A 113,358-nucleotide genomic window follows, 5' to 3' on the forward strand; every position below is an offset into this window, starting at 1 on the left:
GAGGATCGGTTCGCGGTTGCGCTCGCACGAAGGCGAGTGCGGCTTGGACATCCCGGGTTTTCGCTCAGACCGGATGGCCGCGCAATACGCGCGCCGGCAGCATCAGCAGCGCGCCGAGAAAGGCAAACACCGCCCCAACCGTGATGCCGACCAGCCGGAACGGCAGCAGCACCAGCCAGACGATCGGGTAGAGCGCCAGGGCCAGCAGGGCGAGCGGCCAGCAGAACACCAGCAGCAACAACCAGAGCAGGAAAGCAGCCATGCGTCGATCCTCGCGGTAGGGGTATGACGCGATTCTAGTGGACGCCAGCGCCTTTGCGCAGATGACTCCCGACACCCCTCAGGCCAGCGGGCTCACCCCGATCAGCCATAGATGCAGCCAGAACGCGAACGCGGTCCAGGCAGCCACGCCAGCCACGGCGACGATCGCGTCGCCGGCGAGCGTGCCGGCTGGATACACCGTGCCGGTGCGTCGATCGCGCCGGCGCGACACGATGAACAGCACCACTGCCCACAGCAGGAATGCGCCGAACAACACCACGTCGCGCAGCATGCCTGTGGCAAGCAGGTGACCGAACGCCCAGGTCTTCACGCCCAGCAGCATCGGATGTCCGAATTTCGCCTTGAGGTGGTTGCGCGGGACGTAGGCTGCGGCCACCAGCACGAACGCCAGCAAGGTGAACAAGGCATTGAGGTGACGCAATGCCAGTGGCGGCACGTACAACAGCGCCGGCTGCTGGCGCGCGAGGTTGAAGCCCCAGCACAGCAGCATGAAGCCGACCAGCGAAACCAGCGTGTACAAACCCTTCCAGCGCATCTCGCCCAGCCGGGCCAATTGCCGGCTGCGCCAGTCGTCGGCAAACACTCGCAGCGAATGCACTCCGAGAAAGATCAGCAGCCCGAGAATCAGTACTGACATGAGGTTCGCCCCGACGGATGGATGGTCCCCGAGTATAGGCGAGCGCGGCGTCCGGTCAGATGGTGCATGGTTCGATGCGCACAACCAGCGCCAGCGCATCGTCATGCAGGGTGACCGGGTCTGGCATGCGCGTCGTCGGTCGCCAGGCATCTCCGGCGTGCAAGTGGCCGTCGACCGTGTCGATCATGCCGCGGGCGCAGAAGATCAGCACGGTCGCCGGGTCGGGTGTGCGTGTGGCCGACCCGTGCCATGTCTGCACGTCGCCGCGGGCCTGTGCACGCCGAACCATCAGGTTGAAATCGCGGGTGGGGTCGCCAGCGAGCGTCACCTCGACGCTGGCCTCGCCGGGAAAGGCGAACGGCGCGAACGGCGTGGTCAGCGCGTGTACCTGGCGGCCGTCCAGCGTCATCGTGAATCCGTCGCCGTCGAGCAGTGCGATCTGCCGGTCGATCCCGGTGAACACGGAGAACGGTGCGGCGCTGTCGACCTCGGCGATGCTGACCCGCCATACGAGGTCGTCACTGCCGGCAGCGGCCGGATGGACGGCTATTTCGCGCGTGCGTCCCAGGCCGTTCTTCCATGGTTGCGAGGGGCAGTCGGCGAGGCGGATGATCATGGGCTTCTCTCGATGACGCGCTGGAACGGCGGCAGCGCCTTCAGCATGCCGCTGCCGTAACGCTTGGTGACCACGCGGCGGTCCAGCAGCACGATGCGGCCGTGGTCGGTCTCGTTGCGGATCAGGCGGCCGCAGTACTGGGTAAGCAGGCGCGTGGCTTCGGGGATGCTGACTTCGATGAACGGGTTGCGTCCGCGCGATTCCAGCCATTCGGCGTAGGTGGCACCGACTGGATCGGTCGGCACCGCGAACGGCAGCTGGGTGATCACCACGGTCTCGCAGAACTTGCCGGGCAGGTCGAGGCCTTCGCCGAACGAAGCCAGGCCGAACAACGTACTGCCTTTGCCGGCGTCGATGTCGGCGCAGTGTTCGGCGACCAGTTGCGACTTGCCCAGCGAACCCTGCGCGCGCACCCTGCGCACCTGCGCGATCGGCAACTTCTGCAACACGCGATCGAGTTTCACCCGCGAGGTGAACAGCACCAGGTTGCCGGCATCCCAGTCGAGATTCGCGGCCAGCCATTCGCCGACTTCCTCGGCGTGGGCTTCGCGTGCATCTGGCATCGTGCGCATCGCCGGCACTTCCAACCGGGCCTGCGCGGTGAGATCGAACGGCGAGGGCAGGCTCAGCGTCACCGCGTCGTCGGGCAGGCCCACGGCGTCGGCGAAGCCGCGGAAGTTGCCGCCCGCGCTCAGCGTGGCCGAGGTCATTAGTACGCCGCTGGCGTTGCCCCACAGCACGCTGCGCAGCAGGCCGGCAGCGGACACGGCCGACGCATGGCACACCAGCTGCTGGTCGGCGCCGAGAGTGACCCAGCGCGCCAGCGGCGGCGCGTCGTCGGCGTCGTCGCTGGACCACGCGCGCCAGCAACTGGCCTGCTTGCCGATGCGTTCCAGCGCGATGCCCAGCTCGCGCGACAGCGCTTCCTGGGTCGGCCCGCCGTCGGTCATTTCGACCACCGCGCGGCGCACCGCGGTCAGCCAGCGCTGCACTTCGCCGGTGAGTATGTTCAGCACGCGCGCGTGTTCCACCCACGGCTCGGGCAACTGACCCAGCGAGCCGCGATACATCGGCTCGGTCTCGGCCGGGTCGGGCAGCCAGCCGAGGCGGATTTCCTTCTCCAGCTCCTCCAGCGTGTTGCTGAGTTCCTGCAACTTGGCGTCGCCGGCATCCAGCGACAGCTTGCCCAGCGTCTGCTTGTCGGTGAGCGAATACGCCGCATGCACCTGCCGGCCGAGCCGGCTCAGCTGGCGCACCGTGACGTTCATGTAGACCTCGCTGGCGCCGCGGTCGATCGCCTTGCCCGATACGTGGTGGCCTTCGTCGAAGATGTACAGCGTCTCGTCCGGGCGCGGCAGGATCACCCCGCCCCAACCTTCGTCCTCGCCGGGCATGGTGAGATCGGCCAATACCAGGTCCTGGTTCGCCACGATGATCTCGGCGTCGTCCACCGCGCGGCGCGCGGCGAAGAACGGGCAGATCATGAACTGGCCGCACTTGCGCCCGGTGCAGCCGCCGGCGCTGGTGGTGATCATCGGCCGCAGCAGGTCGCTGACCGGCTCCGGCGCGCTGTCCATGTCGCCGTTCCACTCGTTGTGGTCGAACGCCACACGCAGTTTCGCCAGCGCCTGCTTGTCGCGCGCCTGGGGCGGCTTGCTCCACAGCATCAGGTCCGCCTCGAAACCGGCCAGGCCCAGCTGCGCGTCATGAATGCTGTTGGCCGCCATCAGCAGGTTGCGCGGGCACAGGTAGCGGCCGCGGCCCTTGGCCAGCGCCACCTTGGCCTCGATCCCGTTGAGTTGCAGATAGAGCGGAATGTCGCGCTGCACCAGCTGCTCCTGCAGCGCCACCGTCGCGGTGGCAATCAGCAGTTTCTTCTTCTGGAAGCGCGCCACCTCGACACCGGCGATCAGGTAGGCCATCGACTTGCCGGTGCCGGTCGGTGCCTCGATCACCGCCACGCCGCCGTGCTGGCCGAACGCCTTGGCCACCTCGGCGATCATGCGGCCCTGCGAGGCGCGCGCACGGAAGCCCGGCAGGCCTTCCCTCAGTCGCGCATAGGCGGCGCGGATGGCGTCTTTGGTGGTGTCGGCGAGCATGCGGGATGGTGAGCCTGTGGCGCGGTGGCGCGCGGGGAAAACGTACTGCATGGGGCGGACGTGATCGAGCGCACGGCATGCCACGCGCTGGCGGGCCAGTTTATCGGAGTTGTGAAGCCAGCCGCAGGTATTGGCACCGAAGTTGCTCTTCCCAGAGTGTTGACGTGATGGTGAATGTCGCACAGTGTTGAAGGGGTATGCTGGATCGGGGTTGCAGACTGGCCGCGTGGGGGTAGTCCGCGGCAATGACACAAGGGGGCGTGATGGGGTCGATGCCATTCGATGGCTCGTTGCAACTGGGCTGGTTGGCGTCGCTGATCGCGGCGCATTCGCCCGGCGAAGTTGCCGAGGCCATCGTCGGACTGGCGCGGGAGAGGCCGGGCTGCCAGGCAGCCTGCGTGCTCTGGCGGCTGCGCGATCGCGCCGACTGCCAGAGCGTGCCGCCTGCCGCGATCGACGCGATGGACTGGCCGTGGCTCGAGCTGGCTGCCGGCTCGGAGGCGCCGCAATGGCACGCAGATCGCCATCGCGTTGCGGTGCGCCTGTGCGGGCTTCCCGAGCCGGCACTGCTGGTATTGCGCCTGCAGCCGGCGTGCGCAAACGACCGATTCCTCGACGATCTGGCCACGCCGCTCAGGCTCGCGGGCCAGCATCTGCGGCGTGCGCTGGAGTGGATCGAGCTGCAGCATTCGCATCGGCAGCTGGAACGTTCCGAGAATCTGCAGCGGGCGTTGTTCGCCATCTCGGACCTGGCCGGCTCCGAACACGACATGCCGGCGATGTTGCGCGGCATCCATGCCATCGTCAGCACCCTGATGTACGCGGAAAACTTCTTCATCGTGCTGTACGACGCCGAGCGCGACACGATCCGCTTCCTGTATTTCGTCGATGTCGAGGATCCCGTGCCGCCTGGCGAAGGCCGGGACCTGCCACTGAGCGCGATCGAACACACCCTGACCTGGTATGTGATGCGCGACGGCAAGGCGCGCATGGGCGATGCCGAGGAATTGCGCAGCCAGGTGCCTGGCCCGGTGACCCTGATCGGCCAGGACAGCCACGACTGGCTCGGCGTACCGATGTTGCGCGATGGTCGGCCCGGCGGTGCGCTGGTGGTGCAGAGCTACAAGACGGAGATCGGCTATACCGACAGCGACCTCGCCCTGCTGGAGTTCGTCGGCAGCCACATCCTGATCGCGCTGGAGCGCAAACAGGGCAAGGAGGACCTCGAGCAACGCGTGCAACTGCGCACCGCCCAGCTGGCGGAAGCCAATCGCGGCCTGCAACTGGAGGTCATGGAACGGCAGCGCGCCGAGCACCTGCAAACGGCGTTGTTCCGGCTCGCCGAACTGGCCACGGCGCGCATCGACCGCGGCGAATTCTACCGGCGCGTGCATGCGGTGGTGGCGGAACTGTTGAATGCGGAGAACTTCTACATCGCCCTGCTTTCGGATGACGGCCGGCAACTGCTGTTCCCGTACGTGGTGGACGCGGTCAAGCGCCCCCCGGACAGCCGCCCGCTGGGGCGCGGTCTGAGCGAATACGTGCTGCGCCTCGGCGCGCCGTTGCGTGCCGACAACGCCGCGATCGAGGAGCTGGAGCGCGCGGGCGAGATTGCGCCGGGGCGCATGGGGTCGCCGGCGAAGTGCTGGCTCGGCGTGCCGTTGATCGTCGGCGACGAGGTGATCGGCCTGGTGACGGTGCAGAGCTACAGCGAGGCGGTGTCGTATGGCCCCTCCGACCAGGAGCTGCTGAGTTTCGTGGCCACCCAGATCGCCAGCAGCCTGACCCGGCGCCGGGCCGCGGAGGCGCTGCAACGTGCCTACGAACAGCTGGAGCATCGCGTGGAAGAGCGCACGCTGGCCCTGCGCAAGGAGATCATCGAACGCGAGCGCGTGCAGGACCAGCTCAAGCACCAGGTGATGCACGATCCGCTGACCGGCCTGCCGAACCGAAGTTACCTGCGCGATCGCATCGACCGTGTATTGACCTCGGTGCGACCCGAGCCGAGGCAGTGCTGTGCCTTGCTCTACCTGGACGTGGATCGCTTCAAGATCATCAACGACAGCCTCGGTCACCTGGCCGGCGACGAAGTGCTCAAGGAGGTCGCCACGCGGCTGTCCGGCTGCGTGCGACATCCCGACCTGGTGGCGCGGCTGTCCGGCGACGAGTTCGCGATCCTGCTCGAATCGGTGGACCAGGCCGCCGATGCCAACGCGGTGGCGCAGCGGGTGATGGATGCGTTGGCGGCACCGATGCCGGTGGGTGGCAAGGAGCTGCAGGTCACCGCCAGCGTCGGCATCGCGATCGGCGACGGCCATTATCTGACGGCCGACGAAGTGCTCCGCGACGCCGACATCGCGCTGTACCGTGCCAAGGAGCTCGGCCGCAAGCGCTACCAGCTGTTCGACGAGACCCTGGCGAAGAACGTGGTGGATGTGCTGACCCTGGAAGGCGAGTTGCGGGCAGCCGTGAAGCTCGGGCAATTCGAACCTTATTTCCAGCCGATCTGCCGGCTCGGGGATGCCGTGGTGGTCGGCTACGAGGCCTTGATCCGCTGGAACCATCCGCAGCGCGGGGTGCTGGCGCCAGGCGACTTCCTCAAGATCGCCGAAGACTGCGGGCTGATCGAGACGATCGACTGGTGCATGTTCGAGCTGAGCTGCGAACGCCTGCGGACGCATGATCGCGCCGATACGTTCATGACGATCAACGTGTCGGCGCTACACCTGCGTCATGCCGATTTCGACGAGCGCCTGATCCGGCTGCTGGAGCGCACCGGCCTGCCGCCGTCGCGGCTGGTGGTGGAAGTCACCGAAGGCGCCCTGCTCGACAATCCCGAGCGCGTGCGGGCGACGCTGGAGCGGCTGCGCAGCGCCGGCATCGGGGCCGCCCTGGATGATTTCGGCACCGGCTATTCGTCGCTCAGCTACCTGCATTCGCTGCCGCTGCGCATCCTCAAGATCGACCGCGCGTTCGTGCACGAGCTGGACAAGGGCGCGAACACCAGCAGCACCACCGTGGTGGCGGCCGTGCTCGCGTTGGCGCGTGCGCTGGATATCGACGTGGTCGCCGAAGGCATCGAGACGGAAATCCAGTACGCCGCCCTGCAGGCGATGGGCTGCGACATGGGCCAGGGTTACTGGATCGGCCGGCCGGCACCGATCACCCGCTGGCTGGCCTCAGGCTCCGCCGGCGTGTGACGACGTCGGCGCCGTGGCGGCGATCTGCCGCAGGGCCTGCTCGAATGCTTCCGGCGGTTGACCGCCGGCAATCAGGTGCCGGTCATTGATGATGGTGGCGGGCACCGACTGGATGCCGCGTGACAGGTAGTACTGCTCCTGCGCGCGGACCTCGTCGGCGTAAGTTCCGCTGGCAAGGATTTCCCGGGCCCTCGCGCCGTCCAGACCGACACTCGTGGCAAGGCGCACCAGCGTGTCGTGCGCGCTTACATCCTCGCCGTCGGTGAAATAGGCGCGCAGCAGGGCCTGTTTGAGCGGGAGTTCGTTGCCCTCCAGTGCGGCCCAGCGCAGCAGGCGATGGGCATCGAAGGTGTTGTAGACGCGGCTGCGCCGATCCATGTTGAACGTGAAACCCAGCGCTGCGCCACGCGCGCGGATCGCCGCACGGTTGGCGTCGATCTGCTCGGCACTGCTGCCGTACTTGCGCACCAGATGCTCGGTGGAGTCCTCGCCTTCAACCGGCATCTGCGGGTTCAGCTCGAACGGCTGGAAATGGATCTCTGCGGCGATCTCGCCCTCCAGCGTGGCCAGCGCCTGTTGCAGCGAGGCCAGTCCCACTGCACACCATGGGCAGGAAACGTCGGAAACGAAATCGATGCGCAGCGAAACAGGCGAGGTCGGGACGGACATGAGAAACCCTTCAGAAAGTGCGCCGCGCGCCGCGGCTGAGATGAGTCAGATGAGGTCGGCCGAGCGCGGAATCAATCCGGCGACGCCGGGCTTCGGGTCGCGAGGATGTTCAGCGCGACTGCCTCGGCCACCCTGATGCCGTCGACGCCGGCCGACAGGATGCCGCCGGCATAACCCGCGCCTTCGCCGGCGGGATACAGGCCACGGGTGTTGAGGCTTTGCAGGCTGTCGTCGCGCTTGATGCGCACGGGTGATGAGGTGCGCGTTTCGACGCCGGTGAAGATCGCGTCGTGCATGGCGTAGCCGCGGATCTGTCGTTCGAACGCGGGCATCGCCTCGCGGATCGCGGCGATGGCGTAGTCGGGCAGGGCGCTGTCGAGGCTGCCCAGAGTGACGCCGGGCCTGTAGGAAGGTTGCACGTCGCCGAGCGCCTGCGAGGCGCGGCCGGCGAGGAAGTCGCCAACCAGCTGGCCCGGCGCGTTGTAGTTTTCGCCGCCCAGCACGTAGGCATGGCTTTCCAGCGCACGTTGCAGCGCGATCCCGGCCAGCGGGCTGCCGCTGTCATCGTACGGGGCGAAGTCGGCAGGCTCGATGCCGACCACCACGGCGGCATTCGCATTGCGTTCGTTGCGCGAGTACTGGCTCATGCCATTGGTGACGACCCGCCCCGGCTCGCTGGCGGCGGCGACCACGGTACCGCCGGGGCACATGCAGAAGCTGTAGACCGAGCGGCCGCGGCCGGCGTGGTCGTTCTTGCAGTGATGCACCAGCTTGTAGTCGGCGGCACCAAGCATCGGATGACCGGCCTGCGGGCCGAAGCGCGCACGGTCGATCACCGACTGCGGGTGTTCGACGCGAAAGCCGATCGAGAACGGCTTGGCTTCCAGGTACACGCCGCGCGCGTGCAGCATCTCGAAGGTGTCGCGCGCGCTGTGGCCGAGCGCCAGCACCACATGATCGGCGCGCAGTTGTTCGCCGCTGGCCAGGGTTGCGCCGCGGATATGGCGCGTGCCGTCAGGATCGATCTCGATCAGCAGGTCGTCGACGCGCTGGCCGAAGCGGATCTCGCCACCGAGCGATTCGATCGTGGCGCGCATGTGCTCCACCATCGACACCAGCCGGAAGGTGCCGATGTGCGGCTTGCTGACGTAGAGGATTTCCTCCGGCGCGCCAGCCTTGACGAACTCGGTCAGCACCTTGCGGCCGTGATGCTGCGGGTCGCGGATCTGGCTGTACAGCTTGCCGTCGGAAAACGTGCCGGCGCCGCCTTCGCCGAACTGCACGTTCGACTCCGGATGCAGCTCGCGCTGGCGCCACAGGTCCCAGGTATCTTTCGTGCGTTCGCGCACCGCCTTGCCGCGGTCGAGGATGATCGGGCGAAAACCCATCTGCGCCAGGATCAACCCGGCGAACAGCCCGCAGGGGCCGAAGCCGATCACCAGCGGGCGGTGTTCGATCCGCTGTGGCGCCGTGGCCACGAAGTGGTACTCCGTGTCCGGCGTGGGCCGCACCTGCGGGTCATCGGCGAAACGCCGCAACAGCTCCGCTTCGCGCGGGGTGTCGACGTCCACCGCGTAGATCAGCGTGATCGCCCCGCGCTTGCGCGCGTCGTGGCTGCGTTTCGCAACGTGATAATCCGCCAGTTCGGCCGCCTCGATGCCCAGCCGCTGGAGTATCGCGGCGGTGAGACCGGCCTCGCCGTGATCCAGCGGCAGCTTGAGGTCGGTCAGTCGCAACATGGGTCAGGAATCCGGGAGCAGGGGTGGTGCCGGATTTTCGCAGATAACGCGCGCAGGAACCCTGCGCGCGGGCTCCTGCGCGAATGGTGTCATTCCTTGCCGATGAAATCCGTCTTGCCGATGTCGGTGCCGGCCTCGCGCAGGATGTTGTAGGCGGTGGTGCAATGGAAGAACAGGTTCGGCAGCAGGAACGCCAGCAGGTAGGTCTGTCCGTCGAAGTGCATCTCGCCATTGCGCATCTTCAGGTGGATCGCGCGGGTTTCGTTGCCGTCGATCTGGTCGGCCGAAAAACCCTTGATGTATTCGATCGCGCCGTTGATGCGGGCATGCGCCTGCTCCAGGGTGGTCTCGTTGTCCTCGAACGACTTCGGCTCGGCCCCGGCCAGCCGCGCGCTGCCGCGCGTGGCCATGTCGCAGGCGATCTGCACCTGCTTGATCAGGGGCAGCATGTCGGGGATCAGCCGCGTCTGCAGCAACACTTCGCCGCTGACGCCCTTCGCGGTTGCGTGTTCGGCGCCCTTGCCCAGCACGTGGGACAGGTTGCTGAGCGCGCGCACGAAGACGGGAACGGATGCCTGGTACATGGACAGTGTCATGGGGATTGCTCCGGTGGTGAGTGGGAAAGAGGCAGGTCGGCAGCAAACGGCCCGTACGACAGGTCCGGGCTGACGGGATTGGCATCGACGACATCGGCGGGCGACGCCCGATGGGTGACACGCCAGGCAATCAGCGCGGCCGCGCCCAGCAGCAGCGCGGCCAGCAGGAAGGCGGCGCCGGGCAGCTTGGCCGCGGGCGCATGGTCGCTGATGAACAGCGCGAACAGATTGGCGAACAGCGCCGGCCCGAAGATCCCGGCCAGGCTGGCCAGACTGGTCAACGCACCCTGCAGGCGACCCTGTTCGTGCGGGTCGACCTGGTGGGTCATCAGCGCCTGCGCCGGCGGACCGGCCAGGCCGCCCAGGCACAGGAAGGGGATGCCGAGCAGGAACAGCCAGGCCGTCGGCGCCAGCCCGAACAGCACGTAGCCGCCGATGCACAGCACCAGGCCGGCCAGGATCAAGCGCCGTTCGCCGAGGGCGGGCATCAGCCGGCGCACCAGCACGGCCTGCACCAGGCCGCTGCACAGCCCGACCAGGGCCAGCGTGTAGCCGACCGTCTGCGGGCCCCAGCCGTAGCGATAGTCGGTGTACAGCACGTAGGTCGAGTTCAGCGAGAACTGCGCCAGGCTGATCAGGAAAAACACCACGGCCAGGCCGAACACCTGCGGATACCGCCGCAGCAGCGCGACGGCGCCGAACGGATTGGCGTGGCGCCAGTCGATGCGCGCGCTGCGGCGTTCCTTCGGCAGGGATTCGGGCAGCACGAACCAGCCATAGCAGAAGTTCGCCAGGGCCAGCGCGGCGGAAACCCAGAACGGCAGGCGGATCGAGAAATGGCCGAGCAGCCCGCCCAGCGCCGGCCCCACGATGAAGCCGATGCCGAACGCGGCACCGAGCATGCCGAACGCCGCCGCGCGCTTTTCCTTCGCGGTGATGTCGGCGATATAGGCATTGGCGGTGGAGAAGCTGGCCGCGCTGGCGCCGGAAATCGCGCGGCCGATGAACAGCAGCCACAGCACCGGGGCCAGCGCCATCACGATGAAGTCGATGCCCAGGCCGAGATTGGAGATCAGGATCACCGTGCGCCGGCCGAAGCGATCCGACAGCGCGCCCTGCACCGGCGAGAACACGAATTGCATCAGCATGTACAGCGTGCCGAACGCACCCACCCATACCGCCGCCTTGGCGATGCTGCCGCCAATCAGTTGCACGATCAGTTGCGGCAGCACCGGAATCACGATGCCGAAGGCCAGCGTATCCAGCATCACCGTCACGAAGATGAAGGCGAGCGCGGCCTGGTGGCGCGGTGGATGGATCGAAGGCGACGGGGGCATGGGTGTGGCATGGCGATGGAGTGCGCACGATAGCGGAACGGCGCCGCCGCGACATCTGCCGTGGGTGCAGGCTAGGAGTCTGTCGGACTTGGGTTGGCCGGTCTGCGAATCCGCCTGTGCGGTCCATATCCCCGCCGATTCGCCGTCCATAGAACCACTATGGACCGGCGAATCGTCAGGAATCTGTCCTCGCACAGCCGAATTCTCGCCTCGACCACCCAAGCCCGACAGACTCCTAGCCCGCGTGCTCGATCCAGTCGGCGACCGCGCGCGGGTGTTCCAGCTGCAGGTGATGACTGCCGTCCAGATGGGCGACCTGGATGTCCGCCACGCAGGCGACCCGCGCGCGCATCGGCGCCGGCGGCAGGTAGGGCGCGGCAGGTTGTGCCAGCAGCAGCCGGGTCGGCGAGGTGATGCCGGTCAGCAGCGCGTGCACCTGGGTCTCGGCCAGTCGTACGGCGCTGGCCCGGGTCAGGCGCGGGTCGCTGCGCCAACGCCAGCCACCGTCGGTTTCGATGAGCCCGCGTTCGACGATGGGCTGCGCCAGCTCGGCCCGCATGCCGCTAGCCATGCAGCGCGCGCTGACCGCCTGTGCGATATCGCCGAAGACGCGCAGCGGACGACTGTTTTCGGGGCGCGCCGCGAACGCTTCGCGGAAGCGCTGCAGGGTGCGCGAACCGTCGTCGCCGAGCGGGCCGAGGCCTTCGATCAGCAGCAGCCGTTCAATGCATTCCGGTTCGGCCGCGGCGACCAGCGAGGCGATGCCGGCACCCAGCGAATGGCCGAGCAAGGTGTAGCGCGACAGCCGCATGGCGTCGGCAGCGGCGCGCACCATCTGCACGTGGCCGAGGTAGTGGTACTCGGCGCCGGCGGGCAGATGATCGGAATGCCCGTGGCCGGCCAGATCGAGCGCAATCACCCGGTAACGGCTGGCCAGCAGGGGCGCCACTTTTGCGAAACTGGCGGCGTTGTCGAGCCAGCCGTGCAGCGCCAGCAGGGGCGGTGCGGCGGCATCACCCCAGGCCTGTCCGCGCAGGGTGAGGTGGGCCAGCGCAACCGTGATTTCAGTCGGCACGCGCGCCCAGCTCACGTGCATGCCGGCCGGCTTCGAGGCGGCGCTGGCGCGCGGCCGCGGCGTCGTAGTCGATGGCGAATTCGTCCCAGCCCCGGGTGTGCTGCAGGACCAGCGCGGCGAGGCTTTCGATCTGCCCGCGGCTGTCGTTCAGCGCGGGGATGTAGCGCAGGGATTCACCGCCCGCGGCGATGAAGAAGTCGCGGTTCTGCATCGCGATCTCCTCCAGCGTCTCCAGGCAGTCCACCGCGAAACCGGGACAGACGACATCCAGCTTGCGCACGCCTTCGGCGGCCAGCCGGCGCACGCTGGCGTCGGTGTAAGGCTGCAGCCATCGTTCACGCCCGACCCGCGACTGGAAGCTGACCACCACTTGCGCCTCGCCCAGGCCCAGCCGTTCGCGCAACAGGCGCGCGGTGGCCTGGCACTGGCAGAAATACGGATCGCCTGCATGCAGGTAGCGTTCGGGGATGCCGTGGAACGAGAGCAGCAGGCGATCGCCGCGTCCGTGCGTCTGCCACCAGGATTCGATGCTGCCTGCCAGCGCCTCGATGTGACGCGGGTCGTCGTGGTAATCGTTGACCACGCGTATTTCCGGTGGCCAGCGCAGCGACTTGATGCTGTCGGCCAGCGCGTCGAGCACCGAGCCGGTGGACGTGGCCGAATACTGCGGGTACAGCGGCAGCACCAGCAGGCGCCGCACGCCTTCGCGCTGCAGCTGCACGATCGTCTGCGCCACCGAGGGTTCGCCGTAACGCATCGCCAGCGCCACGCGAACCGGCGCCGCGGGCCGTTGCCGCAACAGCTCGACCTGCAGTCCGTCGGCGAGCGCCTCGCTGCCGAAGCGCAGCGGTGAACCCTGGGTGGTCCAGATCTTCGCGTAGGCATGCGCCGAACGTTTCGGCCGCAGGCGCAGGATCACCCCGTGCAGGATCAGCCACCACAGCCAGCGCGGGTATTCGATCACGCGCGGATCGGCGAGGAACTGCGCCAGGTACGGCCTTACCGCCCGAGCCGTCGGCGCGGTCGGCGTGCCCAGGTTGACCAGCAGTACGCCAGCCTGAACGGATGACGCGGGCGGCTCGTGGGAATAGCCATGCAGCCCGGTATAGTGGTTGTGTGATGGCATCGTGTCAGCCGAAATGGAACCGGTGGTGCTCGGTCAGCGATGGAGTCTGCCACAAGCCCGACATGCCGCCATGCCCACATCCCCAGATCCGCGAACGATCCCCATGCTGCCGGAGTCACCCAAGATGAAATCATTCCTGCCTCGTTTGCTGCTGCTCGGTCTCGCCCTGCTGTTGCCGGCCATGGCCGCGCACGCCGAGGACCCGCCGCTGGTGCGCGCGAAGAACGCCGTGCGCGTGCTCAGCGACATCATGCAGGCGCCGGACAAGGCAATCCCGCAGGATCTGCTGCGCGACGCCCGGGCGATCGCGGTGATTCCGGACATGCTCAAGATCGGCTTCGTGTTCGGCGGGCGCCGCGGCGAGGGCCTGATCTCGGTGAAGAGTCCGGATGGCACCTGGTCGAACCCCAGCTTCATCACCATGACCGGCGGCAGCGTCGGCTTCCAGGCCGGCGTGTCCTCGACCGACGTGATCCTGGTATTCCGCACCCAGCGCGGGGTGGATTCGATCGTGCGCGGCAAGTTCACCCTCGGCGCCGATGCCTCGGCCGCCGCCGGTCCGGTGGGGCGCACCGCGAATGCCTCGACGGACGCCCAGCTGAAAGCCGAGATCTACTCCTACTCGCGCAGCCGCGGGCTGTTCGCCGGCGTGGCGCTGGATGGTTCGGCACTGCGCATCGACTACGATGCGAATGCTGCGGTGTATGGCGCCGGCATCACGCCGCGACGCATTTTCGAGGGTGGTGTCACCAACGTCCCCGCGCCCGTGGTCGATTTCCGCGATCGGCTCGAGGAGTACACTTCGCAATAATTGTCGGCGCGGTTCGCGCCAGTTCGATTTGGCTGGAATCGGCCTGAGAGGTTGAAATGGGTTTTGACAGCGTGTGGCACTGGCTCCTCTTTCTGGCGATCGTGCTGCTGATCTTCGGTACCAAGAAGATCCGCAACCTCGGCCCGGATCTCGGCGAGGCCATTCGTGGTTTCAAGAAGGGCCTCAGCGGCGACGACGAGGCGAAGAAGAAGGAAGATGACGAAGTCCGCCGCAAGGAAGCCGAGCAATTGCGTGCGGAACCCGCGCCGGCCGATCAGGCCAGCAAGCAGAGTCAGCGCGACTCCAGCGAAACCAGGTAGGCGCCCGGCGGGCGGCGTGCGGCGATGATCGAGTTCAGCCTCGGCAAACTGGTACTGCTCGCCCTGATCGCGTTGATCGTGCTCGGCCCCGAGAAGTTGCCGGGCGCGGCGCGCACCGCTGGCGCGCTGCTGCGGCGCGTGCGCAACGGCTGGGACGATGTGCGCGCCGAGGTCGAGCGTGAGCTCGAGGTCGAGCAGATCCGGCGTGCCGCGCGCGAAGCCGCGGCGCACGCCGAAGCGGCGCAGCAGGAAGTCAGGGATGGACTGCGCGGAGTGCACGAGCCGCTGGCGGAGGTGGCCAGCGAGGTCGCCGCGACGGGCCAGCCGATGACCGGGCGCGTGATCGAAACCGCCGATTCGCTCGAACGCGCCGAGGCCAGCCCGCAGGCGGAGTTGCCGTTGGGTGAACCGGCGCCGCGCGAACCCGCCTCACCAACAAGACGTGCAGCGCATGACGACGCCTGAACCAGACATGCCGGAATCGGCACCTGAGGGCGACGACCTGCAGCAGGGCCTGTTCTCGCACCTGCTGGAGCTGCGCTCGCGCCTGCTCAAGTCGATCGCCGCGGTGGTGCTGGTGCTGCTAGCGCTGGTGCCGTTTGCCAATCGGCTCTACACGCAGCTGGCCGCGCCGCTGGTGGCGCGGCTGCCCGAAGGGGCCCATCTGATCGCCACCGGGGTCACCAGCCCGTTCATCACGCCGCTGAAACTGGCCTTGTATGCGGCGCTGTTCATCGGCATGCCGGTGATCCTGTACCAGCTGTGGGCGTTCGTCAGCCCGGGCCTGTACAAGCACGAGAAGCGGCTGGCGCGACCACTGCTGTTCGCGGCGATGGGGTTGTTCTACCTGGGCTGCGCATTCGCCTATTTCCTGGTCCTGCCGGCGGCGTTCCGCTTCCTCGTCGCGGTGACGCCGAACGGGGTGGAGATGATGACCGACATCAGCCAGTACCTCGATTTCGTGATGCTGATGTTCTTCGCGTTCGGGCTGTGTTTCGAGGTGCCGGTGGCGGTGGTGATCCTGGCCGCGATCGGCGTGGTCGACCTGGAAAAACTGCGCAGCGGGCGACGCTACGCGATCGTCGGCGCGTTCGGCGTCGCGGCGGTGATCACGCCGCCGGACATCACCTCGATGCTGATGCTCGGGATTCCGATGTGCCTGCTGTACGAGGTGGGTGTGCAGGCGGTGCGCTGGCTGATTCGGCCCGGCTCGCTGAAAGCGGGCGCCGGCTGAGCGATCGTTCAATACAGATCGATCGGATCGACATCCAGCGACCAGCGGACCTTGCGCGCCGACGGCAGCGCGGCCAGCGCCTGCTGCCATGAGCGGAGCATGCCGCGCAGCACCTCGCGACGATCCGCCTCGATCAGCAATTGCCCGCGCTGCCGCCCCGCGCGCAACGCCATCGGCGCGGGCATCGGACCGGCGATCTGCAACGACGACTGGGCTGGAAGCGCGGCGCGGGCGGCGGCGAGGAATTCGTCGACGGGTTCGCGTCGCGGCGCCTCGGCACGCAGCAACACCTGATGGCTGTACGGCGGCAATCCGATCTGGCGGCGCTCGGCCAGCAGATCGCGCGCCGCCGCGGCGTAACCGTGGGCGAGCAGGTTGCGCAGCAGCGGGTGTTCCGGCTGGTGTGTCTGCAGCAGCACGCGGCCGGGTTTGCGTGCACGCCCCGCGCGGCCGGCGACCTGCACCACCAGCTGCGCCAGCCGCTCCTCGGCGCGAAAATCCACGCTGTGCAGGCCCTCGTCGACGCCGACGATGGCGACCAGGGTGAGGTTGGGCAGGTCATGTCCCTTGGCCAGCATCTGGGTGCCGACCAGGATCGCCGGCTGCTCGTTGTCCAGACTGGCGAGGATGTCCTCGAACGCGTCCTTGCGGCGGGTGGTTTCGCGGTCCACGCGCAGCACCGGCACCTGCGGGAAGCGCGCGGCCAGGGTTTCCTCCAGCCGTTCAGTGCCATGGCCCTGCGCGGTGAGGCCGGCCGCGCCGCAGCTCGGGCAGGTCGTCGGCACGCGCCGATGCTGGTCGCAGTGGTGGCAGATCAGCTGGCGGCGGCCGGCATGCAGGGTCAGTGGACGCGCGCAGTTCGAACACTCCGCGTGCCAGCCGCAGCCGTGGCACAGCAGCACCGGCGCATAGCCACGGCGATTGCGGAACACCAGCGCCTGCTCGCCGCGCGCCACCGTCTCGGCAACCGCGGTCAGCAGCGCCGGCGACAGGCCGTGTTCCAGCCGCTGCGCGCGCATGTCGATGATCTGTACCTGCGGCGCGCGCACCGCGCCGGGGCGGGCGCGCAGATGCAGGCTGCGGTAACGCCCGGCCTCGACGTTGGCCAGCGACTCCAGCGAAGGCGTGCCCGAACCCAGCAGCACCGGCACGCCCAGCGCGCGGGCGCGCACCACGGCCAGGTCGCGGGCGTGGTAGCGGAAGCCGTCCTGCTGCTTGTAGGAAGCGTCGTGTTCCTCGTCGACGATGATCAGGCCGGCCTGCGGCAACGGCGTGAAGATCGCCGAGCGGGTGCCCAGGATCACGCGCGCGATGCCGGCGCGGGCCCGCAGCCAGGCGCGCGCCCGATCGCCTTCTGAGAGGTTCGAATGCAGTACTTCCACCATCACCCCGAGTCGTTCGCGCAGGCGGCGCACGGTCTGCGGGGCCAGGCCGATCTCCGGCACCAGCAGCAGCGCCTGCCGGCCTTGCGCCAGCACCTGCTCGATCAGCGCCAGGTACACCTCGGTCTTGCCGCTGCCGGTGACGCCGTCGAGCAGGAACGGCTGGAACCGGTCGAGGCTGGCGCCGATCGCGGCGACCGCCACTTGCTGTTCGTCGCTGAGCTGCGGCGCCGTGGATGATGGAGGGCGATGAGCGCGTGGCGGCTGCTCGCCGCGTTCGAGCAGGCCCGCCGCCGCCAGTCGGCGCGCAGGCTCGCGCCAGCCGGGCTGGCGCTCGGTCAACTCCTGCGCGCTCAACGCGCCATCAGCCAGCAGGGCGAGCAATGCCTTGCTGCCGCCACGGCGGCTGCCGGCGTCGTGCGCGCTGCGGCCGGCCGGAGTGATCGACCAGTATTCCTCGCCGATGGCTGGCAGCGGCCTGGCCTCGCGCAGTGCCAGCGGCAGTGCGTTGGCGCAAGCCTCGCCTGGCGCGCCCAGCCAGTACTCGGCGGCCCAGGCCAGCGTCTGCATCAGTTCGGCATCGAGCAGAGCCTCATCATCGAGCAGGCGCAGCGCCTGCTTGAGCCGCTTGCCGTCCACCGTCGTCTCGACTCCGGATTCGACCACCACGCCGACCAGCTTGCCGCGCCCGAACGGCACCAGCACCCGGCTGCCCACGCGAGGCTCGCCCGCGTCGGGCGGCAGGTAGTCGAAAAGGGTGGGCAGCGGCAGGGGCAGGGCGACGCGAAGAACGGCCGGCATGGTGACCTCGATGGCGGCCCAGTGTAACCGAGCACCCCCTCTTACCCAGTCGCAGGGTAGCGGGGCCCGATAGATGCCGAGTTGCGCGCACTTGCTGCCCGGATATCGAGAAGTTTCGGGTAAGTCGCTATGACGACGGACTTTTCCCGTTTATCCACAATCGCTGTGGATAAGTCTGTGGATGTGGAGGGGAGGGTGGCCTGCGAAGCCCGCCGTGGCGCCTTCCGCGACGCCTTGGCCATGTTTTCATCAGGCAAAAAAGTTGTTTATATTCAATATGTTGAAAATAACCATCAGCCGGTGTTCACATAATTGGCAAAGCGCCTTCACATCGCTTGACAGATATATGACGCTGTGCAAAACCCGCCTTCAGGCGCCGTCCGCGAAGGGTCTTCCCGCCGCGTCGCGGGTCTCGGGGCCGTGGCCCGGAGTCATTCCGCCAAGCCCAGCAGGAAAGCGCCGGCGAAGGCGATTGCCAGCAACCAGCAGTAGCACCAGCCGACGAACAGGTATTTCAGCACCGTCATCGGCCAGCCTTGCCGGTAGACGCGCTTCTGCATGATCAGCAGGTAGGTCGGCGCCCACAGGCATAGCGCTGCGGTTAGCAGGTTCAGCGGACCGCCCAGCCACGGCGCATGGGGCTTCAGCGCAACCCCGAGCAGGTGGGTCAGGGTACCCAGCAGCAGGCTGAGGAACAGGAAGGCGTGGCTGTGCAAGGCCACGATCAGATGCTCCACGTACAGGCGGCGCTTGAACAGGTAGACCAGCTTGAGCAGCAGCGCGAACGCCGGCAGCATGAAGAACATCGCCCCGGGGAGTGCCGCAAAGACCTGGCCGATCAGGCGCTCGTTCACCGCGGAATGGTCACCCGGGCCGCTCATCGCCGTGAGGTTGTCGTGCAAGCGGGCCGCCGACCGATTCAGGCGCTGGTTGAGAAAATCGGGCAGCCAGCTCACCTTGATCGGGTCCCAGGGCTGGTCGAACGGGTTGCGCTGCTCCCGATCGGCGGGCGAACGGGTATCGCCGGGAGGCTTTGGCACTTCGTCCAGGCTGGCAGGAATCACCGCGGTCTTGTCGCCCAGCTCGATGCGTCGCTGCATCGCCTCGCGCACCAGTTGCAGCCGCGCCTTGTCCAGTTCCTTGCCGGCCAGCGAACCGATCACGGGGATGTCTTGGGTAGGGGTCAGCTGGGCCAGCTGTTTTTTCAGCAGGCGATCCACCTCGGCCGGGGTTTTTGCGCGCTGGAAGCTGCTGCCCTGCACGTGAACGTCGGGTACGAACAACGCATCACCGCTGTCCAGCGCCAGCGGCAGCACGAAGAACGCCAGCAGGCACAGCGCGAACATCAACCGGAACGGCGCCAGGTAGCGCACGCGCCGCCCGGCAAAGTACTCCAGGGTGAGGAAGCCGGGACGCAGGAGCAGCGGTGGCAGCGTGTGCACCACCCGACCATCGATATTCAGCACCAGGTCGAGGGTGTCCTCCAGCATGCCGTGCACGGGTTTGAGCACGCTGTGCACCGACTGGCCGCAGACATGGCAGAACTCCCCCTGCAGCAAGGCGCCGCAATTGGCGCACTGCAGTTCGGTGGGCGTGGTCAGGTCCTGTGTCATCGGGCTGTCCGGGCAAAGGCGCCGCCGATCTTCGCACACGCGACGCGCGCCGTGGCCGTGACCGATGGCTCAGGTAAAATGCGCGGCCCTGGAGTCTGCTGTGCCCATGAAACCCCTCCGTCCCGAGCGCGCGCGTCTGCTGCATGAAGTGCGCGCCACCATGCGCCTCGCGTTGCCGTTGATCTGCGCCCAGTTGGCCGCGGTGGGCAGCAACGTGATCGACGCGGTGCTGGCCGGGCACGTCAGCGCGCATGTGCTGGGCGCGGTGGCGGTGGGCGCCAGCATCTGGTCGCTGGCGATCGTCAGCGGGATCGGCATGATGATGGCGGTGCCGCCGTCGGTAGCACAGCTGGATGGCGCCGGCCGGCGCGGCGAAGTCGGCGCGGTGTTCCACCAGGCCTTGTGGCTGGCCCTGGGAATGGGGGCCTTGCTGTGGTTTGCAGTGCGCCATGCGGCGCCGCTGATCGACCTGATCGGCGTGACTCCGAGCCTGCGCCATGACGTGCAGCGCTTCCTGCTGGCGATCAGCTGGGGCGCGCCGGCGCTGACCTGCTACTTCGCACTGCGTGGCCTGTCCGAGGGGTTGTCGATGACCAGACCGTCGATGTATTTCAGCCTGGGCGGCCTGGCGCTGCTGGTGCCGCTGGGCTACGTGCTGATGTTCGGCAAGCTGGGCATTCCGCCGCAGGGTGCGCATGGTTGCGGCGTGGCGACAGCGATCGTGCTGTGGTTGGAGCTGCTGGCGTTTGGCATCTACGTGATCTTCCGGCGCAACTACCGCGGACTTGGCCTGTTCGAGCATGTCGGTGGGCCGAACCTGCGGCGCATCGGGCAACTGGTGCATATCGGCGCGCCGATGGCGGTGACCCTGCTGGCCGAGGCGGGGTTGTTCGTGGCGACCGCCCTGATCATCGCCACGCTGGGCGAGGACGTGATCGCCAGCCACCAGGTCGCGATCAACATCGCCTCGCTGTTCTTCATGATTCCGCTCGGCTTGGCGATGGCGATCACCGTTCGGGTCGGCAATGCGGTGGGCCGCGGCGATGATCGCGGCGTACGCTATGCCGGCTTCTGCGGCATCGGCCTGACCCTGGTGACGCAGGTGTTCTCGGCCGTCCTGATGCTGGGCCTGCCGCACTTCATCGCCACGCTGTACACGCACGATCCGAAGGTGATCGCGCTGGCGGCGCAGCTGATCATGCTGGCCGGCCTGTTCCAGTTTTCCGATGGCGTCCAGGTCGCCGCCAACGGCGCGCTGCGCGGACTCAAGGACACCCGCGTACCGATGGTGATCACCCTGTTCGCGTACTGGGCCGTCGGCATGCCGGTGGGCTGGTGGCTGGCGTTCCATCACGGCATGGGTGCGCGCGGCATGTGGATCGGCCTGATCGCGGGGCTGTCGGTGGCTGCGGTGATGCTGTTCACGCGCTTCTGGCGCAGTGCCTGGAAGCAGCGTTGGCGGCGCCATCTGCCGATGACCGCGCCGGCATGACCGGCTACGCTTGGCGCATGAGCCCGGGAATCCATGCATGACTTCATCGCTTCCGCCACCGCTGTCACCTCGACGGGGTTTCCTGCGCGGGCTTGGCCATGGCTTGAACATCACCCGCCTGGTCATCATCAACCTGGTCTTCTTCGGGTTCCTGCTGATCCTGCTGCTGGTGGTGGTATCCGTCTTAACCGGCGGCCACGTGGTGCAACCGGACAGCGTGCTGGTGCTCAAGCCGCAGGGCCAGCTGGTCGAGCAATACAGCGCCCCGCCGCTGCAGCGTGCGTTGTCGAGCTTGTCCGGCGAGGACGCGAAGCAGGTCCAACTGCGCGACCTGGTCGGCGCGATCGACGCTGCCGCGAAGGACAAGCGCATCACCCGCATCCTGCTGTTGCCGGGCGATCTGCAAGGTGGCGGCTTTGCCGCGCTGCGCGAGGTCGGCGCGGCGCTGGACCGCTTCCGCGCCAGCGGCAAGCCGGTGATTGCATGGGCGGTGAATCTGGACCAGGGCCAGTATTACCTCGCCGCGCACGCCGATCGCCTGCTGGTGGATCCGCAGGGCGGGGTCATGCTCACGGGACTGGCCAACTACCGCCTGTTCTACAAGGACCTGCTCGACAAGCTGGGTGTCGACGTGCACCTGTTTCGCGTCGGCGAATTCAAGAGCGCGGCCGAGCCGTACATCCTCGACCATGCGTCGGTGGAGGCGAAACAGGCCGACAGTTACTGGATGGGCGGCCTGTGGGACGGCTACCTGGACGAAGTGGCGGGGCTGCGCAAGATCGAGCCGGCCACCCTGCGCGACGACATCGACAACCTGCCGCAGCATATCGCCGGCGCCCGGGGCGACCTGGCCCAGCTGGCGCTGAGCGAGCACCTCGTCGACGGCACGGCGACCCGCGCCGAGCTGATTGCGATGCTGCGCGAGCAGGGCGTGCCCGCCGGGCCGAAGAACGAGGCGTTCCGCAGCATCGACCTGCCGCAGTACGTGGCCAGCCTGCCCCGGGATGGCAGCGTATTCGCGCCCGGTGTGGCGATCGTCGTGGCCGAGGGCGAGATTGTCGGCGGCAAGCGGCCGCCGGGTTCCATCGGTGGCGAATCCACCGCGGCGCTGATTCGCGCCGTGCGCGAGGACAGGCGCACCAAGGCGCTGGTACTGCGGGTCGATTCGCCTGGTGGCGAGGTGTATGCGGCCGAGCAGATCCGCCGCGAGGTCGAACTGACCCGTGCGGCCGGCATTCCCGTGGTGGTGTCGATGGGCGACGTGGCGGCCAGCGGCGGCTACTGGATCTCGATGAACGCGAACCGGATTTTCGCCGAGCCGAACACCATCACCGGCTCGATCGGCATTTTCGGCGTGTATTACTCGGTGCCCGGCACGCTGGCCAAGCTCGGCATCCAGAGCGACGGCATCGCCACCGGGCCGATGGCGGGTGCGTTCGACATCACCCGCGCGCTGGATCCGAAGGTCGGAGCGGTGATCCAGGCGATCATCGACAAGGGCTATCGTGATTTCGTCGGCAACGTCGCCAAGGCGCGCGGCAAGAATTACCAGGCCATCGACGCGATCGCGCAGGGCCGCGTGTGGACCGGCCGGCAGGCGCTCGAGCGTGGCCTGGTCGACCAGCTCGGTGGCCTGCGCGATGCCGTTGTCGACGCGGCCAGCCTGGCCAAGCTGGGCAAGGACTACCCGGTGCGCTACGAGGAGGCGCCGGTGAGTGGTTTCGAGCGCTTCCTGATCGACATGAACCGTGCCGCCAGCGTGCAGTTGCTGCAATCCTGGGGCGTGCACCTGCCGCGGTGGTTTGCCCAGCTGCCGGCGCTGACACCGGAATTGCAGTTGCTGCGCAACGCCAAGGCCGGCACGCCGAACATCTACGCGGACTGCCTGTGCGCCCCGCGCTGAAGGGCGCCGGGTAAGGCCGCTATTGCTGTTGCGCCTCGATCTGCTTGCGCTGTTCCTCGGCCTGCTTGTCGACCACCTTCTGCACGTCCTTCGCGCGCTGTTCGTCGGCCTTCATGGCGTCGAACGGCGTGGCGACATCGGCAGCCTTGGCCTTGGGCTCCGGCGGCTTGCTGGAGCAGGCGGCCAGGGCCAGCGCACACAGCAGGATCGGCAGCGGCTTCATGGCAATTCTCGCGGCGGGTAGAGTCGGCGAGTGTCCTGCCAGTCCGGCGCGCAGGCAAGCCTCGCGCGTGATCCAGTCGACGTTGCTAAGCTGGCCGCATGAACCTTCCTCCAAACAGCCGCCTGGATGCCTGGCAACTGCATGGCCACACCGCGCTGGTCACCGGGGCCAGCAAGGGCATCGGCCATGCGGTCGCGCGCGAACTGGCCGGGCTCGGTGCCGACCTGCTGCTGGTGGCACGTGACGAGGACTACCTGGAACAGGTGAGGGTGGAACTGGCGGACGATTTTCCTGATGTGTCGATCTTGGCCTTCGGCGCGGACCTGGCCGAGGCGGAGGAGCGGCTGGCGGTATTCGACTGGATCGCCGACCTCGACGCCTCGGTGTCGCTGCTGATCAACAACGCCGGCGGCAACCAGGCCGGCGCCACGCTGGACTACAGCGAAGACGACTATCGCGCCATTTTCGAGCAGAACCTGTTTTCCGCGTTCGAGATGTGCCGGCTGGCGCATCCGCAGCTGGTGCAGCATGCCAGTGCGGCGATCGTCAACGTGGGTTCGGTGTCGGCCATGACCCACGTGCGTACCGGCTCGCCGTACGGCATGAGCAAGGCCGCGCTGCACCAGCTGACTCGCAACCTGGCGGCCGAATGGGCGGTGGATGGCATTCGCGTCAATGCCGTGGCGCCCTGGTACATCCGCACCCAGCGCTCCGAGCCGGCGCTGGCCGATCCCGATTATCTGGACGAAGTGCTCGACCGCACGCCGTTGCGGCGCATCGGCGAACCCGAGGAAGTGGCGGCGGCGATTGCTTTCCTGTGCCTGCCGGCGGCCAGTTACATCACCGGCCAGGTGCTGGCGGTGGACGGCGGGTTTCTCAACTACGGGTTCTGAGTGCTTGCCGGTCGCCTGCGTGTGGCCTCGCCAGCGCGAAGTCTCAGAAGTCGGCCTCGTGTTCCTCGGCAGCCAGGCCCACGGTCACTGCGCCCTCGCCGACATTGACCATGCCGGTAATGCTCATCGGCGCCTCCATCAGTGCCACGCTGCATTCCTCGCAGGCGGCGCGCAGCTCGGTGTAGCCCGGCAGATGCGCGAGCACGGCCAGGTCGCCGCCGTAACTCACGCACACCATCGGCACCAACAGGCCGGCGCGTACCCGCCGTGCGACGTAACCGAACAGTGCTTCAGCGCCCTGCTCGAAACCGCGTACCTTGCCCACCGGCCCGGTCTCGCCGCGGAAGCAGCGCAGGATCGGCTTGATATCCAGCGCCGAACCCAGCATCGCGCTGAACAGGCTGACGCTGCGGTCGTTCTTGGTCTTGGCGCGCGCGCGCAGGTAATAGAGGTCGCGCGGCAGCATGTAGCCGTAGCTGTGGTTGGCGATATGCAGCAGCCGTTCGCGTATCGTGGCCGGGGCCTCGCCGGCGGCGATCATCCGGCTCGCCTCGTACACCGCCGGCGCGGCACCGGCAAAAATGTTGCGGGTGTCGACCACGCGCATCATGAACGGACCGAGGATGCCCGCTTGCTCGCGAACGTGCCGATAATTCTTCAGGATCGCGAAACTCGCCTTGTTGACGTGCTCGTTGATCGGGCTGCGAGTGGCGGTGATGGTCAGGCAGAACACGCAGTCCTGTTCCAGCACCAGCTTCTCGAGGAACAGCTTCTGCACCTCTTCCACCGGGCAGGGCTCGGTCTCCGCGGAATGACTGCGACTGCCGAGCCGGCGATCGATGAATCGCTGCAGCTCGCTTGGTTTGCGATCGTCCATGAAGGTTTCGCGGTCGATCTTTACCGTGATCGGCATGACTGCGATGTCGTGTTGCTCCAGGAACGCCTGCGACAGATCGCAGGCCGCATCGATTGCCAGACCCATCCGCATCACGTATCCCCCGTCATGAATGGCAAGCAAAACATAGCATGCTGCAAGTGACTGCGGTGTCGGGAAAAAGTTACCTGCCGACCAGCGCCGCCTGGTCGCGGCGGGTGGGGACCAGCGGCTATGATGCGGCCACCGGATCGGGTGCTCACATGAAGAACAAGCAGGAAATCGTCGCGAACTGGCTGCCCAGATACACCGGCACTGCGTTGGCGGACTTCGGCCAGCACATCCTGCTGACCAACTTCGGCCATTACGTGGAGCTGTTCGCCCAGTGGCACGGAGTGGAGGTGCACGGACGTGATCGGCCGATGCCGAACGCCACCGCCGACGGCATCACCCTGATCAACTTCGGCATGGGCAGCCCCAACGCGGCCACCGTGATGGACCTGCTCGGCGCGATCGCGCCGCAAGCAGCACTGTTCCTGGGCAAGTGCGGCGGGGTCAAGAAGAAGAACCAGCTGGGCGACCTGGTGCTGCCGATCGCGGCGATCCGCGGCGAGGGCACCAGCAACGACTATCTGCCGCCGGAGGTGCCGGCGCTGCCGGCGTTCCAGTTGCAGCGCGCGGTTTCCACCATGATTCGCGACCTCGGCCACGACTACTGGACCGGCACGGTGTACACCACCAATCGCCGCGTATGGGAACACGACGACACCTTCAAGGAGTACCTGCGGCGCACCCGCTGCATGGCCGTCGACATGGAAACGGCCACGATCTTCGCCGCCGGCTTCGCCAACCGGATCCCCTGCGGCGCCCTGCTGCTGGTGTCCGACCAGCCGATGATCCCGGAAGGGGTAAAGACCGAGAGCAGCGACCAGCGCATCACCGCGCAGTACGTGGAGGCGCATATCCGGATCGGCGTCGAGGCGCTCAAGCTGGTACGTCGCAACGGTCGCAGCGTGAAGCATCTGCGCTTCGAGGCCGAAGCCGACACGGACTGACCAGGACCCCGGTCGTGTCAACTGGCTCGGCCTGAAATGTGATGCAAATCACATTTTCACGCCTTCCTCTCACGAGGTGAGCGATATATATGTAATAAATTCGTTTAAAAAATATAAATTAAAAGTAATAAAGCCCACGCGGAGCCTCCCCTGATGAGGGTCAACCAGCCGCCTGATGCCCACTTCGAGGGAACGGCCGCTGAACAAACCGGAGCGGAAAAACGTGTGGAGTGAGTTCACATAGCGTTATTTGCCTGTTAGTATCGGCGCGGATCGGGAGTTCATGGGTCCGAAACCCATCGGCTTGGGAACGGGCCGGGTCGCAATTCTGGGCAGAACAGGTTCTGGCCCATGACAAAAAAATTAACCGGAGGGTGTCTTAAATGAAACTTGGGGTCTCAAAACTTTCTTCGGCAGTCCGCCTGGCGCTTTCGCTGGGTGCTGTCATCGCGGTCGGTGCCTCGGGCACGGCCTTCGCCCAGGATACGGGCACTCAGGATGCGGCCAGTCAGCCCAGCGCCAAGAAGGCGCAGACGCTGCAGACGGTCGTGGTCACCGGCTCGAACATCCGCCGTGTGGATCTGGAAACCTCCAACCCGGTGCTGACCATCGACCGCGCGCAGATCCAGGCCAGCGGCAAGCAGACGCTAGGCGATCTGGTGCAGTCGATCCCGGCGATCGCCGGCGCGGCCACCAACCCGAACGTCAACAACGGCGGCGGCAACGGTGCATCGACCGTCTCGCTGCGCGGCCTGGGCTCCAACCGCACCCTGATCCTGATCGACGGCAAGCGCGTACTGAACAACGACATCAACGCGATCCCGGCCAGCATGGTCGAGCGCATCGACGTGCTGAAGGACGGCGCCTCGGCGACCTACGGTTCCGATGCGATCGGCGGCGTGGTGAACTTCATCATGCGCAAGGATTTCCAGGGCGCCCAGGTCAGCGTCAACTACGGCGAGTCGGATCGCTCCGACGGCGCGCAGAAGGGTTTCGCAGCCACCTTCGGTACCTCTTCGGACAAGGGCAACATCGTTGCCGGCATCGACTACAACCACTTCGACGCGGTCTCCTCAGGCAATCGCGACTTCTCCAAGTACGCCACCTACCTGTATTCGGGCTCGGTGTTCAATGCCGGTTCCAGCCGCAACCCAAACGGTCGCGCCTACCTGGCTCCACGGAATGGCGGTGGCAGTGTCACGCTGGCCGGCCCGCAGCCTGGCACCACCACCGCCGCTGACTACCGCCCCTACAACGGTCGTACCGACGCGTACAATTACGCCGCGCTGAACCTGATCCAGACCCCGCAGGAGCGTACCAACGTCTTCGTGCTGGGCAGCTACAACCTCACGGACAACGTGACGGCGTACATGGATGCGTTCTACAACAAGACCACCTCGCATGCGGCCCTCGCTCCGCTGCCGTTCGACGCCAACTCCGATGGCGTGCTGATCTCGAAGGACAACTACTACAACCCGTTCAAGCAGGACTTCGGTCCAGGCAGCGAGATCGATCCGACGACGGGCAAGCCCACCGTCTACAACTACCTGACCCGCTTCGTCCCGCTGGGTCAGCGCGTGCTTGACTACTCCACCACCACCGGTCAGATTGTCGCCGGCCTGAAGGGTAACTTCGGCCAGGACAGCAGCTGGCAGTGGAATGCCGACCTGAACTATGGTCACCAGAGCACGCAGCAGCGGAGCCCGGGCTACATCTATTACGCCGGCCTGAAGTCTGCGCTGGGTCCGTCGTTCCTGGATCCGACCACCGGCGTGGTCACCTGCGGCACGGCCGCCGCCCCGATCGCAGGCTGCACTCCGCTCAACATCTTCAACCTGAACGATCCGCAGACGCTGGCCACCCTGAAGCAGTTCGCCGCGGCGCCGTTCTACCACACCCTGCAGACCTCGCGTCGTGCCGAAATCAGCGCGAACGGCAGCCTGTGGGACCTGCCGGCCGGCACCATGCAGCTGGCCGTGGGCGGTTCGTATGACAAGGAATACCAGAACTATCAGGTCGACTACATCGCGCAGACGCGCGGTCAGGATGGCACCTGCTTCATCTCGCAGGAAGCCTGCTCGACCCCGCTGAGCGGCGGCTTCACCGACAAGGAAGTGTATTTCGAGCTGTTCACCCCGATCCTCGCGGATGTGCCGTTCGCCAAGTCGCTGAACGTGACGATCGGCTCGCGCTTCTCGCAGTACAACACCGCCGGCAGCAGCTGGAACCAGAAGTTCGCCGTGGAGTGGCGTCCGGTCACCGACCTGCTGCTGCGTGGCACGGTTGCCGGCGTGTTCCGCGCGCCGAACATCAACGAGTTGTACAACGGTGCTGCCGGCAGTGCGCCGCAATTCGCCGACCCCTGCCGCGGTCTGACAGCGGCGGAGCTGGCGACGCACGCCGTCGCCTGCCAGAACGTGCCGGTCAATTACGCCGGTACCGGCCTCTCGCAGACTACCGGTGTGGTCTCCGGCTCCGTGGCCGCGGGCGTCAACCTGAAGCCCGAGCACGGCAAGTCGTATGACTACGGCTTCGTGTACGATCCGAGCTATGCCCCGGGCCTGTCCTTCGAGGCGGATCTGTGGCGAGTCACGCTGGACGACACGATCACCGCGATCGGCGCGCAGACGGTCATGAACAGCTGCTTCGCCAACGACGCCAGCCAGTTCTGTCCACTGATCCACCGTCTGGGCAGCGGCGACATCGGCTTCATCGCCGAGCCGACCGTCAACCTGGGCAAGCTGAACACCAAGGGCATCGACTCCAGCCTCAAGTACAAGATCCCGCACTTCGACGTGTTCGGTCAGAACTACGGCGACTTGGCCGTGTCGCTGGATTCCACTTACCTCATCCGCTACAACAACGACACCGCGCCGGGCCAGCCGGGTGACACGGTCTTCCACATGGCCGGCCACTACAACAACCAGAGTGAGTACGGCAACTACACCCGCTGGCGCGGGCTGGCCCAGGTGAACTGGAACAATGGCCCGTGGAGCGCCAACTACAACGTGCGCTACATCGGGTCGGTGAAGGTGGGCTGGCCGCTGGGCGCTCCGGAAGGCGTGTCCGGCGATCCGGGCATCCCGGGCACGGTGCTCAGGTATGCGCCGGTGATGTATCACAACCTGTCGTTCGGCTATAACCTGGCCGCGTACCATACCCGTTTCGACGTGGGCGTGAACAACCTGTTCGACAAGCAGCCGCCGTTGATGTACCAGAACAACGTGCTGAACTCGAATACCGACACCAACACGTACGAGACCATTGGCCGTTACTTCTGGGGCCGCGTGACCGTGACGTTCTGATCCAGAACTTAGCGTCGCTATAATCGAACCGCGCGGTGCAAGCCGCGCGGTTCTTTTTTGAGTGGAACGGATTTGCCCCATACGTACACTGACATCCCACGGATCCTGTCGAGTCTCGAAGAAGGCCGCGTGCAGCAGGCCGAGCAGGCCTGCGAGAACTTGCTGCGAGCCAGGCCGGATGACGAAGACGGGTTGACCGTGCTGGGCATCGCCCTGCAGCGGTACGGCCGGCCCCTGCGGGCGGCCGCTGTCTACGAGTACCTGCTCGACCGCCACCCCGGGCGCATCGGTCACTGGGGTAACCTCGGCAATGCCTTGCGCGAGGCGGGTCGTCACGAGGACGCCGAACAGGCCTATCTGACGGCACTGAAACTGGCGCCCGACGACCCCATGACCCAGGGCAACCTCGGTCTGCTGTACAAGGAGCGTGCCGATTATGCCAAGGCGCGAACCTGCCTGGTCGCCGCCGCAAGGCTGCTCCCCGATGATCACGAGATTTGCATCTATGCAGCGATGGCCTGTTGCGAGTGCGGCGACAACCTTGGTGCCGGCCAGCTCACGGCGGGCTGGCGCCGGTGGTTGCCGCTGGACACGGATCTGAGTATCGACCTGGCCTGGATGTTCACCCAGCTGGGGCGGATTTCCGAAGCCGAGGAACTGCTTGGCGGTTCCCTGCAACTGAACGGCGCCAGGCCGCGCACGCTGGCACGTCTGATCGGATTGCTGGAACGGGTCAATCGATTGGACGAGGCGGATCGGATCCTGGCCACGCTGCCGGACCCGCAGACCCTGTCCGATCCGGTGGACCGACTGGAGGTCATCAGTGCGCTCGGCGTCATGGCCATGCGCGGCCGGGATCCGGTCGCGGCCCGGCGCCTGCTGGAGCGCCTGCTGGAGATGACCAGCGATCCGGCCCACCGCGGCAACCTCTACTTCAGCATGGCCAAGGCCTGCGACAAACAGGGCGATGCCGACGCGGCGATGGAAGCGCTGGCCAAGGCGCACGCCGCGCAGATGGTCAGGGCGGCCCAGCTTGTGCCCGAGCTGCTGTTGCCCGGCGTGCAGCCACTGTCGCCGGCCCTGATCCGCATGACCAGTGCCCAGGTGGCCGGTTGGGAACCGCCCGCGCGATCGAACGGGGACCCACAGTCGCCGATCTTCGTGGTGGGATTCCCGCGTTCCGGCACCACCATGCTGGAGCAGATGCTCGATGCCCACCCGGCGCTGACTTCGATGGACGAACAGCCGTTCCTCCAGGGCGTCTCCGAGAAGGTGGTCGGGTTGGGCATGGAATATCCGGAGGGTATCGGCGCGCTCGATCCGGGGATGTGCGCGATGTTGATCCGGCACTATTGGGAGCAGGCAAGCAGTGTGGTCAAGCTGGAACCGGGCCAGCGGCTGGTCGACAAGAACCCGCTCAACCTGCTGCATCTGCCCTTGATCAGCCGGCTGTTTCCCGATGCGCCGATCATTCTGGCGCTGCGTCATCCGTGTGACGTGATTCTGAGCTGCTACATGCAGAACTTCCGTGCGCCAGGATTCCAGACCCTGTGTTCGTCGCTCGAGCGGCTGGCGGGTGGCTATGTCAATGGCATGAACTACTGGGTCTATCACGAGCAGTTGCTGAAGCCGCGGGTGTTGCATTTGCGCTACGAGGATCTGCTGGATCGCTTCGATGCCGAAGTCGAGCGCATCGGCCGTTTCATCGGGGTCGAGGATGCTGCGCCGTTGCGCAATTTCCACCAGCATGCGCAACAGAAGGGTTTCATCAGCACGCCGAGCTATGCCCAGGTAACGCAGCCGCCGAACAAGCAGGCGGTGGGTCGCTGGCGCCGCTACGAGAAGGCATTCCGACCCCTGCTGCCGGGGCTTAAGGACATCATGGAGCACTGGGGTTATGACCGCTGAGCAGGCGTTGCCGGGCAACCCGCCGATAACCGACCTGCGCAACTATGTGCAGACCTTCGATGCCACGCTGCCGGCGGATTTCTGTCGGCAGCTGATCGCCGAGTTTCTGCAGACGACCGCACAGCACGTGGTGCGCAAGCCCGGTTGGCGCGCCGGCCTCGATGCCAGCGCCTGGACCGAGTTGGATGTTTCGGCGCTGGCCGACGATGCCTTCAAGGGCTTTTTCTACAAGCAGATCGAGGACCATCTCGCGCTGTACAACCAGCGCCTTGGCCTCACCCTGCCGGTCCCCAACACGCCGCAGGTCTCGCAGATGCGCATCAAGCGCTATGTGGCTGGCACGGGCGAGGGGTTCCAGCCTCACTTCGACGCGATCTACGAGGTGGCGCATCGTTACCTGGTGTTCCTGTGGTATCTGAATGACGTCGAGGAAGGTGGCGAGACCGAGTTCTGCGACCTCGGTATCAAGGTGCCGGCACGCACCGGCAAGCTGCTGGTGTTTCCGCCGTACTGGATGTTCCAGCATGCAGGCCGACCGCCGATCTCGGGCGACAAGTACATCCTGTCGATGTACCTGCTGTTTCCGCAGCAGCGTTGATGCCGAGTTGCCCTCGCCCGCCATGGACTCGTCATTACATGAAGCGGACACCCGTCGATCGGACTTATCGACGTTGCAGGCAGCGTGCCCATGAGCGGGAATGACGGTCGGGTCTCGCATGGATCATCCGTGACGGCCGCGCAGGCCGAGTGGCGGCCCTCGGCCGCGCTCGTCGCGCGGGTCGATCGTTACCTCGGCCATGCGGCGGCGATGGGTTCGCAAGCGGCTCTGCAGGCGGCGCGGGCGGACCTGGGGGATGCGCCGGCGGCGGAATGGCGCGATGTCGCGCGCCAGTTTCTGCAGCGAGGTCAGCCGCTCTTTGCGGCAGCCTTGTTGGAGCTTGCGCGGCAGCAGCAACCGGCGGACTCATCGCTGCGTTACTGGCTCGCGCAGGCGTTCTGGCAGGCTGGCGAAACCGGTCGGGCCGAGGCGGAGCTGCGCGGACTTCTGGCTGGCGGGACCCATTCGGCCGCCAGCTGGCTGCTCGCCGAGGTGCTGCGCGCCGAGGGCCGCCTCAATGCGGCGGCAGCCTGCGTGGCGACCGTTGCGCGGGGGACGACCGACGACATGGATGGCGTGCTCGCCTGTATCCAGTTCGTGCGCGAGTCCCATCAGCACGCCCTCGCCGCCGAATTGTGCGAGGAACGATTGGCGCGCGGAGCAGGCGACCCGCGGCTGCACGCCGTGGCTGGCCAGATCGAGCAGGAGCTGGGACATTTCGATCGGGCGCGTGCCCACTATGCTGCCGCGCTGGCCGGTGGCATCGACCTGAACGCGTGGTTCGTGCCCGGATCGCTGGCATCCCTGCAACGCTATGCCGATCGCCAGCATGCGGATTTCGCCCTGTTCGACGCCCATCTCCGCGATCGCACCCTGTCCGCGCGCGCGCGCGCCTCGGTCCTGTTTGCACTGGGCAAGGCCTGTGATGACATCGGCGCTTACGCCGATGCGGCGCACGCCTGGCGGCAAGCCAATACCTTGACGCGCCAGACGGTCAGCTGGTCGCGAACACGCTGGCGGGATTTCGTGCGAGATCGCCTGTCCGCCCCACCACTGCAATCCCGTTCTGCCCGTGTCGATGGCGTGCCGATTTTCGTGGTCGGTTTGCCGCGTACCGGCACCACCTTGATGGCCGAACTGCTTGGCCGCCATCCTGATGTGTGCAATCGCGGCGAGTTGCCGACGCTGGAATTTCTCGTGCAGCGCCTGGCCGGCCTGGCACCGGCGCAGCGAACGGCACATCTGCAGGAGGCGGCCGGGATCTATCTGACCCACTTGCGCCGCGATGATCCACCGGCGAGCCATTACGTCGACAAGAATCCGCTCAATTTCCGCTACCTGGATCAGGTTGCGGCGATGTTCCCGCAGGCACGGGTCATCCACTGCCGACGCCAGCCGCGGGATACTGCGCTGTCGATCTGGAGCCAGCCGTTCGCACGGGACGACTATGCGTTTGCCAGGGACTTTGGCGACATCGCGGCGCTGATGGAAGGCTGCAACGAATTGATGAGGCATTGGCGGCAAACGCTGCCATTGCCCATCATCACGGTGGAGTACGAACAGCTGGTTGCGGATCCGGCAGCAACAGTGAAGGCCTTGTTGCCGCAGTTGGGGCTGTCCGCGCATAACTCATCGGAGCCGAGGGCGAGCACATCCACGCCGATCACCTCGGCCAGCCTGTGGCAGGCGCGTCAGCCGGTGCACCAACGCTCGGTGTCGCGCTGGCGCCACTATGCGGAGTTGTTGCCCGAACTGGTCGAGTTGTTCGCCGAGGCGTGAGTCAGCGGAAGTCGCGCGTGGCGCCTTACCGCGCGGCGCTGACGTTGAAGTCGCCGATCGCTTCGACCAGGTCGGTCACCGCGGCCTGCTCGGCCTCGCTGAGGTCGGGGTTCCAGCAGTCGAGGATCAGCACCACTCGCGTCTGGTCGCTGTGGTTCCAGGCTTCGTGTTCGAACGTGTCGTCGAAGGTGACGCAGCGGTCGGTTTGCCAGACGTGGGTTTCGCCGCCGACCCGCAACGCGCAGTCGGGAGGCACGATCAGCGGCAGGTGCGTCACCAGTCGGGTATTGGTGACGCCACGGTGGGGCAGGATGTGGGTTCCAGGGCGCAATACCGAAAACAGGGTTTCCGGGGCATGGTCGCGTATGCGCACCAGCGGGGTGGCATCGAGCAGGGCAGCGGTCTGCGGGCAGCGTGCGCAATGCTCCGCGTGGCGTTCGCCATGGCGAAAGAAGAAAAAGGCATCCCATGCCGCCGGACCCGGGCCGGAGGCACGAAGATAGCCTTCGGCTTCTTCGCGAAGACCCGTCTGCAGGAACGACTCCAGTGGTTCCCCGCGCTGGATGACCTCACGCAGTTCCGCGCGAATGCGTTCGCCGGCGGCCTCCAGCCCGGCTTGCCACGGGAAGCGCTCGCGCGCGTAGAACGGTTGCGGCGGCAGGCCCGGGAAGTACAGGAATTTCGGTGCCTGGCGCGGATCGGGGAGGTTGGTCGGCTGTTCGTGCAGATAAATGGCCAGGCACTGATCCACGCGTTTGAGCTCGTCGCTCCCATAGCGTTCGCGCAACGGCTGCAGCACCTCGTCGAATGCCTGTCGCCGACCTTGGTCGACGTAGTCCATCGCGTGCTTGACTGCTTCGCGCAACAGCGGCGCGGTCGAGGCATCGCTGAGCCAGCGTCCCTGCGACTGTGCCGTGTTGATGGCCCTGAAATAGGCAAGCAAGGCGTCATGGCCGTGGTTCAGGCGCTCGAGCGCCACGCCAAGCCGCAGGCGCGCCGTGAACGTATCCGGCGCGAGTTGCAGGCAGCGGCGCAGGCTTTGCGCGGCTGCCTCCGCGTCACCAGTCGACAACTGCAACGTACCCAGTTGCTGCAACACGGTCGGTTCATCGGGACGAGCCTGGTGCGCGGCGAGCAGCAGCGCGACAGCCTGTCCGGGTTGCCCGCGGCCGATGCAGGCGCGGGCGAGAAACTGCAGGGCTTCGGGATCGGCAGGATCGGCTTCGAGCAGGCGCAGAAAGGATTGTTCGGCCAGCAGCAGATCACGGTTCTGCAACTGGATGCGCGCCCGCTCGCGGTAATCGATTTGACCGTTGCCGTCTGGTTTGCTCATGGTGGCATTCGCCCGCGGTGCGCAGATGGCGTTGTCAGGTGGGCGATTCGTTTCACTTCGTGCCGGGAAACGTCAGGCTGAGGCCCTCGCCCTGCACGGTGGAGACCCAATCGATCACGATGCCGCGGGCACGCTGCGCGCTGGCCGGGTCGAAATGCACATCGAGGCCGTTGGCGTGCGCCACGATGTCGTGGGCGCCGGCTGGCGCGAGCTGGAAGCCGGCGCTGTGGTCGGGGCCGATCTCCAGGTGCAAGGCCACGCCTTGTGCGTTCGAGGTGCCTTGGCGGATCGCCTCGGCGGCGGCGTCGGTGATGGTGATTTCCGGCGGCGTGCGATCCGGTGCGGCCACGCCGAACAGCGTGTGCAGTTCGCCGCTGCCATACATCTGGCTGATGATGTCGGCGCCGCCGACCAGTTCGCCGCCCACGTACAGTTGGGGAATGGTTGGCCACTCGCCGTACAGCTTGATGCCCTCGCGGATCTCGGGATCTTCCAGCACGTTGACCGTGTGGTAGTCGGGCAGCAGCTCGTTCAGGGTGTTGGTGGCCGAGGCGGAGAAGCCGCACATCGGCTGCTGCCGGTCGCCCTTCATGAACAGCACCACGCGGTGGTCCTTGAGCAGGGTTTCGATACGTTCGCGGGTAGTGCTGTCGAGCGACATGGGGCGGCTCCGGAAAAGAGGACAATGATACGCCGCCCTAGATGACGGCGCCTTCGGTCGGGTTCAAGGCGCCGGGCCCAGGGCCTTGCGCACGATCGGAAGGATTGCCTCTACCCACAGTGCGTACTGTGCTGCCGACGGGTGCAGGCCATCGTCGGTCAGCAGCTCCGGATGGCGACGCGAGATCGGCGTGATGTCGACGAAATGCGCGCTGGCGCGGCGCGCCTGCTCGTTCGCGATCGCGTTGAAGGCATCCAGGGCCGCCGCGATGGCGGCCGGATCGCGTCCCTGGTCGCGCGCAAAGCGGGTGACGCCCCAGTCGGGGATCGACACCACCACCACCCGTTGCGGGCGATCGCCGGCCAGTGCGATGGCACGCGCCAGCAGGCTGGCGAATTCACCGCGGTAGTCCTCGGCACTGCGGCCGCGATACTGGTTGTTGACGCCGATCTGCAGGGTGACCAGGTCGTACGGCGGTGCCAGTACGGAATCGTCCATGCCATGCGCCAGCTCGTCCGTGGTCCAGCCGGTGACGGCCACGATGCGCGGATCCTCGATGGCCACGCCGGCCCGGCGCAGTCGCTCGACCAGCACGGCCGGCCAGCGCGCCTCGGCGGGCACGGCTTCGCCGATGGTGTAGGAATCGCCGAGGGTGAGATAGTGCAGCGGCGGTGGTGCGATTGTCATCGGCGCAGTCGATGCCGTTCAGGCCACGGCAATCGCGGCATCCGCCTGCTCCTGCGCCATGCTCGCCAGCACCCGCTCGATCCGCACGAAGACTTCGCGCAATTGCGCCGGCGGCGGCAGCAGGGTCAGGCGGAAATGGCGGCTTCGCGGCACGTTGAAGCTGCTGCCCGGCACCACCAGCACCGATTCCTGCTCCAGCAGGCGCAGCGCGAACGACTCGTCGTCGAAGCGGGGGATCTGTTCGGCACATACCTGCGGGAAGGCATACAGCGCGCCCGCGGGCGCCACCAGGTCGAGATGGCGGCTGGCGGCGACACCACGCAGCACGGTCTCGCGCGCCTCGTGCAGGCGTCCGCCGGCAGCGGTCAATGCACCGATGGTCGGCGCGTCCTGCAGCGCCGGCAATACCGCCCACTGCGCGGTCACATTGGGACACAGGCGCAGCGCGGCGAGCAGCTGCAGCGCATCGCGATAGATGGAAGAACGGGCCGGCTCGCCGGACAGGCTCATCCAGCCCACCCGGTAGCCACAGGCGCGATGCACCTTGCTCAGGCCGCCGAAGCTGAGGCATGGCAACTCGCCGGCGAGCTCGGCCAGCGGCTGGAAGGTGGCGCCGTCGTACAGGATCTCGTCGTAGATTTCGTCGGCAAGCAGCAGCAGCCGGTGCCGTGCGGCAATGTCCACCAGGCGTTGCAGCAGGGCGCGTGGATAGACCGCGCCGGTGGGGTTGTTCGGGTTGATCAGGACCAGCGCGCGGGTGCGCGAGGTGATCAGCGCCTCGACCTCGTCGGGATCGGGCAGATGAGCATGGCTGGCGAGGCAGCGGTAATAACGCGGCTGGCCGCCGTTGAGGATGGTGGCCGCGCTCCACAGCGGGTAGTCGGGACTGGGCAGCAATACCTCGTCGCCGGGCTGGAGCAGGGCGCGCAGCGCCAGGTCGATCAGCTCGCTGACGCCGTTGCCGATGAATATCCGTTCGGCTTCGACGTGGCGTGCGCCACGGGCGCGCTGCTGCGCGGCGATGGCCTCGCGCGCCGTTTCCAGGCCTTGCTCGTGACCATACGCCTCGCTGTCGTGCAGATGGCTGGCGATCGCCTCGCGCAGGTGTGCCGGCGCTTCGAAGCCGTAACGGCCGGGATTGCCGATATTCAGCTTGATGATGTCGTGGCCGGCAGCCTCCAGCTCGCGCGCGCGCCGGGTCAGCGCACCGCGGATTTCGTAACGGACGTCGGCAAGGTGCGCACTCGGGATGATCGGGGCCAACGCCGGTTCCTCTTGAAGTGGGGCGCCGGCAGCAGCGCCGGCCGGGTCGATGCTAGCAGCGTGATGCAGTGCAGCGCGAGGCCTTTGGCAGGCGAATCGCGGTTCATCGTCGGGCCATGCCCGGGCAGGGCATAATCCACCGACCATGCCAACCAAGCCCCGACATGAGTGACGTCGAAACGATTGAGCGGCTGCGGCATATCGGCTGGCGTGGCGACGCACTGCCCGGTGACGGGCTGCGCCTCGCCAGGGTGGTCGCGCAGCATCGCGCCGGCTATGAACTGCATGACGGCCGGAACATCTTCGGTGCTCAGCCGGACGGTCATTTTCTCAAGCGTGGCATGGATCCGGCCGCGCGCCCTGTGGTCGGGGATTTCGTGGAAGTGGCCGACGGCACGCCGCCGCATATCCTCAGCGTGGCGCCGCGGCGCAGCGTGCTGTCGCGCGCCGCGGCCGGCGAGCGCTACGAGCGCCAGCTGATCGCCACCAATATCGATTACGTGCTGGTGCTGACCGGACTGGATGGCGACTTCAACCCGGCGCGGATCGAGCGCTACCTGTCGCTGACCGAGGATTCCGGCGCGCAGCCGGTGGTGCTGCTGAGCAAACTCGACACGCGCGAGGATGCCGCCGGGAAGATCGCCGCGCTGCGCGAGCGGCTGCCCGACGGCACGCCGGTCCACGCGCTCAATTGCAAGGATCCTTCCAGCGCGCAATTGCTTGCACCCTACCTGCAGGCGGGCGACAGCGCGGTGCTGGTGGGTTCGTCCGGCGCCGGCAAATCCACCCTGACCAACACCTTGCTGGGCACCGCCACCATGGCCACCGCCGCGGTGCGCAGCCATGACAGCCGCGGTCGCCACACCACCACCCATCGTGCCCTGCTGCAGCTGCCCAGCGGCGGCTGCCTGATCGATACCCCGGGCATGCGCGAACTGAAGCTCACTGGCGAGGAAAACCTCGACCTTTTCGCCGACATCGCGACGCTGGCCGAGCAGTGCCGTTTCGCCGATTGCGGCCACGGCAGCGAGCCTGGCTGCGCGGTGCAGGTGGCGCTGGACACCGGCGAGTTGAGCGCCGCCCGCTGGCGCAGCTATCTCAAGCTGCACGACGAGCGAGAGGAGCAGGCCGCCACGCTGGAAGCGCGCCTGCGCCGCCAGCGCGGCGGGCGCCCGATCGAGCCGCCGCGCGGGCATCGCGGGCATCGCGAGAAGGGCTGACCGGCGCGCGCCGGCGCGGCGGAACCTCTACTATCGTCGTCATCGTCCTGTCGTCGTGGGGGAGCGCATGCAACGGCTGTCGTCTACATCCACCGGGTTCTACAAGCGGGTGTTTCCAGCCTTGTGGTTCGGATTCCTTGCGTTGTTCTTCGCCTTGGCGCTGTGGGGTCGATGGCGTGCCGGAATCTCCCATGGCGGGCCGCCGGATGTGATGTTGCTGGTGACTCCCTTGCTGATGGCGGCGTTCGGCGTGGTGCTGTTCCGCCGGCTGCTGTTCGACCTGGTGGACGAGGTATGGCAGGACGGCGACTGGCTGGTGCTGGTCGACCGCGGCCAGAAGCGTAGGGTCGCGTTGACCGACGTGGTGAACGTCAATACCGGCAACACCAATCCGCGCCGGATCACCGTGATGCTGCGCACCGGAAATCCGTCCAGTTTCAGCTTCATGCCGGCCAGCCCGCGCAGATTTCTCGGTGCCTTCAGGCCGGATCCGATCGCCACCGAGCTGATCAGGCAGGTGGATGCCCGGCGGCAGGTGGCGCGATGAAGGCGCCCGATCCCGCCACGGCGCCGGCATTGCGGCGATACGCCGAGCTCGACCAGCGCCTGCTGGCGGCGGTGCGCGGCATCCACATCCTGCCGACGGTGGCGTGGCCGGCATCGCTGGAAAGCCGCATGATCGAGGCTTACAGCCAGGGACACTTCAGCCTGCCGGAGGTGCTCTACCGGGTGCCTGACCTGGGCGAGGCGCGCGCCGAGCTGGCGGCGATCGAAGCGGCTGCCGGTGGCGGCGATGCACAGGATATCGATCCGCTTGGCGATTACCTGCGACGCAGTGCCGAGTCGTGGCGCATCGCGGCGCAGATGCTCGAGGCGGTGGGCACGGTCGGCGTCACCGCGCCGTCGATTGCCTTGTACGGCAAACCGGGTGACCTGATTCCCGGCAGCCAGCGCAGCAATCTCGATGCGGCGCGCTATTTCGTCGAGCTGTCCGACGAACTCGGCGCCGATCTGCTGGCCGACGACAGCAGCGACTGCCTCAGCGCGGAGACCCTGCGCGACGAACTGGCCGCGACCCTCGATGCGTTCTTCGGTGCCGGCACGATCAACGTGGAGATCGACCCGGAGCTCACCGCCAAGGCCGCGGCCGGCGCCACCAGGATTCGCCTGCGTGGCGGTGCCAGCTTCAACGAATACGATCATCACCAGTTGCTGGCGCATGAGGCATTCGTGCACTCGCTGACCGCGTTGAACGGCAGGCAGCAGCCTTTGCTGGCCTCGTTGGGGCGCACCTCGCCGCGGGTCACCGCGACCCAGGAAGGGCTGGCGGTGTTCGCCGAACTGATGTCCGGCGCGATCGACATCGGCCGTCTCAAGCGCATCAGCCTGCGCATCCTGGCGATCGACATGGCGCTGAACGGCGCCGATTTCGTCGAGGTGTACAAGTTCTTCAGCAGCTGCGGGCAAACCGCCGCCGACAGCTTCCACTCGGCCCAGCGGGTGTTTCGCGGCGTGCCGCCGGGCGGCGGCGCGGCGTTCGCGAAGGACAATGTCTACCTTTCCGGCCTGCTCACCGTGCACACGTTCTTTCGCTGGGCACTGAAGCAGCGTCGGCTGGACCTGCTGCGGCATTTGTTCGCAGGCAAGCTGGCCCTGCACGACGTGATCAGCCTGCAGCCGCATTTCGCCTCCGGCGCGATCCTGCCGCCCCGCTGGCTGCCGCCATGGATGCAGCACGTGCATGGACTGGCCGGCAAGCTGGCGTTCTCGCTGTTCATCAACGGCATCCACATGAACCGGGTGCAGGAAGACCAGTTGCTGACGACGCGCTGACCGGGTCTCCGGCGGCCGGCCCGGCCGGCCCCGGTGCTAAGATCGGCCATGTTCAACTGCTCCGGCAGATGACGTTCCCTCCCCCGAAGAAATCGCTTCCATGGCCCTCCCCGAAGAACTTCGTCTCGCCGCGCTGGAGTATCACCGCCATCCGCGGCCGGGCAAGATCAAGATCACCCCGACCACGGCGCTGCTGACCCAGCGCGACCTGTCGCTGGCGTATTCGCCAGGCGTGGCGGCGGCCTGCGATGCGATCGTCGAGGATCCGACCACCGCCGCGGAATACACCGTCCGCTCAAATCTGGTGGCGGTGATCACCAACGGCACCGCGGTGCTCGGCCTGGGCAACATCGGGCCGCTGGCGGCCAAGCCGGTGATGGAAGGCAAGGGCGTGCTGTTCCAGAAATTCGCCGGCATCGACGTGTTCGACATCGAGATCGACGAGAACGACCCGGACAAGCTGGTCGACATCATCGCCAGCCTGGAACCGACCTTCGGCGGGATCAACCTGGAGGACATCAAGGCGCCGGAATGCTTCATCGTCGAGCGCAAGCTGCGCGAGCGGATGAAGATCCCGGTGTTCCACGACGACCAGCACGGCACCGCGATCATCGTGGGTGCCGCGGTGCTGAACGCGCTGGAAGTCGTGGGCAAGCAGTTCGGCGAGGTGAAAATCGCCACGACCGGTGCCGGCGCGGCCGGCATCGCCTGCCTCGACATGCTGGTGGCGCTGGGCGTGAAGCCGGAAAACATCCTCGCCTACGATCGCGAAGGCGTGATCCACAGTGGCCGGCCGAATCTCGATCCGGACAAGGCGCGCTATGCGCGCGACACGCCCAAGCGCAGCCTGGCGGAGATCGTGGAAGGCGCGGATGTGTTCCTCGGCCTTTCCGCCGGCGGCATCCTGAAGCCGGAGATGGTCGCCACGATGGCCGCGCGGCCGGTGATTCTGGCGCTGGCCAATCCGAACCCGGAAATCACCCCGGAGGACGCCAAGGCGGTGCGCCCGGATTGCATCATCGCCACCGGTCGCTCGGACTATCCCAACCAGGTCAACAACGCGCTGTGCTTCCCGTACATCTTCCGTGGCGCGCTCGATGTCGGCGCCACCGGCATCAACGAGGCGATGAAGACCGCCTGCGTGCGCGCGATCGCCGCGCTGGCGCGCATGGAAGCGTCCGATCTGGGCAGTGCCTACGGCGGCGAGATTCCGTGTTTCGGCGCGGAGTACCTGATCCCGCGTCCGTTCGACCCGCGCCTGCTGGTGATGCTGGCGCCCGCGGTTGCGCAGGCCGCGATGGACTCCGGCGTGGCCACCCGCCCGATCGCCGACATGGGGGCGTACCGCGAGAAGCTGGGCCAGTTCATCTACCGCACCGGCCTGATCATGAAGCCGGTGTACGAACGTGCCCGTGCCGACTGCAAGCGTGTCGTGTATGCCGAAGGCGAGGAAGAGATCGTGCTGCAGGCGGTGCAGACCGTGATCGACGAACGGCTGGCGCGACCGATCCTGATCGGTCGCCCGGACGTGATCCAGACTCGCATCGAGCGACTCGGCCTGCGCATGCGCGCCGGGGTCGATTTCGAGCTGACCAACATCAACGACGATCCACGCTTCAACGATTACTGGCAGCAGTACCACGCGCTGACCGAGCGACGTGGCGTGAGCCCCGCGGCGGCGAAGAACCTGCTGCGTTCGCGGCCGACCCTGATCGCCGCGCTGATGGTCGAGCGGGGCGAGGCGGATGCCATGATCTGCGGCCTGGTCGGGCGTTACCACAAGAAGCTCGGCTACCTGCGCAGCGTGTTCGGGCTCGATCCGGGGGTGTCGTGCACGTCGGCGATGTGCGGGGTGATCAACGACAAGGGCGCGTGGTTCTTCCTCGATACCCATGTGCAGTGCGACCCCAGCGCCGAGCAGATCGCCGAGGCGACGCTGCAGGCCAGCTACCGGCTGAAGCGCTTCGGCATCGAACCGAAGGTGGCCCTGCTGTCGCACTCCAACTACGGCAGCCATGACAATCCCAGTGCGGCGAAGATGCGCAAGGCCTGGCAGATCCTGAAGGCGCGCGCGCCGAAGCTGGAAATGGACGGCGAGATGCAGGCCGATACGGCCTGGGACGAAGCGCTCCGTCAGCGCATGTTCCCGCACACCACCCTGAGCGGCCGCGCCAACCTGTTCGTGATGCCGAATCTGGACGCGGCCAACATCGCCTACAACATCGTGCGGGTGATGACCGACGGCGTGGCGATCGGTCCGATCCTGATGGGCGTGGACAAGTCGGCGCATATCCTCACCCCGGCCTCGACCGCGCGACGCATCGTCAACATGACCGCGGTGGCCGCCGTCGACGCGCAGATCCGTGCGGCGCAGGGCGAACGTCGCGGCTGACCGGCGGCGGTCCGTGCGTTCGCGTATGGGCATGCGTTTGGCGCGGACTGCGGCAGGTCGCTAAACTCAACTGTTGCCGCGCCGGCTCCCCGACGGCGCGAATCCCTTGCAGGCACGCTTACGGTGCCGTGGAGACCTCATGGATCAGCTCGAAGATATCCTCAACCAGGACATCGACCCCACCGAAACCCGCGAGTGGATGGATTCGCTCGATGCGGTGATCCAGCACGACGGCACCGAGCGCGCGCACTTCCTGCTGGAACGGATGGTGGACACCACGCGACGTTCCGGCGGCTACCTGCCGTTCGACCCGACCACCGCCTACGTCAACACGATCCCGCCCGCGCAGGAGGCGAAGTCCCCCGGCGACGCCGCGATGGAGTGGCGCATCCGCTGCCTGATCCGCTGGAACGCGATGGCGATGGTGGTGCGGGCGAACCGCAAGCCGGGCGAACTGGGCGGCCACATCGCCAGCTTCGCCTCCAGCGCCACGCTGTACGACGTCGGCTTCAACCATTTCTGGCGCGCACCGAGCGCCGATCATCCCGGCGATCTGATCCTGCACCAGGGCCATTCCAGCCCCGGCATCTATGCACGCTCGTTCCTGGAAGGCCGCCTGGCCGAGGATCAGCTCGACCTGTTCCGCATGGAAGTGGTCGGCAAGGGCCGCGCGCTGTCCTCGTATCCGCACCCGTGGCTGATGCCGGATTACTGGCAGGTGCCGACGGTGTCGATGGGCCTGGGTCCGATCCAGGCGATCTATCAGGCGCAGTTCTTCAAGTACCTGGAAAACCGCGGGCTGGTGCCCAAGAGCGACCGCAAGATCTGGTGCTTCATGGGCGACGGCGAATGCGACGAGCCGGAGTCCTTGGGCGCGATCTCGCTGGCCGGCCGCGAAGGCCTGGACAACCTGATCTTCGTGATCAACTGCAACCTGCAGCGACTGGACGGTCCGGTGCGCGGCAACGGCAAGATCATCCAGGAACTGGAAGGCGTGTTCCGCGGTGGCGGCTGGAACGCGATCAAGCTGGCCTGGGGCAGTTACTGGGATCCGCTTCTGGCGCGCGACACCAAGGGCGTGCTGCGCAAGCTGATGATGGAAACCCTGGACGGTGAATACCAGGCCTGCAAGGCCTTCGGTGGCGCGTACACGCGTGAGCACTTCTTCGGCAAGTATCCGGAGACGCGCGAGATGGTCGCCAACCTCAGCGACGACGACATCTGGCGCCTGAACCGCGGCGGTCACGATCCGCACAAGGTCTACGCGGCCTATCACGCGGCGTCGAACACCAAGGGCATGCCCACGGTGATCCTGGCCAAGACGGTGAAGGGTTACGGCATGGGCGCGGCCGGCGAATCGCAGAATCCAACCCATCAGCAGAAGAAGCTGGATGAGGAATCGGTGCGGCATTTCCGCGACCGCTTCCAGATCCCGATCAGCGACGACAAGCTCAAGGATGTGCCGTATTACCACCCGGGCAAGGACTCGCCGGAAGTGCAGTACATGCTGGAGCGGCGCAAGGCGCTGGGCGGCTTCCTGCCGCAGCGCCGGCGCAAGGCCGAAGCCAAGCTGAAGGCGCCGGAGCTTTCGGCGTTCGAGCAGATCACCAAGGGCACCGGCGAGCGCGAAATCTCCACCACCATGGCGCTGGTGCGCGGCATCAACCTGCTGCTGCGCGACAAGCAGCTGGGCGAGCGGATCGTGCCGATCGTGGCCGACGAGGCGCGCACCTTCGGCATGGAGGGCATGTTCCGCCAGATCGGCATCTATGCGCCGTTCGGGCAGAAGTACAAGCCACAGGATTCCGATCAGCTGCTGTACTACCGTGAGGACCAGAAGGGCCAGGTGCTGCAGCAGGGCATCAGCGAGGCCGGCGGCATGGCCTCGTGGATGGCCGCGGCGACCAGCTACTCGATCAGCAACCAGGCGATGCTGCCGTTCTTCATCTACTACTCGATGTTCGGCTTCCAGCGCGTCGGCGACCTGTGCTGGGCAGCGGGCGACATGCGCGCGCGCGGCTTCCTGGTCGGCGGCACGTCGGGCCGCACCACGCTGAACGGCGAAGGTCTGCAGCACGAGGACGGCCACTCGCACCTGATGGCCGGTGCGATCCCGAACGTGAAGGCGTACGACCCGACCTTCTCCTACGAAGTGGCGGTGATCCTGCAGGACGGCGTGCGCAGCATGCTGCAGGAGCAGGAAGACCACTACTACTACATCACCGTGATGAACGAGAACTACAGCCATCCGGACCTGCCCAAGGGCAGCGAGGACGGCATCATCAAGGGCATGTACCTGTTGCGGGATTCGGGAGTGGGGATTCGGGATTCGAGTAAAGGCAAGAGCAAGGCTGCAACGCCGTGCGTGCAGCTGCTCGGTTCGGGCACCATCCTGCGCGAAGTGATCGCGGCGGCCGAGTTGCTGGAGAAGGATTTCGGCGTGAAGTCCGACATCTGGTCCTGCCCCAGCTTCGTCGAGCTGCGTCGCGACGGCTTCGATGCCGAGCGCTGGAACCGTCTGCATCCGGAAGCGGAGCAGCGCGTGCCGTACGTCACCGGCCTGCTCGACGGGCGTTCCGGCCCGGCGATCGCCGCCACCGATTACGTGCGCGAGTACGCCGACCAGATCCGTGCCTTCATGCCCGACGGCATGCATTACACCGTGCTGGGCACCGACGGTTTCGGTCGTTCGGACACGCGTGCGCACCTGCGCGATTTCTTCGAGGTCGACCGCTACTGGATCGCGCACGCGGCGCTGGCCGCGCTGGCGAAGGACGGCAAGGTCAACGCCAAGGACGTCAGCCGCGCGATCAAGGAATACAAGCTCGACCAGGACAAGCCGAATCCGCTGACGGTGTGAGTTTTCTGAAGACCCGCTGACCGGCGGGTTTTCCTTGCCCGGCAACGCGGTTTTTTGCCTGAACCTTGTCCGTCCATTCACGGGCTCGTGACTACGCTGCCTGCGGTTGGAGGCCATTCCGGATGCAGGGAATGCCGGCAGGATCACGAGCCCGAGGGTACAGGCCATGCAAAAGATCATGCGCCACTGCATGCTGGCAACTGCCGGCACGACAGCCTTGTTGCTGGCGGCTTGCTGCGGTCCCAGAGGTTGGGTCATGCAGCCTTCCGCTCCCGCACGACCCTGGCAGGCTGCACCGGCTCCGCCGCCAGCGCCGGAAACCAGCCGCATGACCCTCTCGGCCGACGCGGTGTTTGCTTTCGGCAAGTCCGACATCGCCAGCGTCAGCGACAAAGGGCGCACCCAGCTCGACCGCCTGGTGCGGCGGCTGCATCGGATCCGGGATGTTCGTGCCGTGCACCTGGTTGGCTATACCGACCGCATCGGCGGCGATGCCTACAACGATGCCCTGTCACGCCGGCGTGCCGACGCGGTGCGTGAATACCTCGTCGCGCACGGCGTGCCGGCCGAGATGATCACCACCGAAGGCCGTGGCGCCGCCGACCCGCAGGTGACGTGCCCGGATCTGTCGGGCAGCCGGCTGCACGCTTGCCTGGCGCCGAATCGCCGGGTGGTGGTCAGCATCGTGGCGATGAGGCAGACCGAGCACTAGGTCCCGGTCACGGACCTATTCGGACAACGCTTCCTGGATCGCCTCCAGTCCGTGACCGCGGGTCTCGATGCCACTGCGCGCGAGCAGCCAGCCGGCTGCTGCCATCGGCAGTGCGATCAGCAGTGCCGACAGCATGAAATGTTCGAACATGCCGAACACGCCGAGCAGCGCGCCGAGGATGCCGCCGAATTTCGAGCCACCGGCGATCAGTCCCGCGCCGGTGCTGCGCAGGTGTACCGGATAGATCTCCGCTGCATACGGGATCAGCGTGGCGATCACCCCGCTGATGCTCAGCAGCAGGACCACCGTGCCGGCCGTGGTGAGCGCCGCGGAACGCAGGTTGGCCAGATCGATCACGAAGAAGAACAACAGGTCGAGCGCGGTCAGCCCGATGAACAGCACCAGGGTGCGGATGCTGCTCCAGCGCTGGTAGAACCACACCACCACGCCGATGCCGGGCAGGGCGAGGATCGCCGAGCGCGCCAGCAGCGCGGCGCTGGCCTGGGGGTCGATGCCGAGCTTGACCAGGTTCGCCGGCAGCCACAGCAGGAAGCCGAAGTTGGCCAGGCCCCACGCCACCGCGCAGACCATCAGGCCCCAGGTGATCGCGGCATGTCGGCCCCGCAGCAACTGGCGCATGCCGATGCGTTCGGACGCATCATTCTCCGCGCGAATCACGTCGCTGGCGTGGTGGCTCTGCGCAAGCACCGGCGCGGCGCTGCCCGAGAAGCGCTGCAGCACCGCACGCGCCTGATCCTCCAGCCCGGCCAGTGCGAGGAAGCGCGGCGACTCGGGGATGTAGCGGTTGAGGAAGACGATCAGCGCGCCGGTGGGCAGGTTGAGCAGCCACAGCGAACGCCAGCTGTAGGTCGGCTCGAACAGCGTCGCCGCGCCCGAGGCGAGCAGGTAGCCGGCCGAGGTGCCGATGCCGCCCAGCGCCACCAGCAGCCAGCCGCGATGCCGGGTCGGGATGGTCTCGGCCATCAAGGTGAAGGCAATCGGCAGCATGCCGCCGGCGGCCGCGCCCATCATGAAGCACATCACCAGGTTCCAGCCGAACGCCGGCATCGCGCCGCAGATCGCGGTGCCCATGAACATCAGCGCCGACAGCAGGATGCTGGCGCGGCGGCCGAACAGGTCGCCGAGCCGACCCCACACGATCGAGCCCACCGCGGTGCCGGTCAGCGCCGACAGCGCCAGCCACCCGGCGGTCGAACCGCTGATGCCGTATTCGGCCGACAGGCCCGGCATCACGAAACCGATCGTGGCCGGCTTCATCACGTCCACCGCCAGCGCGATCGTCAGCACGGCCACCAGCTTCCAGTGCTCGCGGTTGAGCGGCACGTGATCGGCGGCGTGGAACGGCAGCGGGTTGCGATCGGGGTGCAGGGTGCGCCGCATCTGCTCCATCCGCGGCATCAGGCCGTAGGCGGCCAGCAGCACGCCGGTCGGCACCAGCACCATGCCAACCAGCATAAGATGGTCCATCGGCATCCCGGCGAGGCGATAGTGCATCGGCGCCGCCATCGCCAGCATCGGCAGATGCGCCAGCACGCCGGCCACGATCAGTGCGGTACCCAGCCAGAACGCGACCGGGTGGTGGAAGGAGATGTTTCTGGATGGCATGCGCGAGTCTGTCGGGGGAGGCGGAACGATTCGGGTCCGGGCGGATTCAATGACGATCCGAACCACCGAATCAGTCTGCGTGGAAGCGCTGCCCACCCGTGAACGTGATGGATCGGTGCATCATCCCTCAATCCCGAAGCGCGTGCGCAGGTCGCGCCGACCGCTCGGGGTCAGGCGCAAGGCGCGGCTGTCCATGTCCCTCACGACCCATCGACGCTTCAGCGCGGCGTCCAGCAGCATCGCGCCCACGGCGCCGCCAAGATGCGGTCGCCGTTCGCTCCAGTCCAGGCAGGCGCAGGCAAAGCGACGTCGCGACGACCGGGCATGCGCGATGTCCATGCCGAGTTTGGCGAACGCAACGGTACCCGCGTCGGTGAGGTCATACATGCCGTCGCCCCGGGGACCGGCGGTCAGCAGGCACAGCGCGATGAAGCGGTCGTGCAGGGCGACGGCGAGGGCGCCCGCCATGTGGTCGTAGCAGGTGCGCGCGGCGCGCAGGCGGTTCGGGGTATTGGGTTCGAAGCGGGCACGCGGACTCGCGGCGATGATCGACAGTGCCTCCAGCGCGGCAGCCACCTCGGGGCTGGTGAGGCGGTAGTAGCGATGCCTGCCCTGGGCTTGCACTTGCAGGAGATGCTTCTGCGCCAGCGTGGCCAGGTGCACGCTGGCGGTCGACGCGCCGACCTCGGCCACGATGGCGAGCTCGGTGGCGGTACGTGCGTGGCCGTCGAGCAGGCAATACAGCATTCGCGTCCGCGCTGGCTCGGCGATCGCCGCGGCCACCGCGGAAACGCTGATATCGGCATCGCTGCTGGCTACATTCATGGTTTGATCGTAAGCGAAGTATTCCGACGATTCAATCGCGACACTAAGCGCATGAATTCATCCGTTGCCCCGGAAGAAACCACGCCGGACGGGCCGGTCATCTCCCCGCCCGGTCTGCCAGGCCGTCGCGATTTCCTGGCCCGTGCCGGCTTTCTGGCCGCGTTTTTCGCCACGGGGATGCCGATTGGCGGCGAGCCTGCCGCGTCCAGCACCCTTCAACCGCAACCACCAGGGAGTGCCGCCGTGATGATCACCTGCATCATCCGCTACCAAATCGACCCGTTCCAGCGCGACGCCTTCAAGGAATACGCGGAGCACTGGGGCCGCATCATTCCCCGCTGCGGCGGACACCTGGTGGGCTACTTCCTGCCGTGGCAGGGCACCAACGACGTCGGCTGGGGCCTGATCGGGTTCGACAGTCTCGCCGCGTACGAGGCCTACCAGGAACGGCTGAGGAAGGATCCCGAAGCCCTGAAGAATTTCGCGATGGCACAGTCGAGGCGATTCATCCTGCGCGAAGAACGGAACTTCGTCGAAGTCGTGAACGGTACGTTCGACATCCCTGCCGCGGCCACGTGAGCCGCGCGGTGATGACGTGAGGAAAGTCGGCATCCTGGGCGGGGTGGGCTGGCGCGCCAGCGCGGAATACTACGCCGGCCTGTGTCGCCTGGGCGAGGCATGGCGATCGCAGGCGGACAAGGCCACCGTCTCGCCGGTGCAGGAAATATCCATAGAATCGCTGGATCAGGCCACGGCAATCGCCTGCCTCGGCGTCGACGGCGACGAGGCGTCATGGTCGCGTTTCGATGCCTACCACCGCGACGCGTTGCAGCGACTGCAGGCAGCGGGCGCCGAGTTCGCGATCATGGCCAGTGTCACGCCGCACCATCGGCATGCACAGATCGCACGCGGCGTGGGCATCCCGGTCATCGACCTGTTCGAGGCCGTGGCGCGGCAGTGCGCGCGGATCGGCGCGCGGCAGCTGATGATCCTGGGAACATCGCACACGATGGCGTCGCCGGTATTCCGCGCGGTGCTCGCCCGGCATGGCGTCGAGGGCACGGCTCCGCGCGAGGCTGCTGCGCGCGCGTTGATCGGTGCATTGATCACACAGCTGCAGCACGGAAACATCGACGGTGTGGCGGCGCGCGTGGGCGGCATCGCGAAAGCCTCGTTCGCGTCATCGACCGACGCCGATTGCGCGGCATGCCTGGCCTGCACCGAGCTGCCGCTCGCCTTTCCAGGAAGCGCAGCGCAGGAACTGTACGAAACGGCCGGGGTCAGCTACCTCAACGCCGCCGCGATCCACGTCACCGCCGCGTTCGACTGGGCGGTTTCGGCAGCATGATCGCGCGTGGCCTGCTCCTGCTCGGCAGCTGGGTGCTGCCAGGGTTGGCGATCGCCAGCGGCGCCGGGTCGCCGACGAGTGGTTTGCAACGCGAGGTGGTGTTCACCGAATACTCGCCGCTCGCTCGCAGCGACGAGCTGTTGCAACGCCTGCTCAGTCCGTTGAATGCGCTGCGAGTCCGCCGCGAACTGGCGCAGTCGAAGCAGGGCTTGCGCGAGCAGCCGATCGACCTTGCGCAGGAAAGGTTTGCCGTCTACGTGCCCGGTGCGCCTGCGCCCGCGCGAGGCTATGCGCTGCTGGTCTTCGTGCCGCCATGGCCGCAAGCCATGCTGCCGCCAAGCTGGATACCGACGCTGGAACGCCACCACGTGATCTTCGTCAGTGCGTCGCGTTCCGGCAACGACGCCGACGTGATGGATCGCAGAATCCCGCTGGCACTGCTGGCCGAGCAGAACATCGTGCGACGTTATCGGGTCGATCCGCAGCGCATCTACGTTGGCGGTTTTTCCGGCGGGTCGCGCGTGGCCTTGCGCGTCGCGCTCGACTTTCCCGACGTGTTCCGCGGCGCCCTGCTGAATGCCGGCAGCGATACGATCGGCAATGCGCAGATTCCGCTGCCGGGCCAGGAGCTGTTTCATCGCTTCCAGGAATCGACGCGGCTCGTTTACCTGACCGGCCGGCGCGACGACGCGCATCTGCGGCAGGATGTGCGCAGCCAACAGTCGATGCGGGAATGGTGCGTGTTCGATCTGGCCGATGAAGACATGAGCATGCCGTGGACGGGCCACCAACTGGCCGGGCCGGCCGCGCTCGAACGAGCGCTTGCGGCGTTGGGGAAACCCGTTCGGCCCGATGCCGCCGCGATTGCCGCTTGCCGTCGTCGCCTTGATGGGAAGCTGGCCGCGCTAGAGCAGCGCATCGACGACCTGCTGGCCGCTCGCCGCTTCGACGCCGCACGAACCGAGTTGACCCGGATCGATGCGCGCTTCGGCGGCCTGGCGGCGCCGCAAAGCGTCAAGTGGCAGCAGGTACTGAATGCGCAGCGTTGACCGGCCCAGCATTGACCGATCCAGCGTTGATCGGTCCGTGGCGGGCAGGCGCCGGCTCAATCCTCGTCGCGGCTGCGGAAGGCCTGGCGCAGCAGCAGGAATGCGCCGATCGTGCCGGCGACGATCGCAACGGTTGCTGCCGGATGACGATTCACCTGGCGACGCAGGCGGCGATACTGGTAGTTCGCTTCGTCGGCGAAATCTTCGGCGGCATGCGACAACTGTCGACGATAGTCGTTGCCGTGGCTGCCGAAGCGCTCGCGGATACGCCTGCGCCCGCGTTCAATCAGGTCCTGCGCACTGCTGCTGGCGCCATTCGCGTAGTCGCGTACGCGCTCTCCGGCACGTCCGGCGGTGTCATGGATCTGTTGTTCGATTTCACGGTTGCGCATGGCGGGACTCCTCGACATATGGACGCACAGGCTGCCAGCGTCGCCGTGACCGAGGCGTAAACAGGCGGCCATCCGGGCCACGTCCCGTTCAGCCGCCGAGCCGATACTCGCCGCCGCGCTCCAGCGCGCGCCGATAGGCTGGCCGGGCGTGGATGCGTTGCAGGAAGGCATCCAGGCGTGGGTAGTTGCTGCCGAGTCCGCCACGTGCGGCGAAGGCCTCGAGCGGAAAGCTGAGCTGGATGTCGGCGGCGCTGAGCGAATCGCCGACGAACCAGTCGTGCTCACCCAGTTCGGCGTCGAGATAGTCCAGGTGCAGCTTCAATTGGGGATCGGTGAACGTGCGGTCGACCTTGTCCGCGATGCCGCGGGCGATCGGCTTCACGAAGAACGGTGCCGGTGCCGTCCTGACCCGGTTCAGCACCAGCTTCAGCAGCAGCGGTGGCATCGCCGAGCCCTCGGCGTAGTGCAGCCAGTAGCTGCAGCGCAGGCGTTCGGGTGTGCCGGCCGGCGGCAGCAGCCTGCCCTCGCCGTAGCGGCCGGCGAGGTATTCGATGATCGCGCCGGACTCGGCCACGGTCAGCTCGCCGTCGGTGATCACCGGCGACTTGCCCAGCGGATGCGCGAGCCTGAGTTCCGGCGGTGCCAGCATGGTCTTCGGATCGCGCTGGTAACGCTTGATCTCGTACGGCACGCCGAGTTCTTCCAGCAGCCACAGGATGCGCTGCGAGCGCGAATGGTTGAGGTGATGGAGGGTGATCATGTGCGGCTACCGGAAGACATGGTTGTCGTATGCGGCGAGCCTGGCCCGCGACGAAAAGAGACCAGCATGGTGGATGGATCGAGGACAGGCAACGAAGCCATGAATGCGCGTTCGCGCAGCAGGGTCGGAGATGGGCTACGGATCAAGCGTGGCCGTGCGCGACAGCACCGACACACCGCGTTCGTCGAAAGCCTCCACCGCCACCACGTAACGCACGCCCTTGTTCAACGAGCTCAGCTTCAGTCGGGTCGGCTGGTCGGCGAAACGCTGGTAGCACTCATGCAGGCGATCGGCGGACAGGCCCCAGCGCACGTTGTAACCCACCGCGCCGGGCACCGCTTTCCACACGATCTCGGCATCGCGCGCGTCGGGCAGGCGGCGTGCGCTCACCAGCACCGGCGCCGGCGGCGGTGGCCCGTCGGCGTTGCCGAAGACGCGCAGGTCGGCGATCGCGAGGTTCTTCGCGCCGACATGCACGTGCACGTAGCGGAGGTAGCGCAGACGCGTCGGTTGTTCGAGTTCGACATAGGCGTTGGCGTGGTCGCTGGTGTCGTGCGAACGATCGGCCACGCGGATCCAGTGTTTGCCATCGAGGGAACCTTCGAGCACGAACCGGGTGACGATGTCGGGCGCGTCGCCATAACGCCCCGATTCGAAATCGGCGTAGTTGATCTGCACCGCGCGCACCGTGCGCGGGCCGCCGAGGTCGAGCGTGAGGGTCTGCCCGGGCGTGTTCGCGGTCGCCAGCCAGAACGTGCGCGGGTTTTCGTCGGTGGCATCGGCGGCAGGGTGCCCGGCGGTGCTGGACGAGGCCTGTGCGGTCTTGCGATACGACAACAGCATCCAGCCGGTGAACGTGCTTTCGCCTTCGCGCAGGCGATGATCGGGCATGCGCTGCGGGAAGTCGCCGAAACGGGTGTCGACCCACATCTGGCCGTCCGCATGGAAACCCGCGGGGAACAGGTCGATGCGCCGCTCGAATTTCCAGTTCAGGCCGATCCACGCGGTGCCGGTGTTCCAGTAGTTGCCGTACGCATCCTGGAAAGTGGAGCCGTGGCCGGCGCCGACGACGAAGCCGCCGGGCTTGTAACCGACCGGGTTATAGGGTGCGTAGTGGAACGGCCCCAGCGGATGGTCGCCCACGTAGACGCCGGTGGCGTAGACGTTGTACTCGGTGCCGGGCGCGCCGTATTGCAGGTAGTAGCGGTTGCCGTGGCGATTCATCCAGGCGCCTTCGACATACGGCGCAATCGTGGGGTCGTCGTGATCCTGGCCGAAGCGTTCCCATCCGTGCATGGCGGGATCCGCCTTCAGCAGTGCGACGGGTTTCGTGATGAAGGCCACCCGCTTGCCCTCGCCCTGGTCGGCATGGTCGGACGCCAGGTCGATCTGCGCGCCGTACAGCGGAAAGACATTGGACGAATCCCAGTACAGATAGACCTTGCCGTCGCGATCCTGGAACAGGCCCGGGTCCCACGGCCCGGGCGGCAGGTCACCCGGCTTCATCGCGCTCTCGTGGCCGGACCATACCGCGCCGGGCACCGGCGGCAGCAGGCGCGTCCAGAACTGCCAGCGGCCTTGCGCCGGATCGGTCGAGTAAAGCAGCGGGCGCGGCTCCATCGCCGCCTGCATCAGGAACAGCTTGTCGTCGGCGACCAGGGTGGCCGGCGCCACCGGTCCGTCGAAGGGCCAGCGATCCGGCTTGACGAATTGCCAGTGCACGAGATCGGTCGAGCGCCAGTAGCCGTCGGCGAGGGTCAGAAACAGATACCAGGCATCGTGATAACGCACCACCGCCGGATCCGCGCCGGTGCGGTACGAGATGCCCTGGTTCATCTGCTCGTAGTTGTAGCGATAGTCCAGGTCGACCGGGTTGGCCCAGGTGCGGCCGCTGATCGATGTGCTGGCGGCCACCGCGCCGGCACCGAGCAGGCCGGCCACCAGCAAGATGGAGCGGATCGTGCGCAAGCGCGGGCGGTGCCGGATCAAGCGTTGGGCAGTCGATGGCATCGGCCGAGAATGCACCGACGCTTGTGCGCCTGCAACCGCGGCAGCGTCGGCTTTCGTGCGGTGTGGTGCCGCTTCAATAGATCTCGCCGACGCAGCAGCGCAGACTGCCGCCGGCCTTCTCGATCTCGCCCAGTTCCACCGCGCCGATCGCAAAGCCGTAGTCGGCCAGCGCCGTGCGCTGTTCGTCGGTCAGCGAAGCGGCGGCGCAGGCGCTCATCCACACGCGGTCGTTGGACAGGGTGATCGCGTTGCCGGCGAACGCCTGCTTCTGCGCCGGCGTCAGCCAGATCGTGCGTTCGCCGTAAGCCTGCGCGATCGCCCTGGCCGCGGCCGGATCGCGGAAACCGTCGGCGGCGATGATCGCGGCGCGGCCGGCCAGCAGGGTCAGCACCACGTTGGTGTGGTATTCGGCTTCGGCCAGCTCGAAGCAATAGGTCAGGCGCAGGTTGAACGCCTGGTGCATCGCGCGTGCGCCGGCCATGTCGCAGCGCTCGCTGAGGCCGCAATAGCCGACGCCGCGCGCGCGGTCGATGATCAGCGAACCGGTCAGCTCGGCGACCAGGTCGGTGCAGCCGGACAGGTCGATCTCGTCGTAGCCCAGCACCTCGCCGAAGAAATTCCGGATATCGACGCGAGCGGCCTCGCGCTGGCGCACCGCATGCCGCATGCGGCCCACGATCAGCCGGCCCGGCGCGGTGCCGAACACGTTGTTGGGGAATACCGCGTCCGGCGTGGCCGGATCGCCGGGGAAGGTGATCACCGGCACGTCCGCGCGCAAGGCCTGCGCCAGTGCACTGTGCTGGGCCAGTGCCTGCAGCGGATCGACTACGTGGCGCATGTCCATGTAGCGGTTGTCCTGCGCCGATTCCGCCGCCAGGCTGAATTCGGCCGGCGCGACCAGGAAAGCCACGCGCGCCGTGGCCGCGGCGCCGGGCAACGGCGCCAGGGCGGTGAACGCGTCGAGGAAATCGATGGCGGAAGTGGTGATCACGGTGCGCTCCTCGGGAGATTCACAGCGTATCCGCAGCCGGCGTGGCCTGGAGATTTTCTACGACGTGCAATTGCTGGCGCCGGCGCAGGCTCGGGAACATCGCCATCCACAGGCCCACCACGAGCAGCGTGCCGATGCCGCCGAGCACGGTGGCGTTCACTGCGCCCAGCCACGCGGCCAGCATGCCGGACTCGAACTCGCCGAGCTGGTTGGAGGTGTTGATGAAGATCGCGTTGACCGCGCTGACCCGGCCGCGCATGTCGTCGGGCGTATCCAGCTGCACCAGTGCGCCGCGGATCACCATGCTGACCATGTCGAAGGCGCCCAGCGCGAACAACGCCAGCAGCGACAGCCACAACGCGGTGGACACGGCGAACACCAGCGTCGCCACGCCGAAGCCGGCCACCGAGGCGAACATGATCGGCCCCACGCGCCGCTGCATGTCGTTCCGCGCCAGCCACAGCGACATCAGCAGCGCACCCGCCGCCGGTGCCGCACGCAGCAGGCCCAGGCCCCACGGGCCGGTGTGCAAGATGTCCCTGGCGAAGATCGGCAGCAGCGCGGTGGCACCGCCGAGCAGCACGGCGAACAGGTCCAGCGAAATCACACCCAGCACGTCGGGCCGTCGCCGGATGAAGTGCACGCCGGCGAACAGCGTCTTCAGCGTGGCCGGTTCGCGCCGCGGCGGCGCCTGTTCGTAGCGCAGGCGCACCAGCATGGTCACCGAAACCAGGTACAGCGCCGCGGCGACCAGGTAGACCACGCCCGGGCCGGCCACGTAGAGGAAACCGCCCAGCGCGGGCCCCATGATCATCGCCGCCTGGCCGGCCGACGCATTCACCGCCATCGCCCGTGGCAGGATCCGTGCAGGTACCAGCGCCGGCAGCATGGATTGCAGCGCGGGAAACTCGAACGCCTTGGCCACGCCGATCACGAAGATGAGCGCGAGGATGCCGAGTTCGTGGATGTCGTGCGCCAGGCTCAGGCCGGCCAGTGCCGCGATCGCCAGCCATTCCACAATCTGGCCGATCAGCACGATGCGGCGGCGCTCGAACTGATCGGCCACGTGTCCGGCCGGCAGCGCCAGCAGCAACGAGGGCACGAACTGCACCAGGCCGATCAGACCCAGGTCGAAGGCGCGACCGGTGATCGCGTAGATCTGCCAGCCCACCGCCACCGACAACATCTGGAAGCCGAAGCTGGAGCAGATCCGTGCCAGCCAGAACGCGACGAAGGCGCGGTGTTGGAGCAGCGAGTCCGCGGCAAGTGTCGTGGGTGATGGCATGGGTGGTCCCTGGGAGCAGCCATTATCCGGGGTGGCACGACGCGGGTTCAACCGGAAAGCCCGCATTTGACGCGCCCTTGCCGCTTCAACGCGTAGATTCCGCCCCGTTCCGGTCCACTGGAGGTGCTTCATGGGCAGAGCGGCAGCATGTGTGTTCACCGACGCGGACGGCATCCGCAAACTCGAGTCGCTGGTGCATCAATTGCCGGCCAACAGCCATGTCGTGGTGCTGCTGCGGGATGGCAGCAGTTGCGATGGCGTCGTCAGCGTGCGGCCAAGCGTGCAGGTGTTCCGCGACCACGATGATCGCGAAGGCATCAATGCCATCGTAAAGCTGGAACGACCGGATGTCCCGGGCTGGAGCCAGCGGATCTGGCTCGACCAGGTGGTGCGGGTCGAGCACCTCGATTCGGGCATGGCCAGCGAGAGCTGAGCACGCCACGGGCAGTTGCGCGCACATGCCGCAGGTTTCAAGCTGGCGGCCTGCAATCGACAGGAATGGCGCGGATGAACAACACACTTCGTCTCGGTCTGCTGGGTGCGGCTTGCACCGGCCTGCTGGTGGTGGCCTGTTCGCAGCAGTCCGGCGCGCCCGCCCCCACGGCCGGGCAGCAAAAGGCGCAGGCGGACACGGCGGCCGCCGCGGGCAATCTCGCCACCTATCGGCAGCTGTTGAAGCTGCACAACGACGAGATGGTGGTGACGATGGGCAAGGACATCGTCAGTCGCTTCCCCGGCAGCGATGCGGCGAAGGAGGTCGAACAGACCCTGCCGGCGATCGAAAAGCGCTACGCGGCAAATCGCGAGAAAAATCGCCTGGCTGGCCTGTGGACGTATCAGGTGGCGCCGATGGCCGGCGGCACGCAGTCGACCGCCAGCATCTACAGCACGCGGGCCGGTGACAGCGACCCGGTGCGGCTGGTGTTGCGCCGGCACACGAGCTGGGGCCAGAGCGCGTTCCTGTATGGCAGCAAGCCCGGCTTCCTCTGTCGCGGCAACTGCACCATCACCGGCAAGGCCGATGGCAAGCCGGTGCGGATCAAGGCGTTCACGCCGCAAGGCGGGGAACCGGCGCTGATGATCCGCGACGACAAGGCATTCATTGCACTGCTCGAGAAAACCGGGAAGCTGGAGCTGGACGTGACTCTGCTCGATGGCAAGCAGGACGAGACCCTGGTCTACGAGGTGGGCGGCTTCGATCCGGCCAAGTGGACGCCCCTGGACAAGGGTCGCAAGGGCAAGGCCGGCAGGAACTGAAGTCGGCAAGGTAGGTCCCGGGCAATGCGCCGGCTGGTGCACCGCGCGGGTTCCGATGCGTTGTCCATCATGCATCCTCACGGAGGTTTTGCCATGTCCAAGACGGGTTTGTCGATCGCTGCCGTGCTGGCCGTCGCGCTCGCCGCATGCTCCAGCGTGCCGTACGCGCAGCGCCAGCAGCAGCGGCAGGCGGCCTATGCCGCCGCGGCCGGTGCGCCGGTAAAAAGTTTCCACTTCTTCAACATGTGGTCGTGGGAGCCCCTGAGCGACAGCGAACTGGTGGTGTACACCCAGCCGAGCCGGGCCTGGCTGCTCGACCTGGACGGACCTTGCCAGAATCTGGAGTTCACCCGGGCGATCGGCCTCACCTCCAGTGTCGGCGAGGTGTCGACCCGGTTCGACAGGGTGCTGACCGGCCGCGGCTACATCCCTTGCACGATCATGCAGATCCGCCCGATCGACGTGAAGCGGTTGCGGATCGAGCAGGAGGCGCAGCGCAAGATCAATGCGCAGCCCCGGGAGCCTGCGGCTCCAGCGTCCGGAAGCTGAGCTTCTCGACGCACGACCTCAGCGAACGACGGTGACCGGTACGTGGGCGCGCGCCAGCACGTTGGTCGATACCGAACCGAGCAGCCAGCGCGCCAGCGCGCCGCGTTCGGTGTGGCCGATCACGATGTGGTCGATGCCGTATTGCTCCACCTGGCTGAGCAGCACGTCGCCCGGGCTGCCGTGGGTCAGTTCGATATCCACCAGGCTGGCCGCGTCGGGCATGATCGTGGTCAGTTCCGCCAGCAGTTCCTGCGCGCGCTGGGTGCCGGAGTCCGCCATCATCAGCGCGCATGCATCGGCGCCACCTTCGGTGACCTGCAGCACCGACACCACGCGCACGCGGCCACCGCCGCAGCGGGCCAGTTCGATCGCAAACTGGAAAGCGCGGCGCGAAGCCTCGGAACCGTCGTACCCCACCAGTGAATACCTGACCATAAGTTCGTTGCCCTGCAAGTCGATAGCCGGATTCCATCAAGTCGCGGCCGAAGTTCGGTGATATGACAACCCTACGGCGCGGGACCGCGACCAGGCAAGGTCTGTTCGCGACAGTCTGCACGGCGGCCTGTTATGAGGGCATCAAGGCGGCTCGCCGAAGACGTCCAGCCTGGACGGGCAGCCTGAACGCCGGTTTAGCCTCGTGCACGCTGTTGTCACGCATGTGTGCACACGATGCCACTGCCAATGCGCGGCACGTCGATCTTTCGCCGGTGTCGCGCAAACGACAGACCCCATTCCCACGTAAATCAAGGAGAACGCGATGATCAAGCGTACTGTTGCAATGGCTGCCCTGGTACTTGCCTGTGCAGGCGCGGCGACCATGCTGCCGGTGAACAGCGCCTACGCCACCGACGCCGGCGTGAAATGCGATCTTGTCTACAACCTGTCGGGCTGGTCGCTGATCTACAAGCACGCCGAGGGCACGGGCAGGATCACCTGCGACAACGGCCAGCATGCGAACGTAAAGATCGCCGTGGTCGGCGGTGGCCTCACTGCCGGCAAGTACCGCATCAACAATGGCAAGGGCGAGATCAGCAACGTGCACGGCATCAGCGAGGTCTTCGGCGATTACGCGCAGGCCGGTGCCGAGGCGGGCGTGGTGAAGAGTTCGCAGGCGCAGGTGCTGACCAAGGGCACGGTGTCACTGGCGCTGGCCGGTACCGGCGAAGGCGTCAACCTGGGTGTCTCGGCCGGCAAGTTCACCATCAGCCGGCGCTGATACCGCGCAAGCTCCTCGAACAGCAAGGGCGCCTCCGGGCGCCCTTGCTGTTTGGCGCGGCGGTACACTGCGGCGACTGCACCGGATTCGATCACGGGAGATTTCGCCATGCGCCGCCTCGCCTGCCTGCTCATCCTGATCCTGCTGAAGGAGGCGTCCTGATGCCCGTGGCAGTGCGCGCCGAGCCGCTGGCACGCGGCGGACCCGGGTTTGCCGTCTGGCGCGTGGCGGTGTGGCTGCTGCTGTTGCTCGCCGCGTTCGGTTGCGTGCAATACCTCAGCCATGCGCAACTGCTGTGGACGCAGCGACAGGTGTTTGCGCCCGGTGCAGTGGCAAGCGCGGCGTTGCGTGGAATGCTCGCCTGGGACATCGCCTATCTGCTGGCCGCATTCCTGCTGATCGTGTTGTGCGCCGGCTGCATCCTGCGCCAGGCCTGGGCGCGCCCCGCGCTGCGCGTGGCCGCCGCTTTGCTGGCGTTGTGGATGCTGGCGAGCGGCGGCGCCATGCTGGCGCAGTGGTCAGCGTTTGCGCGCGCGAGCACCGAGGCGCTCGACCAATTGCACGGCGACGCCACCCTGCAGCAGGCACTGCTGCACGCGCGCTACAGCTACCTGACCGCACTGGTCCTGAAAGCGGTCGCCGTGCCGGTGCTGCTGTGGTTGAGCTGGCGATTGGGCGTGCCGGCGGTGCGCGCACAGTTCCGCCACCGTCGCTGATCCGGCGCTTGTGCGACGTCGGAACAGGCGCCTAGACTCGCGCGTCGGTCATGCGATGCGCTCGACATGGCGTTCAATCGTGGAGGGGAAAACATGAAACGCTGGCTTCTCGGTGTGTTCTGTCTGTTGTTGTCGGGCGCGGCGCTGGCGGCCGGAGCCGACGCCGTACGCAAGCGGGTGCAGGCGAGCATGCTGGTCAGTGGCGCGGTCACGGTGGCGCCGGACGGCAGCCTGAAGAGCTATGTCGTCGATCATCCCGAGCAGCTGCCCGCGCCCGTGGTCGCCCTGATTGCGCGGGATGCACCGAGGTGGCGATTCGCACCGGTCGTTCGCGACGGTGAAGCGGTGCTGGCGAAGGCGGCCATGAGCCTGCGCATCGTGGCCATGCCGGCGGGTGACGGCAAATACACCCTCGGCATTGCTGGCAGTCATTTCGGGCAGCCGGCATCCAACGACGATCCCACCGGCAGGACCATCGGTGCCAAACAGCGACAGGCGCCCGCCTACCCAAGGGATGCCGCCCGCGCGCACGTTTCAGGCACGGTCTACGTGGTGATGCGGGTGAACCGCACCGGCGTCGTGGATGAGGAAGCTGCCGAACAAGTCAATCTGGACGAGGTGGGCAGTGACGTCGAGATGCGACATTGGCGAACCGTGCTTGCCGATGCGGCATTGAACGCGGCGCGGCACTGGACGTTCGCGCCACCGACCGCCGGCCCCGAGGCGGCCCGATCCGCCTGGCAGGTCAGGGTGCCGATCACGTTCAGACTGAGCGAATGGGGCCATCCGGAGCCGGCTGAGAAGTATGGCGATTGGCATGCGTACGTGCCGGGCCCGCGCAATACTCCCCCCTGGATGCACGAACGGAGTTCGAGCGGCAGCGCCGACGCGCTCGCCGCTGGCGGTATGGTCGAGGTGGGCAAGGGGTTGCAGTTGATCACTCCGCTCAACGGGGCGTGAAGCAGGCGCCTGACATTCAGCCCCGGTTGCCGGCTGAGCGGGTATCGCTAGGCGGCATCGCCCGTGGAGTTCCTTCGATGCGTTCATGGCTTGCCCTGGTCACCTTGCTTTCGCTGCTGGTGGCAGCACCGCTGCGAGCCGACGATCTCGCCACAGTCTGTCATGCGACCAGCAGTTACGACGTGACACTGCGCGCCGACAGCCTGCTGTTCGATCGCCCGTCCCCGGCGCCGACACGGGTGGAGTTGCAGCATGGCAGCCTGCGCATCGATGGCATCGCCGTGACGCTCGACCCGGAGCAGCAGGATCGCCTGACCCTGTTCGAGCGCGACTTGCGCGCGCTGGCACCGCGCGTGCGCAAGGTGGCGCAGAACGGCGTGGACATGGCGGTGCAGGCACTGCGTGCCGAGGTGGCGAACCTGGGCCTGGGTGCGGATACCCGTGCCGAATTCGATCGCCGGCTGAACGCGCATGCGGCCGAGCTGAAGCAGCGCATTGACAACAGCCAGAGCACGCACGACTGGCAAGGCGACGCCATGCAGCAGTACACCAATCAAGTGGCTGGTGACCTGATGCCCTTGCTGGCCGCGGACCTGGGTCAGCAGGCTGTCAACGCCGCGCTGGCGGGCGACCTGCAGGGCGCGGCCGACCTGCGCGACCGCGCCAGTTCGCTGGCCACCGAACTGCAGCCGCGCCTGCAACAACGCCTGCAGGCCCTGCGTCCGCAGATCGAGGCATTGTGCCCGGCGATCCAGCGACTCGGCCGCCTGCAGCAAGGCTTGCGCGACAGCCGCGGCCAGCCACTCGACCTGCTCCAGATCAGTCGCTAGGGCGCTCGGCCACCCCGGGTTAATGCTGGACTCAGTCGCTGCAGGCCACCATGCGGCCATGAAGCTTTCGGCCACCCGGACGCAGGTCGCGTTGCCGGCGCATGCGGCGCAGGCGGTCTGCCGCGACCTGATTCAGCGCAGCATCGACCTGCGCCAGATGTACCGACAGGCCGCGCAGGTATGCGAACCCGGCTTGCGCACGGTGCTCCTGGAAAATGCGCAGACGCTGGATCTCCTGATCGACGATCTGCTGGCACAGGCCTGCGCGAGTGGCGGGCAAGCGTGCGATCCGGGTAGCTGGCGCGGCACCGCCAGGCGGCAGCTTTCCACCTGGCTGATACGCGTGCTGGCGCGACAGGATCGTGCCTGGTTGCAGACGCTGGCGCATCGGGGAGCCGACTTGCTGCAGGCATTCGAGGACGCCATCGGGCAGCTTCCGGCCGAGTGGGCGCGCGTCTTGTGCCGCCAGCTGCCGCGGCTGCACGCCATTCACCAGGACATGCACTGCCTGGTTGGCAGCGCATCTTGAGCGGCGGCTTGCCGGCCGGTGCAGGCGACATTCTCGACTTCTGGTTCGATCCGGCCCGCGCCGCGCAGTGGTTCGCTGCTGATGCATGCTTCGACGGGCAGATCCGCCTGCACTTCGGTGCGGCGGTGGAGGCGGCGGCGCAAGGGCAGTTGGACGATTGGGCGGCGGCCACGCCCGCAAGCTGGCTGGCGCTGCTGATCCTGCTCGACCAGTTTCCGCGCAATCTTTACCGCGGCAGTGCGCGTGCCTGGAAAGCCGACGTCAAGGCACAGCGCGTCGCCTTGTCGGGCCTGTCCGACGGCTTCGACCAGTCCTTGCCGCCGCTGCAGCGGGTCTTCGCCTACCTGCCGCTGGAACACGCCGAGGACATGCGCCTGCAGCAGCGTTCCGTGGTCTTGTTCGAAGCCTTGCAGACCCAGGTGGGCGCCGATGAGCGGGAGCGCTTCGGCGATTTTCTCGACTATGCTCGGCGTCACCGCGAGGTGATCGCGCGCTTCGGCCGCTTTCCGCATCGCAACGCCGTGCTGGGTCGCGTCAACACGCCGGACGAGGTGTCCTACCTCGCGCAACCCGGCGCGGGGTTCTGAGCGACGGCCACAACGCGGCAGGGATGTTCCGATCCAACACCGACCAGGGAGCAGGTCATGCGCATATGTCTCATCGTCGCCTTGTTTGTCTTCAGTGCCGTCGTGCAGGCGTCCAGTACCTTGCGGGTGGGCAACCAGGTGCTCACCGCCGGCGACAGCCAGGAGCGCGTCACCGACCTGCTCGGCAAGCCTTCGTCGAAATCGCATCGACGCCGCTCGCGCACCCGTGGCAGCCGCCGTGGCGGCGTCAGGGTGATCGACAACAACCAGGGCGGCGAGCAGTGGCGTTACCGGCACGACGGCCATGTCACGGTGGTGACCATTGTCGATGGCCGGGTCACCGAGATCGAAGATCACCGGATCTGAGAGGTTGTGAATTTTTCAACCTCTCAGGCCGGCCATGGAAGGCCGGTCGCGGATCGGTCACGCAAGTGACTGATTCGCGTGAGCGCGTCCGGGCATGTACCGGACACGCGATAGAAGAAAACCACAGGAAGTGGTTTTCTTCACAAGCTCTGAGCGCAAGTCGGGAATCGCGCAAGCCGGTGCGCACGGTCGACGGGCCATGATCCGATTTGATCCTCGCACGCAGCATGGTCGATGATGTGCATGGCCGACGCCCCGCGGGAGACCGAGATCGCCTTGCTCAAGCTCAATGCCGAACAACTGCGCACGCTGTGGCACGGGGTGCGCAGGGCGCTGCGAATGGATCTCTGGTTTCCGCAGATACCGCTGGCCGTGCTGATGTGGCTGGGTGGCGTGTGGCTGCTGAAGGCCGATGTGGGGCGCGGCTGGCAGCACGACATCACCCGGATCCTCGACGGTTCGCTGCGGATGCCGCCGCGCATGCTGCCGCCGATCCTGATCGGCAGCGGCATGCTGACCATGGCGCTCGGCCTGCTCTGGCGTTCGCGCATCGCGTGGTTCATGGCGATGTTGCTGGTGCTGACCGCCGCGATCAGCACGCGCTTCGGCGGCCATGCCGGTGGCTATGCGCTGCTGGCCTATTTTCTGCTGGTGCTCGCTGCGCTGCTGTTCGCCTACCGGCATTTCGATCGCGCCAGCGTCGCGGCAAGCACGCTGTTCGCGTTGACCTCGGTGGCCATGTTGATCATGTATGCCACGTTCGGCAGCTATTACCTGGGCGCGCAATACAAACCGGCGATCACCGATCTGGTCACCGCGCTGTACTACTCGATGGTCACCATGAGCACGGTCGGCTATGGCGACATCGTGCCGCTGACCGCCGAGGCGAAACTGTTCACCGTCTCGATCATCGTGTTGGGCGTCGCGGTGTTCGCCACCTCGCTGACCGCGGTGATCGCACCGATGGTCAGCCATTCGCTGCAACGCATCGTTTCTCGCAAGGGCCGCCACATGAAACGCGAAAAGCATTTTGTCGTCATCGGCAACACCGCCCTGGCCATCAATACCTGGCGGGAACTGGCACGGCGTGGCCGCCCCGTGACACGGTTGCTGCGCAAACAGCCGGATGACATCGACCTGGACGAGGTGGACGTGGTGATCGGCGACCCGGGCAACACCGACGTGTTGCGCCAGGCCGGCGTGGGCCGGGCGCAGGCGGTGATGGCGATGATGGATGACGATTCGGAGAATGCGTTCGCGATCCTTGCTGCGCGCGAACTCGGTGGTGGCGCGCGCACGGTGGCCGCGCTCAACGACGGACGCCACCGCAACCGCATCAAGCTGGCGCAGCCGGACGTGGTGATCGCGCCGCAACTGCTCGGCGGCGAACTGCTGGCGATGCTGCTTACCGGCGAGGAAGTCACTTCCGACTTCGTGATGAAGAGCGTGTTCCAGGATCTGTCGGCACCCGCGCCATCGCCGGCCGGCACGGAGCCTGCCGCCGGTTGATCCAGCCGCGCGGCAAGCCGCGCAAGCCGCGTCGAAAGTGAATCGTGCAGCGCCGGTTTGTTAGGCTGTTCCGGTCTTCACTACGGGGCGAATGCCATGCACGACTTTCTCGCGAACCTGCTCGGCGCAAAGGTCGCCGACAACCTCACCCAGGTCGGCCTGAACCTGCTGCTGGCACTGCTGGTGTTGCTGATCGGCATCTGGCTGTCCGCGCGGCTGGCCAACCTTGTCCAGCGCGCGCTGCAGCGCGCGTCGGTGGACATCACTCTGATCGGCTTTCTGCGCAAGGTGGTCTATGGTCTGCTGATCGCCGTGCTGGTGGTGATCGCGCTCAACATGGCCGGTGTGTCCACCGCGCCGCTGGTTGCCGCGCTGGGCGCCGCCGGGCTGGCGATCGGACTGGCCTTGCAGGGCTCGCTGAGCAACCTCGCCTGGGGCGTGCTGCTGGTGATCTTCCGCCCGTTCCGGGTCGGCGACTACGTCACGGCCGGGGGCATCGATGGCACGGTGGAGAGCATCAACCTGATGCACACCTTGCTGCTGCTGCCGGATGGTCGCGAGGCGATCGTGCCGAACGGCAAGATCGGCAGCGACGCGATCCTCAACTACAACCGTCGTGGTACGCGTCGCTTTGACTTTACCGTGCGGATCGGCTTCAAGGACGACATCGGCGCCGCGATGGCCGAGATCAGGCACTTGTTCGAACAGGACGAACGCATCCTCAAGGACCCCGCGCCCGGCGTGTGGACGTCCGAACTGGGCGAGAGCTCGGTCGACCTGATCGTGCGCGCCTGGACCAGGTCCGGCGATTTCTGGGCCGCCAAGACCGACCTGTTGCGGGCGATCAAGGATCACTTCGACAAGGTGGGCATCAGCATCCCGCTGCCGCAGCGCCAGCTCACCGTGGTCGAGGGCAAGCTGCCGGATGCTGCGGCGAAACACAGCTGACTTTGAGACGCAGCGGTCCGCCCCGGCCGTTGCGCCGACCCGCATCTACTCCACCATCACCGCCCGCCGATTGTCGCTCGATACCTTGTCGATCAGCTCGTTGTACGGATCGATGCCGGCCTGCGCGGGCTTGCCGTCGACGGTGACGGTGATCGTGCTGTCGCCGTCCTTCACCAGCTGCTTTTGCAGATACAGCGGCTTGCCGTCCTTGCCGGCGCCGGGCGAGGCGGCGAACACGCCGATGTCGATCGGGAAGTCGATCTTGCCCGGGGTTTCCTTGCCCTTGCCGTCGACGTAGACCTTGCCGGCGTGCAGCTTCATGGTCACTTCGTACTTGCCGTCCGGCAGCTTCTTCGCGGTCGCGTCGGTGATGCGATTGTCGAACAGGGTGATCTTCCAGAAGAAGTCGTCCAGCATCGGCTGCCACTGCGGCCCCAACGCCTTGCCCAGCGCGTCCATGAACTCCTGCGAGTCGGTGTACGGTGGTTGCTGGAAGCCCTTGTCGATGAGGAACTGCTTCAGCATCGCGTCGAGCTTGTCCTCGCCGACATAGTCCTGCAATGCGTAGAACACCATCGAGCCCTTGCGGTAGTGGATATAGGCCTGGTTCTCCACTTTCGCCAGCGGCTCCTCGGCACGATCCTCGGTGGCGCGGCCGACCAGGTAGGCGTCCAGTTCGTACTTGAGGAACTTGCGCATCTGGTCAGCGCCGTATTTGTGCTTCATCACCATCAGCGACGAGTACTGCGCCAGCGATTCGCTGAGCATGGTCGAGCCCTGCATGTTGGCGCCGATCACCCGATGCGCCCACCACTGGTGCGCGACTTCGTGCGCGGTGACATCGTAGACGTAGTCCAGCTTCGATTTGTCGCGCAGGTCGGCGATGAAACCGATCGACTCGGAGAACGGGATGGTGTTCGCGAACGACTGCGCGAAGGTGGCGTAGCCGGGGAACTCGACGATGCGCAGCTGCTTGAACTGGTAGGGCGTGTAGTGGCTGTCGTAGTAGTCCAGCGAGTCCTCCGCGCTTTCGATCATGCGATCCACGTTCCAAGCATGCGCCGGGTTGTAGTAGACCGAGATGGCGACCCCGTCGTGCTCCGCCTGCTTCACTGCATAGCGCGCCGATAGGTACGCGAAGAAGTTCAGCATCGGCTGTTCCATCTTGTAATGGAAGTAGCGCCGGCCGTTGGCGGTCCACTCCTTCTGCAAGGTGCCCGGCGCCAGCGCGATCTGGTCTGCGGCGGTGGAGACGGTGGTGTCGAAGCTGATCCAGTCGGCGTCGTTGCTGATGTAGGTGTTGGCGCGCGCCTTTTCGTCGCCCAGCGGCGGCATGCGCGGTACATCCATCTTCAGACCATACTTGCGCCGGTCATTGCGATCGGTGAGCTGCACCTGCGACTGGTAACCGAATTGCGGCATCACCTGGTTGTTGAAGAAGGTGCCGTTGTAGGCGAGGAAGGTGCCGGCGGGGCTGTTGGTGAAGCCCTTTGGCGCGTATTCCAGGGTGAAGTCGAACGGCATCGACGCGCCCGGTGCCAGCGGGGTCTTCAACTTGTAGATGGTGAAGCCAAGTGCCTTGTCGGCGCTGACCGTGTCGTGCGGCGCGAAACTCAACGACTTCACCGCGAACCCGTCGGTGAAGTTCACGTACAGCTCGCTGATCGGCGTGTCGTGCTTGTTGACCAGGGTGTAGTGGACGCGGAGATCCAGTTTGCGCTGGTACGGGTAGATGTCGACATCGGCTTGCACCGCGGTGATCCGCGGTTGCGGCGCGTCCTTGTATTTGGCGTACTTCTTCTCGTAGTCGGCCTGCTCGATCTTCTGCGTGGTGCTGCTCTTGAACTGGTTCAGTACATTGGTGTTGTAGTAGATCCAGCTGCCGCTGCCGATGAAGGCAAGCAGGCCCAGCGCCAGCGCCACCGCGGCCGGTGCATGCAGGCGGGCTCCGGCTTCGCGCAGGCGCTCGCGCCATGACTGGCCGGTGCCGCGTACCCAGAACAGCGCGGCCAGCACCAGCAGCACCACCGCGCAGGCGGCCCAGTAGAAATCGAACCACAGCACGGCCTTGAGGAAGTGACCATAACCATTGAGGTCCGAATACGGTGCGCCGGGCGTGGTGCCGTAGTTGTAGATGTGCTGTTCCCAATGCAGCAGATCGAAGCCGATCGCGCTGAGCACCAGCCAGACGATGGTCAACAGGTAGCCGAGGAACTTGTTGTTCGACAACACCTGCAGGAAGACGGCCAGCACCGCCAGCAGCGCGAACGGGATCGCCTGCAGCGCCAGGGTCTCCAGGTACAGGCCGGGTTCCAGGTGGGTATAGCCGTGGCCCAGCTGCCAGCCGATGCCGACCACGGCGCCGACCACCAGGAACGCCACGATCACCGCCAGCAGGGCACCCAGCTTGGCGGTCAGCGGCACCCAGTCCGGCACCGGGAACGCGTCGCTGACTTCGGCCGAGCGCTGGCTGCGCTCGCGCCAAACCAGCTCGCCGGCGTAGAAGGTGATGATGATGTACAGCAGCCACTGGAAGCCGCCCTGCACGTTGTCCAGCACCTGGTGGGTTACCGGATACGTCGCCGTGCCGTAGATCTGGCCGGACAGCAGGAAGGCGCCAAACAGGTTGGCCAGTCCCAGCGCCAGCATGATCAGGAACGGCACGCCACGCAGCACGCTCAGCGTGTCGAACGCGAACAGGGTGCGCAGCTGCAGCAAATGGGCGCGCAGATTGTTGCCCAGTTGCACCTTGGGCAAGGTCAGTGCGGCAGCGATGACCTGCGGTCGCAGCATCGGCGGTTCCGCCCGCTTCTTGCGCCGAGGCAGCTTCAGCCCTTCGCGGTTGGGCCGGAACAGCGCCGCGGTGACACCGAGCATGGCCAGGCTCACGCCTGCCCACAACACGCGATTGAACAGCAGCACGCCGCTGAGCGCCGGCAGCACGTGATTGGACTGGTCGGCCGACCAGTAACGGGTGACGACGGCCAGGGTGCGCCCGCCGAACGGATCGAGCATGGCGGCGAGGTAATGGTTGTTGACGTCCTTGGTCAGCTGGCCCACCACGCCCTGCAGCACGAAATAGACGATCACGCCGATATAAGTGGCCAGCAGCGAGCGCGTGGTGGTCGCCAGCAGATACAGCAGGGCGGCGATGAACAGCATGTCCGGCACCACCATCACGCCGAATGCCCAGGCGTAGCCGTGCCAGTCCGTCGGCCCCAGGCGCGCCGCGTCCACCCAGGGCATCATGCCGCCCAGCGCGATGCCCAGCGCGCAGGCCAGCATGATCGCCAGCGAGGCGGCGTAGCCGGCGGCGAAGCGCCCGCCCAGATAGGCGCCGCGACTCATCGGCGTGGCGAAGATCAGTTCCGAGGTGCGCTGGTCGAAGTCGCGCAGCGCGGCGCCCGCGACGAAGATGGTGACCAGGAAGATGCTCAGCACGGTGAGCACGCTGAGCAGGCGCACGATCACCAGCGGCGCATTGCGCAGCACGTTGCCGCTGGCGCCGCCGAGGATCACCGCGTCGGTGCTGGCCAGCGCAAACGCCAGCGCGCAGAACGCGACGGCGACAATCCAGAACAGCGGCGCCTTCAGCTGCTGGCGCAATTCAAAACGAAGTATCTCGAAGAACATGAGTGATCCTGTCTGGTCGCTGTAGGAGCCCGCTGGCGGGCGATGCTCTTGTCTTAATGCCGTAACGAAAGATCGGAGCAAGAGCATCGCCCGCCAGCGGGCTCCTACGGCAGGATATCGGGCAAGCTCAGGCGGCCCGCGCGGTGGCCTGCGCGCGCAGGCGGCCGAAGTAGACGTCTTCCAGATCCGGTGCGACGGGTTCGAAGCCTTGTTCCGGCAAGCTGTCGGCCAGCACGTGCAGCAGGGTGCGGCCGCCGGCGAGGCGGGTCGACAGGATGGTCATGCGCGCCCGGTAGCCGTCCAGTTCGGCCTTGTCGATCGTGCGCCGCCAGACCCGGCCTTCCAGCGAACGGATCGCCTCGGCCGGCTCGCCGGTGAGCAGCAGCTGGCCCTGGCCGATGATCGCCATCCGCGAGCACAGGTCGGTGACGTCCTCCACGATATGCGTGGACAGGATCACCACCATCCGCTCGCCCAGTTCGGCCAGCAGGTTGAGGAAGCGGTTGCGCTCCTCCGGGTCGAGACCGGCGGTGGGCTCGTCGACGATGATCAGGCGCGGCTCGCCGATCAGCGCCTGGGCGATGCCGAAGCGCTGGCGCATGCCGCCGGAGTAAGTGCCCAGCTTGCGCTTGCGCACGTCCCACAGGTTGACCTGGCGCAGCAGCGCCTCGACCAGTTCGCGCCGCTCGCTCTTCACGGTGACGCCCTTGAGCACGGCGAAGTGCTCCAGCATCGCCTCGGCCGAGACCTTCGGGTACACGCCGAATTCCTGCGGCAGGTAGCCGAGCAGCCGGCGGGTGGCCTGCTTGTCGGCGAGCAGATCCATCTCGTCCAGCTTGATCGTGCCCTCGTCGGGATCCTGCAGCGTGGCGATCGTGCGCATCAGCGACGACTTGCCGGCACCGTTCGGGCCGAGCAGGCCGAACATCCCGCTGGGGATGTCCAGCGACACGCCACGCAGGGCTCTGACGCCGTTGGCATAGGTTTTGGACAGGTCACGAATGGTCAGCATGGGTTCCTTCCGGTGCCGCGTGCTGCGGCGTGAACAGGGCTCAGGTTACGGTACAGGGCCGCGCGACGCGTCCGCTCAAGGTCATGGATACGCCGGCGCATGGTGGGTTGCGAGGTCCCGACCTTACACGATCCGGCATGCGCAATGCCCGCCCCCTTCGTTATGATTGACCTCTTGTATGCAGCCGCCATCCCCGAGCGGTGCGCCATCGCCAGCAGGAGTCACCATGGCCGACCTCAAAGAAGCCCGCGTTCCCGATATCGGTCACGAGGGCGTCCCCGTCATCGAAGTGCTGGTCAAGGCCGGCGACAAGGTCGAGAAAGAACAGAGCCTGATCACGCTGGAGTCGGACAAGGCGACCATGGAAGTGCCTTCGCCCTATGCAGGCGTCGTCAGGGAAATGAAGCTGAAAGTCGGCGACGAAGTCTCCGAGGGTGCGGTGATTGCCATCATCGAAGCGGAAGGTGCCGCCGCTGCCGAGCCTGCCGCTGCCAAGCCTGCGGCCCCTGCTCCGGCTCCAGTGGCGCCCGCGCCCGCAGCCGAGCCCGCCCCCGCGCCGGTGGTCGGTCAGGGCGTGCAGCCCGGCAACGCGCCCGAGGGTGACGTGCCGCCGCAGGTGCGTCCCCCGGTGGACGCCCGCATCGTGATGCCCGGCGACGTGCCCTACGCCAGCCCGGCGATCCGCGCCTTTGCGCGCGAGCTGGGGGTGGATATCCAGCAGGTGAAGGGCAGTGGTCGTGGCGGCCGTATCCAGCGTGACGACGTCAGCGCATATGTGAAGCATGCGCTGGCTTCCGGCGCGCGCCCGTCGACGGGTGCCGCTGCCTCGCTCGGCGGCCTCAGCCTGCTGCCGTGGCCGAAGGTCGATTTCGCCAAGTTCGGCGCGATCGAGGAGAAGCCGCTGTCGCGCATCCAGAAGATCTCCGGCGCGAACCTGGCGCGCAACTGGGCGATGATCCCGCACGTCACCCAGCACGAGGACGCCGACATCACCGAGATGGAGGCGTTCCGCAAGAAGCTCGGTGAAGAGAACAAGGATCTGAAGATCTCGCCGCTGGTGTTCCAGATCAAGGCGGTGGTCGCCGCGCTGAAGCAGTTCCCGCAATTCAACGCCTCGCTCGACGAGTCGGGCGAGAAGCTGATCCTCAAGAAGTATTTCCACATCGGCATCGCCGTGGACACGCCCGACGGGCTGGTGGTGCCGGTGATCCGCGATTGCGACAAGAAGGGCCTGGTCGACCTGGCCCGCGATCTCGGCGAGATTTCGAAGAAGGCGCGCGACAAGAAGCTCGGCCCGGCCGAGATGTCCGGCGGTTGCTTCTCGATCAGTTCGCTCGGCGGCATCGGCGGCACCTACTTCACGCCGATCGTCAACGCGCCGGAAGTCGCCATCCTCGGCGTGTCCAAGTCGGTGACCAAGCCGCTGTGGAACGGCAAGGAATTCGCACCGCGACTGGTGCTTCCCTTGTCGCTGTCGTACGACCACCGGGTGATCGACGGCGCACTCGCCGCGCGTTTCGCCAGCTTCCTCGCCAACCAGCTCGGCGACATCCGCCGGCTGCTGCTCTGACCGGAGGCGACGACGATGGCCAACACGATCGAAATCAAGGTTCCCGATATCGGCGGTCACGACGGCGTGCCGGTGATCGAGGTGCTGGTGAAAGCCGGCGACACGGTGGCGAAGGAGCAGAGCCTGATCACGCTGGAGTCGGACAAGGCGACCATGGAGATTCCCTCCAGCGCCGCCGGCGTGATCAGGGAGCTGAAGCTCAAGGTGGGCGACGAGGTTTCCGAAGGGGCGGTGATTGCCATTTTGGAAACCGTCGGCGCAGCCGACACCGCGTCCCCCTCTCCCGCTTCGGGAGAGGGCAGGGGTGAGGGTGCGGGGTCGCCGGGTAGCCCCAGCAGAGAAGCGGCCGAGAGCAACAAGTCCTCCGCAAGCCCCAGCCCCTCACCTCAATCCTCTCCCCAGAGGGGAGAGGAGGCGAAGGTGCCGCAAGCGGCAGCGTCATCAGGAAGAGCCCCAGATATCGAATGCAAGCTCGTCGTGCTCGGCTCCGGCCCCGGCGGCTATTCCGCCGCGTTCCGCGCCGCCGACCTCGGCGTCGACACCGTGCTGGTCGAGCGCTACGACACGCTCGGCGGCGTCTGCCTCAACGTGGGCTGCATCCCGTCCAAGGCGCTGCTGCACGCGGCGGCGGTGATCGACGAGGCCGAGGCGATGGCCTCCCACGGCGTCAGCTTCGGCGCGCCGAAGATCGACATCGACAAGCTGCGCGACTTCAAGACCAAGGTGGTCGGCCAGCTCACCGGCGGTCTCGCCGGCATGGCCAAGGCGCGCAAGGTGCGCACGGTCGAGGGCAACGGCACGTTCGTTTCGCCGCATGAAATGGAAGTCCAGACCAAGGATGGCGTGAAGCTGATCCGCTTCGAGCAGGCGATCATCGCCGCCGGCTCGCAGTCGGTGAAACTGCCGGCGTTCCCGTGGGATGACGAGCGCGTGATGGACTCCACCGGCGCGCTCGAGCTGAAAGACATACCGAAGAACCTGCTGGTCGTCGGCGGCGGCATCATCGGGCTGGAAATGGCCACCGTGTATGCCGCACTGGGCAGCGCGGTGACCGTGGTCGAGTTCATGGACCAGCTGATCCCCGGTGCCGATGCCGACCTGGTCAAGCCGCTGGCCAAGCGCCTGGGCGGCCGCCTCAAGGGCGTGCACCTGAAGACCAAGGTGGTCAGCGCGAAGGCCACGAAAAAGGGCATCGAGGTCGGCTACGAGGGCGACAGCATTCCCGCGACCACGCTGTTCGACCGCGTGCTGGTGGCGGTGGGCCGTTCGCCGAACGGCAACAAGATCGGCGCGGACAAGGCCGGCGTGGCGGTGACCGAACGCGGCTTCATAAACGTCGACACGCAGATGCGCACGAACGTGCCGCACATCTTCGCGATCGGCGACCTGGTCGGCCAGCCGATGCTGGCGCACAAGGCCACCCACGAGGCCCATGTCGCCGCCGAAGTGGTGGCCGGCCTGAAGAGCCATTTCGATGCGCGGGTGATTCCGTCGGTGGCGTTCACCGATCCGGAAATCGCCTGGGTCGGCGTGACCGAGCGCGAGGCGAAGGAGAAAGGTCTGAAGGTCGGCGTCGGCAAGTTCCCGTGGGCGGCTTCGGGTCGCGCCATCGGCATCGACCGCACCGAGGGCTTCACCAAGCTGATCTTCGACGAGGAAACCCATCGCATCGTCGGTGCCGGCATCGTCGGCGTGCACGCCGGCGACTTGATCTCTGAGCTGGCTCTGGCGATCGAGATGGGCAGCGAGGCGGCCGACATTGCGCTCACCATCCACCCGCATCCCACCTTGGGTGAGTCGGTCGGCATGGCCGCGGAAGTCTACGAAGGCACCATCACCGACCTGTACCTGCCGAAGAAAAAATAAGCGCGCAACAAGAAGAAGGCCCGGGCAATCCCGGGCCTTCTGGTCGTCCAATCGCCGCTTTACAGGGAGGATCGCGGCGGAGGACGGCTTACTGGCCGGACGGCGCGGGGTTCTGTGCCTTGAACTGCTTCCACTGTGCCCGACGCGCCTGGGCCTGCGCCTTGAGCGTGGCCGCCTGCGCCTGCTGTGCCGGAGTCAGCACCGCGTAGATCTGCGCGCGCAGGTTGGCCATCTGCTGCACCCGGACCTGGGTCGCCTGGCCTTCGGCCTGGGCCAGGCTGGCGGCGGCCGCCTGGTAACCGACCTGGTTGGGCGTCATCGACTCGAACGCGGCACGCTGTTGCCGCAAAGCCTGCCGCTGGCCCTTGTTCTGCTCGCGATTCGTGCTGACGATCTGCTTGATGCTGGCCTTCTGCGCGTCGCTGAGGTTCAACTTGTGCAGCATCATCATCTGGCCGTGGCCGCGATGACCGTGCCAGCCATGATCGGACGAGCCCGGGCCGCCGGCGCCCGGAGCGGCCATGACGACGGTGGTGCCGATGGCCAGGGCCGACGCCAGGGCCAGACCGAGAAGTGTGTGCTTGCGCATGATGCTTGCCTCTTTCAGTGGTGGGGAAGGTACGCCACCATTTGACGACACCTTTGCGTATATGTTCTTTGCGCGAAGGTAAAGAACGGTAAAGAACGTGGTGCCCGCCCGGCACTACCGTATTGAATGGCTGCCATGCAGACGCCCAACCCTTCCCGCATCCTGATTGCCGATGACGACCGCGCGTTGTGCGGCCTGCTGGCCGAATATCTGCGGCGCGAGGGGTTCGTGGTGGATCTCGCGCACGATGGCGCGGAGGCGCTGGTGCGCCTGCGCAACCCTGCCGAGCGGCCGGACTTGCTGATCCTCGACGTGATGATGCCCGGGCGCGACGGGCTGGATACCTTGCGCGAGCTGCGCCTGCAGCATCGCTTGCCGGTGATCATGCTCTCCGCACGCGGCGAACCGGTGGATCGGGTGATCGGGCTGGAACTCGGCGCCGACGACTACCTGGCCAAACCCTGCCTGCCGCGCGAGCTGCTGGCGCGGGTGCGCGCGCAGTTGCGCCGCAACGCGCCGCTGGCTGCGGGTACGGTGCAGGTGGGCAACCTGCAGCTGTTTCCGGGCGAACGCCGCGGCCAGGTGGGCGAGCAGGAGCTGACGCTGACCGGCGCGGAATTCCTGCTGCTGCTGGGCCTGGCCCAGCGCGCCGGCGAGCTGGTCGACAAGGGCGCCCTGACCCGCCTGGCGCTGGGACGCGAGCTGGAGCGTTTCGACCGCAGCATCGATGTGCACGTGAGCCGATTGCGGCACAAGCTGGCCGAGGCTTCGTCGGAGGCGCCGCGGATCGAGTCGGTGCGCGGCTCCGGCTACGTGCTGGTGGTGGCCGCGCCATGAGCCCGCTGAAGACGTCGCTGTACTGGCGACTGCTGGTCTGGTTCTGCGTCGCCAACCTGCTGGTGCTGTTCCTGGGCGGTTTGTTCGCACGGCGTTTCATCGAATTCACCACCACGGTCGAGATCAACTGGACGGCCTTGGCGCAGGAGGCCGACCAGGCGTACGAGCGTGGCGGTCGCGATGCGCTGACCGCGTGGATGGCGCAGCAGCGCGAGCAAGGGGTCGAGGCGACCCTGTTCGAAGACGGCGAGCCGCTGGTTCCCATCCGCCTGCGCGGCGTGATGAACTCGATGCTGGAGGAATGGTTGTCGTCGGGGCAAAGCATCGTGCTGCAGCCGCGTCCCGGTCTCTATGTCGCCTTCCAGCAGGTCACCGGCGCCGACGGGCACACGCGCCAGCTGCTGGCGATGAGTCGCTCGCATGTGCGATTGCGTCCGCAGACGCGCGAGAAGATCTATCTCGCCGTCCAGCTGCTGCTGTCCCTGCTGTTCATCGGCGTGGTTGGCTGGTGGGTGGCGCGCAGCGTGGCGCGCCCGGTCGAGGCGCTGCGTCGTGCCACCCGGCGCATGGCTGACGGCGAGCTGTCGACCCGGGTCGGGCGCCAGGGCGGGCTGGCGCATGATGAGCTGGCCCAGCTGGCCGGCGACTTCGACCTGATGGCCGGTCGGATCGAGGCGCTGGTCGCGCACGATCGCGGCGTGCTGCAGGACCTGTCGCACGAATTGCGCTCGCCGCTGGCGCGGCTGCAGTTGATCCTCGATCTGGCCCGCCGCAGCAACCAGCCGGCCGAGGCCGCGCCGTACTTCGAGCAGGCCGAGCAGGAGATCGCGCGACTGGACCGGATGCTCGGCGAGATGCTGGCCTTGTCGCGCATGGAAGGCGGCCTGCCCGGCATGGAGCGCGAGCCGATCGAATTGACGGCGCTGGCGCACGACTGCATGGAACAGTTCCGCCTCGAGGCCGAGGCGCGCCACGTCGACTTGGGCCTGACCAGCGTCGACTCCGTGGTGGTGTCGGGCAACGCCATGTTGCTGGAGCGTGCCTTGGGCAACCTGCTCGCCAACGCGATCAAGTTTGGTCCCGAGGGCGGCCGGGTCGGCGTGACCCTGCGGGTCGACCAGCGCTTCGCCGAACTCGCCGTGCGCGATCATGGGCCGGGCGTGCCCGAGAGCGAACTTGCCTTGTTGTTCCGGCCGTTCTACCGCGGCAGCAATGCGGCGCGGGCCGATGGCCATGGTTTGGGGCTGTCGATCGTGCAGCGTGTGGTGCAGGTGCATGGCGGCAGCATCGAGGTGCGCAACGCCGAGGGCGGCGGGCTGGAGGTTCGGCTGCGCTTGCCGCTGGCGTGACGGTGTTTGTTCTGATCGGCTGACGTGGTTCGCGATGTGCGAGTGCAAAAATGCAACAGCGTTTCGACCCGCTGCGCGGGCCGAGTTACTTATCTCTTGCGGGGCTACGCGCCCGTCCGGAACGGGCGCGAACGGCGAAGCCGGCCCGAAGGGCGAAGGGCAGGATGCCCGGAGTAAAGATAAGTGACCAACAGAGAATTTCACCCCGCCTGGCGCGCAGGAGCCTCGGGTAGAGCGGCGCGCCATCGTGCAACCGCTCCTACGTTGCCTCAACTCGGGCATCCATGCCCTCGCCGTGGCGCGCACTCGGTACGCCACCGCCGCGCGGTGGTGAGAGCCCAGGAGCCAAGAGCGAGGGATCCCACATCGAGCGGGGTTTTCCGAGTGGGCGTATGTCTCGGTCCGGCCACGACGCGACAGTCGCCACCTCAATCAAGCCGCCCTACCGCGTCGCGGCGGACACCGGCACCGCGCCGCCTTGCAGCACCTGCCCCGGCAGCGGCAGGCCCGCCTCCTTGCACAACGCCGCAAAACGCGGGTCGTCCTTGTACGCCCGCGTGATGAACGGGTCGGCGAGCAAGCCACCGTTGAGCAAGTTGCCGTTGCCAAAAATATTCGGATCGTGCTGTATCCAGGCGCGCTGCAGCCACTCGAACATTTCATCCGGTTGCTTGCGCAGCCCGTACAGCTCGGCAACGGTGTAGGGCTGATCCTTGCCGTACTTGGCCAGGTAAGCGTGCAAAGCCGCATCCGCCTGCTTGTGATCGGGACTGATCTGTTGCGCCATCGCCTGAATCCACGACCCGGCTACCGGATTGGTTTCCTGCTTGGCGTCATGCACCGCCGCGGCGGCATCGCCGCGCAGGATGTCGATCTGCGCCAAGATCGAATACAACTGCAGGAAATCCGGCTGCAAGGCCAGCGCCTGGCGGCCCGCCCGCTCGGCCGCATCGAGCTGGCCTTGTGCCAACAGGGCGCTGGCCAGATTGGGATAGAAGACGTGGCTCAGCGGATCGGTGGCGATGGCTTTACGGAACAAGTCGGCCGCCGGCTGCAGTTGCCCGAGGGTCTGATATCCGATGGCCAGGGAATTCATGATGCCGCCATTGTTCGGTGCCAGCGCGTACGCCCGCTGGTACTCCGCCTGCGCTCCCACCGGATCGTTGTCGACCACGGCCAACAGGTAACCGCGAACCGCGTGGGTATTCGCCGCGTCCGGCGCTAGCAGCTGCGCCTTGTCACTCGCCACACGCGCTTGCGCGTACGCCTGCTGTTGCGCATCGCCAGTCAGAACGAACTCCCCCAGAGCGGCCCATGTAGCGGACAGCGTGTTCCAGGCATGGGCGTAGTTGGGGTCTAGCGTGAGCGCTTGCTGGAGCAGTGCGATACCTTGGCGATAACCGGCTTCGTCGAAGCGATCGCTGAGGGCGACCCCTTGCAGAAACAACCGGTAGGCCTCGACATTGCCGCTGGGCGGCTTGTCGGTCGAGACGATGGCGTTGCCCAATAGCTGGATCTTGAGTGCCGCCGCCACGGCATGACCGATCTGGGTCTGGATCGCGAACACGTCCTTCAGTTGTTCGTCATAGTGGTGCGACCACACGCTGCTACCGTCCTTCGCGCGGATCAGGCTGACGGTGACGCGGATGCTTTGCCCCACTTGGAACACCGAGCCCTGGATCAGGTGTGCCACCCCCAGCGCCGCGCCGATCTGTGCCGGGCTGTCCTTCGAATCTCGGAACTTGAAGCTGGAATCCTTCCCGATCACCTTCAATCCATCGACCTGGGTGAGATCGGAGATCAACTCCTCGGACAGGCCATCGACGAAGTATTGCTGCTTGGGATCGCCGCTTTCGTTGGCCAGCGGCAGCACCGCCACGGATTTGTCCGGTAGCTTGGCCAGCTCGGCGGCGAGGGTCTTGGCATCGGCGGCGGTGGCGGTGCTGGTGGCATCGCGGTGCATCACAAAGGTGTTGGTGACCAGCAGGATGATCGCTACCGCCATGATCGCGATGATCCAGCGGTCGAACCGCTTGCCGATGTGCGCCGCGATCGACTCTTCCGGCTTGATCTCGCTTTCGCGCTTGAGGCCGTTCGGCGTGAGTTCGTAGAACCACGCAAACGCCAGCCAGAACGGAAAGCCGATGATCGCGGCCACCAGAAACCAGCGCGTCGTCCAGTCGGGCAGCCCGATCGAGGGCGCCAATTGCGAGATGCCTTGCGCCAGCGCCCACACGGCAGCGGCATACACTGCGCCTGCGCGCAACACGTTGCGACGCTTGAGTTCCCCGAAAAACATCCCAGCCTTCAAGCGCTTGCCCTTGGGTTCGGGGTCCGTGGGCCCGCAGTCGCGCAGTGTGTAACGCTGCCGCTATCCGTGCAAGCGCGCGACTGCAGGTTGGTGGGCGCCTGCCGAGCTTTCGCGTTTACCCCACGCGGATCCCGTCGCTGAAGTCGATGGCCGTCGACAACCCGTCTTCCCAAAAGTGGCGTTTGCCACCTTTCGCTTCGGGTCGGTTTCTCCCGATCGGAGCCGTCAAGGTTCTCCAGCCCTTTTCTTCATCTCCGAGTGACCATGCCGATCGGGTACGCTTTGGATCGAAAGGCAAGGCATTCGCCGATTATCGGGTAACGCCACAGGGGGCTTCATGTGGGGGTATTACATCGCTTTGGCGTTGCGAAGCAGCGCACGAAGCAAGGCGTTGACCGCGCTGGTGATCGTGCTGCTGGGTTTCGGGGTGTCGGCGTGCATGGTGTCCTATGCCGTGTTCCGTGCGACCACGAGCGACCCGCTCCCCGGCAAGTCATCCCGGCTCTACGTGCCGCTGATCGACAATGTTGGTTCGTCCTACAACGATCAGGGTGAACCCATCGAGACGCTGAGCTACATCGATGCGATGGCGCTGTGGCGGGCACGCAAGGCGAGCCGGCTAACCTTGCTCTATGCCACAACATGGCAAGTGGAATCGGATAATCCATTGATCCCCGCCATGTCGCTGGGTGGCGACGCGGTGACTGCCGATTTCTTCTCAATGTTCGATGTGCCCTTTCGCTTTGGCGGCGGATGGACGGCGGATGACGATGCACAGCACGCCACCGTGGCGGTCATCAGTCGGCACTTGAACGAAACGCTGTTTGCCGGACAAAACAGTGTCGGACGCGAGATCCGGCTGGATGGCCAACTCTTCCGGATCGGCGGTGTACTGGAGGACTGGAACCCGAGACCGCGCTTTTTTGACGCCGGCAGTCATGGAACGGTCTATGCGTTCGATGACGCGGGGGATATCTACATCCCATTCACCCGCGCGACCGACATGAAGAAGGACAGCACCTTCGTTTATTGCCCGACGGCGTCACGGCAATCGGATACCTCCCACTGGGGTGCCTACCTGCACAGCGAATGTGACCGGATCGATGCCTGGGTCGAGCTGGCGACACCCGCCGACGCGGATCGCTACCGCGAATACTTGCGCTACTATGCCGCGGAGCAGCAACGCCTCGGGCGCTTCTCGTGGGAGCCCAACATACGCCTGCGCAATCTGACGGATTGGCTGGCGTACTTGCAGGTCACGCCCAGGGCATCCAGCTTATCGATGCTGGTCTCTGCCAGCTTTCTGCTGATCGTCCTGGTCAACGTCGTCGGACTCATGCTTGCCCGATTCATGCGGCGAGCACCGGAAATTGGCATACGCCGCGCCCTGGGTGCTTCGCGAGCGACCATCTACCGGCAGTTCCTGATCGAGGCGGCCACCATGGGATTTGTCGGCGGCCTGCTCGGCGTGGTACTGACGCTGCTGGGCGTCTGGGGTGCCGGGGGACTTTTCGCGCCGAACATTGCACGTCTCGTGCATGCCGATACCTCGCTGATCGCACTGACCGTGCTGCTCGCCATCGCTGCCACGGTGGTTTCCGCCCTGTACCCAACCTGGCGGGCGGCGCAAACCCAGCCCGCCTGGCAAATCAAGATCACCGGTTGAGATAATTCTCATGGCACTCAGCAGGACATTCATGCAGCTGCGGCCAATCATTGCCGCACTGGGGCGACACAAGGTGGCCACCGCGCTCATCGTCCTGCAGGTGGCGCTGACGCTGGCGGTGGCATCCAACGCACTGTTTATCGTGGCAACGCGCATCGTCCACCTGTCTCGCCCCACCGGAACGGACGAAGCCCGTATCTTCGTTATCCGCAACGGGTGGAGGCTGGGTCAGAATGCGGCCCAGATCGATGCGAATATTCGCGCCGATCTGGATACCCTGCGGCATGTCACGGGCGTGCGTGATGCGTTTTCCAGCCAGGGGTTTCCACTGGCTGGATATAACGCCAAGATCATCACAAGACTGAAGCTCGAACCGGACCAGAAGACGCGCGCGCAATTGGTCACGTTCTTTGCTTCCGACGAGCACACGATCGATACGCTGGGCATATCGCTGGTCGCGGGGCGCAATTTTCGCCCCGATGAAATCACCGCCATCGGCCCCAACGACAAGCTGTCTCCTCCAGGCATCATCGTCACCCGCAGTCTTGCCGACAAGCTGTTTCCCGATGGTTCGGCCCTGGGCAAGACGGTTTACCTGCCGGATGGGCCCACCGCCATCATCGGCATCCTCGCCGGCCTGCAGGGGCCACTCAAAGAATCGAAATCCTTGGATGGCTATACCGTGCTGGTCCCGACGCATTATCTCGATCCAGCGGGTGTCGTGTATCTGGTGCGCACCGACTCCGCCGCCATGAAACCGGTGATCGCTGCAACACTGAAAGCGCTGCAAGAGCGTGGCGCCGCACGCATCATCGATCCGAAAGACGGTGTCGTCAGCATGGCCCAGGTACGTGAGCGCGCTTATGCAGAGGATCGGAGCGTGGCGCTGCTGATGAGCATCCTCAGCGGATTGCTGTTGCTGGCTACCGCAGGCGGCATCGTGGGGTTGAGCAGTTTCTGGGTCAGCCAGCGGCGCCGGCAGATCGGCATCCGTCGTTCGCTCGGTGCCACCACGGGTGACATCCTGCGTTACTTCCATGCCGAGAATTTCCTGATCGTCAGCGGCGGCATCGTACTCGGTGCGTTGCTGGCGTTCCTGGCGAATCTCGGCCTGATGCATGTCTATGAGTTGCCGCGCATGCCGCTTTACGCGCCACTACTGGGTGCACTGCTGTTGTGGCTACTCGGTCAACTGGCCGTACGGGGGCCGGCCCGATATGCCGCCAAGGTGCCACCCGTGGTCGCGATTCGCACAGAGTGAATTGAATCGCCCGAGTCGTGTCGCCGGTTCATCGATCCCGCGAAAGGCAGAAATGGCGGTGGACTCAATTGTTGGATACAACACGCTGGAGCTGTCAGGGCAGCAGGAGCTGTTGCAGCTGCACCAGCGGAAGCGAATTTATTACTCGGAGACGTCGAAGTCGTTGACGTGGGATCGCCGGCAGCGCGACCGGCGAGGTCGGCCGCGTGCCAGCCTTGCTCAATACGGCGTGCCCTCCCGGCGCTGCCGCTGCAGGGCGCGGGCGTACCATTCGAACTCGTCGAGGAAGCGGATGAGGGTGCGCGGGACGTGTTCGTTCTGGGGCTTGCCGTCCTCGTCCAGTGCGGAGGCGATGCGCGGAATCGGACATTCGCTGGGGATCGCCGGCATGCCCAGCTCCGCCAGGGTGGTGCGCAACGCCACGGCGGCGCGCACGCCGCCGAACATCCCAGCCGAGTAACAGACGATCGCGGAGGGTCGCCAGAAGTATTCCTCGAGGAAGTGGTCGAGCAGGTTTTTCAGCGCGGGTGGAATGCCGTGGTTGTATTCGCCGCTGACGATGACGAAGCCGTCGACGCGGCGGTAGAGCATGGCCAGTTGTTCCAGCGACGGCGGCGCGGTGCCGGCGGCATACTCCTTGTACATGCGATCGAGCAGCGGCAGCTGCAGTTCCAGCGGGTCGACCAGGATCGCCTCGTGACCACGCGCTTCGAGGGCATGCATCGCCAGTTTCGCGGCGCGTATGCCCATGCGGTTGCGGCGTACCGAGCCGAGCAGGACGGCGAACGACAGGGGCGAGGTCGCTTCGGACATGAGGCTTTCCCATCGGGCATGGCGGGATTGATCCGGCGATCCAGATTACTCTTGGCTACCCGCTCCGTGAAAAGAGGTCGCCATGTCACTCAAGGTCTGTGTCGCCGGCGCCACCGGCTGGGCCGGTTCCGAACTTTCCCGCGGCATCGCCGCGGCCGATGACCTCACGATGGTGGCCGCGGTGGCGCGGCGCCATGCCGGACAGGTGCTGGGCGAGGTGCTGGGTGAGCCGCGCCTGGCTGCACCGATCTTTGCCAGCGTGGACGAGGGGCTGGCAAAGCCCTGCGACGTGCTGGTCGAATACACCAGCGCGGGCAGTGCGAAGGCAAACATTCTTGCTGCACTGAAGCGCGACGTGCACGTGGTGGTGGGCAGCTCCGGGCTCACCGACGAGGACTATGCGCAGATCGACGCGCTGGCGCGCGAGCGTGGTCGCGGCGTGCTGGCCTGCGGCAACTTCGCGCTCACCGCGGTGTTGCTGATCAAGTTTGCCGAGATGGCGGCGAAGATCATTCCGCAGTGGGAGATCATCGACTACGCCTACGCCGGCAAGCCGGACGCACCCAGCGGTACGGTGCGCGAGCTGGCTGGCCGGCTCGGCAAGGTGCGTCAGCCGCAGGTGCAGGTGCCGATTGGCGAAACCGCCGGCATGCCGGCGACGCGTGGCGGCACTTTGGGCGGCGCCCAGGTGCATGCGGTGCGCTTGCCGGGGTTCGTGCTCGGTGCCGAGGCGATTTTCGGGATGCCGGACCAAACTCTGGTGATCCGTCACAACGCGGGCAGCAGCGCCGTGCCGTATGTGGATGGCGCCTTGTTGGCGATCCGCAAGGTGGCCGGCCTGGTCGGTCTGCACCGCGGGCTCGATACGGTGCTGGAGTTGTGAGCGGCTCGACGGCCGCCGTCACGCGCCCGCGCCTGCGTTGGCGCCCACGGAGCAGGTGACTGCATGAACGAGCACATACTTTTCAACCTGGTCGATCTGGCCGGCACGTTCGCGTTTGCGATCAGCGGCGCGACCGCGGCGCGGCGCTGCAACCTGGATCTGTTCGGGATCCTGGCGATCGCGTACATCACGGCCTGCGGCGGCGGTATCGCGCGCGACCTGTGCATCGGCGCGATTCCGCCAGCGGGCTTGTCCGACTGGCGCTACCTGGCCACCGCCGTGATTGCCGCCATGCTTACCATCGTGGCGTACCCGTGGGTGGAGCGTCTGACCTATCCGGTGCGGCTGTTCGATGCGATGGGGCTGGGTCTGTTTTCAGTCTACGGCGCGCACAAGGCGCTGGTGTTCGGCCACAACGCCGAGGTGGCGATTCTGCTCGGCATCGTCACGGCGGTCGGCGGCGGCATGGCGCGCGACGTGTTGCTGGCGCGCGTGTCGATCGTGCTGGAGAAGGAGATCTATGCGTCGGCGGCGCTGGCTGGCGCGGCGCTGGCGGTGTTGGGCGAGCATCTCCACTGGCCGGCGGTGTGGGCGACCTGGCTGCCGATCCTGGTGTGCTTCGTGCTGCGCTTCCTGTCGCTGCGCCTGCACTGGAATCTGCCGCGCTTCGGGCGTGACCGGGGACGTTGAGTCGCGGCGGCGGTGCGGGTTCCGGCGGCAACACCACGTCCCGCAGCTGCCCGGCCGATGGGCAAGCGCCATTGGTCACCTTTGCCCTGCCGTCGCCGCATGTTAGTTTCCGACGTTCGGGCGGGGAGCCCGGTCTTCAACAGGGAGCTGGTCCATGACCGCAGCAAGCGTGCGCATCGAGTCCGTCACCAAGCGCTTTTCCGGGCACACCGCGGTGAATCGTCTTTCCATGGAGGTTGCCGCCGGCGGCATCTTCGGCCTGCTCGGGCCGAACGGCGCGGGCAAGTCCACCACGATCCGGCTGATCATGGGCATCCTGGAGCCCGACGAGGGCAAGATCGTCCTGTTCGACTCGCCGCACGGGAGTCGCGCGCTGTCGCAGCGCATCGGCTATCTGCCGGAAGAGCGCGGCCTGTACAAGAAGATGAAGGTGCTCGACCACCTCATTTTCCTGGGCGAGACGAAGGGCATCGGTCGCGCCGACGCGCGCAAGCGTGCGCAGGTCTGGCTGGAGCGGCTCGGCGTCAGCGAATGGGCGTTGAAGAAGGTCGAGGACCTGTCCAAGGGCATGCAGCAGAAGGTGCAGTTTGCCGGCGCGCTGTTGCACGAGCCGGAGCTGGTGATTCTCGACGAGCCGTTCTCCGGACTCGATCCGGTCAACGCGCAGGTAATGAAGGACATCGTGGTGGGCATCGCCAAGGAAGGTCGCACCGTGCTGTTCTCCACCCATGTGATGGAGCAGGCCGAGCGCATGTGCGACCGCATCGCGATCATCGCGCGCGGCGAGATGGTGGTGAACGGCACGGTGGCGCAGGTCAAGGCGGATTTCGGCGGGCGTCACGTGGCGCTGGGCTTCAGCCACGACCGCCAGCGCGCCGCCGCAATTCTTGCCGATCCACGCCTGATCGCCCGGATCGACGACTACGGCGCCAGCGCCGAACTGAAGATGGCCGACGGTGCCGATCCCGAGCAGTTGCTGGCGGCGCTGGTGCGCGAAGGCGTGGGCCTGCGCCGGTTCGAGGTGGTGGAGCCTTCGCTGCAGGCGATCTTCATCGCCAAGGTCGGTGCCGATCCCACCGCCACCCCGCTGCCCGCCGCTGGAGCTGCCGCATGAACAAGACGTTTGCCGTGATCCGGCGCGAGTACGTCGAGCGTGTGCGTACCAAGGCGTTCGTGATTTCCACCGTGCTGCTGCCGGTGTTCATGGTGCTGGCGGTGCTCTTGCCCGGCCTGATGATGAGCGGCGGCAACCGCACTCGCCACGTGGCCGTGGTGGATGCTTCCGGCAGCGGCCTGGGCCAGCCGGTGAGCGAGGTGCTCAAGGCGGCTACCTTCGGCGACGCGAAGAATGCCAAGCCGCGCTATCAGGTGCAGGTGTTTCCGGCCGATGCGGCCAACCTTGCCCAGGTGCGCGACGGTTTGATCGCCAAGACGGGTTTTGCGAAAGATCGCCAGCCGGACGGCTGGGATGGCGTGCTGGTGCTCGCCGACAGCACGTTGGCCAGCGGCAAGCTCACCTACTACGGCGACAACGTGAGTTCGCCCAATTCCATGTCGCAGTTGCAACGCGATGTCTCCAAGGCGCTGGCCGGTGTGCGCCTGGCCAAGTCGGGCGTGGATCAGGCGCTGGTGTCCAAGGCGATGGCATCGGCCGACCTGGACACCGCCAAGGTGTCCGACGGCAAGCTCACCGGCCAGAGCGGCGAAGCCTCGTTCATGATCGCGTACTTCATGGGCTTCGTCCTGTACCTGGCGACCCTCATCTACGGCCAGCAGACGATGACTTCGGTGATCGAGGAAAAGACCTCGCGCATCATGGAAGTGCTCACCTCGTCGCTGACCCCGTTCCAGATGCTGCTGGGCAAGGTGCTTGGCGTGGGTTCGGCCGGACTGACGCAGATGGCGATCTGGGTCGGCTCGGCCTTCGTCCTCGGTAGTCAGGGTGCGCGTCTGGCAGGTGCGTTCGGCGCGAGCGCGGAGGCAGCCAGGAGCTTTTCGATACCGGGCATCGCACCGAGTCTGATGGTGGTGTTCCTGCTGTATTTCGCACTGGGTTTCCTGCTCTACGGTGCGCTGTACGCCGCGATCGGCGCGATGTGCAACACCATCCAGGAGACCCAGCAGTATGCGATTTTCGTCACCATGTTTGTGCTCGTGGGCTTCTTCTCGGTGTTCGCGCTGATCAAGGATCCCACCGGAAGTCTCGGCGTCACGATGTCCTACATCCCGTTCTTTTCGCCGTTCACCATGCCGGTGCGCTGGTCGATGACGTCGGTGCCGTTGCTGCAGCTTTGCGTGTCGCTGGCCTTGATGGTGCTGGCCTTGCTGGCGTGTGTATGGCTGGCCGCGCGTATCTATCGCACCGGCATCCTGATGTACGGCAAGAAACCGTCGTGGCGTGAGCTGTGGCGCTGGGTCAGGGCGTGAGGGCCTGCCACAGCTGGCCCGTTACAGCCGGTAGGCCACCGTCTTCATCAGCATCGAGCTGAGGTGCATCAACTGCGGCAGCGGAAACGGCAGCTCGACGCCGCCGCGCTGCCGCGCGGCCTCGGCGTGGCGGATTTCGTCGGCTTGCATCGTGGCCAGCACGGCGCGTGAGCGCGCGTCCTGCACCGGCAGCTTTTCCAGATGCTCGGCCAGATGCGTTTCCACCTGGCGCTCGGTTTCGACCACGAAGCCGAGGCTGACCGGATCGCCGGCGAGCGCGGCGACGGCGCCGATCGCATAGCTGCCGGCATACCACAGTGGATTGAGCAGGCTGGGGCGGCTGTGCAGTTGCTGCAGGCGCTCGGCGCACCAGGCGAGGTGGTCGGTCTCTTCGGCGGCGGCGTGCAGCAGGTGTTCGCGGTTGTCGGCATCACGCGCCAGTGCGGCCTGACCGACATACAGCGCCTGCGCGCAGACTTCGCCGGTGTGGTTGATCCGCATCAGGCCTGCGGCATGACGACGTTCGGTCTCGTCCAGCTCTGCTTCGGCAAGGCCGGTGGCGGGCGAGCGGCGAGCGGCGATCGGTGTGCCGGCAATCGCCTCCAGCGCGCGTTCGCCACCGACGAGCAGGCGATCGAGGGTGCTCAGGGTGCGGGCGCTCATCGGGTCTCCTGTTGAAGTTGTCTGGCCAGCAAGGTCAGCGGATGCATGGTCGGCAAGGGCGGGCCTTGCGTGTCGATGCCTGCGGCCAGATGCAGGCGGCAGCCGATATTGGACGACAACAACAGTTGCGGCGCCAGCGTGGCGACTTGCCGCAGCGTCGCGTCACGCAGCCGGGCGGCGCGTTCGGGGAATTCCAGCAGATGGCTGCCGGCCGCGCCGCAGCAGTGCGGCGGTCGTGGCAGCGACGACACTTCGAGTGCCGGGATGCGCTCGAGCAACTGCAGCAGCGCCGCACCGGTTCCGGCCACGTTGATCTGGGTGCATGGCAGGTGCAGCGCCGCGCGCTGCTTCAGTGGCCGAAAGTGCAGACGCTGCGCGTGTGCGGCCAGCAGCTCGACGGGATCCACCACGCGCACGTCGGGCAGGGCGCGACGCAGCGTCCCAAGGCAGCCTGGCGTCACCGAAACCAGTTGCCCGGCGCCGCTGGTGTGCCACGCCTGGCGCACCTGCTTCGCGGCGTTTTCGGCCGCCGCCGTCGCGCCGCCGTGGAGGTCCATCGCGCCGCAGCAGAATGCGGGCAGCGCCATGACCGCGAAGCCCGCGGCCTGCAACAGCGTGACGGCCGCCTGCTGCGCCTCGGCGTCCTCGACACTGGCCACGCAACCCGGGAACAGCGCCAGCAGGGGCTGGTCGGGTCGTGCTGAATCGGCGCGGACGCGCGGCGCCGGAGCGTGGTCGGGAAGGGTGAGCAGGGCCGCCTGCCAGGTCGGGCGGCCAGCAAGTCGCCGTGCAAGCCAGGGTTTCCAGCGGGCCAGATCCAGGCGGCGGGCGATCTGGCGCAGCGTCCGCAGCCGCCGCGGCCGTGTGAGCAGGCCCAGCAGGCGCCGTGGTCGTCCCGGCATGGGTCCGATCAGGCGGCGCGTCTCGATCAGCAGTTCGCCGTACCGTACCTGCGCCGGGCACACGGTTTCGCAGTTCAGGCAGGCCAGGCAGTGATCCAGGTACGTACGCAGATCAGCGGTCGGGTCGGCTTCGCCGCGGGCCAGTGCCGCGGCGATCGCGATACGGCCCCGCGGCGACTCCGCCTCACTGCGATCCAGCGCATAGGTGGGGCATACGGGCAGGCACAAGCCGCACTGCACGCACTGGTCGGCCAGCTCGGCGATGTGTCCCGGGGACGCAGGCTGGGGGGACTTCTCAAGCGGCATGGCCTTCATGCTATCATCGCCAGCTCACAGTTCGCCGGTCGGCGGGCTTGCGCCATGGATGACGGCTCCGCTATCATCTCGCGCCTTTGTTCCATCGAAGCACGCTCTTCCATCATGCGTACCGCCTCGTGGCGGTCGACAGGTATTCGAAATGAAAACGTTCAGCGCCAATGCCGACAACGTCAAGCGCGACTGGTTCGTGGTCGACGCCACGGACAAGACTCTTGGTCGCCTGTCGACCGAGATCGCCCGTCGTCTGCGCGGCAAGCACAAGCCGGAATACACCCCGCATTGCGACACTGGCGATTATATCGTGGTGGTCAATGCGCAGAAGGTGCACGTCACCGGTGCCAAGCTGGACGACAAGAAATACCACCGCTTCACCGGCTATGTCGGCAACCTGAAGACCACCAGTCTGAAGGATCTGCTGGCGACCCACCCGGAGCGCGTGATCGAGATCGCCGTCAAGGGCATGCTGCCGAAGAACCCGCTGGGCCGCGAGATGTATCGCAAGCTCAAGGTCTACGGCGGCGCCGAACATCCGCATACCGCACAGCAGCCGCAGGCGCTGGAAATCTAAGGAATCATGATGAGCATCCAGCAGAATTACGGCACCGGCCGCCGCAAGACCTCCGCCGCACGCGTGTTCCTGCGCAAGGGCAGCGGTGCGATCGAAGTCAACGGCAAGACGCTTGAGGCATTTTTTGGTCGCGAGACCTCGTGCATGATCGTGCGCCAGCCGCTCGAGCTGACCGACAGCACCAGCAAGTTCGACATCAAGGTGACGGTCGCCGGTGGCGGCATCACCGGTCAGGCCGGCGCGATCCGCCTGGGCATTGCCCGCGCTCTGGTCGAGTACGACGAAAGCCTGAAGTCGCCGCTGCGCAAGGCCGGTTTCGTGACCCGCGACGCCCGCGAAGTCGAGCGCAAGAAGGTCGGCCTGCACAAGGCACGCCGCGCCACCCAGTTCTCGAAGCGCTAAGCTCCAGCTCTATAGCCCCGTCGCCAAGCGGTAAGGCACCTGACTCTGACTCAGGCATTCGGTGGTTCGAATCCATCCGGGGCTGCCAATCCAGATGCCGACCCCTGCAGCGATGCTCGGAGGCTCAACGCAAGATGCCCGCCCCTCGGCGGGCATCTTGCGTTGTGAGGCATGGCCGTGCGCTGGCCGGTCGGCGGTGATGGGCGTATTTGCCGGACCGCAGGGGCTGGATGGGGACAACGCGAATACGCAGGAAGTTGCGTGAAATTCCGGGAATTTGCCCTTTTTTTCCGCATTGCAGCAGCGTAAAATTCCCGTTTTACCTCCCGTGAAATCTCGATGACGCCTGCTACTGACGATCACGTCGGGCATGTCGACGTGCGCACAGTCGGCAGCACCGATGCGCTGCCGATAGCTCCCGCGCTTGGGCTGTCCCTGGACGCGGCGCGCATGCCGCGCAAGTCCACCCTGGTCAACCACCGCATCCTGCTGATCAGCGTCCTGGCGGTGGTGCTTGGTGTCGCGGCGGCCTACGTTGCGCAACTGCTCATGCTGATGATCAACCTGATCACCGACCTGTGTTTCTACGGTCGCGTATCGGATGTCATCGGACCCACGGCGCGCAGCGGTTCGTTCGTGCTGTCGCCGGCCGACAACCATCTTGGCGCGTGGGTCATCCTGATCCCCGCCATCGGCGGTCTGCTCGCCGGGATCATGGCGCGCTGGGGTTCGCGTGCCATCCAGGGGCACGGCATTCCCGAGGCGATGGAACAGATCCTCACCAACGAATCCAACATCCCCGCGCGCATCACCTGGCTGAAGCCGGTCTCCTCCGCGTTCGCGATCGGCACCGGTGGTCCGTTCGGTGCCGAGGGCCCGATCATCTCCACCGGCGGCGCGTTGGGTTCGCTGATCGGCCAGCTCCTGCGCGTCACCGCGAACGAGCGCAAGGTGCTGCTGGCGGCCGGTGCGGCAGCAGGCATGGCGGCGGTGTTCGGCGCGCCGGTCGCGTCGCTGGTGCTCGCCGTGGAACTGCTGTTGTTCGAACTGCGTCCGCGCTCGTTGATTCCGGTGGCACTGGCCACGGTAACGGCGGTCGGCGTGCGTTACGCCACCTATGGCGCCGCGCCGGTGTTCCCGATGCCCGAAGTGCTGCAGTCCGGTGGCTTGGCGCTGATCAGCTTTGTCGTGATCGGTGGCCTCGTGGGTTTCGCCTCGGTGGGGGTGACCAAGGCGGTGTACGGCGTCGAGGATTTGTTCGAGAAGCTGCCGATCCACTGGATGTGGTGGCCCGTCATCGGCGCGCTGGTGGCCGGCGTGGTGGGCTGGATCGAGCCACGCACGCTGGGCGTGGGTTACGACAACATCGACGCGCTGGTGCAGGGACATTGGGGCCTCGCCATGCTGCTTAGTTTCGGTGCGCTGAAATTCATTTCGTGGGTGATCGCGCTGGGTAGCGGGACGTCCGGCGGCACGCTGGCGCCGCTGTTCATGATCGGTGGCTCGCTCGGTGCCGTGCTTAGCATCGGCCTGAACCATCTGCTGCCAGGCTTCCACATCGATCCACGCATCGCTGCGTTGGTGGGCATGGCGGCTATTTTCGCCGGCTCCTCGCGCGCGCTCCTGACGGCCGTGGTGTTCGCCTTTGAAACCACTCGCCAACCGGCATGCCTGCTACCGCTTCTTGGTGGTTGCACCGCGGCCTACCTGATCTCGGCCCTGATCATGCGCAACACGATCATGACCGAGAAAATCGCCCGTCGCGGTGTGCGCGTCCCGTCGGAATACGCGGCCGATTACCTGGAACAAGTGAGCGTGGGTACGGTGTGTTCACGCGATGTGGCGACCTTGCAAACGACCCAGACACTGGCGGAAGTGCGGCGTTGGCTAGCCGAGGAATCTGCCGATACCCAGCATCGAAGCTATCCTGTCATCGACGAACAGGGGCACGTGAAAGGCATGCTGCCCCGACGTACCCTGCTCGACCCGCAATGGCATTACACGTTGGCGCTGGGTGAGTTGCTGACGGGAGCACCGGTTGCAGTCAATGAAAACCATTCGCTGCGTGATGCCGCCGATCACATGGTCGCCGAAAGCGTCGGGCGGCTGCTGGTGGTCAGCAAGGACGATCCGCGCAAGCTGGTGGGTATCGTCACCCGCGGCGACATCCTCACATCCCACACCCAGCGTTTGCGCGAGGCGCGTTTCAAGGGTCGGCACATCAAATTGGGCAAGTCGAGCAAGGCAATGTCGTCGATTTGATTACGGACAGGCGTGTTCCTCGCGCCGCCCGCTGTTGAAATGCAAAACGGCCCTTGCGGGCCGTTTTGCTGAGCACGGCTGGCTCGTTGGATTTACATCTCGCGCCCGCCAACCAGCACCACGTCGGCCGGCCGGCGCGCGAACAGGCCGACGGTGACGATGCCGGGCAGCTGATTGAGTTCGCTCTCCAGCGCGGCCGGATCGGCGATCAGCCAGTTATGCACGTCGATGATCCAGTTGCCGTTGTCGGTGACCACGCCATCGCGCCACACCGGGTTGCCGCCCAGCTTGACGATCTCGCGGCCGACCAGGCTGCGTGCCATCGGGATCACCTCGATCGGCACCGGGAACCTGCCAAGCAGGTCGACCCGCTTGCTGGAGTCGATGATGCAGACGAACTTCTCGCTCGCCGCCGCCACGATCTTCTCGCGCGTCAGCGCGGCGCCGCCGCCCTTGATCAGGCGCCGGTGCGGATCGCACTCGTCGGCGCCGTCGATGTAGATCGTCAGCGGGCCGGCGCTGTTGAGGTCGAGCACCGGAATGCCCAGGCGCTTCAATTGCGCGGTGGATTGTTCCGAGCTGGACACCGCGCCCTGGATGCGATCCTTCAGGTCGGCCAGCGCGTCGATGAAGAAGGCCACGGTGGAGCCGGTGCCCACGCCCACGATGGCGCCGTCCTCGACGTAGCGGATCGCGGCTTCGCCGGCGAGTTTCTTTTCGTTTGCTTGGCTCATGCGACGCATTCCGTGGAAGTGGGTGGTTTCGGATTTTCTCCCTCTCCCCCGAGTGCGCTCGGGGAGAGGGCTTCAATCATTCCAGCGCGAGAATATATTTCCATTCGGTGGCAGCCACCGGCATCACCGACAGCCGGTTGCCCTTGCGCAGCAACAGCATTTCATCCAGCGCCTCGTGACTCTTGAGTTCGTCCAGCGTGATCGTGCGCTTGAGTTTCTTCACGAACTTCACGTCGACCAGCATCCAGCGCGGCTCCTCGCGCTTGCTGGTCGGATCGAAATACTTGCTCCTGGCATCGAACTGGCTGGGATCGGGGTACGCGTCGGAGGCGACCTCGGCGATGCCGACGATGCCGGGCTCGGCGCAGTTGGAGTGATAGAAGAACACCTGATCGCCGGGGCGCATGCTGTCGCGCATGAAGTTGCGCGCCTGGTAGTTGCGCACGCCGTCCCACGCTTCCCGCTTCTTGCGCTTGAGATCGTCGATCGAGAATGCCTCGGGCTCGGATTTCATCAGCCAGTGCTTCATGCGTTTACCCCAGGGTTGCAGTCGATCAGTTCGTGCTCGGTGGCGATGAAGTCGAGCGGGACATCCCAGCCTTCTTCGTCGACCTCGGGCAATTCCTGAAAGGTGTAGGCGATGCCGACCAGCAACGGCTCGGTCGGCCGCACCTGCTCGTTGAGAAAGGCGAAGCTGCGGTCGTAGTAGCCACCGCCGTGGCCGAGCCGGTTGCCGCGACGGTCGAAGCCGAGCAGCGGCACGAACACCAGGTCGAGCTGGAACGGTTCCAGCAGTTCATCCTGCGCGACCGGCTCGGGGATGCCGTAGCGGTTCGGCTGCACGTCCTCACCGGATTGCCATGGCGCAAAGCGCAGGCGCTTGCCCTTGCCGATCACCGGCAGCAGGAATTGCTGGCCGCGTGCCGCCAGTGGCGGAATCACCAGGTTCAGCGGCAGCTCGCCGTGGCTGGCCCAGTAGCCGGCCACGCGCGCGTCGGTGAGGTATTCGGGCAACTGCTCAAGGCTGCGGCGCAGGCCTTGCGCGGCGCTCATGCGTTCGGGCGGGGTGAGGGCGCGGCGCTGGTCGGCCAGGCGCTGGCGAAGCTCGTGTCGTTGGGCGGCGGCGTCCACGTTTCGAGCGTCTCCATCGAAAAGTCGCCCCGTTCATCGCGGGACGAACGGGGCGGATAGAAGTGGCGTCAACCGCGATGCCGCTGCCCACCAAACGACCTTGATCCAAGATGGATCAGGTGGGAGAGCTACATGGTCTCGAGGCTTTCCGCACGTGGCGGACATGCACAACAACCGATGTGAAGCCGACCCGGGGCCGTATTTAGGAACAAGGCAAATGTAAGAGTGTGCTGGCGCACATCGCAGTAAACGCCGAGGCCGATTTTAGGCGCTTGCCCGGAAATGTGCCACCGCCGCGTTGGGTGGCTTCGGCCTTTCGGTCGATCGCACCAATCATGCCAGGGGATCCGTTTCGGGTCGCGGGCGTGAATGACACGACATGCACGACATCCTTCCGGTACGCACGAGGTATCGTGGCTGTTTCAGTGGGCGGTGGCCGACGGCTGTACTGGCGCCACGCCGCCGTGAGCGATGGCGCCCGATGGCGTCGACGTCGCGATCGGCATCAGCTTTCCCAGCTTGCCGCTCATGCGCAACTGGTCGACGCTGGCCATGGCGTCGTCGAGTTGCTTGAGGTCGCTGCCTTCCTCCGGGGGAGGCGCGCCCGGTGCCGAGGTCAGCACGGCAAGCTGCGGGCCGACCAACTGAGTCAGGGCGAAGTACGGATCGTCGTGGATGCCCGCCTGTGCCAGCAACTGGCCCGGCAGCAGCCATGCAGCGCTATCTTCGTGCTGCGGCTCGCCCTGGCCGTGCGGATCGACCAGCAGCCAGGTGCCGGCTTGGCTCAGCATGTCGCCGCCGTCGACAAAGCCGGTGATGTGGTAACTGTTGGTCAGTGCCGGCAGATGGTCGCCGTAGAACAGCACCAGGCTGGGCCGCTGGCGCTGGGCCAGCCATGTCACCAGGCGGCCGAGTTCGGCGTCGGCATGCTTGAGGTGGTACAGGTAGGTCTGCAGTTCCAGCTTGTCGCGACCGGTGATGCCGTCGGGCACCGGGATCGCATTGCGCTCGGTGGTGTTCGCCGGCTCCACGTCATAAGGGCCGTGTGCCTCGATGCTGATGGCGAAGATGAATTGCGGCGGGCCGACGTCCTTCAGCTGGCTCATGATCTCGTCGGTCATCGCGCTGTCGGCCATGTACTTGCCGTCGTTCGCTGCGTTGGCGGGGAAGCTGGATTGCGAAACGAAGCGGTCGAATCCGATCGCCTTGAACGCGGTGGTGCGGTTCCAGAACGACGGATCGTTGCCGTGCAGGGCGAGCGTGCTGTAGCCGTGCGCCTTCAGTGTGCGGACCAGGCTGGGCAGCGATTTGTGACTCATCTGCAGGTAGGGGAACTGCAGGTTGTCGAAGTAGCGCAACGACAGGCCGGTGAGCACCTCGAACTCGGTGCGGATGGTGCCGCCGCCGAAGGTGGGCACGTGCAGTTTGCCGCTGATGCCATGGGCAGCCAGCCGGCGCAGGTTCGGCGCGAAGTCGCTGTGTTCGTAGCCACGCATGATGGCGGGATCGAAAAACGATTCGCTCTGGATCACCACGATGTCCGGCAGGCCGCTGGCCGGCGCAGCCTGCTGCATCGTCTGCAGCAGCGCAGGGGCGGACCGGGCGATGAGCTGCGTGGCGGCGGCGCGATCAGGCTTGCGATGGCCACCGCCGTATTGCAGGTGGAACAACATCAGCGAGCTGACCAGGCCGGAATGGTTGGTGGTGACGCTGGCCGACCACGGCTCCAGCCACAGCACCCTTCTGTTGTAGATCTTCCCCCACGGGGAAAGGCCGGCGAGCATGCTGAGGAGCAGGGCCGCGAACACACCACCGGCGAGCAGCCGCTTGCCCCGCGTGCGGCGCGGAAACAGCGGCGGTTCCAGCCGCCAGGCCGCCACGATCAGGATCAGCGCGGCCAGCATGGCCAGATACGGCCACGGGCTGTGCGGCAGGTAGCCGGACAGCAGGTGCATGCCGCCCTTGCGCAGCTGGCCGATCATGCGGAAGTCGTCCGGCAGCAGTGGCGTGCCCAGGTTGGCTACCTTGAGCCGGTTCACGCCGTAGATCAGCCCTTCGAACGCGAAAGCCAGCCCGAACGAGAGCAGCGCACGTCGGCTCCACGCCAGCAGCACGCCGGCCAGCAGCAATCCGGGCAGTGCATTGGCGAGCGGGAAGCGTGGCTGCACCAGCAGTTGCCTGGCCGTCACGCCGATGCCGCCATCGATCAGCCCGGTCAGCAGCAAGAAAACCAGCGCCAGCAGCAGCACCAGCGCGATGCGCACAGTCAGCGGGCGCCAGCCACCACTAGTGTCGGGGAGTTTCAGGGACATGCCGATCCTGCACTTGCCGCCATGGGTCGATCCTCAAATGTAGTCAGGCCTGGATGAACGGCAAGTAGGCGCCAGACGGCGAGTCTCGAACCTGCGCGCGGTTTAAGCAACGCACCATCAACGCACCGGCACGGCTTCGGTTCACCCGGCAGTCGGCAGCGCGGACGCACTGCGGCACAATGGCCGGATGGCCCTGCCCGAATCCGCCACGCTGCGCGCGCTGATCGACGACCGCTACCGCGAACTGGTGGCGCGTTGCCGTGCCGCCGGCGTGCCGCTGCATGACGATGCCGGCGTGGCCGAACGGATCCGCCGCACCTTGCTGGCCAGCGATTTCGCGTTCGATGTGTGGTGCCGCCAGCCGCAACTGCTGGCGCCGGCCGGGCTGGAGCGATTGCGCTCCGGGGCCGATGCCGGTGCGCGCATCGACGCCCTGAAACTGCCGCAAGACGAGGCCGGCTGCATGGCGGCGCTGCGCCGCTTCCGTCATGCCGAGGCGTTGCGGCTGGTGTTTCGCGACGTCAATGGACTGGACGAGCTGCCGGAAACCCTCTCGGCCACCAGCGTGCTGTACGAGTCGCTGCTGGCCAGGGCGCTGGACTGGGCCACCGATGCGATGGCCACGCGCTATGGCCACAGTCGTGGCATGGATGGCGCGCTGCAGCGGCTGCTGGTGATCGGTTTCGGCAAACTCGGCGGCAGCGAGCTCAATTTTTCTTCCGACATCGACCTGGTATTCGCCTATCCGCAAGGCGGCCAGAGCGATGGCACGCGCGTGCTCGACAACAGCGAATATTTCGTGCGACTCGGTCGCCAGCTGGTGCGGCTGCTGAACGAGCCGACCATGGATGGCATCTGTGCCCGCGTCGACATGCGCCTGCGCCCGTTCGGCAACGCCGGCCGACTGGCGCTGTCGTTCGCCGCGATGGAGCAGTACTACCAGAGCGAGGGGCGCGACTGGGAGCGCTACGCCTGGATCAAGGCGCGCCCGGTGGCAGGCGACCAGGCGGCTGGCAAGCAGCTGCAGGATCTGCTGCGCCCGTTCGTCTACCGCAAGTATCTCGATTACACCGCCTTCGCCGGACTGCGCGAGATGAAGGCGCTGATCGATGCCGAAGTGGCGCGCAAGGATCTGGCCGACAACCTCAAGCTCGGCCCCGGCGGCATCCGCGAGATCGAATTCGTCGTGCAGCTGGTGCAGCTGATCCGCGGCGGCCGCGAGCCGTCGCTGCGCGTGCGCGGCCTGCTGCCGGCGCTCGCCGCCTGCGAGGCGCGCGGGCACATCGGCGCCCAGCGCGCGCGGCGCCTGCGTGAGGCGTATGCCTTGCTGCGCCGGGTCGAGAACCGCGTGCAGATGCTTCGCGACGCGCAGACCCACGATATTCCGGACGATGCGCTCAGCCGCGAACGCATCGCGCTGAGTCTGGATCATCCGGACTGGGACATGTTGAACCAGGCACTTGCCGCGCATCGCGCGACCGTCAGCGAGGAATTCGCCGCGGTGCTGATGCCGGAGCAAGGCCGGGCGGTCAGCGCGCCTGCCGCGGACGTGCGCTTGTGGGAGCTGGCCTGCGACGAGGCGCTCGACGTGGCCACCCTGGAGGCATCCGGTTTCGTGCCCGCGGCGGAGTTGGTCGATGCCTTGCTGAAGCTGCCGCAAGCCGCGGCCGTGCGCGCGATGTCCGCGCGCTCGCGCGAGCGGCTGGACCGGCTGGTGCCGCGACTGCTGGGCGCGGCGCGCGCCACCCCGGCGCCGGTGCCGAGTCTGCTGCGGCTGTGCCGCCTGATGCAGGCCGTGGCGCGACGTTCCTCCTACCTGGCCTTGCTGGACGAGCAACCCGCTGCACGTCGACGCCTGGTGCGCCTGTTCGCCGACAGTGCCTTCCTGGCCGAGCGCGTGATCGCGCAACCATTGCTGCTGGACGACGTGCTCGATCCGCGCATCGACCAGTTGCCGTTCCGGCGCGCCGACATTGCGGCCGAGATCGCGCGCGTGCTGGGCACGCTGGACGAGCGCGACGCCGAAGCCGAACTGGAGCGGATCACCGAGTTCAGGTCATCCACGGCGTTCCGGCTCGGGCTCGCTTTCAACGACGGTCGCGTCGATGCGGTGGCCACTTCACGCCGCCTGGCCGCACTGGCCGAGTCGGTGGTGGGTGCGGTGCTGGCGCTGGCCGAACGCGACCTGATTGCACGGCACGGGCGGCTGCCCGGCGCGGGTTCCGGCTTCGCCGTGCTCGGCTACGGCAGCCTCGGCGGCGAAGAGCTTGGCTTCGCCTCCGATCTGGATCTGGTCTTTGTCTACGACGGTCAGCGTGCACAGGCGATCAGCGACGGCGCGCGGCCACTGGACGGTTTTCGCTTTTATCAGCGGCTGGCCCAGCGGGTGATGAACTGGCTGACCGTGCTGACCCGCGCCGGCCGCTTGTACGAAGTCGACACGCGCCTGCGGCCGGACGGCTCCAAGGGCCTGCTGGTCAGCAGTGTCGATGCATTCGTTGCCTATCAGCAGAGCCGCGCCTGGACGTGGGAGCACCAGGCCTTGCTGCGCGCCCGCCCGGTGGCCGGTGATCCGGTGCTCAACCGGAATTTGTCGGACGTGCGCCGGACCATTCTCTCCGGCGCGCGCGAACATGCCACCGTGCTGGCCGAGGTCAGCAGCATGCGCCGGCGCTGGCGCGCCGAGCGCGACCGCTCCGATCCCGGCCAGTTTGATCTGAAGCAGGGGCAGGGCGGTCTGCTCGATATCGAGTTTGCGCTGCAGGGACTGGCGCTGGCGCATGCGGCGCGTCATCCCGGCCTGCTCGGGGTCACCGCCAATGCCGGCTTGATCGAGGCATGTCGCAGCGCCGGCCTGCTCGACGACCGGCAGGCCGCAACCCTGGCCACCGCCCATGCCGATCTGCTGCAGCGCGCATTGGCCTGCACGCTTGACCTGCGTTCCCGGATCGCGCCTCGCGACGAATCATTGGAACAATTGTGCGATCAGGTACGCGCGATCACCGAAGCGCTGGGCCTCAGGTTTGCCCCCGGCGACGGCCCGGCCGCGTCATCGGGCTGAACCAGCCGCGCTGACACCTGTCCGGCGGCGCTTGAACGGAACCATGCCGGCAGGCAAGATCGGACGAAGTCGGGGGACGGGGCGGTAGCAGCGGGATGACTTACCACACGACAAGGAAGGGTTCGGCACGCGCCATGCTCGAGGTGGTGCTCGGGTTGATGGCGTGCCTGCTGGCGGTGCCGGCGGCTGTCGCGATGAATCCGCAGCAGCCCTTTCACTCCTATGCTCTCGATCACTGGAGTGTCGAAGAAGGCCTGCCGCAGATCACCGTCCTCGACATGACCGAGGATCGGGCCGGGTTTCTCTGGGTCAATACCCAGGCCGCGGTGGCCCGTTTCGACGGTGCGCGCTTTGTCACGTATGACCGGGCCGCCACCGGTGTCGACACCAGCATGCTCGCCGTGGCGTGGGCCGATCCAAAGGGCGGAGTCTGGTTCGGCGGTGCCCATGGCCTGTTGCACGAACACGATGGCCGTTTCACCCTGCTGGGCGGCGCCGCGGTCAACGCGATCATCGATGCGGGCGACGGCACGCCCCTGCTGGCCACCTCGGACGGCTTGAAGCGCGTGCAGGACGGCAGGATCGTCGCGCTGGACGGCTATGCCGGGCCGGCTTTCAGCCTACTGCGTGATGGCAGGATGCTGTGGATCGGCGGTATCGGGCGCGTTTGCCGCCGTGATGGCAGCGTCCAGTCTGCGCCGATGACCTGCATCGATGCCAGCCAGGCGCAGCACCAGCGCATGGTTGTCAGACACCTGGCCAGACAGGGTAGCCAGGTGTGGCTGGGCACCCAGGCCGGGTTGATGCGGGTGGGTGGCGATCAGCTTGCGCCAGCCGGATTGGGCGACGGATTGCGAGCCGTGTCGATCGAGAGCCTGCTCACCGACCGCCATGGCGTGCTGTGGATCGGTACCGTGGATGCGTTGTATCGATACTTGCCGGATGGCCGACTGGAACGGGTGGCCGACGAGGACATCACGCAACGTCCGTGGGTGCGGGCGCTGTTCGAGGATCGCGGCGGCAGCTTGTGGCTGGGCACGCACACGCACGGCCTGTACCGGGTCTGGAATGGCTGGACGCGGCGCGTGTCGACGCGCGACGGGGTGGTCGACCCGCTGGTGTGGAGCGTGCTGCGGGCGCCGGACGGAGCGATCGTGTTCGGTACCAATTCCGACGTGGAGGTCTTCGATGGCAAGAGCGTACGCACGCTGATCCCGGGAAGTGCGTTGCCCGACCCGTCGGCGTATGAGCTGTATTACGACCGGGAAAACCGGCTGTGGGTGGGTACGCGCGCGGGTATCGCCGTGTTCGACCAGGGCCGCGACGTTACCCCGAAGGCCTTGTCCGCGCTGAGCAGCTGGCGCATCGACGACATCCGCGAAGTCGCTGCCGGTGATTTCTGGATCGGCACGTCCGGCGGCTTGTACCGCTGGCGCCAGGGTACCTTGAGTCGTGCGGATCCGGATGCCTCGACGGCCGCCGCCATCATCCGCTCGATCCTGCCGCTGGCGCTGGATCACCTGTACCTGGGGACCGAGGATGGCGTGCGCGAACTGCGCGATGGCAAGTTGACGGAGCCGTCGTGGGCGAAACCGCTGCGCGGGCACTTCGTGACCCGCGTGGCCATGTTGAAACCCGGTCTGCTCGGGGTGGCCACCAGCGATGCCGGCATCGGCGTCGTGGAGAACGGGCGCCTGCGCATGACCAGCCAGGCGGATGGCCTGCCCAGCGACAACGTCTGGACCTTCGACGTGCTGGGCGAGGCGCTCTATGCCAGTTCGGCGGCGGGCGCATGGCGACTGCCGCTCGCCCAGCTGCCCGTGCCGGGGTCGCCCGCGCGCGCCGTCTCGCCGCAACGGCTTGCCGGTGAGCAACGCGCCACCAGCGTGAACGGCCAGCGTTGCTGCAACGGCGGCGCCAGTGCGCGCAGCGCGATCGATGGTGATGTCATCTGGTACAGCACTACCGATGGCATCGTTGGGGTCGATACGCGCGCCCTCGGCGCCCTGCCGACGGCTCCGCCGGCCACCGTGGTCGCTGTCGAGCACGATGGCAAATCGTTCTTCGGGCGTTCGTTCGAGCTGGACCAGGGCACGCGCGACCTGACCGTCCATTACACCGCGCCCTACCTGCGCATCGGCACCGTGCGGTTTCGTTACCAGCTGGAAGGTTACGACACCGGTTGGCAGAACGCGGACCTGCGGCGCGAGGCTTTCTACACCCATCTGCCGGCGGGGGACTATCGTTTTCGCGTCGCCGCCACCCTGCCGGGCGCCACCGGGTACGGGACCGAGGCAAGCGTCGTCATCCGGATCCTGCCGCGCTGGTATGAGCGCGTTGTCGTGCGTGCCGCAGGACTGGTGCTGCTGTGCCTGCTGCTCTTCCTGCTGGTTCGCTGGAGCATGCGCAGGCAGCGTCGGCGCAATGCGTGGCTGGAGGCGCAGGTCGAGCAGCGCACCGGGGAACTCTCGCGGGCGCTCGAACGCCTGCGCGTCACCAACCTCGCGCTGGCCGAGGAGAGCCATACCGATACCCTCACCGCGCTGCACAACCGGCGTTACCTGATGGCGCAGTTGCCAGCGGTATTGTCAGGCGATGCCTGCATCGGCGTGTTGCAGATCGATATCGATCATTTCAAGCACATCAACGATGAGTACGGCCATGCGGTAGGCGATTCGGTGCTGCGCGAGCTGGGCAGCGAACTGGCGGCGTTGCGGCGCGACAGCGACGTCACCGTGCGTTGGGGTGGCGAGGAATTTCTGCTGCTGCTGCAGGATGTCGATGCGCCCGGTGTGCTGGTCATTGCCGAACGGCTGCGTTGCGACATCGCGGCAAGAACCTTCAGGGATGGTCGCGGCGGCGTGATCCGGCTTACCTGCTCGATCGGTTTCAGCATGCATCCCCTGGCCACCCGGGTCGACAGGGCAACTTTCGATGCAGCGCTCGAATTGGCCGACCTTGCGCTGTACAAGGCCAAGCACCTCGGGCGCAACCAGTGCATGGGGCTGCTGGCCAGTGCACCGCTGTCGGCCGACGTTCTGCGGACCCCGTTTGCGCCGCAGCTGGATGCTTTGCTGGCCTCGGGCCAGCTGCAGTGGATGCGGGCGGGTTCGTGAGTCGTCCGGGAGCATTCCGCAGGAGAGGGCGACGTCAAGATCGCGTTATCGATCCACGGTACTCCGGGTTGTCGCAGCAAGTATCCTGGCGCGAACCAGGCTGGCGATTTGCGCGGTTTCCCGCAAGCGAGTCTGCGCAGCGAGGAGCGGCGAGTCGATATCGTGCAGCAGGCCCGCTTCCCGCAGTGCCTGATGGAAGCGCAGGATTTTTTCGGGCAGCGGTGCGTTCACGAACGTCAGCACCGGGCAGCCGACGGCGCAGGCCTCGGACAGCATGTTCACCGAGTCGGGCGTGACTACCAGGCGATCGGCCCAGCCGAGCACGCCCGGGTATGGGTTGGGGCCGTCGTCGCGACCAGTCCAGAGCAGGCCGGGAACACCCTTGAGCAAGGGACGAAAGGTCTCGATCAGGACTGCGGGCGTTCGCCGCGAAGTCAGCACCAGCAGGCTGCCACCCTCGTTGCGCTGGCGTTCGAGCAGATGCCCGGCCAGGTCGCGGGCGTAGTCGGCATCCAGCGCGATGCCGTGACGTGTGCCTCCGAGCAGTACGCCAACGCGTGGCCGTGGCAGTCCGTCGAATTCGGGGCAGGCGTCGCGGCCGTCGGCCAGCCATTCACTGTCCACCGGATTCAGCGATCCGAGCGGTCGCAGCACGTTGCCGCCTTCGAGGCCGTCGTGTCGTGGCGCAATCACGGTGTCCCACAACCCGGGATCGAGGCGCGGATCAAGGATCTGCACGGTATGGCAGCGACCTGCCGACAATGGGCGCAGCATGCGGGTGAACAGGGCAGCGGCGCGACCGCAGCCGATCGCCACTGCCGGCCACGGTGGCGCAAACCATGCCCGCTGGCTGGCGGGCAGGGCGAGTTGCCCGCCCAGGGTCAGCCGTGGCGCCAGCCATGACCACGGGGCCCGCGGTTCCAGCAGCAGGTGGCGGCTTGGCATCTGCAGCTGTTCGGCCAGCGCCAGCGCCTGGCGCTGGTTGCCCGCCGAGGCGTCGGTGATCACCCAGCATTCGCCACGCGGGGTCAGCATGGGCAAGCGTGTCGCGAGATTGTTTCGCCAGTCAACACACTGCGTTCCCTCACCTTGACGCCCGTGCGCCGGCGCCCGCTATACACTGGCACAACGTGAAGTCGATGTCGGTACAAGATTTGCGCAGGATACCGATGAACGACATGTGTTGCGGTGCCCGCGGCTCCACTCGCCGGCGCCCGCGATTCTTTCGCCCGGGCAGCGGCCGAGGTTGGGCGGCGCCCGGTGTTTCCATCCCCCCAGAGATCCCGCCATGTCCCCATTGAAATATCTCGCCCTTGCCGCCCTGCTGTCCGCCGCGACGTCGGTGCAGGCCGTACCGGTGACCTACAAGCTCGATCCCAACCACACCATGGTGCTGTTCAGCTGGAACCACTTCGGCTACTCCAATCCCACCGCCGACATCGGCCTGGGCGAGGGTACGGTGGTGTTCGACGAGCAGCATCCGGCGCAGTCCAGTGTCGAGATCACCTTGCCGCTGGCAAAACTCGACACGCACGTGCCGGCGCTGGACGAGCACCTGAAGAAGCCGGACTTTTTCGATGCCGCGAAATATCCGGTGATCACGTTCAAGAGCCGCAAGGTGCAGCCGCTGGGCGACCACCATTTCAAGGTCACCGGCGATCTCAGCGTGCATGGCGTGACCCGCAGCGTCGTGCTGGATGCCACCCTCAACAAGATCGGCCCGCACCCGATGAACAAGGCGCAGTCGATCGGCTTCGATGCCACGGCAACGTTGAAGCGCTCGGATTTTGGCGTCGGTGCCTATGTGCCGAAGGTCAGCGACGAGGTGCATGTCCGCATCACCACCGAAGGCTCGGTGCCCAAGGCGGATGCCGCGCAATAGATGCCGCAAAAAACCGCGCCGATAGCGGCGCGGTTTTCATCGGCTTGAAAGGTTGTCCGACCGCGTTATTCGGATTTCACGCCGGCTTCTTTCATTGACTCCAGCTTGCCCAGGTCAATGCTGCCCACCGCCTGCTTCAACACATCGATGCTGTCGGCGTTGCCGTTGGCCTTGACCGTGAAGCGCTTGCCGACGATCACGCTGTATTCGCCGGATTTGGACTGGCTGTCCCATTCCTCATGCACCAGGTTGCCACCGGCGCTGTAGGTCTTCTCGTAGCCGTGGTCGGTCTGCTTCTCCTCTTCCGGCGCCATCGCGGCAGCCATCGCGATGAAGCCCTTGGCACCGCCGGTATCGGCGACTTCCAGGGTGATTCTCTGGTTGTCGGTGCCGGCGTATTCGGCGCTGGCCTGGGACACTTGCATGCCCATGGCGCCGTTGCGCTCGGCCGAGATGCTGGTGCGCTTGAGGCTGCCCAGGCTGTCCGGCAGGAACGCCTTGATCTGGTCGGGCGCCAATGCCTCGACCGGACCGTTGCTGCCCGACATCGCGCCCATCATCTTGCCCATCGCCGCCGATTGTGCGGCGCTATCGCCCGACTTCTGCGCCGCCTCCATGTCCTTGCTGGCCTGGTCGGCCTTCTGGCCCATCGCCGCAAGCTTGGCCAGGGTGCTGTTGCCGTCGATGGTCACGCTGTCGCCGGTGCTGCTGGTGACCTGCATGCCACTGAGCGCCGCCCCGCCCATGGCTCCGACGAACAGAAGGCCGACGATCAGGCTGATCACCCAGCCGAGCACGATCGCGATGATCACGCTCACCGCGGTATAGCCGGCTGCCTTTTCCGGCGGACACTTCATGGTATGCGGCAGGCCCAGGTACAGCAGATAGATGCTGTAGATGCCACCGGCAAGCAGGATCAGGAGGCCGAGCCAGGGCACGATCACCCCGATGCCGGCGATCCATGCCGCGGTCCATGAATAGGCGACAGTCTTCAGCGCCTGCACCAGGTTTGCCTGTGCGCCGAAGGTCCCGGCCAGTGCATTGATGATCCATGCCATCACATAGACCAGCACCAGCGACAGGATGTAGCTCAGGATCATCCGACCGATGCCGACGCCGATGGAACTGCGTACGGTGACACCCAGGAAGCTGGTTCCAATCAGGCTGCCCTTGATGAACTGGGCAATCACCGGCAATGCCGCCACGATCGCGATATAGCCGGTATAGAGGCCACTGACCGTGGCCGGCTCGGCCGCCGCGACGGGCCACTCGGTCTGGGGTGTGCTCAGGATGTTTTTTGCGCGTGCAATGATGTTTGCGGAATCCATGGTCTGTTCCTCGATCGGGTGCCGTGAATCCGGCGCAAGGCGCCGGGCCGTGGATGATTTCCTCGTTGCATGAGTTGCATGACAAGCCGTGCGTCAACGCGTCGGCCGAACCTGATGGCGATTTCCCCTTGCCCGGCTCAGCTCCCCCGACAGCGGCCGCCAGCCTGCTACCATTTGCAGCCTGCTGTCCAGTCCGGAGTCCGCCGATGTCGTCCCCTCTAGCCGCGACGGTGCCCCTGGTGCCGGCAAATGCCGAAAATCGTTACGAAGTGACGCGGGGCGACCTGCCGCTGTCCTGCCCGATGCCCGGCATGGCACTGTGGAATTCGCATCCCAAGGTGTACCTGCCGATCGTCGACGATGGCGGCGAATCAACCTGCGCCTACTGTGGCGCGCGTTACGTCTTGCGCGACTGAGCGCGGGAGCGCCGCGGAGGTCAGTGGTGGCACTTTTTTTGCTTTATCTTTGCCATGAAAGCCGCCAGTCCTGAGCTCATGTCCAGCATCGCCGTGCCCACCAAGCTGCTGACCGTGATCCAGCTGATCCCCGCGCTGCATTCCGGTGGCGCGGAGCGTTCGGCGCTGGAGATCGCCAGGGCGCTGGTACAGGCCGGGCATCGCTCGGTGGTGATTTCGGGCGGTGGCCGCCTGGTCGGGCAGCTGCTGGCCGAGGGCAGCGAGCACATCACGCTGGATCTGGGGAGCAAGTCGTTGCGCACGCTCGGCCGGATCGGCGCGTTGCGTCGGGTGCTGCGCGAGCTCAAGCCCGACATCGTGCATGCCCGCTCACGGCTGCCGGCGTGGATCGGCTGGGGGGCACTGAAGGGCATCCGGCCGCGGCCGCATTTCGTCACCACGGTGCACGGCTTCAATTCGCCGGGACGCTACAGTTCGATCATGCTGCGCGGCGAACGCGTCGTGGTGGTTTCGCAGACCCTGCGCGATTACGTGCTGAGCCACTACCGCTGGCTGGAGCCGTCCCGGGTGCGGGTGATTCCGCGCGGCATCGACCCGGAAGCATTCCCCTACGGACATCGGCCGGACGACGCCTGGCAGAAAGCGTTCTTCGCCGAGTTCCCCGCATTGAACGGCGCGCCGCTGCTGACCATGCCCGCACGCGGCACGCGGCTGAAGGGTCATCACGATGCGATCGAGCTGCTGGCGGACCTCAAGCGCCGCGGCATCGAGGCGCGCCTGCTGCTGCTTGGCGTGATCGAGCCAGGTCGGGAAGCCTACGTGGCCGAGCTGCAGGAGCTGATCCGGCTGCGCGGCGTCACCTCGCAGGTCGTGTTGTCGCCGCCGCGCGACGACATTCGCGACATCTACGCGGTCTCGGCGCTGGTGCTGCAGCTGTCGACCAGGCCCGAGTCGTTCGGACGCACCGTGGTCGAGGCGCTGTCGCTGTGCCGGCCGGTACTGGGCTATGCCCACGGCGGCGTCGGCGAGTTGCTGGCCGAACTGTACCCCGCTGGCCGGGTACCACTGGGCGATCGCGAGCGGCTGGTGGAGCGCGCCGCCGAATTGTTGCGCGTAGCACCGCCCATCGCGCCACTGCAGAGTTACCGCCTGAGCGACATGCAGCAGACAACACTGGCGCTTTACGAGGAAGTCAGCCAGCTGCAGGAGTGAGCGGGTGTTCGCGCAGCTCGTCGGGGCTCGCGCTCGCCTACAATGCGGCAACGCCTTTGCTCCGGTTCCTGCATGAATTCCCTCACCGCCTCGCTCAAGGACGCGTTGCGTTCGCCCCTGCTGCCGTTCTGGCTGGTGATCGCGCTGCTGCCGTTCGGCCGCAGTGCCGAGCTGGGTACTTTCCTGTGCCTGCTTGGCGTCATCATGCTGTTCGCGCGCGATCCGCATGCCCTGCGCCAGCACCCCGGCGCGCAATTGCTGCTGTGGTTGCTGGCGGCCTATGTGGCGGCGGCGCTGTTTTCCGCTGTCGATGCGATCCGGCCCGGCAAGAGCTGGGGCACGGTGGCCGCGCTGCTGCGCTATGTGCCGCTGGGGTTGTATGCGTGTTTCGCGATACGCCGGGAGCGCAAGCTGCACGCGCTGTACGTGGCCGTGGCCGCGGTGCTCGCCCTGTGGTGTGCCGACGCGTGGCTGCAGGCATTCACCGGCTGGAGTCTCGGCGGGCATCCCGACGCCGAGCGCATCTCCGGCATCTTCGGCGCGCACAACCTGAAGCTGGGGCCGACCCTGGCGGTGTTGTCGCCGTTCGCGCTGTGGGCGGCGCGGCAGCGCTGGGGGCGACCCGGCCTGCTGCTGGCCAGCGTACTGGTGCTGGGGCCGGTGCTGCTGGCCGGTTCGCGCTCGGCCTGGTTGTGTTACGTGCTGGTGCTGCTGGGTTTCGCCTGGCGCGAAGCCCGGTCGACGCGGCGTTTCGTGCTTTGCTGTGCCGTGGCCGCGGCATTGCTCGGGCTGGCTGGCGGGATCGCCTGGAAAAGCTCGGTGCGATTCCAGGATCGGATGACGCGCACCCTGCTGGTGTTGCATGGCACCGATCAAGCGGTGGATACGGCGCTCAGTGGCCGGCTCGACATCTGGCATGCCAGCGTCAGGATGATCGCGGCGCATCCGATCAATGGCGTTGGCGTGCGCGACTTCCGCTACGCGTATCCCCACTACGCACCGGCAAACGACCACTTCGTGGTTTCCGACGAGGCCTGTGGCGTGGGCGAGGGTGCCTGCCATCCGCACCAGTTGGTGCTGGAGATCCTCACCGGAACCGGCGCGCTCGGCCTGCTGCTGTGGCTGGTCGCGGTGGCCTGGGGCTGGCGGGCATGGCGACGGGTGGGTGTGGCGGCACGGTCACGCGCCTTCCCCGTCACGCTGGCGCTGGGCGTGATGCTGTTTCCGCTGAATTCGCACCTGGCGTTCTACTCGGCGTGGTGGGGCCTGCTGTTTGCGTGGCTGCTCGGCCTGTGGTGCGCCAGTCTATTTGTGGCCGGCGTCCCTGCCGGCACAGCAGAAACCGGCATCCCTGCCGGACTCCTCAAAGAAGCTTCCCTCCGCGAGGCGCGTGATGGCGCCTGAACCGCTGTCGGTGGTGGTGACCACGTTCAACAGCGTCGACACGCTCGACGCCTGCCTGCGCAGCGTGGCCTGGGCCGACGAGTTGGTGGTGCTGGACTCCGGTTCGACCGATGCGACCCTCGCCATCGCGGCGCACTACCACGCGAGCGTCCACACGCAGCCATTCGCCGGCTACAGCGCGCAGAAGCAGGCGGCGATCGACCTGGCCAGCCACCGCTGGGTGCTATTGCTGGATTCGGACGAGTCGCTGCCGGCCGGCGCAGCCACGCTGCTGCGACAGGCACTGGCGTCGCCGGTCCACGCCGGTTACCAACTGTGGCGGCGCGAGTGGCAGTTCTGGCGCTGGCAGTCGCCGCGCACCCGGCTCAACCACTATGTGCGACTGTTCGACCGGCAGCGTGCGCGGATGAGCGGGCATGAAGTACACGAGTCGGTGCAGGTCGATGGCCCGATCGGCGTACTCGACATCATCATCGATCATTACGGCGAGCCCGATATCGCCGGCCGCGTGGTCAAGGCCAATCGCTACTCCAGCCTGCAACTGGCCGACCTGGATCAGCGCGCCGTGCCCTGCTTGCGTCTGCGCATGGTCGCCTACCCGATGGTCGCGTTCGCGCGTTACTACCTGCTGCGCGGGCATTGGCGCGCGGGCTGGGCCGGGTTCATCGCCGCGCGGATCCACGCCTTCTACGCCTTCCTGAAATACGCCAAGTTGTACGAAGCGCGCCGGCGCGAGGCGGATCGGGCCGAACCCGATCAGTAAACGGACGGCTGCCCCGGTGGCCGGGTCTTGAAGCGCTTGTGCACCCACAGGTATTGCCCGGGTGCCTCGCGCACCATCTGTTCGATGCAGACGTTGACCCTGGCGGTATCGTCCAGCACGTCGTCGCCGGGAAAATCCTGCAGCGGCGCGGCGAGGCGCAGTACGTAACCCTGCCCGTCGGGCAGGCGTCGATGGAAGAATGGAATCACCACTGCGCCGGACATCCGCGCCAGGTGGTGGGTGGCGGTGATGGTCGCCGCGGGTACGCCGAAGAACGGCACGAACACGGTATCCTTGCTGCGCATGTCCTGATCCGGGGCGTACCACAGCGTGCCGCCGCCGCGCAGGTATTTCACGGTGCCGCGGATGTCGTCCTTGTCGAACATCGCCGCGGCATAGTGCAGTCGTGCACGCAGCACCACCCATTCGAACACGCTCGAATCCATCCGTCGGTACATGCCGGCGATGCGGATACGCTGCGAGACCAGCCGCGCGCACAGTTCCAGGTGCGAGAAATGGCCGCCCACCAGCAACACGCCCTTGCCCAGGGCGCGTGCCTGCTCGAGGTGTTCGAGCCCTTCGATGCGGGTGGCGATCGCGGCCATGCGGCGGTCGCTGGCCATCCAGCCCAGCGCGAACTCCACCAGCATCTGGCCGATGTCGCGCAAGTTGGCGTCGACCAGCGCATTGCGCTCCGTGGCATCGAGCTCGGGGAAGCAGAGCGCGATATTGGCGGCGGCAATGCGTCGTCGCGCCGAAGGTATGCGCAGCACCAGTGCGCCGAGGCAACGGCCGAGCCATCGCATCGCGGCCGGCGGCAAGCGTGCGATCAGCCAGATCGAGGCCGCACCCAGCCATGCCGGCCAATGGCGCGGCGCGAGCAGGGCGCGGGTGAAGTCGGGGCGGGGCATGCCGGGCATCGCCGGCATTGTAGCGGGCTGTCCGCGCGCGGGTTTGCCGCGCTGGCTCTCGCTATACTCCCGCGTTGCCTGCAAGGATCCGTCGTTGCGTTTTCTGTACACCCTCGCCATGTTCCTGGCCACGCCGTTGCTGGTGCTGCGCCTGCTCGCGCGCGGGTTGCGTTCGCGGCCGTACCACTGGCGCTGGCCCGAGCGCTTTGGATTCTTCAAGGCGCCCGACATTCGCGGCAGCCTGTGGGTGCACGCGGTGTCGGTGGGCGAGGTGAATGCCGCCGAGCCGTTGATCAAGGCCTTGCAGCATGACTATCCCGAGGCGCCGCTGGTGATCACCACTGTCACCCCGACCGGCACGGCCCGGGTGCAGCAGTTGTTCGGCGACAGCGTGTTCCATGTGTACCTGCCGTATGACCTGCCGTTCGCGGTGCGCCGGTTCATGAACCGGATCCGTCCGCGACTGGCGCTGATCGTGGAAACCGAGATCTGGCCGAACCTCTATTTTGCCTGTCGGCGGCGCGGCATTCCGCTGATGATCGTCAATGCGCGGTTGTCGGAGCGCTCAATGCGCGGCTACAAGCCGTTGCGAAGCCTGCTGCGTTCAGCGTTGCGCTGCGTGGACCGGATTGCGGCGCAATCGCGCACCGATGCGGCGCGCTACCGCCTGCTGGGGGCCGACCCGAAGAAGATCCTGGTCAGCGGCAACATGAAGTTCGACATGCCGATACCCGAAGCGGCGCGGGCCGATGGCGCGGCCATGCGCGCGCGCTGGGGCGAGCGACGACCAGTCTGGATGGCCGCCAGCACCCACGAGGGCGAGGAGCTCGCGGCGCTCGAGGCGCACCTCCAGGTACTGCGGCGATTGCCTGACGCGCTGCTGCTGCTGGCGCCGCGCCATCCCGAGCGGTTCCGCATGGTCGAACATGCGGTGCGCGGCCTTGGATTCAGGGTTGCCACGCGCAGCGTCGACGGCGTGCCGACGGCCGCACACCAGGTTTGCGTGATCGACGCGATGGGCCAGCTGATGCCGTTCTTCGCCGGCAGCGACGTGGCCTTCGTGGGCGGCAGCCTGGTGCCGATCGGCGGCCACAACGTGCTGGAGCCCGCGGCACTGTCGGTGCCGGTCCTGGTGGGGCCGCACACCTTCAATTTCGAGGAGATCACCCGCAGCCTGATCGAGCAGGGCGGCGCCGAGGTGGTGCCGGATGCCGCGCATCTCGGCCCGGACGTGCTGCGTCTGCTGCTCGATGGTGCCCGGCGCGAGCAGATGGGCGAGGCGGCGCAGCGGGTTTTCGAACGCGAACGCGGCGCGGTGCAGCGGGTCATGCAACTGATCGATGCGTTGTTGCAGGAATGACCCGCCGACCTGCCGCGGTTTACTGCAACAGCGCGTTGATTCCCTGGATATCCTTGAAGTCGGCCGTGCCGGCGGCCTGCTGCAGCAGCAGCTTGTTCAGGATGAACTGGTGGCGCGCCTGCGAGTAGGTGCTCTCGGACTGGGTCAGGGTCTGGATCGCCAGCAACACATCGGTGAAGGTCTGCGTGCCGACCTCGAAGCCCGCGCGGGTGGCTTCCAGCGCCTTCTGACCCGATTCCACCGAAGCCTTGCTCGACTCCACCTGCGAGATGCCGGCCAGCACCGAGCGGTAGAAATTGAGCGTGTTCTGCACCACCTGGCGCCGCTGCAGTTCCATGGCGTCGGTTGCCGCGTCGCGCTGATAGATCGACTGGCGCACGCGGGACTGGGTGGCGCCGCCGGAGAAGATCGGCACGTTCAGGGTCAGCCCGATCGTGGTCGACGCAGGCCGGCTGGAAGGATCGCCGATCGGGTTCTGGTACCAGCTGCTGCTCTTGCCGTAGTTCACGCTGGCGGTGATGGTGGGCAGGTGGCCGGAACGTGCCACGGTGATGTTGTGCTCGGCGGCCGCCACATTGTCTTTCTGCGCCTGCAGGGTGGGATTGTTCTGCACCGCCTGCTTGACCCAGTCATCCGGGTCGTTGGGCGCCGGCGGCTGCAGCGGCAGGTCGTCGCGCAGTTTCTTGAGCTCGCCGATCGGCTTGCCGGTGATCACGCGCAGCGCCTCCTTGTCGTTGTCGAGGGTGTTCTGCGCGGCGATCGTCTGCGTCCTGGCGTTTTCGTAAAAGGCCTTGGCCTGATAGACGTTGGTGATCGCCGAGAGACCGACCTTGTACTGCTGGTCGGCCTGGTCGTACTGGCGCTTGAAGGCGTCTTCATTGGCCTTGGCGAAGGTCAACTGGTCCTCGTCGTTCAGGACCGTGAAATAGGCGGCGGTCACGCGCACCAGGAGGCCCTGCAATGCGGCCTGGTAGGTCGCGTCCTGCGCGTCGGCGGCCGAATGCGCGGCCTTCAGGTTGGCGTACTTGCTGAAATCGAAAATGGTCTGGCTGAGCGTGCCGTTGATGCTGCGCGTACGCACATGCCCGGTATCCCCTTGCACGCCGCTCGACGTCAGCGGACCAACGCAGTCGTAGTTGCCGGTGCCGGCGGCGATGCCACTGCACAGAAAATTGTCCGTGCCGGTTCCGAAGCCGCTCTGGTCAAGCGCGCTCTGCCCGTTGTTGGTCTGCGACAACGAGAGCGAGGCGTTGATCTGCGGCAACAGCAGCGCGCGCGCCTGCGGCACGCCTTCGCCGGTGGCCAGCCGGGTGGCATCCGCTTGCGCCAATACGGGGTCGTTGGCGCGGGCGTCGCGATAGGCGTCCAGCAGGTCCTCACCATGGCTGGGCAGCGAGACGGCGGCCAGGGCCAGGGCCAGGGTGA

General features: G+C 66.5%; 97 protein-coding genes, 1 tRNA gene, 1 other RNA gene and 1 pseudogene (2 of these 100 running past the window's edge). 57 read left to right on the forward strand and 43 right to left on the reverse strand.

Annotation, left to right across the window (positions count from 1 at the left end):
- The 5 genes from B0E47_RS06855 to dinG form a co-directional block, all read right to left on the reverse strand.
- Window positions 1–51: the beginning of a DUF938 domain-containing protein gene (locus B0E47_RS06855; RefSeq protein WP_077513273.1), read on the reverse strand. Its footprint begins 546 nt before the window's first position; the window shows 51 of its 597 coding nt (coding positions 1–51); it begins with the start codon at window positions 49–51; its stop codon lies off the left edge, out of view.
- A 13-nt stretch (window positions 52–64) separates the two neighbouring features.
- Window positions 65–262: a hypothetical protein gene (locus tag B0E47_RS06860; RefSeq protein WP_077513274.1), complete on the reverse strand. Its 198-nt coding sequence runs from the start codon at window positions 260–262 to the stop codon at window positions 65–67.
- A 78-nt stretch (window positions 263–340) separates the two neighbouring features.
- The gene (locus B0E47_RS06865) at window positions 341–919 is read right to left on the reverse strand and encodes an NnrU family protein (RefSeq protein ID WP_077513275.1); all 579 of its coding nucleotides are present in this window, start codon (window positions 917–919) and stop codon (window positions 341–343) included.
- 55 nt (window positions 920–974) lie between these two features.
- Complete coding sequence (locus tag B0E47_RS06870; RefSeq protein WP_077513276.1) at window positions 975–1,535, reverse strand: HutD family protein; 561 nt, start codon at window positions 1,533–1,535, stop codon at window positions 975–977.
- Window positions 1,532–3,634, reverse strand: coding sequence for an ATP-dependent DNA helicase DinG (gene dinG, locus B0E47_RS06875; protein WP_077513277.1), 2,103 nt, complete (start codon window positions 3,632–3,634; stop codon window positions 1,532–1,534). Before dinG ends, B0E47_RS06870 begins: the two co-directional genes overlap by 4 nt.
- Before the next feature lie 272 nt (window positions 3,635–3,906).
- Between dinG and B0E47_RS06880 the strand changes: the two genes are divergently transcribed.
- Entirely contained in the window at window positions 3,907–6,834 is a 2,928-nt protein-coding gene (locus B0E47_RS06880) for an EAL domain-containing protein (RefSeq protein WP_254422845.1), read from the forward strand.
- Here B0E47_RS06880 and B0E47_RS06885 read toward each other — a convergent pair.
- From B0E47_RS06885 to hemH, 6 genes are all read right to left on the reverse strand, one after another.
- Entirely contained in the window at window positions 6,814–7,503 is a 690-nt protein-coding gene (locus tag B0E47_RS06885) for a DsbA family oxidoreductase (RefSeq protein WP_077513279.1), read from the reverse strand. The genes B0E47_RS06880 and B0E47_RS06885 overlap by 21 nt on opposite strands.
- A gap of 71 nt (window positions 7,504–7,574) precedes the next feature.
- Entirely contained in the window at window positions 7,575–9,242 is a 1,668-nt protein-coding gene (locus B0E47_RS06890) for an NAD(P)/FAD-dependent oxidoreductase (RefSeq protein WP_077513280.1), read from the reverse strand.
- A gap of 89 nt (window positions 9,243–9,331) precedes the next feature.
- The gene (locus tag B0E47_RS06895) at window positions 9,332–9,838 is read right to left on the reverse strand and encodes a DUF1993 domain-containing protein (RefSeq protein ID WP_077513281.1); all 507 of its coding nucleotides are present in this window, start codon (window positions 9,836–9,838) and stop codon (window positions 9,332–9,334) included.
- On the reverse strand, window positions 9,835–11,175 hold the full coding sequence (locus tag B0E47_RS06900; RefSeq protein WP_077513282.1) for a TCR/Tet family MFS transporter: 1,341 nt from the start codon (window positions 11,173–11,175) through the stop codon (window positions 9,835–9,837). The genes B0E47_RS06895 and B0E47_RS06900 overlap by 4 nt, the downstream gene beginning before the upstream one ends.
- 235 nt (window positions 11,176–11,410) lie before the next feature.
- Window positions 11,411–12,271 (reverse strand): alpha/beta hydrolase, encoded by an 861-nt coding sequence (locus tag B0E47_RS06905; protein ID WP_077513283.1) that lies wholly within the window; start codon window positions 12,269–12,271, stop codon window positions 11,411–11,413.
- Window positions 12,240–13,376, reverse strand: a complete 1,137-nt coding sequence (hemH, locus tag B0E47_RS06910; protein ID WP_077513284.1) for a ferrochelatase — start codon at window positions 13,374–13,376, stop codon at window positions 12,240–12,242. Before hemH ends, B0E47_RS06905 begins: the two co-directional genes overlap by 32 nt.
- Window positions 13,377–13,500: 124 nt before the next feature.
- On the opposite strand from hemH, the gene B0E47_RS06915 reads away from it, so the two are divergent.
- From B0E47_RS06915 to tatC, 4 genes are read left to right on the forward strand one after another with little or no spacing between them, the layout of a single operon-like run.
- Window positions 13,501–14,187 (forward strand): lipid-binding SYLF domain-containing protein, encoded by a 687-nt coding sequence (locus B0E47_RS06915; RefSeq protein ID WP_077513387.1) that lies wholly within the window; start codon window positions 13,501–13,503, stop codon window positions 14,185–14,187.
- A 56-nt stretch (window positions 14,188–14,243) separates the two neighbouring features.
- Entirely contained in the window at window positions 14,244–14,507 is a 264-nt protein-coding gene (locus B0E47_RS06920) for a Sec-independent protein translocase subunit TatA (RefSeq protein WP_077513285.1), read from the forward strand.
- A gap of 24 nt (window positions 14,508–14,531) precedes the next feature.
- The gene (gene tatB, locus B0E47_RS06925) at window positions 14,532–14,972 is read left to right on the forward strand and encodes a Sec-independent protein translocase protein TatB (RefSeq protein ID WP_077513286.1); all 441 of its coding nucleotides are present in this window, start codon (window positions 14,532–14,534) and stop codon (window positions 14,970–14,972) included.
- A complete protein-coding gene (gene tatC / locus B0E47_RS06930; protein ID WP_077513287.1) occupies window positions 14,959–15,741 on the forward strand; it encodes a twin-arginine translocase subunit TatC in 783 nt (260 codons plus the stop codon). Before tatB ends, tatC begins: the two co-directional genes overlap by 14 nt.
- Window positions 15,742–15,749: 8 nt before the next feature.
- Here tatC and B0E47_RS06935 read toward each other — a convergent pair whose 3' ends face one another.
- On the reverse strand, window positions 15,750–17,924 hold the full coding sequence (locus tag B0E47_RS06935; protein ID WP_077513288.1) for a primosomal protein N': 2,175 nt from the start codon (window positions 17,922–17,924) through the stop codon (window positions 15,750–15,752).
- Window positions 17,925–18,053: 129 nt separating this feature from the next.
- Between B0E47_RS06935 and B0E47_RS16755 the strand changes: the two genes are divergently transcribed.
- Window positions 18,054–18,236, forward strand: coding sequence for a hypothetical protein (locus B0E47_RS16755; protein ID WP_139351379.1), 183 nt, complete (start codon window positions 18,054–18,056; stop codon window positions 18,234–18,236).
- A 119-nt stretch (window positions 18,237–18,355) separates the two neighbouring features.
- Here B0E47_RS16755 and B0E47_RS06940 read toward each other — a convergent pair whose 3' ends face one another.
- A complete protein-coding gene (locus B0E47_RS06940; RefSeq protein ID WP_077513289.1) occupies window positions 18,356–19,537 on the reverse strand; it encodes a DUF3667 domain-containing protein in 1,182 nt (393 codons plus the stop codon).
- 106 nt (window positions 19,538–19,643) lie between these two features.
- Between B0E47_RS06940 and B0E47_RS06945 the strand changes: the two genes are divergently transcribed.
- Together B0E47_RS06945 and sppA are read left to right on the forward strand one after the other, a co-directional pair.
- On the forward strand, window positions 19,644–21,029 hold the full coding sequence (locus tag B0E47_RS06945; RefSeq protein WP_077513290.1) for an MATE family efflux transporter: 1,386 nt from the start codon (window positions 19,644–19,646) through the stop codon (window positions 21,027–21,029).
- Window positions 21,030–21,066: 37 nt separating this feature from the next.
- On the forward strand, window positions 21,067–22,932 hold the full coding sequence (gene sppA / locus B0E47_RS06950) for a signal peptide peptidase SppA (protein WP_077513291.1): 1,866 nt from the start codon (window positions 21,067–21,069) through the stop codon (window positions 22,930–22,932).
- Window positions 22,933–22,951: 19 nt separating this feature from the next.
- Here the strand turns inward: sppA and B0E47_RS06955 are convergent, their stop codons facing one another.
- Complete coding sequence (locus B0E47_RS06955) at window positions 22,952–23,155, reverse strand: hypothetical protein (RefSeq protein WP_077513292.1); 204 nt, start codon at window positions 23,153–23,155, stop codon at window positions 22,952–22,954.
- Between the two features lie 98 nt (window positions 23,156–23,253).
- Here B0E47_RS06955 and B0E47_RS06960 point away from each other — a divergent pair, with 98 nt between their 5' ends.
- Window positions 23,254–24,048 (forward strand): SDR family oxidoreductase, encoded by a 795-nt coding sequence (locus tag B0E47_RS06960; RefSeq protein WP_077513293.1) that lies wholly within the window; start codon window positions 23,254–23,256, stop codon window positions 24,046–24,048.
- A 43-nt stretch (window positions 24,049–24,091) separates the two neighbouring features.
- Here B0E47_RS06960 and B0E47_RS06965 read toward each other — a convergent pair whose 3' ends face one another.
- Window positions 24,092–25,036 carry a DegV family protein gene (locus tag B0E47_RS06965; protein WP_174566964.1) on the reverse strand — a complete coding sequence of 315 codons (945 nt, stop codon included), beginning with the start codon at window positions 25,034–25,036 and terminating at the stop codon, window positions 24,092–24,094.
- Between the two features lie 149 nt (window positions 25,037–25,185).
- Between B0E47_RS06965 and B0E47_RS06970 the strand changes: the two genes are divergently transcribed.
- The 5 genes from B0E47_RS06970 to B0E47_RS06990 all read left to right on the forward strand — a co-directional run bounded on the left by B0E47_RS06970 (window position 25,186) and on the right by B0E47_RS06990 (window position 33,567).
- The gene (locus B0E47_RS06970) at window positions 25,186–25,977 is read left to right on the forward strand and encodes an AMP nucleosidase (RefSeq protein WP_077513388.1); all 792 of its coding nucleotides are present in this window, start codon (window positions 25,186–25,188) and stop codon (window positions 25,975–25,977) included.
- Window positions 25,978–26,360: 383 nt separating this feature from the next.
- Window positions 26,361–29,282: a TonB-dependent receptor gene (locus B0E47_RS06975; RefSeq protein WP_077513295.1), complete on the forward strand. Its 2,922-nt coding sequence runs from the start codon at window positions 26,361–26,363 to the stop codon at window positions 29,280–29,282.
- A 72-nt stretch (window positions 29,283–29,354) separates the two neighbouring features.
- Complete coding sequence (locus B0E47_RS06980; RefSeq protein WP_077513296.1) at window positions 29,355–31,190, forward strand: tetratricopeptide repeat-containing sulfotransferase family protein; 1,836 nt, start codon at window positions 29,355–29,357, stop codon at window positions 31,188–31,190.
- Window positions 31,180–31,788: a 2OG-Fe(II) oxygenase gene (locus tag B0E47_RS06985; RefSeq protein ID WP_077513297.1), complete on the forward strand. Its 609-nt coding sequence runs from the start codon at window positions 31,180–31,182 to the stop codon at window positions 31,786–31,788. Before B0E47_RS06980 ends, B0E47_RS06985 begins: the two co-directional genes overlap by 11 nt.
- 129 nt (window positions 31,789–31,917) lie before the next feature.
- Entirely contained in the window at window positions 31,918–33,567 is a 1,650-nt protein-coding gene (locus B0E47_RS06990; protein WP_077513298.1) for a sulfotransferase, read from the forward strand.
- Between the two features lie 25 nt (window positions 33,568–33,592).
- Here the strand turns inward: B0E47_RS06990 and B0E47_RS06995 are convergent, their stop codons facing one another.
- The 4 genes and pseudogenes from B0E47_RS06995 to B0E47_RS07010 form a co-directional block, all read right to left on the reverse strand.
- Window positions 33,593–34,900 (reverse strand): aspartyl/asparaginyl beta-hydroxylase domain-containing protein, encoded by a 1,308-nt coding sequence (locus B0E47_RS06995; protein ID WP_077513299.1) that lies wholly within the window; start codon window positions 34,898–34,900, stop codon window positions 33,593–33,595.
- Window positions 34,901–34,961: 61 nt separating this feature from the next.
- Window positions 34,962–35,561 (reverse strand): annotated as a pseudogene (gene grxD, locus B0E47_RS07000) (Grx4 family monothiol glutaredoxin); the annotation flags it as partial.
- 63 nt (window positions 35,562–35,624) lie between these two features.
- On the reverse strand, window positions 35,625–36,248 hold the full coding sequence (locus B0E47_RS07005; RefSeq protein ID WP_077513300.1) for an SGNH/GDSL hydrolase family protein: 624 nt from the start codon (window positions 36,246–36,248) through the stop codon (window positions 35,625–35,627).
- A gap of 18 nt (window positions 36,249–36,266) precedes the next feature.
- Window positions 36,267–37,511, reverse strand: a complete 1,245-nt coding sequence (locus B0E47_RS07010; protein WP_077513301.1) for an aminotransferase class I/II-fold pyridoxal phosphate-dependent enzyme — start codon at window positions 37,509–37,511, stop codon at window positions 36,267–36,269.
- A 164-nt stretch (window positions 37,512–37,675) separates the two neighbouring features.
- Here B0E47_RS07010 and rsgA point away from each other — a divergent pair, with 164 nt between their 5' ends.
- The 6 genes from rsgA (at window position 37,676) to B0E47_RS07040 (ending at window position 46,528) form a co-directional block, all read left to right on the forward strand.
- Window positions 37,676–38,731: a ribosome small subunit-dependent GTPase A gene (rsgA, locus tag B0E47_RS07015; protein ID WP_077513302.1), complete on the forward strand. Its 1,056-nt coding sequence runs from the start codon at window positions 37,676–37,678 to the stop codon at window positions 38,729–38,731.
- A gap of 67 nt (window positions 38,732–38,798) precedes the next feature.
- A complete protein-coding gene (locus B0E47_RS07020) occupies window positions 38,799–39,278 on the forward strand; it encodes a hypothetical protein (protein WP_077513303.1) in 480 nt (159 codons plus the stop codon).
- Complete coding sequence (locus B0E47_RS07025) at window positions 39,275–40,564, forward strand: flavohemoglobin expression-modulating QEGLA motif protein (RefSeq protein ID WP_077513304.1); 1,290 nt, start codon at window positions 39,275–39,277, stop codon at window positions 40,562–40,564. The genes B0E47_RS07020 and B0E47_RS07025 overlap by 4 nt, the downstream gene beginning before the upstream one ends.
- Window positions 40,565–40,664: 100 nt before the next feature.
- Entirely contained in the window at window positions 40,665–42,956 is a 2,292-nt protein-coding gene (locus tag B0E47_RS07030; protein ID WP_077513305.1) for an NADP-dependent malic enzyme, read from the forward strand.
- A gap of 139 nt (window positions 42,957–43,095) precedes the next feature.
- The gene (gene aceE, locus B0E47_RS07035; protein ID WP_077513306.1) at window positions 43,096–45,816 is read left to right on the forward strand and encodes a pyruvate dehydrogenase (acetyl-transferring), homodimeric type; all 2,721 of its coding nucleotides are present in this window, start codon (window positions 43,096–43,098) and stop codon (window positions 45,814–45,816) included.
- 328 nt (window positions 45,817–46,144) lie between these two features.
- Entirely contained in the window at window positions 46,145–46,528 is a 384-nt protein-coding gene (locus B0E47_RS07040; protein WP_168171027.1) for an OmpA family protein, read from the forward strand.
- Between the two features lie 15 nt (window positions 46,529–46,543).
- Here B0E47_RS07040 and B0E47_RS07045 read toward each other — a convergent pair whose 3' ends face one another.
- Entirely contained in the window at window positions 46,544–48,154 is a 1,611-nt protein-coding gene (locus B0E47_RS07045; RefSeq protein WP_077513308.1) for an MFS transporter, read from the reverse strand.
- Between the two features lie 120 nt (window positions 48,155–48,274).
- Window positions 48,275–48,901: a helix-turn-helix domain-containing protein gene (locus tag B0E47_RS07050; RefSeq protein ID WP_217318907.1), complete on the reverse strand. Its 627-nt coding sequence runs from the start codon at window positions 48,899–48,901 to the stop codon at window positions 48,275–48,277.
- Between B0E47_RS07050 and B0E47_RS17220 the strand changes: the two genes are divergently transcribed.
- From B0E47_RS17220 to B0E47_RS07065, 3 genes are read left to right on the forward strand one after another with little or no spacing between them, the layout of a single operon-like run.
- The gene (locus B0E47_RS17220; RefSeq protein WP_254422846.1) at window positions 48,875–49,558 is read left to right on the forward strand and encodes an NIPSNAP family protein; all 684 of its coding nucleotides are present in this window, start codon (window positions 48,875–48,877) and stop codon (window positions 49,556–49,558) included. The genes B0E47_RS07050 and B0E47_RS17220 overlap by 27 nt on opposite strands.
- Before the next feature lie 16 nt (window positions 49,559–49,574).
- The gene (locus tag B0E47_RS07060) at window positions 49,575–50,327 is read left to right on the forward strand and encodes an aspartate/glutamate racemase family protein (RefSeq protein ID WP_168171028.1); all 753 of its coding nucleotides are present in this window, start codon (window positions 49,575–49,577) and stop codon (window positions 50,325–50,327) included.
- Window positions 50,324–51,376 (forward strand): PHB depolymerase family esterase, encoded by a 1,053-nt coding sequence (locus B0E47_RS07065; RefSeq protein ID WP_077513311.1) that lies wholly within the window; start codon window positions 50,324–50,326, stop codon window positions 51,374–51,376. Before B0E47_RS07060 ends, B0E47_RS07065 begins: the two co-directional genes overlap by 4 nt.
- A 56-nt stretch (window positions 51,377–51,432) precedes the next feature.
- On the opposite strand, the gene B0E47_RS07070 is transcribed toward B0E47_RS07065, so the two are convergent.
- From B0E47_RS07070 to B0E47_RS07090, 5 genes are all read right to left on the reverse strand, one after another.
- Window positions 51,433–51,768: a hypothetical protein gene (locus B0E47_RS07070; RefSeq protein ID WP_077513312.1), complete on the reverse strand. Its 336-nt coding sequence runs from the start codon at window positions 51,766–51,768 to the stop codon at window positions 51,433–51,435.
- Between the two features lie 88 nt (window positions 51,769–51,856).
- Complete coding sequence (locus tag B0E47_RS07075) at window positions 51,857–52,528, reverse strand: glutathione S-transferase (RefSeq protein WP_077513313.1); 672 nt, start codon at window positions 52,526–52,528, stop codon at window positions 51,857–51,859.
- Window positions 52,529–52,663: 135 nt separating this feature from the next.
- Entirely contained in the window at window positions 52,664–54,496 is a 1,833-nt protein-coding gene (locus tag B0E47_RS07080) for a discoidin domain-containing protein (protein WP_254422847.1), read from the reverse strand.
- 115 nt (window positions 54,497–54,611) lie between these two features.
- The gene (locus B0E47_RS07085; protein WP_077513315.1) at window positions 54,612–55,529 is read right to left on the reverse strand and encodes an arginine deiminase-related protein; all 918 of its coding nucleotides are present in this window, start codon (window positions 55,527–55,529) and stop codon (window positions 54,612–54,614) included.
- 19 nt (window positions 55,530–55,548) lie between these two features.
- A complete protein-coding gene (locus B0E47_RS07090) occupies window positions 55,549–56,814 on the reverse strand; it encodes an MFS transporter (protein WP_077513316.1) in 1,266 nt (421 codons plus the stop codon).
- A 130-nt stretch (window positions 56,815–56,944) separates the two neighbouring features.
- Here B0E47_RS07090 and B0E47_RS07095 point away from each other — a divergent pair, with 130 nt between their 5' ends.
- The 3 genes from B0E47_RS07095 to B0E47_RS07105 all read left to right on the forward strand — a co-directional run bounded on the left by B0E47_RS07095 (window position 56,945) and on the right by B0E47_RS07105 (window position 58,620).
- Entirely contained in the window at window positions 56,945–57,247 is a 303-nt protein-coding gene (locus B0E47_RS07095) for a DUF3247 family protein (RefSeq protein ID WP_077513317.1), read from the forward strand.
- A 74-nt stretch (window positions 57,248–57,321) separates the two neighbouring features.
- Complete coding sequence (locus B0E47_RS07100; RefSeq protein ID WP_077513390.1) at window positions 57,322–58,071, forward strand: hypothetical protein; 750 nt, start codon at window positions 57,322–57,324, stop codon at window positions 58,069–58,071.
- Between the two features lie 93 nt (window positions 58,072–58,164).
- Window positions 58,165–58,620 carry a DUF6491 family protein gene (locus B0E47_RS07105; RefSeq protein ID WP_077513318.1) on the forward strand — a complete coding sequence of 152 codons (456 nt, stop codon included), beginning with the start codon at window positions 58,165–58,167 and terminating at the stop codon, window positions 58,618–58,620.
- Window positions 58,621–58,638: 18 nt separating this feature from the next.
- Here the strand turns inward: B0E47_RS07105 and B0E47_RS07110 are convergent, their stop codons facing one another.
- Window positions 58,639–59,055: a universal stress protein gene (locus B0E47_RS07110; RefSeq protein ID WP_077513319.1), complete on the reverse strand. Its 417-nt coding sequence runs from the start codon at window positions 59,053–59,055 to the stop codon at window positions 58,639–58,641.
- Between the two features lie 322 nt (window positions 59,056–59,377).
- Between B0E47_RS07110 and B0E47_RS07115 the strand changes: the two genes are divergently transcribed.
- The 9 genes from B0E47_RS07115 to B0E47_RS07155 all read left to right on the forward strand — a co-directional run bounded on the left by B0E47_RS07115 (window position 59,378) and on the right by B0E47_RS07155 (window position 66,281).
- Window positions 59,378–59,836 (forward strand): hypothetical protein, encoded by a 459-nt coding sequence (locus B0E47_RS07115; RefSeq protein WP_077513320.1) that lies wholly within the window; start codon window positions 59,378–59,380, stop codon window positions 59,834–59,836.
- Window positions 59,837–59,997: 161 nt separating this feature from the next.
- Window positions 59,998–60,552: a hypothetical protein gene (locus B0E47_RS07120; RefSeq protein WP_077513321.1), complete on the forward strand. Its 555-nt coding sequence runs from the start codon at window positions 59,998–60,000 to the stop codon at window positions 60,550–60,552.
- A gap of 66 nt (window positions 60,553–60,618) precedes the next feature.
- On the forward strand, window positions 60,619–61,512 hold the full coding sequence (locus tag B0E47_RS07125) for an energy transducer TonB (RefSeq protein WP_254422848.1): 894 nt from the start codon (window positions 60,619–60,621) through the stop codon (window positions 61,510–61,512).
- 77 nt (window positions 61,513–61,589) lie between these two features.
- Window positions 61,590–62,342: a DUF2884 family protein gene (locus B0E47_RS07130; RefSeq protein ID WP_077513323.1), complete on the forward strand. Its 753-nt coding sequence runs from the start codon at window positions 61,590–61,592 to the stop codon at window positions 62,340–62,342.
- Between the two features lie 58 nt (window positions 62,343–62,400).
- Window positions 62,401–62,871, forward strand: coding sequence for a hypothetical protein (locus B0E47_RS07135; RefSeq protein ID WP_254422849.1), 471 nt, complete (start codon window positions 62,401–62,403; stop codon window positions 62,869–62,871).
- Window positions 62,868–63,458: a DUF924 family protein gene (locus B0E47_RS07140; protein ID WP_343124528.1), complete on the forward strand. Its 591-nt coding sequence runs from the start codon at window positions 62,868–62,870 to the stop codon at window positions 63,456–63,458. The genes B0E47_RS07135 and B0E47_RS07140 overlap by 4 nt, the downstream gene beginning before the upstream one ends.
- Window positions 63,459–63,515: 57 nt before the next feature.
- On the forward strand, window positions 63,516–63,824 hold the full coding sequence (locus B0E47_RS07145) for a DUF2845 domain-containing protein (protein WP_077513324.1): 309 nt from the start codon (window positions 63,516–63,518) through the stop codon (window positions 63,822–63,824).
- 243 nt (window positions 63,825–64,067) lie between these two features.
- Window positions 64,068–65,333 (forward strand): ion channel, encoded by a 1,266-nt coding sequence (locus tag B0E47_RS07150; protein WP_077513393.1) that lies wholly within the window; start codon window positions 64,068–64,070, stop codon window positions 65,331–65,333.
- 96 nt (window positions 65,334–65,429) lie between these two features.
- Window positions 65,430–66,281: a mechanosensitive ion channel domain-containing protein gene (locus B0E47_RS07155; RefSeq protein ID WP_077513325.1), complete on the forward strand. Its 852-nt coding sequence runs from the start codon at window positions 65,430–65,432 to the stop codon at window positions 66,279–66,281.
- 45 nt (window positions 66,282–66,326) lie between these two features.
- On the opposite strand, the gene B0E47_RS07160 is transcribed toward B0E47_RS07155, so the two are convergent.
- Window positions 66,327–69,914: a M1 family aminopeptidase gene (locus B0E47_RS07160; RefSeq protein WP_077513326.1), complete on the reverse strand. Its 3,588-nt coding sequence runs from the start codon at window positions 69,912–69,914 to the stop codon at window positions 66,327–66,329.
- A 127-nt stretch (window positions 69,915–70,041) separates the two neighbouring features.
- On the reverse strand, window positions 70,042–70,926 hold the full coding sequence (locus B0E47_RS07165; RefSeq protein WP_077513327.1) for an ABC transporter ATP-binding protein: 885 nt from the start codon (window positions 70,924–70,926) through the stop codon (window positions 70,042–70,044).
- A 178-nt stretch (window positions 70,927–71,104) separates the two neighbouring features.
- Here B0E47_RS07165 and aceF point away from each other — a divergent pair, with 178 nt between their 5' ends.
- The gene (aceF, locus tag B0E47_RS07170) at window positions 71,105–72,496 is read left to right on the forward strand and encodes a dihydrolipoyllysine-residue acetyltransferase (RefSeq protein ID WP_077513328.1); all 1,392 of its coding nucleotides are present in this window, start codon (window positions 71,105–71,107) and stop codon (window positions 72,494–72,496) included.
- Between the two features lie 15 nt (window positions 72,497–72,511).
- Window positions 72,512–74,362 (forward strand): dihydrolipoyl dehydrogenase, encoded by a 1,851-nt coding sequence (lpdA, locus tag B0E47_RS07175; RefSeq protein ID WP_077513329.1) that lies wholly within the window; start codon window positions 72,512–72,514, stop codon window positions 74,360–74,362.
- 88 nt (window positions 74,363–74,450) lie between these two features.
- On the opposite strand, the gene B0E47_RS07180 is transcribed toward lpdA, so the two are convergent.
- Window positions 74,451–74,951, reverse strand: coding sequence for a Spy/CpxP family protein refolding chaperone (locus B0E47_RS07180; protein ID WP_077513330.1), 501 nt, complete (start codon window positions 74,949–74,951; stop codon window positions 74,451–74,453).
- Window positions 74,952–75,086: 135 nt separating this feature from the next.
- Here B0E47_RS07180 and B0E47_RS07185 point away from each other — a divergent pair, with 135 nt between their 5' ends.
- Window positions 75,087–75,788: a response regulator transcription factor gene (locus B0E47_RS07185; RefSeq protein ID WP_077513331.1), complete on the forward strand. Its 702-nt coding sequence runs from the start codon at window positions 75,087–75,089 to the stop codon at window positions 75,786–75,788.
- Entirely contained in the window at window positions 75,785–77,137 is a 1,353-nt protein-coding gene (locus B0E47_RS07190) for a sensor histidine kinase (RefSeq protein ID WP_077513332.1), read from the forward strand. Before B0E47_RS07185 ends, B0E47_RS07190 begins: the two co-directional genes overlap by 4 nt.
- Before the next feature lie 442 nt (window positions 77,138–77,579).
- Here the strand turns inward: B0E47_RS07190 and B0E47_RS07195 are convergent, their stop codons facing one another.
- Window positions 77,580–79,436, reverse strand: a complete 1,857-nt coding sequence (locus tag B0E47_RS07195) for a tetratricopeptide repeat protein (RefSeq protein WP_077513333.1) — start codon at window positions 79,434–79,436, stop codon at window positions 77,580–77,582.
- 349 nt (window positions 79,437–79,785) lie between these two features.
- Between B0E47_RS07195 and B0E47_RS07200 the strand changes: the two genes are divergently transcribed.
- Window positions 79,786–81,114 carry an ABC transporter permease gene (locus tag B0E47_RS07200; protein ID WP_077513334.1) on the forward strand — a complete coding sequence of 443 codons (1,329 nt, stop codon included), beginning with the start codon at window positions 79,786–79,788 and terminating at the stop codon, window positions 81,112–81,114.
- A 10-nt stretch (window positions 81,115–81,124) separates the two neighbouring features.
- Window positions 81,125–82,375, forward strand: coding sequence for an FtsX-like permease family protein (locus B0E47_RS07205; RefSeq protein WP_077513335.1), 1,251 nt, complete (start codon window positions 81,125–81,127; stop codon window positions 82,373–82,375).
- A 219-nt stretch (window positions 82,376–82,594) separates the two neighbouring features.
- On the opposite strand, the gene B0E47_RS07210 is transcribed toward B0E47_RS07205, so the two are convergent.
- A complete protein-coding gene (locus B0E47_RS07210) occupies window positions 82,595–83,188 on the reverse strand; it encodes an NADPH-dependent FMN reductase (RefSeq protein ID WP_077513336.1) in 594 nt (197 codons plus the stop codon).
- Between the two features lie 82 nt (window positions 83,189–83,270).
- On the opposite strand from B0E47_RS07210, the gene dapB reads away from it, so the two are divergent.
- The 4 genes from dapB to B0E47_RS07230 all read left to right on the forward strand — a co-directional run bounded on the left by dapB (window position 83,271) and on the right by B0E47_RS07230 (window position 87,188).
- Entirely contained in the window at window positions 83,271–84,071 is an 801-nt protein-coding gene (dapB, locus tag B0E47_RS07215) for a 4-hydroxy-tetrahydrodipicolinate reductase (RefSeq protein ID WP_077513337.1), read from the forward strand.
- 63 nt (window positions 84,072–84,134) lie between these two features.
- The gene (locus tag B0E47_RS07220; RefSeq protein WP_077513338.1) at window positions 84,135–84,761 is read left to right on the forward strand and encodes a trimeric intracellular cation channel family protein; all 627 of its coding nucleotides are present in this window, start codon (window positions 84,135–84,137) and stop codon (window positions 84,759–84,761) included.
- 154 nt (window positions 84,762–84,915) lie between these two features.
- Window positions 84,916–85,875 (forward strand): ATP-binding cassette domain-containing protein, encoded by a 960-nt coding sequence (locus B0E47_RS07225; protein WP_077513339.1) that lies wholly within the window; start codon window positions 84,916–84,918, stop codon window positions 85,873–85,875.
- Window positions 85,872–87,188: an ABC transporter permease gene (locus B0E47_RS07230; RefSeq protein WP_077513340.1), complete on the forward strand. Its 1,317-nt coding sequence runs from the start codon at window positions 85,872–85,874 to the stop codon at window positions 87,186–87,188. Before B0E47_RS07225 ends, B0E47_RS07230 begins: the two co-directional genes overlap by 4 nt.
- Window positions 87,189–87,209: 21 nt before the next feature.
- On the opposite strand, the gene coq7 is transcribed toward B0E47_RS07230, so the two are convergent.
- The gene (gene coq7 / locus B0E47_RS07235; RefSeq protein ID WP_077513341.1) at window positions 87,210–87,851 is read right to left on the reverse strand and encodes a 2-polyprenyl-3-methyl-6-methoxy-1,4-benzoquinone monooxygenase; all 642 of its coding nucleotides are present in this window, start codon (window positions 87,849–87,851) and stop codon (window positions 87,210–87,212) included.
- Window positions 87,848–89,059: a (Fe-S)-binding protein gene (locus B0E47_RS07240; protein ID WP_139351382.1), complete on the reverse strand. Its 1,212-nt coding sequence runs from the start codon at window positions 89,057–89,059 to the stop codon at window positions 87,848–87,850. The genes coq7 and B0E47_RS07240 overlap by 4 nt, the downstream gene beginning before the upstream one ends.
- 151 nt (window positions 89,060–89,210) lie before the next feature.
- Here B0E47_RS07240 and rplM point away from each other — a divergent pair, with 151 nt between their 5' ends.
- From rplM to B0E47_RS07260, 4 genes are all read left to right on the forward strand, one after another.
- A complete protein-coding gene (rplM, locus tag B0E47_RS07245) occupies window positions 89,211–89,639 on the forward strand; it encodes a 50S ribosomal protein L13 (RefSeq protein ID WP_077513343.1) in 429 nt (142 codons plus the stop codon).
- Window positions 89,640–89,648: 9 nt separating this feature from the next.
- Window positions 89,649–90,041, forward strand: coding sequence for a 30S ribosomal protein S9 (gene rpsI / locus B0E47_RS07250; protein WP_077513344.1), 393 nt, complete (start codon window positions 89,649–89,651; stop codon window positions 90,039–90,041).
- 13 nt (window positions 90,042–90,054) lie between these two features.
- Window positions 90,055–90,129: transfer RNA gene (locus B0E47_RS07255), tRNA-Gln, on the forward strand.
- 251 nt (window positions 90,130–90,380) lie between these two features.
- Entirely contained in the window at window positions 90,381–92,303 is a 1,923-nt protein-coding gene (locus B0E47_RS07260) for a chloride channel protein (protein ID WP_077513345.1), read from the forward strand.
- 92 nt (window positions 92,304–92,395) lie between these two features.
- On the opposite strand, the gene rpiA is transcribed toward B0E47_RS07260, so the two are convergent.
- From rpiA to B0E47_RS07285, 5 genes are all read right to left on the reverse strand, one after another.
- Window positions 92,396–93,037: a ribose-5-phosphate isomerase RpiA gene (gene rpiA / locus B0E47_RS07265; RefSeq protein ID WP_077513346.1), complete on the reverse strand. Its 642-nt coding sequence runs from the start codon at window positions 93,035–93,037 to the stop codon at window positions 92,396–92,398.
- Window positions 93,038–93,113: 76 nt separating this feature from the next.
- Entirely contained in the window at window positions 93,114–93,566 is a 453-nt protein-coding gene (locus tag B0E47_RS07270; RefSeq protein WP_077513347.1) for an EVE domain-containing protein, read from the reverse strand.
- Window positions 93,563–94,168: a 5-formyltetrahydrofolate cyclo-ligase gene (locus B0E47_RS07275; protein WP_077513348.1), complete on the reverse strand. Its 606-nt coding sequence runs from the start codon at window positions 94,166–94,168 to the stop codon at window positions 93,563–93,565. Before B0E47_RS07275 ends, B0E47_RS07270 begins: the two co-directional genes overlap by 4 nt.
- Before the next feature lie 65 nt (window positions 94,169–94,233).
- Window positions 94,234–94,420: non-coding RNA, 6S RNA (gene ssrS / locus B0E47_RS07280), on the reverse strand.
- 170 nt (window positions 94,421–94,590) lie between these two features.
- Complete coding sequence (locus B0E47_RS07285; RefSeq protein ID WP_077513349.1) at window positions 94,591–96,480, reverse strand: LTA synthase family protein; 1,890 nt, start codon at window positions 96,478–96,480, stop codon at window positions 94,591–94,593.
- Between the two features lie 187 nt (window positions 96,481–96,667).
- On the opposite strand from B0E47_RS07285, the gene glnE reads away from it, so the two are divergent.
- Together glnE and B0E47_RS07295 are read left to right on the forward strand one after the other, a co-directional pair.
- Window positions 96,668–99,541 (forward strand): bifunctional [glutamate--ammonia ligase]-adenylyl-L-tyrosine phosphorylase/[glutamate--ammonia-ligase] adenylyltransferase, encoded by a 2,874-nt coding sequence (gene glnE / locus B0E47_RS07290; protein WP_077513350.1) that lies wholly within the window; start codon window positions 96,668–96,670, stop codon window positions 99,539–99,541.
- Window positions 99,542–99,636: 95 nt separating this feature from the next.
- Window positions 99,637–102,657, forward strand: a complete 3,021-nt coding sequence (locus B0E47_RS07295; RefSeq protein ID WP_077513351.1) for a ligand-binding sensor domain-containing diguanylate cyclase — start codon at window positions 99,637–99,639, stop codon at window positions 102,655–102,657.
- A gap of 45 nt (window positions 102,658–102,702) precedes the next feature.
- On the opposite strand, the gene B0E47_RS07300 is transcribed toward B0E47_RS07295, so the two are convergent.
- Window positions 102,703–103,692, reverse strand: coding sequence for a mitochondrial fission ELM1 family protein (locus B0E47_RS07300; RefSeq protein ID WP_077513352.1), 990 nt, complete (start codon window positions 103,690–103,692; stop codon window positions 102,703–102,705).
- Between the two features lie 253 nt (window positions 103,693–103,945).
- On the opposite strand from B0E47_RS07300, the gene B0E47_RS07305 reads away from it, so the two are divergent.
- Window positions 103,946–104,539 carry a YceI family protein gene (locus B0E47_RS07305; protein WP_077513353.1) on the forward strand — a complete coding sequence of 198 codons (594 nt, stop codon included), beginning with the start codon at window positions 103,946–103,948 and terminating at the stop codon, window positions 104,537–104,539.
- Between the two features lie 65 nt (window positions 104,540–104,604).
- Here B0E47_RS07305 and B0E47_RS07310 read toward each other — a convergent pair whose 3' ends face one another.
- On the reverse strand, window positions 104,605–105,867 hold the full coding sequence (locus tag B0E47_RS07310) for a Yip1 family protein (RefSeq protein WP_077513354.1): 1,263 nt from the start codon (window positions 105,865–105,867) through the stop codon (window positions 104,605–104,607).
- A 206-nt stretch (window positions 105,868–106,073) separates the two neighbouring features.
- On the opposite strand from B0E47_RS07310, the gene B0E47_RS07315 reads away from it, so the two are divergent.
- The 4 genes from B0E47_RS07315 to B0E47_RS07330 all read left to right on the forward strand — a co-directional run bounded on the left by B0E47_RS07315 (window position 106,074) and on the right by B0E47_RS07330 (window position 109,662).
- A complete protein-coding gene (locus B0E47_RS07315; protein WP_077513355.1) occupies window positions 106,074–106,283 on the forward strand; it encodes a zinc-finger domain-containing protein in 210 nt (69 codons plus the stop codon).
- 78 nt (window positions 106,284–106,361) lie between these two features.
- On the forward strand, window positions 106,362–107,495 hold the full coding sequence (locus tag B0E47_RS07320; protein ID WP_077513356.1) for a glycosyltransferase: 1,134 nt from the start codon (window positions 106,362–106,364) through the stop codon (window positions 107,493–107,495).
- 72 nt (window positions 107,496–107,567) lie between these two features.
- Complete coding sequence (locus B0E47_RS07325; RefSeq protein WP_077513357.1) at window positions 107,568–108,899, forward strand: O-antigen ligase family protein; 1,332 nt, start codon at window positions 107,568–107,570, stop codon at window positions 108,897–108,899.
- Window positions 108,889–109,662, forward strand: a complete 774-nt coding sequence (locus tag B0E47_RS07330) for a glycosyltransferase family 2 protein (RefSeq protein WP_077513358.1) — start codon at window positions 108,889–108,891, stop codon at window positions 109,660–109,662. The genes B0E47_RS07325 and B0E47_RS07330 overlap by 11 nt, the downstream gene beginning before the upstream one ends.
- On the opposite strand, the gene lpxL is transcribed toward B0E47_RS07330, so the two are convergent.
- Window positions 109,656–110,573: an LpxL/LpxP family Kdo(2)-lipid IV(A) lauroyl/palmitoleoyl acyltransferase gene (lpxL, locus tag B0E47_RS07335; RefSeq protein ID WP_254422851.1), complete on the reverse strand. Its 918-nt coding sequence runs from the start codon at window positions 110,571–110,573 to the stop codon at window positions 109,656–109,658. The genes B0E47_RS07330 and lpxL overlap by 7 nt on opposite strands.
- 94 nt (window positions 110,574–110,667) lie before the next feature.
- On the opposite strand from lpxL, the gene waaA reads away from it, so the two are divergent.
- A complete protein-coding gene (gene waaA / locus B0E47_RS07340) occupies window positions 110,668–111,933 on the forward strand; it encodes a lipid IV(A) 3-deoxy-D-manno-octulosonic acid transferase (protein ID WP_077513394.1) in 1,266 nt (421 codons plus the stop codon).
- Between the two features lie 19 nt (window positions 111,934–111,952).
- Here waaA and B0E47_RS07345 read toward each other — a convergent pair whose 3' ends face one another.
- A protein-coding gene (locus B0E47_RS07345) for a TolC family outer membrane protein (RefSeq protein WP_077513360.1) crosses the window boundary here: on the reverse strand, window positions 111,953–113,358 show its 3' portion. It continues 16 nt past the right edge of the window; the window shows 1,406 of its 1,422 coding nt (coding positions 17–1,422); the start codon falls outside the window, past its right edge; it ends in the stop codon at window positions 111,953–111,955.

The organism is Rhodanobacter sp. B05, from assembly GCF_002001085.1.
Lineage (GTDB): Bacteria > Pseudomonadota > Gammaproteobacteria > Xanthomonadales > Rhodanobacteraceae > Rhodanobacter.

Excerpts from the sequence above, each read along its gene's own strand:
- B0E47_RS06860 (WP_077513274.1), bottom strand. The coding sequence starts at position 262 with ATGGCTGCTTTCCTGCTCTGGTTGTTGCTGCTGGTGTTCTGCTGGCCG.
- B0E47_RS06865 (WP_077513275.1), bottom strand. The coding sequence starts at position 919 with ATGTCAGTACTGATTCTCGGGCTGCTGATCTTTCTCGGAGTGCATTCG.
- B0E47_RS06870 (WP_077513276.1), bottom strand. The coding sequence starts at position 1,535 with ATGATCATCCGCCTCGCCGACTGCCCCTCGCAACCATGGAAGAACGGC.
- dinG (WP_077513277.1), bottom strand. The coding sequence starts at position 3,634 with ATGCTCGCCGACACCACCAAAGACGCCATCCGCGCCGCCTATGCGCGA.
- B0E47_RS06880 (WP_254422845.1), top strand. The coding sequence starts at position 3,907 with ATGCCATTCGATGGCTCGTTGCAACTGGGCTGGTTGGCGTCGCTGATC.
- B0E47_RS06885 (WP_077513279.1), bottom strand. The coding sequence starts at position 7,503 with ATGTCCGTCCCGACCTCGCCTGTTTCGCTGCGCATCGATTTCGTTTCC.
- B0E47_RS06890 (WP_077513280.1), bottom strand. The coding sequence starts at position 9,242 with ATGTTGCGACTGACCGACCTCAAGCTGCCGCTGGATCACGGCGAGGCC.
- B0E47_RS06895 (WP_077513281.1), bottom strand. The coding sequence starts at position 9,838 with ATGACACTGTCCATGTACCAGGCATCCGTTCCCGTCTTCGTGCGCGCG.
- B0E47_RS06900 (WP_077513282.1), bottom strand. The coding sequence starts at position 11,175 with ATGCCCCCGTCGCCTTCGATCCATCCACCGCGCCACCAGGCCGCGCTC.
- B0E47_RS06905 (WP_077513283.1), bottom strand. The coding sequence starts at position 12,271 with ATGCACGTGAGCTGGGCGCGCGTGCCGACTGAAATCACGGTTGCGCTG.
- hemH (WP_077513284.1), bottom strand. The coding sequence starts at position 13,376 with ATGCCATCACACAACCACTATACCGGGCTGCATGGCTATTCCCACGAG.
- B0E47_RS06915 (WP_077513387.1), top strand. The coding sequence starts at position 13,501 with ATGAAATCATTCCTGCCTCGTTTGCTGCTGCTCGGTCTCGCCCTGCTG.
- B0E47_RS06920 (WP_077513285.1), top strand. The coding sequence starts at position 14,244 with ATGGGTTTTGACAGCGTGTGGCACTGGCTCCTCTTTCTGGCGATCGTG.
- tatB (WP_077513286.1), top strand. The coding sequence starts at position 14,532 with ATGATCGAGTTCAGCCTCGGCAAACTGGTACTGCTCGCCCTGATCGCG.
- tatC (WP_077513287.1), top strand. The coding sequence starts at position 14,959 with ATGACGACGCCTGAACCAGACATGCCGGAATCGGCACCTGAGGGCGAC.
- B0E47_RS06935 (WP_077513288.1), bottom strand. The coding sequence starts at position 17,924 with ATGCCGGCCGTTCTTCGCGTCGCCCTGCCCCTGCCGCTGCCCACCCTT.
- B0E47_RS16755 (WP_139351379.1), top strand. The coding sequence starts at position 18,054 with ATGACGACGGACTTTTCCCGTTTATCCACAATCGCTGTGGATAAGTCT.
- B0E47_RS06940 (WP_077513289.1), bottom strand. The coding sequence starts at position 19,537 with ATGACACAGGACCTGACCACGCCCACCGAACTGCAGTGCGCCAATTGC.
- B0E47_RS06945 (WP_077513290.1), top strand. The coding sequence starts at position 19,644 with ATGAAACCCCTCCGTCCCGAGCGCGCGCGTCTGCTGCATGAAGTGCGC.
- sppA (WP_077513291.1), top strand. The coding sequence starts at position 21,067 with ATGACTTCATCGCTTCCGCCACCGCTGTCACCTCGACGGGGTTTCCTG.
- B0E47_RS06955 (WP_077513292.1), bottom strand. The coding sequence starts at position 23,155 with ATGAAGCCGCTGCCGATCCTGCTGTGTGCGCTGGCCCTGGCCGCCTGC.
- B0E47_RS06960 (WP_077513293.1), top strand. The coding sequence starts at position 23,254 with ATGAACCTTCCTCCAAACAGCCGCCTGGATGCCTGGCAACTGCATGGC.
- B0E47_RS06965 (WP_174566964.1), bottom strand. The coding sequence starts at position 25,036 with ATGCGGATGGGTCTGGCAATCGATGCGGCCTGCGATCTGTCGCAGGCG.
- B0E47_RS06970 (WP_077513388.1), top strand. The coding sequence starts at position 25,186 with ATGAAGAACAAGCAGGAAATCGTCGCGAACTGGCTGCCCAGATACACC.
- B0E47_RS06975 (WP_077513295.1), top strand. The coding sequence starts at position 26,361 with ATGAAACTTGGGGTCTCAAAACTTTCTTCGGCAGTCCGCCTGGCGCTT.
- B0E47_RS06985 (WP_077513297.1), top strand. The coding sequence starts at position 31,180 with ATGACCGCTGAGCAGGCGTTGCCGGGCAACCCGCCGATAACCGACCTG.
- B0E47_RS06995 (WP_077513299.1), bottom strand. The coding sequence starts at position 34,900 with ATGAGCAAACCAGACGGCAACGGTCAAATCGATTACCGCGAGCGGGCG.
- B0E47_RS07005 (WP_077513300.1), bottom strand. The coding sequence starts at position 36,248 with ATGACAATCGCACCACCGCCGCTGCACTATCTCACCCTCGGCGATTCC.
- rsgA (WP_077513302.1), top strand. The coding sequence starts at position 37,676 with ATGAGTGACGTCGAAACGATTGAGCGGCTGCGGCATATCGGCTGGCGT.
- B0E47_RS07020 (WP_077513303.1), top strand. The coding sequence starts at position 38,799 with ATGCAACGGCTGTCGTCTACATCCACCGGGTTCTACAAGCGGGTGTTT.
- B0E47_RS07025 (WP_077513304.1), top strand. The coding sequence starts at position 39,275 with ATGAAGGCGCCCGATCCCGCCACGGCGCCGGCATTGCGGCGATACGCC.
- B0E47_RS07030 (WP_077513305.1), top strand. The coding sequence starts at position 40,665 with ATGGCCCTCCCCGAAGAACTTCGTCTCGCCGCGCTGGAGTATCACCGC.
- aceE (WP_077513306.1), top strand. The coding sequence starts at position 43,096 with ATGGATCAGCTCGAAGATATCCTCAACCAGGACATCGACCCCACCGAA.
- B0E47_RS07040 (WP_168171027.1), top strand. The coding sequence starts at position 46,145 with ATGACCCTCTCGGCCGACGCGGTGTTTGCTTTCGGCAAGTCCGACATC.
- B0E47_RS07045 (WP_077513308.1), bottom strand. The coding sequence starts at position 48,154 with ATGCCATCCAGAAACATCTCCTTCCACCACCCGGTCGCGTTCTGGCTG.
- B0E47_RS07050 (WP_217318907.1), bottom strand. The coding sequence starts at position 48,901 with ATGCTGTATTGCCTGCTCGACGGCCACGCACGTACCGCCACCGAGCTC.
- B0E47_RS07065 (WP_077513311.1), top strand. The coding sequence starts at position 50,324 with ATGATCGCGCGTGGCCTGCTCCTGCTCGGCAGCTGGGTGCTGCCAGGG.
- B0E47_RS07070 (WP_077513312.1), bottom strand. The coding sequence starts at position 51,768 with ATGCGCAACCGTGAAATCGAACAACAGATCCATGACACCGCCGGACGT.
- B0E47_RS07075 (WP_077513313.1), bottom strand. The coding sequence starts at position 52,528 with ATGATCACCCTCCATCACCTCAACCATTCGCGCTCGCAGCGCATCCTG.
- B0E47_RS07090 (WP_077513316.1), bottom strand. The coding sequence starts at position 56,814 with ATGCCATCACCCACGACACTTGCCGCGGACTCGCTGCTCCAACACCGC.
- B0E47_RS07095 (WP_077513317.1), top strand. The coding sequence starts at position 56,945 with ATGGGCAGAGCGGCAGCATGTGTGTTCACCGACGCGGACGGCATCCGC.
- B0E47_RS07100 (WP_077513390.1), top strand. The coding sequence starts at position 57,322 with ATGAACAACACACTTCGTCTCGGTCTGCTGGGTGCGGCTTGCACCGGC.
- B0E47_RS07105 (WP_077513318.1), top strand. The coding sequence starts at position 58,165 with ATGTCCAAGACGGGTTTGTCGATCGCTGCCGTGCTGGCCGTCGCGCTC.
- B0E47_RS07110 (WP_077513319.1), bottom strand. The coding sequence starts at position 59,055 with ATGGTCAGGTATTCACTGGTGGGGTACGACGGTTCCGAGGCTTCGCGC.
- B0E47_RS07115 (WP_077513320.1), top strand. The coding sequence starts at position 59,378 with ATGATCAAGCGTACTGTTGCAATGGCTGCCCTGGTACTTGCCTGTGCA.
- B0E47_RS07120 (WP_077513321.1), top strand. The coding sequence starts at position 59,998 with ATGCCCGTGGCAGTGCGCGCCGAGCCGCTGGCACGCGGCGGACCCGGG.
- B0E47_RS07125 (WP_254422848.1), top strand. The coding sequence starts at position 60,619 with ATGGCGTTCAATCGTGGAGGGGAAAACATGAAACGCTGGCTTCTCGGT.
- B0E47_RS07130 (WP_077513323.1), top strand. The coding sequence starts at position 61,590 with ATGCGTTCATGGCTTGCCCTGGTCACCTTGCTTTCGCTGCTGGTGGCA.
- B0E47_RS07135 (WP_254422849.1), top strand. The coding sequence starts at position 62,401 with ATGAAGCTTTCGGCCACCCGGACGCAGGTCGCGTTGCCGGCGCATGCG.
- B0E47_RS07145 (WP_077513324.1), top strand. The coding sequence starts at position 63,516 with ATGCGCATATGTCTCATCGTCGCCTTGTTTGTCTTCAGTGCCGTCGTG.
- B0E47_RS07150 (WP_077513393.1), top strand. The coding sequence starts at position 64,068 with ATGGCCGACGCCCCGCGGGAGACCGAGATCGCCTTGCTCAAGCTCAAT.
- B0E47_RS07155 (WP_077513325.1), top strand. The coding sequence starts at position 65,430 with ATGCACGACTTTCTCGCGAACCTGCTCGGCGCAAAGGTCGCCGACAAC.
- B0E47_RS07160 (WP_077513326.1), bottom strand. The coding sequence starts at position 69,914 with ATGTTCTTCGAGATACTTCGTTTTGAATTGCGCCAGCAGCTGAAGGCG.
- B0E47_RS07165 (WP_077513327.1), bottom strand. The coding sequence starts at position 70,926 with ATGCTGACCATTCGTGACCTGTCCAAAACCTATGCCAACGGCGTCAGA.
- aceF (WP_077513328.1), top strand. The coding sequence starts at position 71,105 with ATGCAGCCGCCATCCCCGAGCGGTGCGCCATCGCCAGCAGGAGTCACC.
- lpdA (WP_077513329.1), top strand. The coding sequence starts at position 72,512 with ATGGCCAACACGATCGAAATCAAGGTTCCCGATATCGGCGGTCACGAC.
- B0E47_RS07180 (WP_077513330.1), bottom strand. The coding sequence starts at position 74,951 with ATGCGCAAGCACACACTTCTCGGTCTGGCCCTGGCGTCGGCCCTGGCC.
- B0E47_RS07185 (WP_077513331.1), top strand. The coding sequence starts at position 75,087 with ATGCAGACGCCCAACCCTTCCCGCATCCTGATTGCCGATGACGACCGC.
- B0E47_RS07190 (WP_077513332.1), top strand. The coding sequence starts at position 75,785 with ATGAGCCCGCTGAAGACGTCGCTGTACTGGCGACTGCTGGTCTGGTTC.
- B0E47_RS07195 (WP_077513333.1), bottom strand. The coding sequence starts at position 79,436 with ATGTTTTTCGGGGAACTCAAGCGTCGCAACGTGTTGCGCGCAGGCGCA.
- B0E47_RS07200 (WP_077513334.1), top strand. The coding sequence starts at position 79,786 with ATGTGGGGGTATTACATCGCTTTGGCGTTGCGAAGCAGCGCACGAAGC.
- B0E47_RS07205 (WP_077513335.1), top strand. The coding sequence starts at position 81,125 with ATGGCACTCAGCAGGACATTCATGCAGCTGCGGCCAATCATTGCCGCA.
- B0E47_RS07210 (WP_077513336.1), bottom strand. The coding sequence starts at position 83,188 with ATGTCCGAAGCGACCTCGCCCCTGTCGTTCGCCGTCCTGCTCGGCTCG.
- dapB (WP_077513337.1), top strand. The coding sequence starts at position 83,271 with ATGTCACTCAAGGTCTGTGTCGCCGGCGCCACCGGCTGGGCCGGTTCC.
- B0E47_RS07220 (WP_077513338.1), top strand. The coding sequence starts at position 84,135 with ATGAACGAGCACATACTTTTCAACCTGGTCGATCTGGCCGGCACGTTC.
- B0E47_RS07225 (WP_077513339.1), top strand. The coding sequence starts at position 84,916 with ATGACCGCAGCAAGCGTGCGCATCGAGTCCGTCACCAAGCGCTTTTCC.
- B0E47_RS07230 (WP_077513340.1), top strand. The coding sequence starts at position 85,872 with ATGAACAAGACGTTTGCCGTGATCCGGCGCGAGTACGTCGAGCGTGTG.
- coq7 (WP_077513341.1), bottom strand. The coding sequence starts at position 87,851 with ATGAGCGCCCGCACCCTGAGCACCCTCGATCGCCTGCTCGTCGGTGGC.
- B0E47_RS07240 (WP_139351382.1), bottom strand. The coding sequence starts at position 89,059 with ATGCCGCTTGAGAAGTCCCCCCAGCCTGCGTCCCCGGGACACATCGCC.
- rplM (WP_077513343.1), top strand. The coding sequence starts at position 89,211 with ATGAAAACGTTCAGCGCCAATGCCGACAACGTCAAGCGCGACTGGTTC.
- rpsI (WP_077513344.1), top strand. The coding sequence starts at position 89,649 with ATGAGCATCCAGCAGAATTACGGCACCGGCCGCCGCAAGACCTCCGCC.
- B0E47_RS07260 (WP_077513345.1), top strand. The coding sequence starts at position 90,381 with ATGACGCCTGCTACTGACGATCACGTCGGGCATGTCGACGTGCGCACA.
- rpiA (WP_077513346.1), bottom strand. The coding sequence starts at position 93,037 with ATGAGCCAAGCAAACGAAAAGAAACTCGCCGGCGAAGCCGCGATCCGC.
- B0E47_RS07270 (WP_077513347.1), bottom strand. The coding sequence starts at position 93,566 with ATGAAGCACTGGCTGATGAAATCCGAGCCCGAGGCATTCTCGATCGAC.
- B0E47_RS07285 (WP_077513349.1), bottom strand. The coding sequence starts at position 96,480 with ATGTCCCTGAAACTCCCCGACACTAGTGGTGGCTGGCGCCCGCTGACT.
- glnE (WP_077513350.1), top strand. The coding sequence starts at position 96,668 with ATGGCCCTGCCCGAATCCGCCACGCTGCGCGCGCTGATCGACGACCGC.
- B0E47_RS07295 (WP_077513351.1), top strand. The coding sequence starts at position 99,637 with ATGACTTACCACACGACAAGGAAGGGTTCGGCACGCGCCATGCTCGAG.
- B0E47_RS07300 (WP_077513352.1), bottom strand. The coding sequence starts at position 103,692 with ATGCTGACCCCGCGTGGCGAATGCTGGGTGATCACCGACGCCTCGGCG.
- B0E47_RS07305 (WP_077513353.1), top strand. The coding sequence starts at position 103,946 with ATGTCCCCATTGAAATATCTCGCCCTTGCCGCCCTGCTGTCCGCCGCG.
- B0E47_RS07310 (WP_077513354.1), bottom strand. The coding sequence starts at position 105,867 with ATGGATTCCGCAAACATCATTGCACGCGCAAAAAACATCCTGAGCACA.
- B0E47_RS07315 (WP_077513355.1), top strand. The coding sequence starts at position 106,074 with ATGTCGTCCCCTCTAGCCGCGACGGTGCCCCTGGTGCCGGCAAATGCC.
- B0E47_RS07320 (WP_077513356.1), top strand. The coding sequence starts at position 106,362 with ATGTCCAGCATCGCCGTGCCCACCAAGCTGCTGACCGTGATCCAGCTG.
- B0E47_RS07325 (WP_077513357.1), top strand. The coding sequence starts at position 107,568 with ATGAATTCCCTCACCGCCTCGCTCAAGGACGCGTTGCGTTCGCCCCTG.
- B0E47_RS07330 (WP_077513358.1), top strand. The coding sequence starts at position 108,889 with ATGGCGCCTGAACCGCTGTCGGTGGTGGTGACCACGTTCAACAGCGTC.
- lpxL (WP_254422851.1), bottom strand. The coding sequence starts at position 110,573 with ATGCCCCGCCCCGACTTCACCCGCGCCCTGCTCGCGCCGCGCCATTGG.